This is a genomic window from Kitasatospora sp. NPDC029367 (assembly GCF_055569135.1).
Window position 1 is genome coordinate 1 of sequence record NZ_JBVHYH010000022.1, and the last position, 81,058, is coordinate 81,058.

Consider the following 81,058-nt stretch of genomic DNA (forward strand, 5'->3'; position numbering starts at 1 on the left):
CGAGCCCCCGCACCGCGCCGCCGCCCGCCACCTGCAGGCCCAGACCGGCATCATCCTCAGGCTCACCCACGCCGTGGCGTTGGACTACACCCCCTGCGACCGCTACCTGGAGCGCTTCAACGTCGTCTTCGACGGCGGCACCCTGCGCGACGAACACCCGATCACCGTCCCGCCGCAGAAGCGCAGCCGCCTGCTCGGCGCCCGCTTCGTCCCCGTCCACGAACTCCCCAACCACATGGCCCCCTCCCAGGCCGCCCGCACCGCCGAAGCCCTCACCGGCCGCGCCCTCCCGCTCCTCCTCCACGGCCAGCGCCCCGACTGAGACGAGCAGGAGAGGCGTTCCCTCGGCTCATCCCCGGCGGCCCGACCGCTCACCCGGTCGGGTGAGGGTCGCGCCGGACGGCGAGGATCTGTAGCAGGCTCCTGTCTGGCTGACGCTCCGTCAGTCAGACGCCGTCCCCACGGAGAACGCCATGGCTTACCCGAAAGACCTCAAGTACACCAACACGCACGAGTGGGTGCGTCGCACCGGCAACGGCAGGGCCCAGGTGGGCATCACCGACTACGCCCAGCGCCAGCTCGGCGACATCGTCTTCGTCGAACTCCCGAACGTGGGCGACACGTTCGAGGCCGGACGGCCGTTCGGCTCCCTGGAATCGGTGAAGTCGGTCGGCGAGCTCTACGCCCCGGTCTCCGGGAAGGTCGCGGCCGTCAACGGGACCGTGAGCGACGAGCCCGACGAGGTCAACGCCGACGCGCACGCCATGTGGTTCATCGAGCTCGACCTGAGCAAGCCCGCCGAACTGGACACCCTCCTCACGGCCGCCCAGTACGAGGCCCTCATCAAGGACTAGGAAGCCCTGTTCGGAGCGCTCTCGCGTGCGGGTGGCCGTCACGCGAGCAGCGCCTCCAGCTCGTCGAGCCGGGCGAACAGCTCGGGCAGGCCGCGCAGGCCGCCGCGTACGGACTCGTGCGACAGTGCGAGGTCGGGGCCGGTGGCCGGCTCGACGCCGGCGAGGCAGCGCAGGACGTTCCACCGGGTGTGCCCCAGCCAGCCGTCGATCGTGTACGCGAACCAGCTCGGACCGGGCGGCGGCAGTGCTGCGCCGCCCGCGACGTAGCCGTCGAGGACGGCGCGGAAGACGGCGGGCCTGATGTCGTCGAGGCCGGGGCCCTTGGTGATGCCCAGCGCGGTCGAGCCGAGCTCGCCGGACAGGTCGAGCAGCCCGGACAGCTCCCAGTCGAGCAGCACCGGGCGGCCCTGGCGGGCGAGCAGGTTCCACGGCTGGACGTCCCGGTGGGTCAGCACGAGGGGGCCGGGCCGTTCGCAGGTGTCGAGGAAGTCGGCGATCGCCAGGAACGTTCCGACGCGGGAGGCGAGTTCGTCGGCCCACGGCTGTCCGGTCGCCGCCGCCCGCGCGGCGAGGGCGGGCCAGTCCCGGGGCGTCGCCTCCCCGGCCGGCTCAGGGGTCCACGGGACGTCGAGCGCGTGCAGGCGCGCGAGGATCCCGCCGATCTCGAAGGCGAACGCCTCCGGCACCGGCTCCTCCGGCACCTTCTCGCCCTCGACCCAGCGGTGCACGAGCGTCCGTGCGTCGGCCGCGACCGGCTCCGGCATCGGGACGCCGGCGGCGAACGCCGCCCGCTCGAACCCGAACACCTCCTCGACCCGGTAGGGCCGGCGCCGGTCGGCGAGGTTCAACTCCTTGACCGCGAAGGACCCCTGGTCGGTGTCGAGCCGGTACGTCCGGTTGGCGAACCCGCCGTGGACGCGGATCATCGGCCCGAGCGGAACGCCGAACTGGGAGAGGTTCACCCCGCGCATGGTAGTGCGGCGACCGCAACCGTTCACCCGTGATCGCAAGGCGCCTCGCGGGATGAGCGCACACGCAGCAGTGGCTGGTATTACTGGGGCATGCAGGAAGAGACCGCACGCGCCGCGATCGACACGTTCATCTCCGCGTTCAACGCCTCGGACGACAACTATGTGACCGCCCTGCTCTCCCAGGCCCTGACCTCGGACGTGGTCTTCTGGGGGCCGTTGGGCCGCAGCGAGGGGATCGCGGCGGTCGAGCGGTTCGTGCTGGACATCCGGCGCCACCCGGCGGGGGCCGGCACGATGGTGCGCTGCTCGGAGGTGGACATGCCCGACGAGTGGGCCCGGTACCGGTGGGTCTTCACCACGCCGGACGGAGGCCCCCGCCTGGCGGGAACGGACGTCGTCCATCTGCGGCGCAGCCTCATCGACCAGGTCATCGTCTTCGCGGGGGAGATCGAGCCGTCCGCCTCCTGAGCCGCCCGGCTGCTGCATCGCCCGTGGACGCCGGTGCCTGCCGGCGTCCACGGGGTGCCGGTGTCAGCGGGTGCTGAAGTCGGCGTTCCAGGAGGCCGCGCCCGTACGCGCCAGGCCGACCTCGTTGTAGTCGCCGACCATGATCCCCAGGTGGTCGGGGGACTTGATCCAGCCGTCGACGGCCGCGTCGATGTTCGTCGGCCCGTAGAAGGCGATCTCGCCGAAGCCCCGCCCGGTGTAGCCCAGGCCCGCCGCGATGCGGCCCGAGTCGCAGAAGTGCCCGGAGACCCGGCGCTGGTCCATCTGGTCGGCGTTGCACTGGGCGGCCTGGGAGAGCGTCGCGTTGAACCGCACCGGCGCCTTGCCGTACTGGGCGCGCAGGGCGTTCAGCCGGTCCAGGAAGCGCTGCTGGTCGGAGGTGACCGGGCCGGGGCCCGGGCCGGGGCCGGTGCCGCCGGAGGGGAGCACGTCGAAGCGCTGGGACGCGCTGCCGGTGCAGCCCTCGACGGTGACCTCCCGGTCCAGGCCGTGGTACGTCAGGCAGCCGCCGCCCTGGGCGTTGCGCAGGTAGGTGCCGCCCTCGGCGGCGGACTCCAGGGTCCACTGCTGGTTGGCCCCGGCCCACCAGTGGACGAACTGGGTGGAGCGGTTGTCCCGGGTGTCCATCTCCAGCACCCGCTCGGTGCCGTTGACGTTGCGGGCGAAGTCGACCCGGTCGCCGGGCTTGTTGGATATCCAGAACGAGGTGGAGGCGTCCTGGTAGCCGCGGGCGACGATCCGCGAGCCCTCGCCGTCGGAGCTGGCCAGCGAGTGGTGGTTCTGGTGGTCCTGGATCGTGACCATCTGCTCGACCACGGCCGCGGTCGCGGCGTTCGCCGGCGCCGCCAGCAGCGTGGCACCGCTCGCGGACAGCGCGCAGACGGCGAACGCCAGGGCCGCCGCCCGGGTGCGGCGGCGGGCGCCCGCGCCCGGACGGCGGGTGCGGGTGGACGACGGGTGGGACACGGGGATCTCCTACGCTCGGTGGACCGCGTGCCGACGGGCAGGCGGGGCGTAGACAGGACAACAGCGCCGGGTAGACAACCGATCAACGACCGCCCACGGGGCCGCCCACGGGGCCGCCCGCGCGGCCGGGGCCCGCGGCGAACACCGGCTCGCAGCCCGTCAGTTCGCAGCTGGCCTCCCACAGCCAGGCCGCCGCCCCCGGGTCGGCCAGCTGCTCCCACAGGGGTTCGGGGCGGGGCTCGCCGCGCAGCCCGAACACCCGCGGGCTCCACAGCACCGGGCCGCCGTGCACCCCCGGGTCCAGCACGGCCCGCACCGCCGGCCAGGCGGCGGCGTCCTTGCCCTGGACGACCAGGCCCAGCGGCAGGTGGGCCAGGTGCTCGCCGGTGCTGCGGGCGTGCAGCGGCGGGCGCGCGGGGGTGAGCGCGTCCAGCGCCCCGCCGGGGTGGACCAGGACGCTCAGCGCCGTACTGCCCGCGGCGCGCAGCCGGCGGCCGAGCTCGACGGCGAACAGCATCTGGGCCAGCTTGGAGCGGGCGTAGGCGCGCTTGGGCCGGTAGTCGCGGGCGCTCTGCAGGTCGGCGAAGTCCAGGCGCTCGGACTTGGCGGCGAAGCTGCCGGTGGTGACGATCCGGCTGCCGGGGGCGGCCGACAGCAGCGGGGCCAGGTGGTGGACCAGTGCGAAGTGGCCCAGGTGGTTGGTGGCGAACATCAGCTCGTGGCCGCCCGGCGTGGTGCGGCGCGGCGGGTCGTCCAGGGCGATGCCCGCGTTCAGGACGACCGCGTCCAGACGCCCCGGGTGCTCCAGATCGAGCGCGTCGAGCGCGCCGGGGGCCGCCTCGACGGAGGCCGGGTCGGCCAGGTCCAGCGGCAGGTGCCGCACCCGGGCGCCGGGCACGCGCGCGCCGATGGCGGCCATCGCCGCCCGGGCCCTGCCCCGGTCACGGCTGCCCAGGACGACGGTGGCGCCGGTGCCGGCCAGCTGCTCGGCGACGAAGTACCCGATGCCGGCGTTGCCGCCGGTGACCAGGACGGTCCTCCCGTCGGCGCGGGGCAGCCGGCGGACGTCCCACGGCGGGCTCGGGGGTGCGGAGTTGGGCATCGGACGGCTCCCTGGGTGTGCGGCGGGGCGGGGGCGCGTTGATCACGCCCCGGCCCCGAGGTTCCCGTAGGCCGCTCACACCCCACCGGCAGCGCGCTGTCCCCGCTGTCGGCCGACCGTCACCACCCGGCCCGGCTGAGCCCCGGCCCGGCCGCGCCGGGGCTCAGCCGGAGCTCAGTCGGGGTTCAGTCGGGGTTCAGTCGACGCAGAACTCGTTGCCCTCGACGTCCAGCATCGGGATGCACGAGTCGTGGCCGTCGTACAGCACCTGCACCTGCCGGGCGCCCAGTGCCTCCAGCCGTGCGGCCTCGGCCTTGAGCACGGCCAGGCGCTCCTCGCCCACCAGTCCGGTGCCCACCCGCACGTCCAGGTGCACCCGGTTCTTGACGGCCTTGCCCTCCGGGACGCGCTGGAAGTACAGCCGCGGACCCACCCCCGAGGGATCGGTGCACGCGCACCAGGAGTCCCGCTCCTCGGGCGCCCGGGAGGCCTCGTACTCCTCCCACGAGGTGAACCCCGCCGGCGCCGACATGACGTAGCCCAGCACCTCGCACCAGAACCGGGCCACCCGCCCGGGCTCCGCGCAGTCGAAGGTCACCTGGAACTGCCTGATCACCGGCTGCCTGATCGCCGGCTGCTGGATCGCCGGCTGCTTGATCGCTGACATCCGGGCACGGTAGCAGGGCACGCTCACGCGCCGGCCGGGGCATCGGCCGTCACCGTCCAGTCCGCGGCCGGGCCGGCGCCACCGGGCCGGGCGCCCAGGCCGCCCTCCTGGGTCTGCGTCAGGTAGAGGTCGTTGTCGTTGAGGTCCGACTCCGAGCGGACCCGGCAACGGCCGCCGTCCGCCACGCTCCACGCCGACTCGGTCGCACGGCACTGCCCGTAGCGGATGCTCCAGTTGTCGCCGATGGCCACACACCCCCAGGTGCCCTGCTCCGGGTCGAACGCCGCCACGTTCACCGCCGCGCCGACCGCCCGCAGCTCCCACCGCTGCCCGGGCGCCGCCGCCTCGCACGGCTCCAGCCGCACCTGGGCGGTGCCGGGGACGTGGTGCAGACAGGTGCCGGTACGGGCGTTGCGCAGGCTGTACGTCACCGCCGGCTGCGCCGCGCGGGCGGCGGCGGCCGGGAACGGCGACAGCGACAGGAGCAGTGCGGCGGCGAGGGCGGCTGCGGCCGCCGCGCGCCGGGGGCGAACAGGCATGGGGTGGCTCTCCGTCGGGACGTGGTGCAGCGTTCAACGACCGGACGCACGGTCAGGAAACGAACCACCCCGCCCGACTTCCGGCATACGCAGGCGCGGGAAGTTGCCCTGCCCACCTTCCCGTCCCGCGCCTGCCGCTAGGCCACGGTGAGGGCGGCCGGCGGGCTCTGGTTCCCCCAGCGGTTGCTCACCACCACGTCCACCTGGCCGGAGACCCCGAACGGCACCTGGGCGTCGATCGAGGTGTCGGAGGTGACCGCGATGTTGGTCGCGCTGGTGCCGGCGAAGGCGACGTCGTTGGCGCCGTCGAACTCGCTGCCGGTCAAGGTCACGGTCTGACCCACCGACGCCGGATCGGGGCTCACCGAGTTCACCACCGGCGACGGCATGACGGGGTTGGAGGGGTCCAGGCAGACCGCGCTGTCCATGTCCACCGTCACCAGCTGTCTGGGCGCCCCCGAGTCCGTCCAGTTCAGGGTGATCGCCCCGTTCTTGCTCTGCCGGTACTGCCAGGCCAGCGCCGCCCCGAAGCCGGAACCGGCCGGGTCGGGCGCGGTCTCGGAGGAGAGGTCGATCTGGGTCGGCCCGCTGTCGATGACGCGGAAGGCCCAGATCGGGATGTTCCCCACCGCCGTCACCACCTGCTGCGCGGTCTGGAAGAACGAGCAGTAGACACCCGCCCGGAAGGCCGGCAGCTGCATCTGGGCGACCCAGGCGCTGACGTAGGCCAGATGGGCCGCCGTCAGGGTCCCGCCGACCTCGATGTCGAGGTAGACGACGGAACCGGGCTCCAGTCCGGCGCTCTGCGCGAGGGCCCTCGCGTCGAGGGCGTCGGCCGTTCCCTGGGCGGCGGTCAGGATGTGCGAGCCATCGCCGCCGGGCGCCTGCTGCCCGACGTACAGGGGTGCCAGGCCCCAGCCCATGCCGCGCAGCGTGGCCACCTTCGACATCCAGCTGGTGTTGGGCTGGCTGGGCGCCGGGGCGAGGTACATCCCGGTGAAGGCCATCGGTGTCGCATCGAACATGGACTGCATGAGCGCGTCGCCGGGATAGTCCAGGCGGTCGAATCCGAGGTGCATGAGGGTCCCCGTTCTCGAAATCCCGTGGGGGAAACGGCGGGTACGCGGGGGCGCGGGGACGGGGGCCCTTTCGGACGGCACTGCGGCGCCCGCCCCGTCGTCCCGCTCGCCCGCCCGGCCACCGACGGCGCGTGCCGTCGGGCCGGGGCTGGCCGTTGGGCCGTCCGGCGGTGGGATCGTCGGGTCGTCCCTTCCATTGAAGCACCGACCGCACGGGTGCGGCACTGCGCCGAAGGGGCCGCCGGCCACCGCCCGTTACCGAGCGCGACCGCCGCCCATGCGCGTGCGGCAGCGCCTCGGCACGGGGGCCTCGGCGCAGCGCCTCGACACAGGGGCCTCGGCCGGGTGTCCCGGGGTGCGTGTCCTCGGGGTTCACGGGCGGCGGGCCACGAACACCAGCTCCCGCCCCGGCCGGTCCGGCGCCCCGCGCACCTCCTCCAGGACGAAGCCCGCCGTGGCCAGGTCCTGTGCGACCTCGGCCCGCTCCCTAAAGCGCAGCGTCGAGTCCGAGGTCAGCACCCGCCCGTGCGCGCCGAACACGTACGTCCAGCGGAACGACACCAACGGACCGTCCAGCCCGAGCAGTTGGACCCAGCTCTCCACCGGCCCGGCGCCGGGCACCGGCGTCACCCGGTGGGAGCGCTCGCGGGTCCACTCCTGCCAGGCCCGGGCCGCCGGGTCACGGGTCTCGAACACCAGCCGCCCGCCCGGGCGCAGCGCCCCCAGGGCGCCCCGCAGGGTGGTCCGCCAGGCCGTCGGGTCGGTGATCTCCTGGGCGACGTTGGCCGTCATGGTCACCAAGTCGACCCGCAGCGGCGGGAGTTCACCCGCGTCCCCGCAGATCCAGCGCACCCGCTCGCCGCCCGGCTTGGCCCGGGCCACCTCGACGGAGGCCGCCGCCGGATCCACCCCGACCACCTCGACCCCGCGCCCGGCCAGCAGCAGCGCGAACACCCCGGTGCCGCACCCGAGGTCCAGCACCCGGCGCGCGCCGAACTCCGCCACCATCGCCAGGTAGGCGTCCAGGTCGCCGCGGTCGGGGTCCAGCGCGTCGTAGAGCGCGGCGAGCCGCGGATGCGTGAAGCACTCGTCAGCCATGCCGACCACCCTAGGGCGTGTCTGACAATTCCCGCCGGGCGCGCGACGCTCCCCCAGCCTTCGGCCGGGAGGTACCCCCAGGGCACAAGCGCACCTCGCCGCGTTGTCGTCAGTCGCCGATGCTCCGCATGGACTCTCCCCCAGCCTTCGGCCGGGAGGTGCCCCCATCCTCCGCCTTGCGATGCACGCACCCCAACGCCGCGCGCTGATCCGACGCGAATTGTCAGACACGCCCTAGGGGCGTGCCCGGCCCGCGCGTCGGCGGCGGAAACTCGGGTGACCCGGGCCGTGGCAGCGGCGACACTGGCGCCATGACCGCCTCCACGCCCCCGCCCCCACTGCTGCGGCCGCGCGCCCTGGCGCCCGGGGACCTCGTCGTCATCGCCGCGCTGTCCGGCCCGCTGCCGGCCGCGTACGAGCCCAACGTCGAGCGGACGGTGGAGGTGTTCGAGCGGATGGGGTTCCGCGTGCGGCGGGCTCCGCTGCTCGAAGCAGGACGGCGCCACTGGTGGAGCGCGGCCACGCCGGCCGAGATCGCCGGGGAGCTCAACGGTCTTCTGCGCGATCCCGAGGTACGCGCGATCGTCGCCAGTGACGGCGGCCAGACGGCGCTCGGCTACCTCGACCTGATCGACGTCGAGGCGGTCAGGGCCGACCCCAAGCCGATCCTCGGCTACAGCGACATCTCACTGCTGCACCTGGTGCTCCACGCGCGCACGGGCCTGGTCGGGTTCCACGCCGACATGGCCGTCCCCGGCTTCGGCGGGCACTGGCCGTACGCGCCCGTCGCGCGACAGACGCAACTCGAGGAGCTCTACACCAGGCTGCTGACCGGCACCGAGGCGATCGGCGCGCTGCCCGCGAGCCCGTCCTGGGAGTGCTGGCGTCCCGGTCGTGCCGAGGGCCCGCTGGTCGGCGGGGTGATCAACCGCATCGTGCTGGCGCAGGCGACGCCCTTCGCGCTGCCGCTCGAACGCTTCGACGGCGCGGTGCTGTTCTGGGAGGAGATGGGCGGCCTGGCATCGTACGTGTGGAGCTACCTGCAGGTGATGCGGCACAGCGGCATCCTCGACCGGATCTCCGGCATGGTCGTGGGCGTTCCACGCGAGATCGGCGGACTCGAGCCCGGCACCTCCCCCACCCTGCGCGAGATCGTCCTCGACGTCCTCGGGGATCGTGACATCCCGGTCCTGGGCAACGTCGACTTCGGGCACGCCGGCCCGAACCTGCCGCTGCCGGTGGGCATCCGCGCCGGCCTCGACGCGCAGCAGCGCATTTTGTCGCTGCTCGAACCGGCGGTGGGCCCCCGCGCGGCGCTGCACTAGCGCTGCTCCCCGGAGGTTCGTGGAGGGGGGTGATCACAGCCGTGGGTGCATGGCAGGCTGCTGTGCATGGTGATCAGTGATGCGTCGCAGGCCGGCGACGAGGTGTTGGTCGTGTGTCCTGACCTGACGGATGCCGAGCTCAACGAGTTGTTCGGCGCGTCGTGGCCGGCCCACCGGCCGACCTCCTTCGCACCGATGCTGTCCCGCAGTCTGACCTGGGTCGCGGCGCGTCGAGGTGACCGGCTGGTCGGATTCGTGAACGTCGTCGGCGACGGCGGCGCGCACGCCTTCATCCTGGACACGACCGTGCACCCGGATGAGCGCCGGCAGGGGCTCGGGGTGCGGCTGGTGAGGGCGGCCGCCGACGAGGCGAAGGCGAGCGGTGCCGAGTGGCTGCACGTCGACTACGAGCCGCACCTGGAGTCCTTCTACGGTCAGTGCGGATTCCGGCCGACCGCCGCCGGGCTCATGCGGCTCTGAGGGGCTGCCGCCGGCCGCGGACCTTGTGCGGCTCAGGTCCGGATCCCGTCCACGCCGCGGGCCGCGGGCGGCGAACCGCCCACGATCCGCGGCGCTGCACGAGCAGCCGCGCTAGTGCTGGAAGAGCACTTCCGGATTGTCCGGCGAGGGGCCGTCCAGCAGCGGACTGTGGATCCCCTTCAGCGCCTGGTCGAAGAACGCCGTCACGTACTGGCGCGTGAGCGCCACCCCGCGTTCCGGGGACAGGGGCGGCGTCGGGAACCCGGCCTCCTCCATGAGCAGGTCCAGGTCGCTGAAACTGAAGTGGTCGGCGCCGGTGAACGTCAGCCACTTCTTGTAGCCGCCGAGCGCGGCCCAGGGCTGCTCCCACTCGCCGCCGGCCGAGTCGTTGGAGGCGGCCGCACCCAGCATGAGGAACGGCCGGTCGATCTGGCCGGGCAGCGGGGCCGGGTGGAAGGAGCCGTCCATGTTCACTCCGGCCCGTACGCGCGGGTCGGCGATCATCGTGGCGGCGGCCGCCGCTCCGCCGATGGAGTGTCCGGCCATGCCGATCTCGTGCTTGTCGATGAGGTGTGCCAGGCGCCACGCGGTGTTGCCGTGCGTCAACCGGTCGATCACGAAGGACGCGTCCCGCGCGCGGTTGGCGGCGACGGCGTCGAAGTCGAGCGCCGGGTCGTCGCAGATCGCGCACGGCGGCGTCCGGCCGTCCGCCAGCGTCTCGCCGCTGTCCCCGTTGGTGTCTCCGACCAGCGCGACGACGTAGCCGTGACTGGCCAGGTCGGTCGCGAGCGAGGTGAGCGTCATGCGCGGGTCCTCGTAGGCGGGTGAGAGGACGACCAGCGGATGCTTGCCGCCCTGCGGCCGGGCGCCGTCGAAGGCGTGGGTGGTGACGCCGGAAAGGGTCTGCGGGGTGACGCCGGAGCTCGCCGGCAGCTTCCGGCGCTGGAGGACTCCGGCTGCCTCGGCGAGGGTCATGTACGGGGCCGGGGTCCCGGTCCCGGGGACGGCCGGGTAGACCATCGTGACGGTCAGTTGGCGCGGGCCCGACGACGGCACCCACGGGTCGGGGCGGCTCGTGTCGGTGAGGTGGATGACCTCCTCGCCGGCGGCGTAGGGGCCGGTCGGCGCGGGGAGCGTGCCGTGGAAGGCCGGCGCGGGCGCGGTGGCCGTGGCCGGTGCGGTGTCGAACGCGTGCGTGGCCGACGGGGTGGCCGACCGTGAGGCCGACGGTGAGGTCGTCGGTGTGGTCGTCGTGGCGGCGAACCCGGCGCCGGTTCCGGTGACGAGGGCGGCGAGCGTCAGCGCCGCGACGGCGCTGATACGGCGATTGCGTTTCATGGGCTCGAACCTAGGGTCCGCGGCCGCGCGTCGAATCAACCCGTGGAGGCAAACCTTCCGGCGTCGCTCGTAGCCCCCGTGGGGTATCGGAGTCATACCCCGGGGCTAGGTCGTGCGGCGCGACGTTCCCTGCGCCGGCATCGCCGAGCGCCACCTGTGTCCCGGCCTGCGACGAACACGCCGCCGAGCCCTGCCGCAGGACGTGCGACGGCTGCCCGCTCGAGGCCGCGTGAACCCCCGAAGGATCGACCTGCGGTGACCGGCCGGGCGGTGGCACACTCGGCCGCATGTCCGAACTGCTTTCCGAGAACGCCGACATCCGCACCGACGCCGACATCCGCACCGACGCTGACACCGGTGCTGAGGCCGACACCGACCCGCTGCGCGCGTACGCGGCGCTCTACCCGGAGGTGGTGGCGGCCGGCTCGGTGCGCGGCGCGCTCCAGGCGGCGGCCGACCGGGCGGGTCTGGAGCTGGCCGTCGAGTTGACGTCCTCTCCGGGCTGGCGGAAGGTGGCCGCGAAAGCCGAGAGCGAGACCGAGGCCGACGGGCGTTCGGCGACCGTTGTCACCCCGGGCGGCGGGGAGCGGGTCTTCCTGGTCGACTGCTGGCTCGGCTGGATCCACATGGCCAGGGGCCGGGCGCTGGACCTGGCCGACGTCGCCGCGGTGTTCCAGGCCTGGGTGCGGGGGAGCGGGGTGCGTGAACTCACCGCCCGGTGGCCCTTCCTGGAGACCTGGGACCTCGCCGAGGCCCACGAACGCGGCGAGACCGAGGCCGTGGCCGCGCGGTGGCGGATGATGCAGCGCGGCCCCCTGCCCCACCGGGACACCGAGCTCCTGGACCTGATCCGGGCCGCCCACGCGCAGCCCCGGCTGCGGGCCCTGTCCCCGGGAAAGTCGATGTGCTGGTTCACCCTCAGCCGCCGGGCCGCGCACCCCGACGTCGGCGACTTCCCGCGCACCAGGTCGCTGGGCGGGGGCCGCTACGAGCTGATGTTCCCCGACCGCAGCGTGCGGGTGGTGGAGGGCGCGGAGGCCGCCGTCGCGGTGATCCTGGCCAACCTGCCCCAGGACCTCACCCCCTGACCCGCCGACGGCCGGGGGGCATCCCCACCGACGACCGGGCGTGTGGGCGTGGCCGCTGCTCACCCGGCCTGGCGGGCCAGTTCGGCGTTCGCGCGCTCGGTGATCAGGGCCAGCGCCCGCCCGGCGGCGGCCAGGTCCGCGTCCGGGATGCCCGCGTACAGGCGGGCCGAGATCCCGGCCGTCTCGGCGCCGGCGCGCTCGTACAACTCGCGCCCGGCCGTGGTGAGTTCGAGGCTCCCGTCCGGACGCTCGGCCAGCAGGGCGGCCGCCGTCAGCTCGCCGACGACGGCGCGCACCGCCGCCTCCGGGGCCTTGAGCGCGCCGGTGACCTCGGCGACGAGTTCGCCGGGCCCGACCGACCCGCCCGCGGCGGTGACGGCGCGCAGCGTCACGCTCTGCTCGAAGGTGGCGCCGTGGCGGGCCAGGACGCCCTCCAGGAGGGCGCGGGCGGCGTAGTGGGCCAGGGCGATGGAGCGGGGGTTGAGCGCGGGGGCGGCCACGGTGGCGGTGGCGGTGGTGGTTGCGGTGGTTGCGGTGGTCATGGCTGGGGCTGCTCCTCGTTGTCGTCGGTGTGCGGGTCCAGCGGTACGTCGAGCAGGGCCGTCAGCTCGCGGGTGAACTCCCGGGTGCGCGGGCTGTGTTGGCCGCCGAGCGGTTCCAGCAGCTGCTCCAGCAGGCCCTGGACGACGGTGATCGCGCACCCGGTGACCTCGCGGCCCTGGTCGGTGAGCGAGAGCCGCATCGCGCGCGGGTCCTTCGGGTCCCGGGTGCGCTCGACCAGTGCGGCGGCCTCCAGGGCGCGGGCGAGCTTGGAGACGTAGAGGGCCTCCAGGCCGGTGTGGTCGGCGAGTTGGCGCTGGCTGGGGCGCTGCCCGGTGCGCGCCAGGCCGTACAGCGAGCCCAGCAGCGCGTACTGGGCGTGGGTCAGGCCCAGCGGCGCCAGCGCCCGGTCGATGGCGGCCCGCCACTTCATGGACAGGCGCCAGACCAGGAATCCGGCGGTGGCGTTCTCGGCTGCTTCGCTCATGGCAGATACTGTACATGGCTACTATGTCCATGGCTACTGTTTTCCTGGGGCGCCGTGACCGGGTGGGGCCGCCCTGCGTTGAGTGGTCGGAAGAAGCAGGGAGAAGGTCTTCGGGAGGCTGTTCATGTGGTTGCTCACCCCCTCGCAGTCGCGAAGCGCGGCGCTGGCGCGTGCGTCGTCGCCGGGCGCTCACGGCGGGGGCCGGGGAGGCAGCCGCGAAGGCCCGCACCGGTACGGGCCTTCGCGACTCCCGGTGACGGGGTTACCCCCGCCCGGCCCCACCCCTACGCCGGGGCGCGGTGGTTCACCCGAACGGGATTCGTAGGCCTGGGGCGTTGTCGGGCACGCCCTAGCGTTCCCGCACCCGCCGCAGGCCGAGGTCGGAGACCTCGCCGAGGTGGCCGAGCTTGTCGGGGTTGGACACGGAGTGCAGCGCCCGGATCGCGCCGTCGACGATGTGCAGTTCCAGGACGGAGGTCACGCGCCCCTGCGGGTCGTAGGAGACGGCGCCCGGGCGGCCGTTGACCAGCGCCGGGTGCAGGGTGATGCCGAGTTCGCGGCTGCGGCCGAAGCCGAAGGCGAGCAGCTGGGCGACGCGCTCCTGGCCGGCGACCGACCTGCCGACCGACTGCGCCTTGCCGCCGCCGTCGCCGTGGAAGACCACGTCGGGGGCGAGCAGGTCGAGCAGTTGGGTCAGGTCCCCGCCGGCGGCCACCTCGAAGAAGCGGCGCGCCAGTTCGTCGCCCTCCGCCCGCCGGGCCGTGGGCGCCGGGGCCTGCGCGTCGCCCGCGGCCAGGCGCTTGCGGGCCCGGGTCAGGATCTGACGGCAGTTCGCCTCCGACTTGCCGGTCAGCTCCGCGACCTCCGGGTAGCCGTAGCCGAAGGCCTCGCGCAGCAGGAACACCGCCCGCTCGACGGGGGAGAGGGCCTCCAGCATCAGCAGCAGGGCCATCGACAGCGAGTCGGCCAGTTCGGCGTGCTCGGCCGGGGCGTCGCCGGGGCGCTCGGCGAAGGCGACGACCGGCTCGGGCAGCCACTCGCCGACGTAGGACTCGCGCCGCACCCGCGCCGAGCCGAGGTGGTTGATGCCCAGGCGGGTGACCGACGTGGTCAGGTACGCCTTGAGGTTGGTGACGGTGGTGCCCGCCCGCTGGGCGCGGGTCAGGTTGAGGAAGGTGTCCTGGACGAGGTCCTCGGCGTCGCCCACCGAACCCGTCATGCCGTAGGCGATGGAGAACAGCAGCGGCCGGTACCCCGCCGCCTCCGTCGCGCCCGCCGCTGCTGCCATGGCCACTCCGTCCCGTCCCGGCGCCGCCCCGGCCCCGGGGTGGCGCGCGTCACCGCGGGCGGCTGTCACAGGCCGCCCGGCCGCCCTGTCCCAGAGGGCAGCAGCGGACAACGTACCGAGGAGAACGAACACCATGAACCCTGCCCTGTGGACCGTCACCGCCCTGCTGGCCGCCGCCTACCTGCTCGGCGGCGCCTTCAAGGTGCTGGTGCCCAAGGAGCGGATCGCCGCCGCCGGGCGCAGCGGCCGCTGGGTCGAGGATTTCAGCGCGGCGGGGGTGCGGGCGATCGGCGCCCTCGAAGTCCTGGCCGCCTTGGGCCTGGTGCTGCCCGCGCTGCTGCACGTCGCGCCGGTGCTGGTGCCGCTGGCCGCGCTCGGCCTGGTGCTGATGATGGCCGGCGCGGCGGCGGTGCGCCTGCGGCGCCGGGAGTACCCGCTGGTGGCGGTGGACGCGCTCTACCTGCTGCTGGCCGCCTTCGTCGCCTGGGGCCGGATGTGACGGTAGTCCTGCCTCAACTGGCCTGCGGCGGGCCCTTGTAGGGTGCGCGGATGGAAGACCTGGACCTGGGGGCGGCGGTCTGGCCGCCCGCGCCGATCCGCACCGAGCGCCTCGTGCTGCGCGGGAGCCGGGAGGGCGACCGCGCGGCGTTCGTCGACCTGCTCTCCTCGCCCGAGGTGCACACCTTCCTCGGCGGGGCCCGGCCGCGCGAGGAGGTCGAGCGCGAGCTGCCCGGGGCGCCCGAGGACCGGCCCGGGACCTTCGTCGCCGAACTCGACGGGGCGATGGTCGGCCTGGTCCTGCTCCGGAGGGCGAGCGGGCACCGCCGCCCGGCCGCCGCCGGCGCTCTCGACCTCGGCTACCTGTTCCTGCCCCGGGCCTGGGGGTCCGGCTACGCCGCCGAGGCGTGCACGGCGGCCCTGGCCTGGCTCGCCGGCGTGCTGCCCGGCGAGCCGGTGGTGCTGGCCACCCAGAGCGCCAACACCGCCTCGATGCGGCTCGCGGCCAGGCTGGGCTTCACCGAGGTGGAGCGTTACCGGGCCTGGGGCGCCGAGCAGTGGCTCGGCATCCGCCCCCCGACGCCCGGCACCTGACCCCGCCCGGCGCCTGCGGTCCCAACGCCCGTTCAACACAAGCCTGTTGCACCCCCGTCCGCCCCGGCCGGCCCGGTGGGGCGGTGCCGCTTCGGGACGCGGCTGTTGCCGTTCGCGGACACCCCCGGCCCGCCGGGGTGGGCAGGATGTGGACGAACATCGCGGGGGGCGGGCGACTGACGGGGGTGGCGTGATGGGGCGTACGGTGCGGCGCGCGGGCGCGGTGGTGGCGACGGCGGTGCTGGCGCTGGGGGCGGCGGCCTGTACGGGGCAGGACGGCGGCACGCCAGGACCCACGGCGAAACCCGCGGCGACGGCAACAGCAACGGCGACGGCGACGACAACGGCGACGGCCACGGCTACTGCGGCGGTGCACCGGGTAGTGCTGCCGGAGCCAGCCCCGGCGGCGGCGCAGTGGGTCCTGGACGAGCTGGCCAGGATGCACGAGGACACGCCGGACTGCCCCGTCCCGACGCTGGAGAACACGGTCGTGCTCGACCGCAGCGAGGGCTCCCAGGACTGGGCGGACGTGGTGTGGCTGGAGGACGACTCCCGCCTGTGCCTGGCCTCGACCACCCGTGTCGACGGCCTCCTGAACACCGATGTCACCGGTGGCCCGCCCGGGGCCTTCACGGCCCGCAAGCGGCCGCGGATGATCGGCGACCACCGGCGGCTGTCCCTCTTCGTGCTCTTCCCCGTGGACACCAAGCGGGTCGTGCTGCGGGGCGATGCCCGGCACCGGTTCGGGCCGCTGCACCAGCGGGTGATCGACCTCGGGGGCGGGAAGGCGGTCACCGTCGTCCAGTACGGCTTCGCCACGCAGGTCCCCGGCTCCCCGGCGCCCGGAGGGCAGACGATGGAGCCGCCGTACGCGGACGAGCCGCCCCTGCTGTGTCCGGCCGTCACCGAGCCGTGCCGCTCTGCGGACGTCGACGGCTGAGCGGGCCCGCGGTCCCCTGTGCGGTCCGGCAGGTGCGCGCCGCGCCGTCCGGACGGCCGCCGCAGAGGTAGCAGGAGAAGCGGGCGGCGTGCAGGTTGGACCCGTACGCCGCGTACCACAGGAGCCGGTCCCGGCCACCGGCGCCGCGGCCACCGGCGCCGCGGCCACCGGCGCCGCGGCCACCGCCGCCGCGGCCACCGCCGCCGCGGCCACCGGCGCCGCGGCCGCCGGTTGCGGCGCACACCGAATTCACAGGAGACATCCGCACGGAAAGGGACGGCGGCAGCCGCCCGCACCCATACGAGAATGACGTGCACGGGTCGAGAATCCGACCGAAACCCCCCGATTCGGTAGTCGACCCCTCACTACCTGTACCGTTCCGGTCGCCATGGTGTTCATCACTCTTCCCTCCGTCGTCACGCCCCTCCGGTGTCCGCCGACTAGCCTTCACCATCGAAAACGCTCGAAAAACCTCGAAATGACATTCGATTCGTATCGGTGCCTGAGGAAACGGCATCGATGATGAGAATTCCCTTTGACCGCGCCTGCGCTGCATCCAGCCGACTCCCAGCGGAGTCATGGTGAGTGGGCGCCTCCCACCGGGTGACCCGGACGTCACCGCACGTAGCAGGCGATGCGCGCCCTCCCAGGAATACGGAGCCGAGGAAAACCACCCCATGGACGCACGGCACGACACGGCCGGCCCAGCCACGCTGCACCGCCCCCACCCCGGGCAGGCGGCGGGCTGGCCGGTGGCCCAGCCCGCCCACCCCCGAAGCCTCCTGGACGTCATCGCCGCCACGGCCGACGCGCACCCGCACGCGCCCGCCCTGGACACCGGCGACGCCGTCCTCGACTACAGCACCCTGATGCAGGAGGTCGACGCCCTCGCCGGCGTCCTGGCCGGCCACGGCATCGGCACCGGCGACCGGGTGGGCGTGCGCATCCCCTCCGGCACCGCCGACCTGTACGTCGCCATCCTCGCCGTGCTGCGCTGCGGCGCCGCCTACGTCCCGGTGGACGCCGACGACCCCGACGAGCGCGCCGAGATGATCTGGCAGGACGCCCGGGTCTGCGCCGTCGTCGGCGCCGAACGCCGCCTGTTCGCCGGCCCCACCGCCCGGCCCTCGGGCCGCCCCGCCTGGCCCACCCCCGCCGACGACGCCTGGATCATCTTCACCTCCGGCACCACCGGCCGCCCCAAGGGCGTGGCCGTCACCCACCGCAGCGCCGCCGCATTCGTCGACGCCGAGGCCCGGATCTTCCTGCGCCACCAGCCGCTGGGCCCCGGCGACCGCGTCCTCGCCGGCCTGTCGGTGGCCTTCGACGCCTCCTGCGAGGAGATGTGGCTGGCCTGGCGCCACGGCGCCTGCCTCGTGCCCGCCCCCCGCTCCCTGGTCAAGGCCGGCACCGACCTCGGCCCCTGGCTCCTCCAGCGCCGCATCACCGCGATCTCCACCGTCCCCACCCTGCTCGCCCTGTGGCCCCAGGAGTGCCTGGACCAGGTCCGCCTGATCATCGTCGGCGGCGAGGCCTGCCCGGCCGAACTGGTGGAGCGCCTGGCCGTGCCCGGCCGCGAGTTCTGGAACACCTACGGCCCCACCGAGACCACCGTCGTCGCCACCGCCGCCCGCATGCTCCCCGGCCAGCCGGTACGCATCGGCGCACCCCTGGACGGCTGGGAGATCGCCGTCGTCGACCCCGACGGCCACCCCGTGCCCTGGTACGAGAGCGGCGAACTCCTGATCAGCGGCATCGGCACCGCCCGCTACCTCGACCCCGCCAAGGACGCCGAGAAGTACAGCCCCCACCCCGCGATCGCCTCCCCCCGCGTCTACCGCAGCGGCGACCTGGTCCGCAACGACCCCGAGGGCCTGGTCTTCCTCGGCCGTGCCGACGACCAGATCAAACTCGGCGGCCGCCGCATCGAACTCGGCGAGATCGACGCCGCCCTCCAGGCCCTGCCCGGCATCCGCGCGGCCGCCGCCGCCGTCCGCAAGACCCCCGCCGGCGCCGACCTGCTGGTCGGCTACCTGGTCGCCCGGCCCGGCACCACCCCCGACCTGGCCACCGCCCGCCAGCACCTGCTGGAACGCCTGCCCGCCCCCCTGGTGCCCGTCCTGGCCCTGGTCGACTCCCTGCCCACCAAGACCTCCGGCAAGGTCGACCGGAACGCCCTGCCCTGGCCCCTGCCCACCACCGGCACCACCGCCGGCGGCGGCGACGGCGGCGGCCCCGCCCAGCCCCTGGACGGCACCGCCGGCTGGCTTGCCGCCCAGTGGGAACGCCTGCTCGGCACGGCCCCCGCCGGCGGCGACGACTTCTTCGCCCTCGGCGGCTCCAGCCTCACCGCCGCCCGCCTGGTCTCCGAACTGCGCACCCGCCACAGCGGCGTCTCCGTCGCCGACCTCTACGCCCACCCGGTACTCGGCGACCTCGCCGGCTACCTCGACTCCCTCGCCCCGGCCCCGCGGGCCCAGGCGGCCGCGGCCGGGCCGGAAGCCGCCGCGACCACCCCGCCGCCCCGCACGCCGGTGCGCCCCACCCCGCGCAGCGCCGGCCTCTGGCAGACCCTGATGCTGCTCGCCATGTTCGGCCTCTCCGGCCTGCGCTGGGTCATCGTCCTGATCGCCGCCGACAACCTCATGGGCCCCGGCATCCCCTGGGCCCCGCACAGCTCCTGGTGGCCCGTGGCCGCCGGCGCGCTCCTGTTCTTCACCGCCCCCGGCCGCACCCTGCTCGCCGCCGTCGGCGCCCGCCTGATCACCGCCGGCATCCGCCCCGGCAGCCACCCCCGCGGCGGCCACGTCCACCTGCGACTGTGGGCCGCCGAGCGCTACACCGCCATGTTCGGCACCGGCAACCTCGCCGGCACCCCCTGGGCCGTGCGCTACGCCCGGATGCTCGGCTGCCGCGTCGGCCGCGACGTCCAGTTGCACACCGCGCCCCCGGTCACCGGCCTGGCCCGGATCGGCAACGGCGCCAGCCTCGAACCCGAGGTCGACATCGCCGGCTGGTGGCTCGACGGCGACACCCTCCAGCTCGGCCACCTCGACATCGGCGAGGGCGCCGCCGTCGGCCACCGCGCCACCGTGATGCCCGGCGCCCGCATCGGCGCCGGCGCCCAGATCGCCCCCGGCTCCTGCGTCACCGCCGCCGTCCCGCCCGGCGAGCACTGGCACGGCTCCCCGGCCCGCCCCTGCACCGAGGCCCCCACCCCCTGGCCGGCCCACCCCGCCAAGCGCTCGCGCGCCTGGAAGCCCGCCTACGGCGCCGCCTTCGCCGTCTTCGGCCTCCTGCCCGTCCTGGCCGCCCTGCCCGCGCTGTCCATCCTCTACCCGCTGGTCGACCACGACCGCACCCTGCCCGCCGCCCTGCTCCAGCTGCTGCCGCTGACCGTGCCACTGGCCGTCCTGACCCTCCTGTGCCACGCCGCGCTGATAGCCCTCCTGATCCGCCTGCTCTCCCTCCCGCTGCGCCCGGGCTTCCACCCGGCCACCGGCGGCGTCGCGTTCTGCGCCTGGGCGGTCTCCCACCTCGGCGACGGCGCCCGGCGCACCCTGTTCCCCTTCTACGCCGGCCTCTTCACCCCGGTGTGGCTGCGCCTGCTCGGCGCGAAGATCGGCCGCCGGGTGGAGGCCTCCACCGTGCTCGCCCTGCCCGCCCTGATGCGGGTCGACGACGGCGCCTTCCTCGCCGACGACACCCTCGTCGCCCCCTACGAGCTGCGCGGGGGCTGGCTGCACCTGGGCCGCGCCCACGTCGGACGCCGCTCCTTCGTCGGCAACTCCGGCATCGTCGGCCCCGGCCGCTCACTGCCCGACAACTCCCTGGTCGGCGTGCTCTCCGACACCCCCGCCCACGCCCCCGAGGGCTCCTCCTGGCTGGGCCGGCCCGCCTTCGCCCTGCCCCGGGTGGCCGCCGCCGGCGGCGAGGACCGCACCTACAACCCGCCCAGGCGCCTGATGTGGGCCCGGGCCGGCGTCGAGGTCTGCCGCCTGCTGCCGGTCGTCGTCGCCGCGCTCCTGGCCGACCTGGTCTTCGCCGCTCTCCAGGCGCTGCGCGACGACTACGGGCTGGGCACCGCCGCCGCCGCGGCCGGCCTGGTACTGGTGGCCGCCGCCGTGGCCGCGTGCGCGGTCACCACCCTCGCCAAGTGGCTGCTGGTCGGACGCTTCCGGGTGTCCGAGCACCCGCTGTGGTCCTCCTTCGTGTGGCGCAACGAGCTCTACGACACCTTCGTCGAGGAACTCGCCATGCCCTTCGGCGGCGGCGCCATGACCGGCACCCCCTACCTCAACCTGTGGCTGCGCAGCCTCGGCGCGAGGATCGGGCGCGGGGCGTGGTGCGAGACCCACTGGCTGCCCGAGAGCGACCTGGTCACCGTCGGGGCGGGCGCCAGCGTCAACCGCGGCACCGTGCTGCAGACCCACCTGTTCCACGACCGGGTGATGCGGCTGGGCCCCGTCCACCTGGGCGCCGGCTCCACCACCGGGCCGCACTCGATCGTGCTGCTCAACTCCTCGCTCGGCGACGACACCACGGTCGGCCCGGCCTCCCTGGTGATGCGCGGGGAGAACGTCCCCGCCGCCACCCGCTGGCTGGGCAACCCGGTCGCCGCCTGGAACGCCGACGCCACCCCGCCGGCCGGGCGCCGCGCCGCCCGCGGCCGCCGCCGGGCCGCCGCGCGGTAGCCCGTGACGAGGGCCGGGGCCGCCAACGGCACGATCGAAGGAAGGCGGCCCCGGCCCCGGTCCGTTTCCGTACGGGCGGGGCATCGACCGCGAAAGCCCGTACGGCTGCGGTCGGCACCCATTGGACGACTTCAACAGCACTTGAAGTCAAGCGCCCCGGCCGCGCCCCCGGCAGGAAACCGGACACCGCAGCGGGGTAGCCTCGCTCCCGGCGGGGGCCGACAGGCGCGACGGGACGAGGGGCGGACGGGATGACGCAGCAGCAGCGCGGCTACTGGCGGGAGGCGGACGGCACGGCCGTCGCCGTCAGCCAGGCGCACATCGTGTGGACCAGGGCGGCCTACCCGGCCCTGGTGGACGTGGCAGGCCGCTACCACGCGGTGATCACCTACGCCGAGCTGGCCGAGGCCGTCCAGCAGGCCTCCGGGGTGCGCACCAGCGTCAACCAGCGGCACTGGATCGGCAAGGTGCTGGCCCTGGTGGTGCGCGAGGCCCACCGGCGCGGCGACCCGCCGCTGACCTCCCTGGTCGTGCACGCCGCCGACGGCATGGTCGGGGCCGCCTACCAGGACGTCCTGGAGGTCGCCGGGCAGCCGCCCATCCTGGACGAGATGGACCGCGAACAGCACGCCGCCGCCGCCCGCCTCGCCTGCTACCGCCACTTCGGCGCCGACCTGCCCGCCGACGGCGGCATCCCCGCCCTGGCCCCGCGCCTGACCACCACGGTGACCCGCAAGAAGGCCGCCACCGCGAAGACCGCCACCGCGAGGACCGCCACCGCCGCCGCGGTTACCGCCACCGCCCCGCGCCCGCCGGCGATCTGCCCGAACTGCTTCCTGGAACTGCCCGCGACCCGGGTGTGCGACTCCTGCGGGGCGAGGACTCCTTGACCCGCTGGGCCCTGGACGCGCTGCTCGGCCTGGTGCTCGCACCGGTGGAATGGGGCGCGACCGTCCTGCTCTTCTTCGCCGTGCTGCTGAAGAACGGGAGCAGGCCCTCCACACCTGCCAGGAACGCGGCCTGGGCGCTGGTCCTGGCCGCGTTCCTGCTCCCGGTGGCGGGCGCCGTCCTGTTCGCGTGCGCGGGCCTGCCGGTGACCGCGGGCACACAGGCGCTGGTGCCCGTCGTGCTGCTGCTCATGCTCTACGTCCCCGGGTTCGCGGGCGCGATCGGCCGCTTCTTCACCCGCCGCAGCCGCCGCCGCTCGACCGCGGCCGTCGAGCCGCCCCCGCTCGACGACGGCCGCTGAACCGCGGCCGCTGAACCGCTGTCGTTGAGCCGCGGCCGTTGAGCCGCCGTCACACGGCGGCCGGCAGGCGGCCGGGCATCTGCCAGCCCTCCGCCAGCCGCGAGGGCGTCAGGCGCCGGCCCTCGCCGAAGAACTCGCAGAACTTCATGATCAGCGGGTCCCAGCCGACCGGGTCCACGTAGTGGTCGCTGCCCGGCACGATCAGCCGCTCGTCCACGTGCGCGCGCACCACCGAGACCTCGAAGGCGGTGCACCCCGGGTTGCCCGCCAGCGCCCTGGCCTCCTCCAGCCGGCACTCCAGCTGCACCGGGCACTCGGCGGCCCGCGGCGCCCGCACCAGCTCGCCGGGCAGCTCGGTCAGCCCCGCGGCGGCGAACTTCCCCCGCTCGTGCCGGTAGCCCTGCGCGAGCCGGTACTCGGAGATCCGCGGGTTGGCGGTCAGCAGCGCCAGCGCGTCGACGGCGTCGACCTGCGCCGCCGAGGGCAGGTTGAGCACGCACTCGCCCTCGCGCCGCAGGTTGATCGACGTCTGGGAGCTGTTGCCCAGGCCCAGCACGCAGGACTGGCCCAGCCACCAGGCCGAGGACATCGGCGCCAGGTTGGCGCCGCCGTCCTCGTTGCGCGAGCCGATCAGCACCACGGGGGTGCCGAAGTACAGGACCTTGAGATCGGTGACCTTGTGCACGGGAAGAGCCGTCCTCGCCTCGGGTGAGTCGGTGGCCCGGACCGGACGGTCCGCGACCGGCCACCGACTCTGCCCCCGCCCGCGCCCCGGCGCTGGCGGGGATCGGACACGGCGTTCCGTACCCGCCGCGCCTGCGCGCCGGCGGTCAGCCCAGGCCGCGGACGGCGACCCTACGGGCCTGGCCGTCGGTCAGCCGGTACGACAGGCCCACCACCGCGGCCCGCCCCTCGGCGACCTTGGCGGCCAGCAGCTGCGAACGCTCCAGCAGCAGGTCCACCGTCTGGCGGATGTGCTCGTCCACGATCGCGTCCGGGTCCTCGATGCCCGCCGCCCGCGCCGACAGCACGCTCGGCGTCACCCGCTCCACCACGTCCCGCACGAACCCGCCGGGCAGCCTGCCCTGTTCCAGGGAGTCCAGCGCCGCCGCCACCGCGCCGCAGGAGTCGTGCCCGAGCACCACCACCAGCGGGCACTCCAGCACCGCGACCCCGTACTCGATGCTGCCCAGCGCCTCCGCACCGGTCACATGACCGGCGGTGCGCACCACGAACAGGTCACCCAGGCCCCGGTCGAAGATGATCTCGGCGGCCAGCCGGGAGTCCGAACAGCCGAACAGCACGGCGAAGGGCTTCTGCGCCGGCGCCAGCGCGGCCCGCCGCCCGGCGTCCTGGTTGGGGTGCTCGGGGCTGCCCCCGACGAAACGGGCATTGCCCTCCAACAGCACCCGCAGCGCCTCGGCAGGGTCGGATATCGGGTCGGATATGGGGCCGGATATCGGAGAGGAGATCATGGCGCCACCCTAGATCGCCGCTGCCGGCAGCCGCAGCCGGGGGGCCAGGGGGCCGGGGGCCGGCGGGCAGGGGGGCTGGGGGGCCGGGGGGCCGGGGCCGGGCACCAGGAAAAGCGGATGCCCGCGCCCCGGCCGCCGTGGGAGGGTCCCGCGCATGAACACCGACACGCACACCGGCTGGTCCTTCGCCACCGCCCGGCAGCCCGCCCACTTCGGGGCCTGCATCGTCAAGGGCGAACCGGACGAGCCGGAGCACGCCGCGGTCGGCGACGACCGGACGCTGTGCCAGGAGCAGCCACGCACCATCGCCCGCTACCGCCACCTGTTCGGCATCCGCATCGGCGCCCGCTTCTGCCCGCGCTGCCAGCACCTCGCCGCCACCGCCCCGCCCCGCCCCGGCGTCCAGGAACGCCTGCACGAACAGGTCCTGGACGCCGCCGAGGGGCCGCTGCGCACGGACCTGCTGGCCGCGCTGCGCCGCGGCGCGCCCGTCCCCACGTGGCTCGACGGCCCCGCGGACTCCCTGGCGCCGCACGCGGGCCTCGACGAACTGACCGAGGGCGCCGCCCCCGCCGCCGCGGCCTTCGCCACCGCGCGGACCCTCGCGCTGGCCCTGGCCGAGGACGGCCCCTGGCGCTACCTCGTCGTCCTGCCGCACGACGGCACCGCCCCGCTGCTCGCCCGCGGCCCGCGCACGTCCTAACCGGGGCCGGTGGTGCGGCGCAGGGCCAGCACCGTGACGTCGTCACGGCGGTGCCCGCCGCTCCAGCGCCGGGCACCGCGCTCCAGGGCCCCGGGCAGCTCGGCCGCCGGCACACCGGCCAGCGCCGCCAGCTCCCGCTCGGCCGGGTAGAACGCCCCCGAGGCGTCCCGCGCCTCGGTGATGCCGTCGGTGAGCAGCACCAGCACCCCCTCCCCGGGCAGCGCGAAACGCCCCACCGCGCGCGGCTGCCCGGCCAGCGCCGCCAGGCCCAGCGGCACCCCGCCGGGCAGCTCCACCGCCTCCACCCGGCCGTCCGGCCACAGCACACACGGCGCCAGGTGCCCGCAGTCGACGGCCCGCACGTGCGCGCCACGGCGCACGCACAGCACCGTCGCGGTGACGAACCGCTCCTGCTCCCCGCTCTGCACGGCGTAGGCGTTGTGGCGCTCGACCGCCGCCTCCAGGGCGTCCGCGACCGCCGTCAGCTCCGCCTCCCGGAACGCCGCCTCCCGAAAGGCGCTCAGCACCGCGAAGCCCGCGCCGATCGCCCGCAGCCCCTTGCCCTGCACGTCACCCACCAGCACCCGGGTGCCGTACGGGGTCTGCGCCACGTCGTACAGGTCCCCGCCCACCAGGGTGTCCTGCGCCACCGGCAGGTACAGCCCGTACAGCTCCAGCTCCGCCGTACGCACCGGCAGCGGCCGCAGCAGCTGGCGCTGCAGCGCCACCGCGCTCTGACGCATCCGGAACAGCTCGCCCTCGTGCCGCACCCGCCGCGCGCACAGGCCGATCACCGCCGCCTCCGCGGCCACCACCCCCAGCAGGGTGCCCAGCCGGGCCGGCAGGTCCGAGGGCGGGTACAGCGCCGAGTGGACCGCCACCACCGCCGTCACCCACAGCGAGGCGGCCACCGTCTGCGCCACCGTGCCCAGACCCGCCAGCAGCGCCGGCAGGAACACCAGCAGCAGCACCAGACGCGACCCGGAGCCGCTGAACGCCTGGACGGCCAGCACCAGCGCGGTGGCGGCCAGCACGCCCAGCGCCACCGCCCGGTCGCCGGGCGCGCGCGGGGCGGGCGGTTCGTCGTCGGAGGCCACCCTCCAGGGTGGTCGGCCAGGCCCCGCGGGCGCGAGCGGGCCGCCGCCGGGCGGGGGAGAGTGTCCGAGCGGCCCGGTACGGTGGCTGCTGTGCCCACCCGCGTACCCCTCGAAGACCTCGTCCGGCTGCGCCGGGCCCGCGACCGGATGGACCGCGAGTACGACCAGCCGCTGGACGTGCCCGCCCTGGCCGGCACCGCGCTGATGTCGCCCGGCCACTTCTCCCGCAGCTTCCGCACCGCCTACGGCGAGACCCCGTACAGCTACCTCATGACCCGCCGCATCGAACGGGCCAAGGCGCTGCTGCGCCGCGGCGACCTCAGCGTCACCGACGTGTGCATGGCCGTGGGCTGCACCTCGCTGGGCTCGTTCAGCAGCCGCTTCACCGAACTGGTCGGCGAGAGCCCCAGCGCCTACCGCGCCCGCGACCACGCCGACGGCGAGCCGATCCCCGCCTGCATCGCCAAGATCCGCACCCGCCCGGTGCGCCGAACCTGAGGCGCCGTACCTGAGGCGCCGCATGTGAGGCGAAGGGCGGCCCCGCTCCCGTAACTTGATGCCCATGAGCATCGAACTCGCACAGTGCTTCATCGCCGTCGACGACCACGACAAGGCGCTCGCCTTCTACCGCGACGTCCTCGGCTTCGAGGTGCGCAACGACGTCGGCTTCGAGGGCATGCGCTGGGTCACCGTCGGCTCGCCCGAGCAGCCCGGGGTGGAGATCGTCCTGGAACCGCCGCTGGCCGACCCGCACGCCTCCGAGGACGACCGCCGGGCCGCCGCCGAACTCCTCGCCAAGGGGCTGCTGCGCGGCGTCATCTTCCGCACCGACGACTGCGACGCCACCTTCGAGCGCATCCGCGCCGCCGGCGCCGAGGTCCTCCAGGAACCGATGGACCAGCCCTACGGCGTGCGCGACTGCGCCTTCCGCGACCCGGCGGGCAACATGCTGCGCTTCAACCAGCCGCGCGCCGCGTAGCCGTCGGCCCGAGCGGCGCTCAGGACCCGCCCGTGGGGCGGCCCAGGCGGTGCAGGACCAGCCAGGCCTGCACCGCCTGGGCCAGCAGCACGGCCGGCGGCACCGACCAGGGCAGCAGACCGGCCACGGACAGCGGGAACAGCACCAGGACGGTCACCGCCAGGACGGGCAGGGTGCTGGACAGGGCGATGCGCAGCCGCGCCCGACGGGGGATCACGAGGCGGCTCCGCGGGCCCGGTCCAGGAAGGTGCGCAGGTCGGCCCAGGCGTCGGCCGGGGCGGCCGGGTCGCCGGACAGGGCGGCCGGGTCCTTGCGCCAGGCGGTGCGCACGGCGGCGGACAGCGTGGTGTCGCCGCCGCTGAACAGGCGGGAGAGCTCGTCGAGGCGGGCGGCGATGCGCCGCACCCGGGGGTCGGCCGCATCGGTGCCGGCGGCGCGCAGCGCCTCGGCCCGGCGGTAGAGCTGGGGCCACTCGACCTCCAGCAGGTAGTGGGCGGCCGGGCCGAGGGCGGCGGCGTGGTCGGCGAGGGCGTGCAGCTGGTCCTCGTCGAGGTGGCGGCGCAGGGCCTCGTCGGCGGCGGGCCGGGTGGCGCCGGTGGCCCGCACCAGGCGCAGCAGGTCCTCGGTGCCGGGCTCGCGTTCGGCGGCGAGCTCGCCGTCCAGGTGGTCCAGGCGCTCGCGCAGCTCCTGCAGCGCGGCCAGCGAGGCCTCGGTGGCGGCCAGGTGCTCGCGCACCAGGCGCCGCGCGTCCACGCCGGCGTCCAGGCAGGTGGCGATGGTCTCCAATCCCAGGCCCAGGCGGCGCAGGGCGAGGATCTGGTAGAGCCGCACGACGTCCCGCTCGGTGTAGGCGCGGTGGCCGGAGGCGGTGCGCCGGGAGGGGGAGAGCAGGCCGAGGTGGTCCCAGTGGTGGAGGGTGCGCACGGTCAGTCCGCTCGCCTCGGCGAGCGGGCCGACCTTCCAGGTCTGTTCGGAGGAGGGCATGGCACGAGCATCCCTCCTGACGTCGCGTGAGGTGCAAGCCCCCCGAGGGGCGCGCCTCAGGTGGTGCGGGCGGGCGCCGGGTGGGCGGCCGGCGGGTTGTCGGGCAGCGGGTAGGCGGGCAGTGGGTAGTCGGGCAGGGCGATGTCGCCGGCCTTGGCGAACTGGGCGGCCAGGACGGCGCGCAGCGGCCAGCGGCCCATCCAGCGCATCGAGGCGGCGCGCAGGCGGATCATCAGGGCGCTGTCGGGGGCGTAGCCGCCGACGCCGCCGGGCGGCAGCTCCTGGGCGCGGGTCACGTAGGGGCGCATCAGCTCCTCGTAGCGGGCGTAGGCGGCGGTGAAGTCACCGGCCGCGGCGGCGAGTTCACCGGCCAGCAGGTAGGCGCCGACCAGGGCGAGGCTGGTGCCCAGGCCGGTGAGCGGGCTGGGGCTGTAGCCGGCGTCGCCGAGCAGCGCGACCCGGCCGCGGCTGTAGCGCTCCAGGTGGATCTGGCCGAAGGAGTCGAAGGCGAAGTCGTCGGCGGCGGCCATCCCGGCGACCAGGCGCTCCACCTGCCAGCCGGCGCCGGCGAAGCGGTCGGCGACCAGGCGGCGCCGGGCGGCGTCGTCGCCGCGCTCGAGGGCGAGCGGGCCGCAGCGGAAGGCCAGGGAGGCCTTGACCTCCCCGGGCAGCCGGCCCGGCCGGGCGGTGGCGACCAGCCCGCCGGGGGCGTTGTACATCAGGAACCAGCGGTCCAACTCGCGGGCCAGCGCCGGGTCGTGGACGGTGAACCAGCAGTGGTGCCCGCCGAGCGGGCGGTAGTGCTCCGGCTCCGCGCCGAAGGCCAGGCGGCGCACCGCCGAGTGCAGCCCGTCGGCGCCGACGACCAGGTGGAAGCGGCGGGCGGGGGAGTTCTCGAACTCGACGGTGACGCCGTCGGCGTCCTCGGCCAGGGCGGTGACCGTGTCGCCGTACAGGTACTCGACGCCGTCGGTGGCCTGCCGGAGCAGCTCGGCGAGGTCGCCGCGCAGGATCTCCAGCTCGGAGACGATGCCCTCGCCCCCGAACAGCTCCACGGGCATCCGGGCGGTGTGCCGGCCGCGGGTGTCGACCAGGGCGATGCCGCGCTGCTCCACGCACAACGCGCGGGCGCGCTCCATCAGGCCCATCCGCTCGATGACGGTGCGTCCGGCGCCGCGCAGGTCGACGGCCTGCCCGCCGGGGCGCGGGGCGGGGGCCCGCTCGACGACGGTGGGGTGGAAGCCGTGGCGGCGCAGCCAGTGGGCGAGGGCGGGGCCGGCGATGCCGGCGCCGGAGACGAGGATGTCGGTGTTCTCCATGCCTGCAACCGTACGGCGTACGCATGGAGCTCAACAAGCCGTGTTCTGCGGTGATTTGGGGCTGCTGCACTAGTGCACTAGGGCGCTTCGGGGTCGGCTCGGGGGGTGGTTCCCCGGCTGCTGGGGCGGGCCCGGCCCAGGCCGGCGGCCTCCGGGGGCGCCGGCCGGTGCACTAGTGCGCGCGGGGGTTGGGCCGACGGGGTCGGGGTCGGCTCGGGGGCACGTCAGGGGTGGGTGGGGGCCGGGGCCCGGTTCAGGACTTCGGCTCCGTGCCCACCAGGGTGTGCACCAGGTCCTCGCCCAGGGCCAGGCCGGTCGGCGACTCGTCCGGCAGGCCGTAGTCGCGGTACCAGTCGGCCGGGGCCTCCGGGTGCGGGCCGGTGACCGCCACCCGGCCCGAGCCGTACGGGGCGACCACGGCCGCGGCCCGGTCGTTGGTGTAGCGGGCCAGCACCCGCGCGTCCGGGCCCTCCACGTCGAAGTACGGGCCGTCCTGGAAGTACATCCGCCGCGGCTGCCCGCGCCAGGAGACGTCGACCAGGTGGTCCTGCTCGTCGGTGACGGTGGCGCCCCGGGAGTCGATGTACTGCCCGGAGTCGCCCGGCAGGAGGCCGTAGCCGGGGTCGTGGCCGGCCAGGTAGCCGCCCATGCACAGCCCCAGGTAGTGCCCGCCGCCGCGCACGTAGGCGCGCACCAGCTCCGGGGAGAAGCCCGGGTCACGCTGCAACAGGCGCCAGGCGGTGGACACCTCCTGCCCGTTGGTGCCGCCCGGCTGCACGTACAGCGCCGCGCCGGACAGCGCGTCCGGGCCGAAGCGGACCTCCTCCGCGGGCCCGATGTAGCGCACCGCGTAGCCGTCGTGCTCCAGCAGGTCGTGTGCCGCCTCCGGGCAGCCCTCGCAGGCCGCCGGGCCCCGGTAGACCAGCGCCACCGGACGGCCGTCCGGATCCGGCGCCACCCCGCCGGTCGCGTCCGCGCGCGGCGCCCGTGCGGCCAGGTCGGCGCTGTCCGGGCCGGCCCCGGAGGGGGGAGCCCCGCACGCCGACGCCGCCAGCACCACCGCCGCCAGCGCCAACGCCACCGCGCCCCGTCCCGCCCGTCCGGCCGCTCCGCCCCGTCCAGCCGCTCCAGCCCGTCCAGCCCTCATGACCTGCACTCCTGCCGCCCTCCCCGGGCCGTCACCGTCCGCCGCCACGACGCTACGGCCCACGCCCCCCGGCCCGCACACCAGCCCCCCTGACCGGGTGAACGGGGGGCTGGGGGTTGACCGGCCCCGGGGGGATCCGCAGGAGGCACGCGGTTGACGGCCCCGGGAGCCAGGAAGGCGCGGGAATCACGAAGGCGCGGGCGTCACGAAGGCTTGGCCGTCAGGAGGCCGCGGGTGTCAGGAGGCCGCGGCCGCCGCCAGCGGGGCCGGTGCCGGACGGGCCGGCGGGAAGCGCCGCAGCCGCACCAGCGCCAGCACCAGCAGCAGGGCCAGCGCCCCGGCCGCACAGGCCAGCGCGAACGCCGCGAGGTGGCCGTACGTGCCGACCAGTGGCCCCGCCCCCGTCACCGCCAGGCCCTGCCCCGCGATCAGCCCGCTGCCCAGCAGCGTCATCGCCTCCGCCATCCGACCCGCCGGCGCGACCCGCTCCACCAGCCCGAACACCGCGATCAGCGCCGGCGCCACCGCGAACCCGACCGCCCCCACCGCCACCGCCGCACCCGCCACCCCGCCCACCGGCAGCAGCCCCAGCAGCAGCACCGCCTGCGCGGCCACCGCCGTGCGCAGCCGCGCGGTGAGGTCGAAACGCTCCGCGAACGAGGCCAGCACGACCCCGGCCGCCGCGCTGCTCACCCCCATCGCCGACCAGACCAGGCCGCCGACGCCCGCGTCGCCCCGGGCCAGGTACTGCACGCCGGTGTTGGCGGCGCCGAACACCACGCCCTGCAGCACCGTTACGGCGACCAGCACCAGCAGCGGCCCGGAGAGCACCCGCCCCGCCGCCACCGCGCGCGCCACCGCCGCCGGAGCCGTGGGGTCCAGCGCGAACACCGTGCCGAACAGCGCCATCAGCGCCGCCGCGCACACCAGGCCCGCCGCCGGATGCACCGCCCAGGCCAGCACCCCGACCAGGGCGGGGCCGGCCACGAAACTCGTCTCGTCCACCACCGCGTCGAAGGCCAGCGCCGGGCCGACCAGTTGGTGGCCGTCCCGGCGCCCGCCCGCCAGCGCGATCCAGCGGGTGCGCGACAGCGGCCCGATCTGCGGCACGGTGAAACCGGCCAGCGCCGCGCACCCGGCCTGCACCGCCGGCGCCAGGCCGGCGACCGAGGCCACCACCAGGGCGGCCGTCAGCAGCGCGTTGGCCAGCGACGCCGCCAGGATCACCGGACGGTGGCCGCGCCGGTCGGCCAGCCGGCCCAGCAGCGGCCCGCCCATCGCCTGCCCGCCCCACAGCAGGCCCGCCACCACCCCGCCGCGGCCCACCCCGTCCAGCGCGGTCACCATCAGCAGCGTCCCGGTCGGGCACAGCGCGGCGGGCAGCCGGGCGAGGAAGGACACCAGGGGCAGCCGCGGCCCGGCGAGTCGGACGACGCCGTGCACGGCGCTGCGAGCGGACAAGGGGCGCCCTTCCTCGGTGGTCGGCGCGGACGCCCCCACTACACCGGACGACACGCGCGCTCGGCCATCGGCGGCGGCCACCAAGTGGCCCGCGCCGGGGGCGGGCCGGGGCTGGACGTTCCTCCGAGCCGGGCCCGTTCCGCCCCGGGCCCGCCCGCCGCCTCGGGCCCGGCCGCCGCCTCGGGCCCGGCCCGGGGCGCTCCGCCCCCACGGGGCTCAGTCCTCCCGCAGCGCCCGCACCACGGCCGACAGGTCCCGGTCCGCGATCGACGGGTCCGCCAGCAGCGCCTGACGGGCCGCCGCCAGCAGCGGGCCGCCGCCCGCCAGGGCGAGGTCCTTGGCGGCCAGCCGCACCGGGAAGTCCGACTCCGTGCTGCGCGCCCGGGCCACCACCCCCGCGAGCGGCCCGGCCGCCAGCACCTCCAGCGCCTGCTCCCGCGGCACGCCCAACTCGCCCGCCACCGACAGCACTTCGTCCAGGACCGCGACCGAGGTGACGATCGCGCCCATCACCACCACCTTCAACGCCGCCCCCGCACCGGGGCCCCCGCAGCGCCGCACCCGGCCCAGGTGGGACAGCACGGGCTCGGCGCGCTCCAGGTCAACGTCCTCGCCGCCCGCGTAGACGGTCAGCTCGCCGCGGGCGGCCGGGCCGACGCTGCCCAGCACCGGGGCGTCCACCAGGGCCACGCCGTCCGGCAGTTGCCCGCGCAGCCCGGCGACGGCGCGCGGGCCGATCGAGGACATGTCGATCCACAGGGTGCCGGGGGCCAGCGCGGCGGTGAAGCGTCCGGCGACCTCGGCGGCGGCCTGCGGGTCGGAGAGCATCGTGACCACGATGCCGGCCCCGGCCACGGCCTCGGCCGGGCTCGAAGCCTCGGTCAGGCCGTCGGCCCGGCCGGGCGTGCGGTTCCACACGGTCAACGGGTAGCCGGCGGCGGCCAGGCGACGGGCCATCGGCAGCCCCATCCGGCCCAGGCCCAGAAAGGCGATCTTTTCCATGGCCCCCACGCTAGGCACTCCCGAGCCAGGCGACAAACGAATGTCTCGCATGGTATTCATGCCCAATGGACATGGCTTGGCTGGACGTCTTCCGCACCGTCGCGCACCTGGGCTCCTTCACCGCCGCCGGCGAGCGCCTGGGCTTCACCCAGTCCGCGGTCTCCCGCCAGATCGCCACCCTGGAAGCCGAGTTGGGCGCCCCGCTGTTCGACCGCCTGGCCCGCGGAGTCCGGCTGACCGAACACGGCCGCGCCCTGCTCCCGCACGCCGAGGCCCTGCTGGAACGCCTCGACACCACCCGCCGCGACCTCGTCGCCCTCACCGAACTCGACGCCGGACGCCTGCGGGTGGGCGCCTTCGACAGCGCCAACGCCGAACTCGTCCCCGCCGCCCTCGCCGCCTTCCGCACCGCCCACCCGCAGGTCGAGACCACCCTCACCGAAGGCCTCAGCACCCACCTGCTGGAGCGCCTCGCCGACGCCACCATCGACCTCGCCGTGGTCGCCTCCTACGCCGAGAACCCCCAGGACGCCTACGACACCGACCAGTTCGACCTGCGCCCGCTGCTGCGCGACCCCGTCCTGGTCGCCCTCCCGCGCGGCCACCGGCTCGCCGGCCGGCGCCGCCTGCGACTGGCCGAACTCGCCGACGAACCCTGGATCGCCGCCCGCCGCGACCCCGGATCCACCCTGCTCGCCGCCTGCCTGCGCAGCGGCTTCCAGCCCCGCATCGAGTACGCCGTCGGCGCCTGGGCCGCCAAACTCGGCCTGGTAGCCGCAGGGTTGGGCCCCACCCTGATCCCCGCCCTGGCCGCCCGCGCCGCCCGCCCCGACATCGCCCTGGTCCCCCTCCACCCCCAGGACACCCCCGTGCGCCACGTCCGCACCGCCACCCTCCGGGGCCGCCGGGTGCCACCCGCCGTGACGGGCTTCCTCGGCTTCCTGCGCGAAGCGGCGCGCGCCGGCCGGCGCGACTGACGGCCCGCCGCCCCCGAACCGGTCCGCCGTCCCCGAACCGGCCCGCCGCCCCCGAACCGGCCGGCAGTCCCGAATCCGGCCGCAGGGAAACCGGGTTGAACGCGACGGGAGTGTGGGCGAGCATGCGGGGATGAGCGAGCGACCCGAGCGATGGACCCAGGCCACCGTCTACCCCGACATGTGGGCCGACCCGGCCGACGACCCGCGCAACAGCGAAGGCCCTTCCCCGGACGGCGAAGCCGCCACCATCGAGGACTACCTGACCAACTACCGCCACACCCTGCGGATGAAGTGTGAGGGCCTGGACGCCGAGCAGCTCGCCCGGCGCTCGGTGCCGCCCTCGACCATGTCGCTGCTCGGCCTGGTGCGCCACCTGGCCGAGGTGGAACGCCACTGGCACAACTGGATCCGCGAGGACGAGCCGCAGCCCAAGCTCTACGGCCCCCGCGACGCCGACTTCGACGGAGCGCTCCCCGACCCGGCCCTGGTCGAGGCCGCCTGGCGCGACCTGGAACGCGAACAGGCCGCCCTGGACGCCGCGTTGGCCGCCCACCCGGACCTCGGCGAGCGCCTCGGCAAGCAGCGGCTCTCGGTCCGGGAGCTCCAGGTGCACCGCATCGAGGAGTACGCCCGCCACTGCGGCCACGCCGACCTGCTGCGCGAGTGCGTGGACGGCCGCGTGGGCCAGTGACGGACCCGGCGGACGGCGGGCGGCGGACGACGGGCTCGGGAGAGTCTCAGGAGAGCCCGGCGCGGTGGCGCTCGAACTCCTCCGGGGTGCGCACCCCCTCGTCCAGGACGGCCCGGTAGATCCCCCAACTGCGCACGCTGCGCCCGTACTCGGGGCGGTCGGCCCAGGCGTGCTTGATCCGCAGGATCGCGGTGCGGGTCTGCCGGGTGAGCCTCGGGGGCAGGTCGCGCAGGTGGGCGAGGTCGGGCTGGCGGTCGGGGTCGTCGACGAACCACAGGTCGAGGGTCCAGTCGTACCCGGCCGGGCAGCGGTGGTCCAGGCCCAGGTAGAGGCCGTCGGGGTAGGCGGCCGGGTCCTCGTTCCAGGCGCCGGTGTCGTTGCGCAGGCGCACCTGCCGTACCCGCTCGTGCAGTGCCAGACGCGCCCCGGCGGCGGCCACCCGCTCGTGGACGGAGGCGTCCAGGCGCGGGCACACCACGGTGACGTCCAGGTCCCGGCGCACCATCAGGCCCAGGGCCGAACTGCCCACCCGCACCGGGGTGCCGAGCGCGCCGAGCAGGGCGTCCAGGCCCAGATCGGCGTGGACGGCGTCGGCCTCGGCCTGCAGGGCGCGCTGGCGGTCCAGGAGTTCGTCGTCGGTCGGCGCGGCGTTCGGCGGGTCGTTCGGCGGGTCGTTCGGTGCGGCGGTCGTCATCGGGGCAGTCTGCCACGGGCCCCGCGAACGGAATTGACCCATGGAAACGGTGATCGATTGCCCCCTGATCGTGGGTCTTTCCGCTCCTAGCCTGGTCACATGACGACGACGAAGAAGAACACCGCCACCGCCCCCGCTGCCCCCGCCACCGCCCCGGTCCTGGCCCGCCACGGCGAGGCCGAGACCTGCGCGGACCCGAGCGCCACCATGACCCTGCTCGCCGAGACGGCCCCGGGGGAGGGCGGCTTCACCGTCTACCGCTCCGCCTTCGCCCGGGGCGCGGTCGGGGCCCCGGCCCACTTCCACACCCGGGCCACGGAGCTGTTCTTCGTGATCAGCGGCTCGCTGCGGGTCCTGGTCGGGGAGGAGGTCACCGTCCTGAACGCGGGCGACTTCCTGGCCGTGCCCCCGAACACCCCGCACGCCTTCGCCGCCGCCCCGGGCTCCGAGGCCGACGTGCTGTTCGTGTTCGCCCCCGGCATGGACCGCTTCGACTACCTGCGCCTGCTGGGGACGGTCATGCGCGGCGAGGCCGACCCGGGGGCGATCGCCGCCTCCGCCGAGCGCTTCGACAACCACTACGTGGACAGCCCCGCCTGGCGCGCCGCCCTGGCGGGCCGGGCCTGAGCGTTCGGCCCGGGGGAGAGGGGGGCGAGGGGGGCGGCGAGGGCGGCGGGGGCCCTTCGACGGGCCGGGGCGGCCCGGGTGTGGAACGGTGGAAGGCCGGGGGCCCCAAGGCCGGGGGACCAGGGGGCCGGTTGCGAGAGGAGTCGCCATGTCGTCGAAGCGCCGCCGCAAGAAGAAGGCCCGGGCCAGGCGCGGGGCCAACCACGGCCGCCGGCCGCAGTGCTGAACGGCTCAACGGCAGAGCCGTACGGCCCCGCGTCCGACAACCGGACGCGGGGCCGTACGGTCACCCCGGGGCGGTACGGTCACCCCACGGAGTCGAGCGCGGCCGCCTTGCGCAGCAGCACCGCCCGCTCGCGGGTGTTGCGGCACAGCCGGGCGGCGAGTTCCAGCTCCGCCCGGGCCTCGGTGGTGCGCCCGAGGCGGGTCAGCAGTTCGCCGCGCACGCCCGGCAGCAGGTGGGAGCCGGCCAGGCGCCCGGAGACGGCCAGGTCGTCGACCAGGGCGAGCGCCGGTCCCGGTCCCTCGGCCATCGCGACGGCCACCGCCCGGTTGAGTTCGACCACCGGGGACGGCGCCACCCGGCCGAGCGCCTCGTAGAGCAGCACGATCCGTTCCCAGTCGGTGTCGGCCACCGACGGCGCCGCCGCGTGGCAGGCGGCGATCGCCGCCTGGAGGCCGTACGGGCCCAGGCCCCGGCCCAGGGCGGCGGCCCGGCCCAGGGCGGCGGCCCGGCCCAGGGCCGCCAGGCCGCGGCGGATCGCCGAGTGGTCCCAGCGGCGCCGGTCCTGGTCCTCCAGGAGCACCGCCTCCCCGTCCGGGCCGGTGCGGGCCGGGAAGCGCGAGGCGGTGAGCTCGAACAGGGCGAGCTGCCCGTGCACCTCGGGCTCCTCGGGCAGCAGGGCGGCCAGCGTCCGGGCCAGCCGCAGCGCCTCGTAGGCGAGGTCGGTGCGCAGCAGGTCGGCGCCGGCGGTGGCCGTGGAGCCCTCGGTGAAGACGACGTACAGGACGCTCAGGACGGCGCCCAGCCGTGCCCGCCGCTCCCGGGTCGGCGGCAGCTCGAAGGGGACGTGCGCGGCGGCGATGGTCTTCTTGGCGCGGGTGATGCGGGCCTGCACGGTGGGCACCGGCACCAGGAACGCCCGGGCGATCTCCTCGCTGGACAGGCCGCCCACCACCCGCAGGGTGAGCGCCACCCGGGCCTCGGGGGAGAGCACCGGGTGGCAGGCGGTGAACATCAGGGCGAGGACGTCGTCGTCGACCCGGTCGGGGTCGAACGGCAGCTCCGGCGCCGGTTCGGGCCCGGTCGCCGAGCCGGTGCTGAACTGGCCCTCGGCCAGGCCGCCGGCCAGCGCGGCGTAGCGCTCGTCCAGCGCCGAGGCGCGGCGGAAGGCGTCGATGGCCCGGCGCCGGGCGCAGGCCAGCAGCCAGCCCACCGGGTTGGCCGGGGCGCCGTCGCGCGCCCAGGAGACCAGGGCCTCGGCCAGTGCCTCCTGGGCGACGTCCTCGGCCAGCGTGAAGTCCCCGGTGTAGCGGGCGAGTGCGCCCACGATCCGGGCGGACTCGATCCGCCACACCGCCTCGACGGCCCGCCGGGCGGCCTCGGCGTCCGGCGGGCTGCCGGGGCCGTCGGTGGCTGCGGGCATCAGAGCTGGCCGGTGCGCTCGCGCCAGGCCCGCTCCTTGACGATCCACTCGTTGTCCTGCGGGAACTCCTCGATGCTCGGCACCCGGCGCACCTCGCACTTGGAGCCGGGGAGGGCCGGCATCCGCTTGGCCCACTCCACGGCCTCCTCCTTGGAGGCCACGTCGATCAGGTAGAAGCCGCCGAACAGTTCCTTGGTCTCCCCGTACGGGCCGTCGGTGACCACCGGCGTCTCCCCGCTGTAGTCGACCACCACGCCCTGCGACGGGTCGTCCAGCCCCTCGGCGGCCACCAGCACGCCCGCCCGGATCAGCTCCTCGTTGAAGCGCCCCACGGTCTCCAGCATCTCCTCGAAGGGCATCTCCATCATCTTCGCCATGGACTCGTCCGTGCCCCGCATGATCAGCATGTACTTCGCCATCACAGACCTCCTTCGACGGGGGGCCGCCTTCCGGCCCCTTCCAACCCAAGGTCGAACGGCGCGCCCGTGGATCGACACGCTCGACGAAGACGGACGATATTCCCTCCCGCCGACAGCCCCCGGCCGCCCCGCCGCCCGGGGAGCGCACAGCAACGGCGGCCCGGCCAGGTTCGCCCGGGCCGGGCCGCCCAACGGCATCCGCCGGCTCCCTGCACAGGAAGTCGGCCCGGCCGACTTCCTACGCCGGGAAGTCCCCCGCGCGGACGGCGGCGATGAAGGCGCTCCAGGCGTCGGCGCTGAAGAGGAGCGAGGGCCCCTGCGGGTCCTTGGAGTCGCGGACGGGAAGCACGCCCGGGAGCCCGTCCGCGACTTCGACGCATTCGTTGTCGGGGCCGCTGAACGAGCTCTTGCGCCAAGTGACGGTGGAGAAGTCGGGTATGTGCCTCATGCGTCGAGATCCTTGATAGAGGTGATCAGTTGCAGGGATTCCGTAGGCGGCAGTGCCTTCGTGGAGGCATCGTCCCAAAGCTCCGAGTACGCCTGCACCTCCGTCGCACCCTCGAGCCACATGGATCCCGACGGGTTGTCCAGCAGAACGACATCCATCGCGGCCTCGGAAGGGAATCCCAGGATCACGTAGGGCCCGGCCATGCTGGCGTGCGCGCCGACGCTGAACGGAACCACCCGGATCGTCACGTTGGGCAATGATGCCGCATGCGCCAAGTGCGCGAGCTGATCCCGCAGGACGGCAGGCCCGCCGACTTGTTGGCGCAGAGCACCTTCGGCGAGCACGACCGAGAGGAACAGCGGCGGGTCGGCGGTCAAGCGTTCCTGCCGCCGCAAGCGAACGGTCACGAACTGCTCGACTTCCTCCGGCCGCTTCCAGCGGCGGCCCGCCGCGGTGAGCGCGCGTGCGTAGTCCGGGGTCTGCAACAGTGCCGGGATCATCTGGCTCTGAAACGTGCGCACCGAGGACGCCACGGCCTCCAGTGCGACGAAGTCGCGGTAGGTGTCCGCGAGCACGTCGCCGTACTCGTTCCACCAGCCACTGCCGCGCCGCCGTTTGTTGGCCGTGCGAGCAAGCTCGGCCAGGCGCTCGTGAACGGTCGGTTCGTCATGCCTCGATCCGTTGCCGGGCGTTCTCGCCCGATCCTGATCCCCAACCCCACCGGAGGTGGCTCCGCCATGCCTGAAACCGATGCGCCCGTCAGTCCGTCCGCCCACCGCGGCTGCTGGTTCCCGCGATCGCGCCGCTCGCCGTCGCTCGCGCGGCGGATGCTGCGCGAGCTGCTCGCCACGGTGGCGGACGGCGACCGCTACCGCGAGGTCGGCGAGCTGCTCACCTCGGAGCTGGTGGGCAACGCCGTCCTCCACTCGGGCCTGCCGGGGCGGCTGATCTGGGTGTCCTTCGATCTGAACGCCACCCGGCTGCGCATCGAGGTGCACGACGCGGGCGAGCGGCCACCCGTGCCCCGGCGGCCCGACCCCGCCGCCGGGGGAGGGCGCGGGCTGCTCCTGGTGGCGGCCCTGGCCGGCGAGTGGGGGTGCTTCCCGCGCCCGGGCGGGGTGGGGAAGGTGGTGTGGTGCGAATGCGCGCCCGCCGCCTCACACGGAAGGAAGCCGTGAGCCGGATACGCGGCCCCGCCCGGGCTATCCCTCGGCCGCCGCCTGCTCCAGGGCGGCGCCGAGGGCGGTGGCGGAGGCGGCGATGCGCTGCAACTCGGCGAGGTGGGCGGCCAGGGCGCGGCGGCCCTCGGGGGTCAGGCGCAGCCAGGTGCGGGGCCGCTTGCCGACGTAGCCGCGGCGCAGCCTGACGTAGGAGGCGGCCTCCAGGGTGGCGGCCACCTTGCTCAGCGCCGACTCCGAGATCCCGCAGCCCTCCCGTACGGCGCGGAACTCCGCCTCGGCGCAGCCGGACAGGAAGGCGACCACGGCGAGCCGGGTGGGCTGGTGGATCAGCTCGTCGAAGGCCGGTTCCGGCGGCGGCTCGGCGCTCACTCGGCGCCCGCCCCGGCCGCCCGCTTGCGGCGCAGCAGCAGGAAGTGGGTCAGGCCCCCGGCCAGGCCGAGGGTGAGCAGGAACCCGGGCAGGCCGAAGGGCAGGGCCAGCGCCCCGGCCGCGGCCGGCGGCAGCAGCTGGAGCGCGGCCGCGCGCAGCCCGGCGGCCCCGCGCGGCAGCGCCGCGACGATGCCCGGCCGGTGCTCGACCCGGTGGCTGACCACCACGTGGCCCACCAGCAGCAGCGCCGCCACCAGTTGCAGCAGCGCCGTCACGATCCACAGCCGCTCCGGCAGCAGGACCGACAGGCCGATCCCGGCGAAGCCCGCCCCGAACAGGCCCGCGGCCGTGGCCGGGTACCAGGCGGGCAGCGGGTTGGGCCGCCGGGCCGCCGCCCGGGCCCGCTGCGCGGTGCGCAAGGACGCGAGGGCGTCCTCGGGGGCGATGTCGTGAACGCTCACCTGATGCTCCAACTCCCCGGTACCGGAAGGCTTCTGACAGCACCGGAGATCCTGGCATTTACTTTCCCGCCGGGCAAGTACTAGCGTGGCGGGCATGTGCAAGGGGGAGGCAAGGACATGACCGCGACGACGACGCCGCAGGAGCGCGCGGCCGAGCGCTCCGGAGACGAACGGCCCGGGGGAGAACCGGCGATCCTGACGTCCGGACTGCGGATGCGCTACGGCAGCCGGGACGTCCTGGACGGCCTGGACCTCAGGGTGGAACGCTCCGAACTCTTCGCCCTGCTCGGCCCCAACGGCGCCGGCAAGAGCACCACCATCGAGATCCTGGAGGGCTACCGCCGCCGCTCCGCCGGCGAGGTCACCGTCCTCGGACAGGACCCGGCCCGCGACGACCCCGCCTGGCGCGCCCGGATCGGGATCGTCCTGCAGTCCAGCCGCGACCACGGCCGCTGGCGCGTCGGCGAACTGCTCGGCCACCTCGCCCGCTACTACCCCGACCCCTACGAGCCCGCCGAACTGCTGGCCCGGGTCGGCCTCACCGACCAGGCCGACCGCACCGCGGCCACCCTCTCCGGCGGACAGCGCCGCCGCCTCGACGTGGCCCTCGGCCTGGTCGGCCGCCCCGACCTGCTCTTCCTCGACGAACCCACCGCCGGCTTCGACCCCGAGGCCCGCCGCGACTTCCACGCCCTGCTGCGCGAACTGCGCGACGAACGCGCCACCACCATCCTGCTCACCACCCACGACCTCACCGAGGCCCAGCAACTGGCCGACCGGATCGGCATCCTGCAAGCCGGCCGCCTCACCGCCTGCGGCACCCTGGCCGAACTCGCCGAAGCCGCCCGGGCCGAGTCCGAGGTGCGCTGGAGCGAACCCGACGGCACCCCGCGCAGCCTGCGCACCGCCGACCCCTCGCAGACGGTCTGGGACCTGCACCAGCGGCTCGGCGGACCGATCCCCGACCTGGAGGTGCGCCGCCCCAGCCTGGAGGACACCTACCTCGGCATGGTCGCCGCCACCCCCTCGACCGACCCGGCGGAGGCCGCGTGAACCCCGTGAAGCCCGTGAACCCCTACGTCCTCGGCCTGCGCCGCGGCGCCGTCGAACTGCGCCAACTCCTGCGCAGCCGCAAGGACTTCTACTCCTACCTGACCACCCCGCTGGTCTTCCTCGCCGTCTCCTACTGGCGCTCCGGCTCCGACGGCGCTCACGGCGCCGACGGCTCCGGCGACGCCCTGACCCAGCTCAGCCTGGCCGGCGGCATCGCCTCCACCGTCTTCATGTTCGGACTGATGACCGTCCCCCAGTTCCTCTCCGGCGACCGGGAGGACGGCACCCTGCTGCGCCTGCGCGGCGTCCCCGGGGCGATGCCCGCCTACCTGGTCGCCAAGGCGCTCTTCGTCCTGGTGACCATGGGCGCCTCCATCCTCCTGCTGCTGGCCGGCGGCGCCCTGCTGCTGCACGCCGACCTGCCCGCCACCCCCGGACAGTGGCTCACCCTGGCCCTCACCCTGCTGCTGGGCACCGCCGCCGTCGTCCCGATGGGCGCCGCGATCGGCGCCCTGCTGCCCCCGGCCCGCGAGGCCCTCGCGCTGTACATGATGCCCATGCTCGGGCTGATGTTCATCTCCGGCGCCTTCGCCCCGCTGCGCAACCTGCCCACCGCCCTCCAGGCCGTCGGCTCGGTCTTCCCGCTGCGCTGGATCGCCCAGGGAGTGCGCTCCGCCCTGCTGCCCGACAGCGCCAAGGCCCTTGAGGTGTCCGGCAGTTGGCAGCACCCGCAGATCACCGGCGTGCTGCTGTGCTGGGCCCTCGCGGGCTTCCTGCTGGCCCCCGGCCTGCTGCGCCGGATGGCCCGCAAGGAGTCCGGCTCCGTGCTGTCCGAACGCGAGCGCAAGCGCCTGGCCAAGAGCGCCTACTGAGCCATGAGCGCCCACTGACCCCCTGGCCCCGAAGAAGAAAGAGGTACCACCATGCTCGTCCCCCTGCCCGGCTCCCCGCAGCCGGCCGGCCTCGAACCGCTCAGGGCCGCCCTGCACGCCGCCCTGGACACCGCCGACCAGGTCGAACAGCCGGGCCTGCGCCGGGCCCTGCGGATCGTCGAGGACTTCGTCCCGCCCGCCGCCCCGACCCCGGTGGACTGGGCCCGCAGCGTCCTGGCACACGCCGGGATCGACCCCCGCACGGCCGAGGTCAAGGCCGTACGGGAACTGCGCCGCGCCCACCCCGGCCTCAGCCTCAGGGACGCGGTCGCACTGGTACGGCTGGTCGTCGGGCAGTCCGGCTGACGGCCGGCGGCCGCTGTTACGGCTGCGGCGCGAGGTAGCCGCCCACGAAGGCGTCCAGGTCCGCCAGGGCCGCGGCCAGGTCGGCGCGGGTGAGCTGCCCGGCGGCGGCCCCGGTGGCCAGCAGGTGGCCCAGCGCGGCCCGGCAGGTCGCGACGGGCGAGGCGGACGCCGGGAGGGCGCAGCTGACCTCCTGGGCGGGCCCGCCGGGCGACTGGAAGGTGACCAGGGCGACCGTACGGTTCGGCCCGCCGGCGGCCGGAAGGTTGGGCTCGGGGGCGTTCGCCGGGACACCGACGGCCGCCAGCAGCAGGCCCGGGGCCCGGGTGGGGAGCGGGTGCACCAGGGTCGCGGGCGAGCGCTGCGGGGCGTTGCAGATGGCGGGGGCGGCCCCGGCCGCGGGGAGCAGCCCGCAGGCCAGGTCGATCTCGGTCTGCGCGCCGCCGCTGACGAACACGGCCTGCACCACCGCGTCGAAGCGGGTGCCGGCCGGGTCGGCGGCCGGGGCGCCGGGGTGGACGTAGGCCTGCTGGCCGCCGTCCCCGGCGAAGAACACCGCGTCGCAGGTCCAGCCCGCGGGCGCGACCAGGAAGTGCACCTCACCGGGGTAGCGGGCGCCGTACACCGCCGCCGTCCCCGGCACGTCCACCCCGTCCGGCACCGGCACCGAGGCCGGTACGGCCCCCGGCGGCGGCCCCGGCGCACCGGCCCGCACCGGACAGGCCCGCACCGGCGCACTCCCGGCGGCGGAGGCCACCCCCGCCCCGGGCACCACCGCCGCGCCCGCGGCCAGCAGCACCGCCGCCGCCAGCACCCTCACCCGACGCCCATCGGACGCGCCACCCATGCCCCACCTCCAGCCACCCAGCGCAGACCCCCGGGACACGACGGACCGGCCGCCGCACTCCTCTCATCAGCCTAGAACCGCCTCCCGAGCCCCCGCGCGCCCGGACCGCACGAGGATCCCGTGAGGGCCGGGGTCCTGCGCGGGCAGCTGCACGACCCCGGCGGCGTCGAGGCGGACGACGGGGTGGGGCGGGCCTGCTGGGGGCGTTGTCGGTGCGGACCCCTACCGTGGGGGCATGATCGACTCCCAGCTGCTCCGCGACCTGCGCCGACGCTTCCCCGACCGCAGCGCCGAAGGCCGTACGGCGCCACAGCTGCCGGGGCGTCAGGTGGTGCCGTCGCTGTGGGTGAGCGACGGGCCGGCGCCGCAGGGCGCGTGGGAGCGGCTGCGCCGGGAGCACGCGCGCTCGGGGCTGTGGCCGCTGCTGCTGGCGCCCGGCAACGACGTCCCGCACCTGGAGGCGCGGGACCTGGGACTCGAACCCGGCGAACCGCGGGAGCCCGGCGGGTCGGGGGAGCCCGGCGGGCCGGGGGAGTTCCGGGCGGACCGGTACGACGTGGCGGCCCTGCTGCGCGAGTGGTGGGAGAAGTCGCTGCTGTGGTGCCCGAGCGGCGACCCGCAGGACCGGGCCGACCTGCTGGAGGCGCTGGCCCCCTACGGCGACACCTGGCCCGGTCCCGCCCCCGCCCTGGTGCCGCAGCGCGACCCGCAGGAGTGCGCCGACCGCCTGGCCCGCCAACTGCTGCGCGCCCGGCCCTCGTTGCGGATCGGCCTGGTCCGCGCGGACGGCGGCGCCCAGGCGCTGGCCGCCTGCGGCTGGAACGGCACCAACGGCCACGGCGACACCGGCGAGATCGCCGCCGTACTGCACGGCTGGCAGCAGCGCTTCGGCGCCCGCCTCGTCGAAGTGGGCGCCGCCTCCGTGGAGTTGAGCGTCGCGGCGCCGCCGACGAGCCGGGCGGAGGCGCTGCTGGTGGCGGCCGAGCACGCCGCGTTCTGCCCGGACAACGTCCTCGGGGCCGAGGAGGGCCTGGCCGGCTACGCCGAGGACCTGGTCGACGCCGCCCACTGGGGCTTCTGGTGGGACTGACGCACGGGCTGGGCCGACGCGGTGTCGTACGGTCAGCCCGCCCGCCCGGCGCGTAGGCCGTCCAGCAACTGCCGTACGTGGTCGGCGGCCTGGGCGGGTTCCAGTGGCTGGTGGCCGACCATCAGCCGGTACCAGAAGAGGCCGAAGAGCCGGTCGGTGGCCGTCTCCAGGTCGGCGGCGGGCGGGAGTTCGCCGCGCTGGACGCCGCGCGCGAGCAGGGTGAGCACGACCTCGCGGCGACTCTGCACCCACTGGCGGAAGGCTTCGGCGAAGGCGGGGTCGAGCTGGGCCTCGGCCATCAGGCCGCGCAGGGTGCGCACCCGCAGGGGGTGGGAGGCGACGCCGTACAGGGCGGTGGTGAAGGCGGTCAGGTCGCCGGCCAGGGTGCCGGTGTCGGGTTCGGGCATCCGCTGTTCGACGGCGGTGCGGTAGGCGTCCAGCACCAGTGGCGCCTTGGACTTCCACCATCGGTAGATGGTGCTCTTGGCGACGTCGGCGCGGGCGGCGACCCGTTCGACGGTGACGGCCTGGTAGCCGAGTTCCTCGACGAGTTCGACGGCGGCGGCCAGGACCGCGTCGTGGGCGTCCTGGCTGCGGATGCGGCCGCCGGTGCGACGGCCGGGGGTTTCTGCGGTTGGCACCCCGTCACCGTAGCAGCGTGCTACCGTTCAATCGAAACGCGACGGAGCGTTTCGATTGAGGGTCAAAGGATCCGGAAGGGTCCGAAGGATTCAAGGGGAGTGGATCGCACATGAGCGAGATCGTGGTGTCGCACGGCCTGGGCGCGAGCGACGACAGTGTCTGGTTCCCGTACCTGGCCGAGCGGTTGGAGGCCGCCGGGCACCGGGTCACCGTGCCGCGCCTGCCCGAGGCCGCCGCCCCGCAGCGGGAGGCCTGGCGCGCGGTCTACGGCGAGGCGGTCCGGGCGGCGGGGCCGGCCGGGTCGACCGTGCTGGTCGGGCACAGCATCGGCGCGGTCAACGTGCTGCGCTTCCTGGAGGGCCACGACCCGGAGGCCGACGGGGTGTTCGCCGGGGTGGTGCTGGTGGCCGCCTCGGCGCACGAGGTGGGCTACGAGCTGCTCGCGGGGTTCTTCGAGGGCGGCTTCGACTGGGAGCGGATCCGGCGTACGGCGCGCGGCTTCCGGGTTCTGCAGGCCATGGACGACCCGGTGAACCAGCCCGACCCCGCCGAGCACGTGGGGCTGTTCGTCAGAGGCCTGGGTGCCACCGCCGTGGTGACCGCGACCGGCGGGCACTTCGGCGCCGCCCCGGACGACCACGTCGAGGTGCCGGAGGCCGTGCGGCTGGTCACCGAACTGCTCGACGCCTGACGGCGGCCCACGGCGGCCCCCGGTGGCCCGCGGCGGTTCACGGCGGGGCCGTCACCGCCGGCCCGTCACCGCGGGGCCGTCGCGGTCCGGAGGCGGCGGGGCTCCACCCGGGAGGTTTGCGTCAGATTGACGATAATCGGTTCGCCGGGCTAGCGTGCCGGGCATGCGAGTGATCCTGACGCGCGACAGCCTGCACCCGGGAGACGACCCACCACACCACTGGGACTTCACCGTCGACCCAACGACCACCCTGGGCGACCTCATCGACCGGGCAGTCAACTACCCCTACCGGATCGACGGTTCCAGCTGGTCGGCAGCCCTCGAGGGCACCCCTGCGGACGAGGCCCCGATCGCCACCGTGTCCATGCACTGGGCGAAGCCACGCTTCACGAACGAGGCGGACCGGCAGCTGCGCCTGGACTCGGTGGCCACCGCTCCGGGCGAGCTCAGGCTGCACTTCCGGTACCACCCGGGAACCGTCCCGGTGGAGGAACGGGAGGAAAGGGAGGAACCCGAACCCGTCCCGGCGAAGGGGACCGGGCCCGGCCTGCTCTCGATGGTCCCGCTCTTCCCCCTGGGCCTGCTGTTCGAAGCGGTCCGGTGGTACTGGGAGCGGTGACGGAACCTGCCCGCAGGGTCCGTCACCGCGTGGCCGTCGCGGCCCGGGTCCGCTCGGCGCGGGCGCGGGTGCGGACCTCGGCGACGGCCGGGCAGGTGGCGTAGACCCGGGCCAGGTGGGCGAGGTGGTCGGCCTCCCCGTCCAGGGTGTCCAGGGACTCCAGGGAACCCAGGGTGTCGGCGGCGGGCGAGGCGGGTGCGGCGGGCCCGGGCAGGGTGCCGGCCGCGGCCAGTTCCAGGGCGGCGGCCAGCGACGCCGCCTCGGCGGTGGCGGCGGTGTGGTCGGCGGGCGGCGGGAAGCGCCGGGTGGCGCGGTCGAGCCACTGCGCGGCGCGCGGGTCCAGGTGCTGGCGCAGGATCAGCCGGGCGTCGTGGATCTCGATGATCCGCCGGTAGAGCGCGAACCGGGGGTCGCGCGGGGGCAGCGGCAGCCGGCGGGCCGGGTCGAGGGCGATCTCCGGCAGCACGGTGTGCAGGTCGCGCCAGAGCGGGGTGAGCGCCCGGTAGCGGCGGTGGGCGCGCAGCCAGCCGCGCACCGCCCCGGTCGCCGCGGGCCACAGGGTGCTGGCCAGGCCGGCCGCGATCAGCGCCGCGCACAGCCCGCCCAGCGCCGCGCACAGGAGGTCCTCGGGACCGTCCTGGCTGCCGGTGACGGCCGCGCGCAGCACGTCGTCCACGCTCCAGGCGTTCCACAGCAGCCCGGCCACCAGCCCGCCGGCCACCAGCCGCAGCCCGGTGCCCAGCCGCCCGGGGCCGGCCGCGCGGGCGCGCCGGGCCAGCTCGCGCAGCAGCGCGGTCAGGCACACCGCGGTGTGCAGCATGCCCACGGCGGTGTACCCGGCCAGCGCCAGCCGGGCGGACAGCGCGGGGCCGACGCTCAGGTCCTGGCCCGCCAGGCCCGGCGCGGCGGCGGTGATCAGCGCCACCCGCAGCCCCAGCACCCCGGCCAGCAGGGCCAGTCCACCCCGCACCTCCCGCCGTACGGGCCCGGCGGCGTCAGCGGCAGTGTCGGTGCCGTCGCCGGTGCCGTTGCCCGCGGCGTCGGCCGCCCGTAGCGCCGGTACGAGCAGCCGCATCGCCGCGGCCGCGCCGTCGCGCAGCCCGTCGCCCAGCACGATCACCAGCACCGCCAGCACCGGAACCCCCGTGCCCTGCACCGCCCGTACGGTCGGCGGGGCGAGCACCAGCAGGGCGGTGCCGAGCAGGGCCGTGCCGTAGCAGGTGAAGCGGGCGGCGGCGCGGGAGTCGATCCGGCTGCGGGAGAAGTGGGCGGAGCTGAGCACGAAGAACAACCCGACGGGGTAGAGGGCGAGTTCGCTCACGGCCGGCGCCCCTGCGGCCCGGCGTCCGTCGGGCCCTCGTCCGTCGGCCCGGAGTCCTGCGGTGCGTCGTCGTTCGGGCCGTCGTCGTTCGGCCCGCCGTGCCGCCTGGCGGCCAGCAGGACGCCCAGCGCGTCCAGCGACCCGCCGGCCGGCGCCCGCCCGGCCCCCGACTGGTCGGCGGCGTCGGCCCGTTCCGCCCGGCTCAGGATCAGCGAGGCCAGCAGCTCCGCCTCCCGCTCCTGCGGCTCGTCGTAGCTGGTGCGCCCCAGCACCCGCTGCACCAGCGCGGGGGAGAGGTTGGGCAGCAGCGCGGCGGCCGGGGCCAGCGGCGCGGAGCCGGCGTGGTCGAGCATCAGGTGCGCGATCTCGTGCACCAGGATGTGCCGCTGGTGCAGCACACCGGTGTCCGCCGCGTACAGGATGTAGTCCGCCTCCAGGGTGGAGACCAGCAGCCCGCAGGGGGCGTGCGGCCGGGCCGGCACCGGCAGCAGCTCGATCGGCCGTCCGCGCCGCACCGCCAGTTGCTCCAGCAGCACCACCGGGTCGAACGGGCGCGGCAGCTCCAGCCGTTCGGCCATCCGGCGACAGCGCCGCAGCGAGGACCGGTAGCCCCGGCCGCCCCACAACTCACCCCACAACCCGAGCTCCCCTCACCGCTCCCACCCCTACGGTTCCTCCCCCGGCGCCTCCGCACGGGCGTCCCACGCTCCTGCGCCCGCCCCTCACCCCGGCGGCCCCGTACCCCGGCGGCCCGGAGGCCCCGCGGGGTGGCGCGGCCCGCGCTCAGGGCGAGGGGCGTTTGCGCGCCGCGTCCCGGCGGGCGATCACGTCGACCAACTCGCTGACGGTGTCCAGGCCCTCCGGCGACAGGCCCACCGCCCGCAGCGCCAGGCTGCGCACCCCCGCGTCGCGCAGCGCGCCGAGCAGGGCCAGCTCCTTGGCGATCTCGGCGCCCTGCTGCTCGTCGAAGAAGTACGCGGGCGGGACCTGGAAGAAGTGGGCCAGCGCCTCCAGGTGGCGCTTGGTCGGGTTGTCCCGGCGCCCGGTGCGCAGCTGCCACAGGTAGGTGGTGGAGAAGGACTCCCCGGTCGCCTCGCGGCAGGCCCGGGCCACCTCCTCGTTGGTGTACTGCTCGCGGTCGGGGCGGCGCACCGTGTGGAACAGGGCCTCGATCCGGGCCGCCAGCCCGCCGGCCTCCGTGCTCGCGGGGCCGTCCGCCTCCGTGCCGGTGCCAGCGTCGGTGTCGGCGCCCGCGTCCGTCTCCGTGTCCGCGTCGGCGCCCGTGCCCGTACCCGCTCCCGTGTCCGCTCCCGTGTCCGCGGTGCCGTCCCCGGCGGGCTCCGGTGGAGCGCCCTCCGGTCCCACCCGAACGCCGTCCCCCGTCGACTCCGTCATGCCCCACCTTCCTCACGCCCGGGCCCTCCGCGCCGCGACCTCGGCGGACGGACAGGGCCGGCCAGGTCACGATAGCCGAACGGCATCAGCTGGCATGGATCAGAAGATACCCGCAGTCAACGCCAGTTGACCCGCGCAGCGTCGGCTGACATCCTGGACGGGCAGACCCGCAGGCGCCGCCGACCTGAGCTGACGCACCATCACGCCAGCTTCTACCGGCGCCACTTGGCGTCTCCGCCGGACCGCCCGACCGGCCTCGGCGCCCCGGCCGGGAAGGGCCGAACCCCCGTGGGACCGCACGGCGTCGACCCCCGCTGTGTCGCACCCCCACCGTGCCGCACCGGCGCCCGGCTCGTCCTTCCGCTGCGCCTGGTCCCCGCCCGGACCGTCCGGGCCGCCCGCACGGCCCGGACGGTCCGGACGGCCCCCGCCCCGGCGGCCCCCGCCCCGTGACCGCCGCCGCCCGGTCACCCTCCGTCTGATCCCCGGCACACCCCGCAGCCGTTGACCCCCACGAGGGGCGCGCCGCCGGACGGCGCGCCACGACGGGCGGGAGGCGAACGTGCTCAGGTTCCACGGCGCTTGGCGCATCACCGTGGTCGGCCGCAACGCCGACTTCGACCAACGGGCGGTCGTCCGCGGCCCGTCCGGCACCCGGGTGCTGCCCGGCCGGCCCGGCGCCGTCCTGGAAGTGGACGGCGAGAGCTGGACCCTCACCCTGGAACACCGCCCGCGCGGCCGCGACTGGCAACCCAACCTGCGCACCACCCTGGGACCGCTCACCGAACGCGACGGCGTGCGCAGCCGGCTGCTCACCAGCAACGACCGGCACTGGCCGGGCAAACCGCCCGGCTACGTCAACTTCGTGCTGCGCCTGGACCAGTCGGCCGCCCCGGCCCCGTCCGCCCAGCCCGCCCCGTGCACCCCGGCCCCGTCCGCTCCGGCCCCGGCCCCGTCCGCCCAGGCCCGGGCTCCGCTGCCGACGGTCTAAAGTCCCAGGTGAGCACCGTCGCGCCACCCGAGGAGAGCCAGCATGCCGACCGATCCCACCGCCGCCGCCCCCGCCTCCGTCCCCGGCGCCCCGGCCCGGGCCCGGCTCGGCCTGGGCACCGCGGCGGTCGGCCGGCCCGGCTACATCACCCTCGGGCGCGCGGCCGACCTGCCCGCCGAACGCACCGTCGAGGCCCTGCGCGAGCGCACCCACACCCTTCTCGACGCCGCCTACGCCGCCGGGGTGCGCTACTTCGACACCGCCCGCTCCTACGGCCGCGCCGAGGAGTTCCTCGCCCAGTGGCTCACCGAACACCCGGAGGCCGCCGCCGAGGTGACGGTCGGCAGCAAGTGGGGCTACACCTACACGGCCGACTGGCGCACCACCGGCGTCACCGCGCACGAGGTCAAGGAGCACTCGACGGCGGTGTACGACCGGCAGATCCGCGAGACCCGCGCCCTGCTCGGCCCCCACCTGGACGTCTACCTGGTCCACTCGGTCACCACCGACAGCCCCGCCCTCACCGACCCCGCCCTGCAGCGGCGCCTGGCCGCCCTCGCCGCCGAGGGCGTGCGGGTGGGCCTGTCCACCAGCGGCCCCGCCCAGGCCGAGGCCATCCGCCGGGCCCTGGCCGTCACCGTCGACGGCCGTCCGCTGTTCAGCGCCGTCCAGGCCACCTGGAACCTGCTGGAGACCTCCGCCGCCCCCGCCCTCGCCGAGGCCCACCGGGCCGGCTGGCTGGTCGTGGTCAAGGAGGGCATGGCCAACGGCCGCCTGGCCGGGCGCAACGCCACCGGGGACGACACCGCCGCCCTGCGCGCCCTCGCCACCCGCACCGCCGCCACCCCCGACGCCCTCGCCCTGGCGGCCGCCGCCGCCCAGCCCTGGGCCGACGTCGTCCTGTCCGGCGCCGCCACCCCCGCCCAGCTCGCCTCCAACCTCGCCGCCGCCCACCTCACCCCCACCCCGGACGACCTCGCCACCCTCGCCGACATGCCCGAACCCGCCGAGGCCTACTGGCTCACCCGCTCCTCCCTGCCCTGGACCTGACGGCCGGTCGGTGGCGGGGCGGCCCCGGCCCGGTCGGCCCCGGCCCCGGCCCGGTCGGTCCGGGGGTAGTGCGGATGATCTTCACCCAGTAGGGTGAATCCCCCGGCAGCGGGCAGCTGTTCGCACACCACCCCAGTGGCTGCGCCGCCCCGCCGCCGCCGACACCGCCGCCGCCCGGAAAGGCAGTCCCAGCCCAGATGCAGCCCACGTTCGTCCTGGTCCACGGAGCGTTCGCCAACTCCTTCTCCTTCGCCCCGCTCCAGGCCGAACTCGGCCTCCTCGGGCACCGCTCGGTCGCCGTCGACCTCCCGGGACACGGCTTCGCCGCGACCTACCCGCGCGCCTACCAGGCGCCGCAGGACCTCGCCGAACTCGCCGCGACGCCCGGGGTGATCAAGGGCGTCACGCTCGCCGACAACGCCGCGCACCTGATCGGGATCCTGGAGCGGGCCAAGCGCAACGGGCCCGTCGTCCTCGTCTCGCACAGCCGCGGCGGCCTGACGGCCACCGTCGCCGCCAACCAGCGGCCCGACCTGATCGACCACCTCGTCTACGTCTCCTCCTGGTGCCCCGTCGACCTCGACGTCAGCGCCTACTACGCCGAACCCGAGATGGCCGCGGTCGACCCCGCCGCGCTCGCCTCGGCGCTGGTCGGCAACCCCGTCGAACTCGGGCTGCTGCGCTCCAACTTCCGCACCGCCGACCCGGACGCCCTCGCGGCCTTCAAGGCGGCGCTGTTCGCCGACGGGACGGACGAGGAGTTCCTGGTCCTCCTCAACACCTTCCAGCCCGACGAGAACCTCGACGCCGGCACCCCCGACGACCGGGCCCGCCCCGACACCTGGGGGCGGATCCCCCGGACGTACGTCCGGCTGACCGAGGACACCAGCATCCCGCTCGCCATGCAGGACCGGATGATCCGCGAGGCCGACGCCCTGACCCCCGGGAACCGCTACGCCGTCCGCACGCTCACCGGCAGCCACCTCAAGTGGCTGGCCGCCCCGGAACCGGCCGCCCGGGTCCTGGCCGAGGTCGCCGCGCAGCTGCCCGCCGCATCCTGACCGGAGCCGGCCGACCTGCCGACGGCCCCGGCCGGGCGGGGCGGCGCAGCGGCGGAGTGGGAAGTCGGCGGGTCCGACTTCCTGTGCGTCCACCGGGGCGGTGCGGATGTCACCGCCCCGGGAGCAGAACTCCTCGCCGTCCACGGACATCGGACCGTTCAGCGGGTACCACGGCGTCGTCGGCTCACCCGCGCAGCCGGGCGGCGTCCACGGCGGGGTGTGCGTCACCGCGGCCGGTGCCCAGGCGCGCGAGCAGGTGCAGTCCGTCCTCGGCGGGGCTGCCGGGGGCAGCGGACAGCACCAGCAGCTCGATGCCTGATTCGTCCGGTAGCGCGAAGTTCTCGTGGTGCAGTTCCAGCGGTCCGACCAGCGGGTGCCGGTAGGCCTTGCGTCCGTGGGTGCGGGCGCGCACGTCCGCGCGGGCCCACAGGCGGCGGAAGCGCTCGCTGCCCATCGCCAGCTCGCCGACGAGCGCGGCCAGGCGGGAGTCCTCGGGGTACTTGCCGGCGGCCAGGCGCAGGTGCCCGACCACGTCGAGGGTGCAGTTCTCCCAGTCCGCGTAGAGGCCGTGCTCGGCCTCCTCGAGGAAGAGGTGCCGGGCGGTGTTCAGGCCCGGAATCGGTCGGCCGTAGAGGAGTCCGGCCAGGCGGTTCCCGGCGAGCACGTCCAGGCGGTGGTTCACGATCAGCGCGGGTGCGTCGGTGACCAGGTCGAGGACGCGCAGCAGTTCCGGCCGGACCCGCCCGCCCGGCGCCTTCGCCCGCCGGCGGCGCTGCCGGGCGAGCCGGTGCAGGTGTCCGCGTTCGGTCTCGTCGAGGCCGAGGACGCGGGCGAGCGCGTCGAGGATCTGCTCGGAGGGCTGGGTCGAACGGCCCTGCTCCAGGCGCACGTAGTAGTCGACGCTGACTCCGGACAGGTGCGCGACCTCTTCGCGGCGCAGCCCTTGGACCCGGCGGCGGCTGTCGGTGGGGATGCCGACGGCGGCCGGGTCGACCCGGGAACGCCGGGTCCGCAGGAAGCCCGCAAGATCGTCCATGCCCCTCAGTATGGCCTCGGCGGAGCCCGTGGCGGGGGCCGTGAGGGTGGCCCTGCCGTTACCAGGAAGTCCCGTCCGACGGAAGCGGCGCCCCTGAACGCCGGGCGCCGCGGCGCCCAGGATCGAAGGCAACCGATCCGAAGGAGTTCCCCGTGAAGACGCTGATCGTCCATGCCCACCCGGAGCCGACGTCGCTCAACAGCTCGCTGAAGGACCTCGCGGTGACCACCCTGGAGGCCGCCGGGCACCAGGTACGGGTGAGCGACCTGTACGCGATGAACTGGAAGGCGGTCGTGGACGCCGCGGACTACGGCCCCCAGGCCTCGAGTCCGCTGAAGGTCGCCCTGGACTCCGGCCGGGCCTTCGACGCCGGGACGCTCACCGCGGACGTCCGCGCCGAGCAGGAGAAGCTGCTGTGGGCCGACACGATCATCTTCCAGTTCCCGCTGTGGTGGTACACGATGCCCGCGATCCTCAAGGGCTGGGTGGACCGGGTGTTCACGTACCACTTCGCGTACGGCGTCGGCGAACACAGCGACACCAAGTACGGCGAGCGCTTCGGCGAGGGCACCCTCGCGGGCCGAAGGGCGCTGCTGTCGGTGACCACCGGCGGCCCGCAGTCGCACTACGCCGCCCGCGGGATCAACGGCCCGATCGACGACCTGCTGTTCCCGATCCAGCACGGCATCCTCTACTACCCGGGCATCGAGGTGCTGCCGCCGTTCGTGCTGCACGGCACCGACCGGATGACCGGCGCGGACTACCAGGACGTCGCCAAGGCCTGGAAGCAGCGCCTGCTCACCCTGGAGTCGACCGAGCCGATCGCGTTCCGGCGCCAGAACTTCGGCGACTACGAGATCCCCTCGCTGCACCTGAAGGAGGGACTCGAGCCCGCCGGCCGCACCGGCTTCGGGCTGCACGTGCACGGCTGACCACCGGCAACCGGCGCTCGTGGCGGGAGCGTTGGGGGGCTATGGGAGGACGACCCGCAGGGCTGGGATCGCGCACGGGCTCCTTCACCAAACTGGCGGCGCCGCGAGCGCCATCCGCCATCCCCTGGGACAACCTGCGCATGCACCTGGTGGCGCCGCTGCGGGAGTTCTTCGAGGCCAACACCGACTGGCTCACGGTGTTCCGGTTGCCGACGTATGCGCCGGACGGACCTGAACCCTCAAGAGGGCATCTGGTCGCTGGTCAAGCGCGACGTAGGCAACCTCGCTGCCGCCGATCTCAGCCGGATCACCCGAGCAGTGAAGCGAAGACTCAAGATGATCCAGTACCGCCCGGATGTCATCGACGGCTGTCTCGCCGGCACGGGCTTCGTGTAGGACTCCTGACGCACTGCCGTCTCGTTGCAGTCGCTCGCTCGCCGGCTGTGAGGTCCCGCCGTCAGCACCGGGCCAGGCTGTCGATGAGTTCGCCAAGTTCTCCGGGTGCGTGGATGTGGGCGAGATGGCCTTGTCCCGGAAGAACCCAGGTGCAGGGCTGGTCCAGGCGCCGCCGAATGCTTTCGAATGTCGTCCCGTAGGGGCTCGAGCCGATGTTGGCCTCGCCGATGACGAGATCGGTGCGCTCCGCTCGCAGCGCGAGCTTCTCCGGAGCCGGCGACGCGTTGAGTGCGGCCAGCTCCGCATGGAGCGGCTCGCTCAAGCGCCGCAGCACCGACCAGCCCTGCCGATCCGCGCGCAGGGCTTCGACATGCTCGTTGCGAAACCCTGAGATGTCCGTGTTGACGATCTCGACGCTGCGATCCCAGTCCTGGTCATCAGCGGCAACCGCCAGCGCGGGCAGCGCGTCGCGTGCGAAAGGGCGAATCACAGGTTCGTACGCGATGACCTGCCGGACCGGATGTTCCCCTGCTGCCATCAGGGCGATCAGGCCGCCGTAGCTCCAGCCGAAGAGTGCTTCCGCGCCCTGGACCTCGTTCAGCACCGCAACCAAGTCGGCGATCTCCGTCTGGAGCGTGTAGGCGCGGGTCAGCGGACCCGACGGTACTCGTCCGCGCCGGTTGACGACAGTGACCGACGGCCAGGCGTGGATCTCACGGGCGACGTGGCGCCAGGTGTGTGCGTCGCTCATGACTCCGGGCACCATCACGAGGCCCGGCGCATCCGCATCGCCGTAGACGTCGATCGTGACCCAGCTCTCCGGAGACACGGCCACTGTTTTCTGAATCGTTTGCTCCATAATTCTATTATGGAGCGGGTGCTCTACAATGCAAGGCATGTCCACGCTGCACCCTGGCCGACCCCGCGCCTTCGACCGCGAGCAAGCCGTCCTCTCCGCAGCACGCCTCTTCTGGGAGAGCGGCTACTCGGGCACCTCGACGCGGGCCCTCACCCACGCGCTCGGGATCTCCACATCCAGCCTCTACGCCGCCTTCGGCAGCAAGGCAGGCTTGTTCGAGGAGGCGGTGAAGACCTACGCGGAGCGCTACCGCGAGATCTACCGACAGGCCGCCGGCGAACGCGACATCCGCCTGGTCGTGGACCACATCCTGACTCACTCGGTCTACGAGTTCACCCAGCCTGCCGATCATCATCCCGGATGCCTCGTCACCAGCGCCGTGTTGGCTGACAGCGCGGAGACCATCGACGTCCGCACGTACATTGCCGCTCTCCACCAGGACAACGAGCGCACACTCCTGGCCCGCGTTCAGCAGGCGGCAGAAGAGGGGCAGCTACCCCCCGACGCCTCGGTGAGCGCGCTCACCGGACTCGTCCAGGCCGTCTGGCACGGCCTGTCCGTCCAGTCCAACCTCGGCGTCCCTCGTGACGAACTCCTTGCCGCGGCGGACCTCGCGATCCGCCAGTTCGCCAGGCGCTCATAGGCGACTACCTCGCCCGAGGCAACCTGATCACCGACGAGCGCCGGCCCGACACCACGCGTTCGAAGTCAGTAGTGACAACCGTCGCGTTACACCTGACGGTTCCGCCGAGGTCGGCCCGATGTCTCAGTGACAGCTACCGCGTTCCGGCACACCCTCCTGGGGGAGTGGGAAGTCGGAGGGGCCGACTTCCTGTGCGTCCACCGGGGCGGTGCGGATGTCGCGGCCCCGGGACCAGAGTTCCTCGATGTGCTCGGCGAAGCGGTCGAAGAGGCCGTTCTCCCCGCTGCGCCGTTGGTGCATCAGGGGCGAGTCGTGGCCGACCGTGCGGGCGAACGGCGAGGACTTCCCGGTCGTGGCCGGTCTTGAGGTTCGGCTGGAGGAGGTTCGGCCGGATCACTCGTGGATCACCCCTGGAGTCGCGGTGGCCGGGGGAGTTGAACCTGGCGGAGGAGTGGAGATGGCCCCGCCGCCCCGGTGGCCGGGGCGGCGGGGCTAAAAGCGCTGGGGTCAGCGGGCGTCGAACTCGCCGGTGCGGACAGCGGTCACGAAGGACTGCCAGGCGGCGGCGGGGAAGACGAGAGCCGGGCCGTGAGGGTCCTTGGAGTCGCGGACGGGCATCACGTTCGAAAAACCGGGAGCGACCTCGACGCACTGGCCGCCGTCGGAGCTGTACGAGCTCTTGCGCCAGGTGATGGGGGAGTTGGGGTTCATGACGGTTCCCTCCTGGGGGAGTGGGAAGTCGACGGCGTCGACTTCTCGGTCGTGGCCGGTCTTGAGGTTCGACCGGAGGAGGTTCGGCAGGGTCACGGTTCATCACCCCGGCGTCTCAGGGCGGTCGGCGTGGGGCTGGTACTCGTGGCGGGAGGGGCAGGGGCGGGGGGGGGGGGGGGGGGGGGGGGGGGGGGGGGGGGGGGGGGGGGGGGGGGGGGGGGGGGGGGGGGGGGGTGGGGGGGGGGGGGGGGGGGGTGGGGGTGGGGGGGGGGGGGGGGGGGCCCCCCCCCCCCCGGGGCCCGGGGCAGCGGCGCGTGAGCAGGCAGGTCAGTTGTGGAGCGCCGGGCCTTCTGCGGGTGGTGCGCTGTACTTGGCCAGGATTTCGTCGGTCGTGGACTTGTCGAGCAGCCTGAGAGCCCACGGGCCGGTGTTCACGTCGAATTCCTTGCCGAACCCGACCCACTTGCCGGCCATGCGCCGACCGGTCGGATCGACCAGCAGCTGAACGGCACCGTGGTAGCGGGCTCCGTGGTAGTAGCCGTCCTGTGCGGTCTGTTCGACCCAGGTGCCGGTGACGATGTTCCGGTCGACGGTCAGGTCGAAGGACAGCGGGGAATCGGGGTTGGAGGAGGCGCCGGGGAGCGAGCGTCCGGTGATGCGGTCGCCCTCCTGCGTCAGGACGACGTGGTGCAGCCCGGTGAAGGTGCCGTTGCGGCTGCTGCTGAGGAACTCGTAACGGCTCAGCCAGATCCCGGAGTGGTTCATGTTGCCCGGCTCCCGTCGGTCATGTCGGGTCCTCCCGGTTTCAGGGAGTGGGGAGTTCGCCGGTGCGGACGGCGGTGACGAAGGACTGCCAGGCGGCGGCGGAGAACACGAGGGTGGGGCCGTGGGGGTCCTTGGAGTCGCGGACGGGCATCACGTTCGGGAAACCGGGAGCGACCTCGACACACTGGCCGCCGTCGGTGCTGTACGAGCTCTTGCGCCAGGTGATGGGGGAGTTGGGGTTCATGGCGGTTCCCTCCTGGGGGAGTGGGAAGTCGGCGGGTCCGACTTCCTATGCGTCCAGCGGGGCGGTGCGGATGTCGCGGCCCCGGGACCAGAGTCCCTCGATCTGCTCACGCTCGCGGGTCGTGTCGGAATCCGGATCGCCGAGCAGGAAGCGGATCCGGCACCCGCTCTCGGCCTTGCGGCGGAGGGTCTGCAGCAACTCGGGCTGCTCCAGCCAGACGAAGTAGTTGGTGTACCCGGCGAGGAAGACCTCGGACCGCGCCTCGGCGATCAGCTGCGCCCAGACCGATCGCGGGCAGGCCGACCGGTACGGGTACGCGGCGAGGACTTCCCGGTCGTGGCCGGTCTTGAGGTTCGACTGGAGGAGGTTCGGCCGGATCACTCGTGGATCACCCCTGGAGTCGCGGTGGCCGGGGGAGTTGAACCTGGCGGAGGAGTGGAGATGGCCCCGCCGCCCCGGGGGCCGGGGCGGCGGGGCTAGAAGCGCTGGGGTCAGCGGGCGTCGAACTCGCCGGTGCGGACTGCGGTGATGAAGGACTGCCAGGCGGTGGCGGGGAAGACGAGGGCCGGGCCGTGGGGGTCCTTGGAGTCGCGGACCGGGACGACGCTCTGGTGGCCGTCCGCGACCTCGACACACTGGCCGCCCTGCCCACTGTGCGAGCTCTTACGCCAGCGAGCGCCGGAAAGGTCAAAGTGCACTTTCAAATTCCCTTCGTACTGCGCGGATCAGCTCCAGCGACGCGGCCAGCGGCAGCGCCTCAGCTTGCAGCCGATCGTACTCCCTGGCCCAGCCAGCGAGGGTGTCCGCATCACGCTCTAGAAAGCCGCGCTGGTGGCTCTCCGAATAGCCGAGCAGCGAGCGGTTCGGCAATGTAAGGAGTGTCACCGGATGCGCGAACGGCCGGTGCTCGCCGAGGCTGATCGGAGCCACCTGGATGGTCATGTGCGGCCGACTGGCCAGCTCCTCCAGATGGGCCAACTGCCGGGCCATTACAGCTGGACCACCGATCGGCCGACGTACAGACCACTCGTCGAGGACAGCGTGGACGAAGGGTGGGGAAGGCTGGCTGAGACGTTCCTGACGAGTAAGCAGAAACCGCATGCGCTCGTCGGCTTGTTGCCGAGTGACGGTACCCCGACTGACAGGCGCCTGCTCGTAAGCCGCCGCATAGTCCGGGGTTTGGAGAAGCCCTGCGATGACGCCGATCTCGAAGAGCCGGATCGTCGTTGCCTCGGCCTCCCGCTCGGCGTACTCGGGGAATCCCTCTATCAAGATGCTGTGTTCGAGCTGGTCGAGCATCAGGGCGAGCGTGCCACCGGTGTTGAAGACCTTGTCCACGAGCTCCACGAAGCGTCGGCTGGGCCGACGGATGCCGCGTTCGATGCTGGAGATGTAGGCATCGGAGTAGGAGATGGCCGCTCCGAGCTCGGCCTGAGACATCCCGACCGCATCGCGGTAGCGACGGAGCCTGATGCCGAGAGGGGCAAAGGGAGATGACGTGGGGTCAAGTTCCTTGCGGTTCATGATCGTTCCCAACTGAACCAAGCTGAACTGGCGACTTCAGATCCTTCCCTAGGAGGGGGCCGTTCCGCAACCCTTTCCCCTACGGAACGTGAAACATCGACTGCGGAAGGTCATTCCCATGGCCCAAGACCAATCCCCCCGCCTTCACGGCTACGGTGTCCGCTGGGACACCGACGCCCGGTGCTACCGGGTGCGCAACGAGTGCACCGGGGCGTGGCTGTGCAAGCCCAACGGTGAGCGCAGCGGCTTCTCCTCCTTCACCGAGGCCTTCTCGGCCTGGCGCCTGTTCGAGGTGCACAAGCGGCCGGGGGAGCAGTGACCCTCTCCCGTATCACGGCCGAGCAGCGCCGGCAGGCCGCCGCCGTCCTGGACGACCTCACCACCGTCCTCGCCCTGGGCCGGGTCAACCTGCCGACCCTGGAGGTGGACTGGGACACCGGCCGCTCCACGTGCGAGTACCTGCTGCACCTCACCGCCCGCCCCCTCGACCTCCTGCGGATTGTCGACCTGCTCCGCAAGGGGCTGCGCTACGAGCGCCTCACGTATGACGACTGAACTCCTCGCCCGCCTGCTGTGGTGGGCCTGCTTCGCCCTCCTGTTGTTCTGCGCTCTCAGGAAGTGAACTCCCCGTGCACGACCCCCGCCTGCTCGCCAAGCCCCCCATCTGCCGGCTCGGCTGCCTCGTTCTCGTCCGCAACCAGCGCGGCGACGTCCTGCTCGTCGACCCGGACTACCTGGACGGCATGATCCTGCCCGGCGGCGCCGGCAAGGTGAACGAGCCCCCGCACCGCGCCGCCGCCCGCCACCTGCAGGCCCAGACCGGCATCATCCTCAGGCTCACCCACGCCGTGGCGTTGGACTACACCCCCTCCGACCGCTACCTGGAGCGCTTCAACGTCGTCTTCGACGGCGGCACCCTGCGCGACGAGCACCCGATCACCGTCCCCCCGCAGAAGCACAGCCGCCTGCTCGGCGCCCGCTTCGTCCCCGTCCACGAACTCCAGAACCACATGGCCCCCTCCCAGGCCGCCCGCACCGCCGAGGCCCTCACCGGCCACGCCCTCCCGCTCCTCCTCCACGGCCAGCGCCCCGACTGACCGTCACCGGCCGGCCTCTGTCAGCGTCCGCCCCTACGGTTCACCGCATGACCTGGCCTTTCGATGTCGCCCCGCCCGCCTCGGTGCCGACCGGCCGTCCCGTCGTCGGGGACGAGGGGGCGGGTACACAGCCGCTGCTGTGGATCACTGACGGGCCCGCGGATGCGAAGGCGGAGGGTGCGCTCCCGTGGGAGTGCACCCTCCGCCTTCGCGCGACGATCATCCAGACGTCGGGGCCTGATGAACTGCCTCAGGGGTTCCGACAGCCAGAACCAGATCTGCCCCGTTCTTCCACAAACGGAGCGAGTCACCGGCCTTCTTCCGTGCCTCAGCGGATTTTCCGGCCCCTTCCAGCCTGACCGCCATGGCCTTCTCACCACAGCCGAGGGCCGTGAATTTGAAGGGGCTCAGCTGAGCGGACGCCTGGGTGTATGTTCCGGCAAGAACATTCCCGGGGAAATCCACGTGTGTGTCCGCGAAGGAACTGGCAGTGGGACGCGGCGCTCCGACGGAATCGGGAGCGGTGGCGGTCGGATCGGTCAGCCCGTCCGGCAGGACTGCCACCTGGCAGGTGCCGTTCCTGACGGCGAGGACGACGCTGGTGCCCGAGACATCGGCGATGCCGAGGATCTTGGCGGTGCCCTTGGCGGGCGGAGCGTCGATACTGCGCTGGACGACGGCATCCGCCGGTGCGGCGGCCGTCGCCTCCAGGAACCAGGGACCGCTTTCCTGCTGAGGCGCCGGCGCTGTCCCGTCGTCGGTACACGCAGCCGCGAGGACGGCTGTAGCGACGAGACTCGCCGCCCCCAGGAACCGACTGGATCGCCGCATGTACTCAACTCTCCTAGTTCGTCCAGCTGTTGTAGCAGAACCCTACTGGCTTCTTCACTTCCCCGTCGCCGATGTAGGCGCCGACCTGGGTGTCGTAGATGCTGTACGTGTAGTAGTCGAAGAGCTGGTACGCCTGCAGGTTGCCGAACTTCCCGGCCGGAACCGTGTAGGAGCCGGACTCGGTGTTCGTGATGGTGTCGGTCACGTTGAAGCCGACGCCGGCAGAGATCTTCCACACGTCGATCGACGCGCTCGCCGTCCACTGGGTCGCCGTCGAACGGGTCTGGGTCAGCGTCAAGGTCATGGGGCCGGGACCGCTGTTCGCGTCGATCACGTCGGTGCCACAGAGCTGCCCGTGGTAGGCCACATCGCGGACCTCCCCGAAGACGTCGGCCGGCCGCTCCGGCGACTGCCGGGTCGGTGCGGCGTGCGCGGGCACCTTGACCTGGGGGAGGGTCGCCGCCGGAGCCTTGCGGTCGATGACCCAGTGGCTCGGGTCGGCGACACTCGGGAGCTGGGTGGCCACCGTCGTCACCGCCCTACCACCACGTCCTGCGCTCCTCGCCGCCGTCCTGACAAGTGAGGCCCCCGACGCCGACGAGTTCATGGACCGGTCGATGGGCCCCGACCTGTGACGCTCGCTCTCGCCGTGATCCCCCGTCGGCCCTGACGCCCGGCCCCGGGGCGGTCAGCCGTGCGGGGTGGTGGGGCCCAGGGTGATGACCGGGCCGAGCGGGCGGCAGCCGGCGTAGGTGATGGCCTGTCCGGGCGGACAGGGGGTGTCGGTGCGCACTGGGGCCGGGGCCTGGGGCACCGGCCGGGGCGGGACGGTGTGCTCGGGGGCGGGCGGCTGCTCGGCCACGGGCTGCTTCTTCGCCGGAGCCGGGGCGGCCGGGGCCGGGGCGGCCGGGGCCTGGGTGGTGCGGGGGCGGGCCGGGGCCGGCTTGGTGGCGGCGGGCTCGGGCGTGGCCTCGGCCCCGTCCTCGGCCTGGTCGGCTGCGGGGACGACCGTGGGCGTTCCGGTCTCCACCGGTGCCGGGGGCGTCGTCGGCGCCTCGGCCGGGGCCGAGGGGGAGGCCGACGGCGTGGCGGACGGCGAGGCCGCGGGGGAGGGGCTCGACGTGGCCGCCGCGTCCTGCGCCGCCGGGGCGGTGGTGCCGTGCGAGCCGGTGAGCAGCAGGGCCCCGCCGAGGCCGGCCGCGCCGAGGACGCACGCCCCCGCCGCGACGGCGAGGGCCTGCCGGCGCCGCTTCGTCGTCCTGCCGTCGCCGTCTTCCTGCGGCATCCGTCCCACCCCGTTCGCATGATCATGTGTTCGAGCTGGGCGGATGCTATCCGAACCGTCAGGGTGTACGCACCGCAACCCCGTCACGCCGGGGGCAGGCCGAGGGTGGGGAGGTGGCTGGCCATCAGGAGGGTGACGAGTTCGCGGCGGGTGCGGGTGCCGGTCTTGTCGAGGATGGCGCCCACGTGCTGTTGGACGGTGGGGACGGTCAGGTGTAGCAGGGCGGCGATGTCCTTGGTGCTGGTGCCGCGCACCGCGTGGAGGGCGACCTGCTGTTCGCGCGGGGACAGGCCGTGGGCGAGGACGGCCAGCGGCAGGTGCTGGACGGGGGAGACGGGGGTGGCGATGACGGCGACGCCGTCGGAGGGGCCGTCGAGGGCGGTGGCGTGCAGGGCGAGCCACTGGCCGTCCGGGGTGCACACCCGGACCTCGGCCGGGCGGCCGGTGCGGGCGGCCTGGCGGGCCACGGTGAGGAAGCCGCTGGGCACGCCCGGGACGAGGCCGCCGGGTTCGGCCAGCCGGGAGATGAGGTCGCGGGCCGCCGCGTCGGCGGAGCGCAGCCGCCCGTGGGCGTCCAGGACGGCGACGGCCGGGGTGGGGGCGGGCGGTGCGGTGCGGGCGGGGCGCAGCGAGGCGCGGTGGGCGGCGCGCAGGGCGGCGCCGACCGGGGTGGCGATGCGGGCGGCCAGACGCAGCTCGGGCAGGTCGTAGGGGTCGCGGCCGTTCTCGCGCATGAACGCCGCGCTGCCCCAGCGGCCGCCGCCGAGGTCGAAGTTGATCCGCAGTTCGTCGCCGTAGCCGCAGGGCTGGAGCAACTCCCGGTAGCGGACGCTGCGTTCGGGGTGGCCGTCGGTGGCGCGGCCGACGCTCTGCACCCGCTGCCCGGCGGCGCGGATGGCCTCGAAGGTGGTGGCGTCCTCGCCCTGGAGCTCCAGGCGGACGGCCTGTTCGAAGCCGGCGGGGTCGAGGCCGGAGGCGACGGTGGAGGTGGGGAACCCGGTGACCGGGTCGGTGCCGTGCCAGCACCCGCCGTCGAAACCGAGCGGGCCCCGGAGCAGGGCGTGCAGCTCCCGGAACAGCTCGGCCGTGGGCAGCCGGGAGGCCGCCAGTTCGCCGATGGTGCCCAGCACTTCCCGCTCGATGTCGCGTCGTTTGGCCACGGACCGAAGGCTAGGGAAACGGGCCCCCGTTGCCGGTGGACGTACGAACGAATGGCCGGGAGCAGGCCGAGGGTGACCGAAAAATTCGGGGGCGGGTGCCAGTGCTCGGCACCCGCCCCCGCCCCCGATCACCCGTGACGCGCCGCCGAGGCGGTCAGCTCCACGGGTTGGCCGGTTGGTCGTCGATCGCGGTCCAGAACCTGGTCTGGGTCGGCAGGGTGCCGTTGGCCCACAGCCCCCAGCCCGACGCGTCGTGGAACTCCGCCATCCGGAAGCCCGCCCCGAACGAGGCCGCGCACAGCTGGTCGGCGGTGGCCCGGCTGCTCAGCTGGGTGCCGGGCACCGGCGCGGTGGCCTTCACCTCGCCGCCGGCCCAGCTGTGGAAGCCGCTGGTGGGCACGCCCGCCGGGGCGGGGCGGCCGTCCTTGCGCAGGCACAGCACCGGCAGCCGGCTGCCGGCCGGGGTGTCGCCCTGGTACGGGTCGCTGGCCGTGTCGTAGCCGACGTGCACCACGTTGTCGGCGCGCTGCTCCAGGGTCGCCCAGGTCATGCCCTTGTGGGCGCCGACCGGGCCGAACAGGGCCTCGTAGCTGCTGCGGTAGATGTTCCACTGCTGGTAGGCGCCGTCGTTGCAGCCGAACATGTAGAGCTTCCAGCCGCCGAAGTTCTTCTCGGTGTTGTCCAGGCACAGCGAGCTGGACACGTTCTGGATCCGCACCCCCACCATGTCGTACTTCGCGCTCTGGCCGGGCGCCGTGTAGGGGGTGATCCGCCACATCTGGCTGGTCTGGTTCGCGTAGCACTGGTAGCCGCCGGGGCGGCTGTCGGAGGCGGTCAGGCAGGAGCGCCTGTCGGCCTCGTTGTTGATCGTGTAGATGCCGCTCCAGCCCGGGACCGGGGTGAACACCCACGTGCCCGGGTTGTTCGAGGGCGCGCAGGGGTGCATGTCCTGGGTGTCCCACACCGCGCCGTCGGGACAGCGTTCGGAGGCCTGGTTGAACAGGACCGTCGCGGGGGTGTCGGCCGAGGCGGCACCGGGGGCCAGCGCCAGGCCGCCCAGGGCGAGCGCGGCCGAGAGGACGATGCGTCGGATGAGCGAGCGCAAGGGATCTCCAGATCGAGGGGGTACGGGGGCAGAGGCGGTACGGGGCAGAGGCGGTACGGCCGGCCGACCGGCACCCAGGCTGTCAGGAACCCGTCACCCACCGGTATCCGAGCTTTCTCGGACCCCCCGTGCACCCCCGCGCGCACCCCCCGCCCCGACCTCGCCCGGCTACGTCATCCCTACTGATGCGTGACGGATTCGGCGGGCCCCTGCCGAGCCCTACCGTCGGAGACGTCAGCACGACGAACCCCCCTCCGACACCGCCACGGGAGCAGCACATGACCGCCTACGCCCTCGCCCAGGTCCACTCCGTCCAGAGCTGCCCCGACATCGAGGAGTACCTGGAGCGGATCGACGCCACCCTCGACGAGTTCGGCGGGCACTTCGTCGTCCACGGCGGCAAGTTCGAGACACTGGAGGGCAGTTGGGGCCAGCTCGGGCTGATCCTGATCGAGTTCCCCGACTACGGGAGCGCCCGCGCCTGGTACGACTCGCCCGCCTACCGGGAGATCCTGCCGCTGCGCACCCGCCACATGGTCGCCGACGCGATCATCGCCGAGGGCGTGCCGGCCGGCTACCGGGGCGCGGACAAGCTCAACGGGCACTGACTCAACGGCCACTGACTCAACGGGCACTGACTCAACGGGCACTGACTCAAGGGGTCATTGAGCCCCCGGGCCCGCCTACGAGCGCTCGCGCCACCAGGCGACGGTCGCGGCGACCTGCTCGTCCAGCGGGGTCGCGCGGACGGTGAAGGCGGCCTCGTACGCGGAGGAGTCGATGACGAAGGGGCGGTCGAACTGGTAGCGGGTCTCGCGCAGTTCGCGCAGCAGCGGGGAGAACAGGCCGGCCGCGCCGAGCAGGACGGGGGAGAGGCGGCGCACCGGGACGGGGCCGGTGCCGGCCTCGGCGGCCAGGCGCTCGACCATGGCGCGCACCGGCAGGGCGGGGGCGGTGGGGACGTGCCAGGGGCGGCCCCAGGCGCTCTCCTCGGCGGCGACCTCGACCATGGCGCGGGCCACGTCCGGCAGGTAGGTCCAGCTGTGCGGGGCGTCCGGGTCGCCGAGGACGGCGACCGGGCGGCCCTTGAGCAGGGCGGGCACGGCGCGGGAGGCGAGGTGGCCGCCGTCGGTGACGCCGGGGCCGAAGAAGTCGCAGGCCCGCACCTCGACCGCGCGGATCCGCCCGGCCTCGTGCAGGGCCCGGGCCTGCTCCCAGGCCGCGGCGCGCACCCGGCCCTTGGGGCCGGTGGCGGCGAGCGGGAGGTCCTCGGTCATCGGACGGTCCACCGGGCCGTAGCCGTACAGGTTGCCGAGCATCACCAGCACGGCCCCGCTGTCCTCGGCGGCCGCGCACAGCGCGGAGGCGAGCGCGGGCCACCGCCCGGCCCACTGCGGCAGCGGCGGCGCGGCGCAGCCGTGGATCGCGACGGCCCCGCGCGCGGCCTCGGCCAGCCGGGCCGGGTCGCTCGCGTCCAGGGCGAGGTGCTCGACGCCGTCGGCGGGAGCGGCGGGGCGCCCGGTACGGGTGACGACCCGGACCTCGTGGCCCTGTTCGGCCAGCAGGCGGGTGGTGGCGGCCCCGGCGGGCCCGTGTCCGACGACGAGATGAAAGCTCACCCGCCCACCCTAGAGCGTGCCGCTGACAGGCCGTGACCGTCCGGGCTCTCCGGCCCTGGCACCGCCTCCGGCTCCACGCCGGACGTCACCTCCGGCGACGACGGCGTCAACGGCGGCCCGGGCAGTGCCCCCGGCTCAGTACCCGTGTTCGGCGAACTTCTTCGCGAGCTGCTCGTGCCAGCGCGCCGCGTTGCTGCCGTCCAGCTGCCCCTCGAAGGTCCGGCGGGCTGCCGCCACCAGCTCCTCGACCGTTCCCGGGCCGGTGCGGTGGCCGGTCGCGGCGTCGTACACCGCCCACAGCGCATCCTCGGTCGGGTCGTCCAGACCCAGGCAGGTCGCCACCCCGCGCCCGGCCAGGGCCTCGGCCAGCCCGACCTCGAAGGTCCGTCGCAGTTGCTGTCCGTCCGTCACGCCTCAGCTCCCGTCCCCGCCGCTCTCGCCGCTGCTGTTCCGGCCCAGGAGCCACCGCTCCCGCTGCCTGCGCCGCCGACGGCGCTGCTCCGCGCCGCGCAGCAGGTCGCCCGCGCCGAGCGTCACCGCCGCCACCGCGCGCACCCAGCCCGGCCCGCCGCGCGCGGCCCACACTATGCACCCGCACCCGGCGAGCACCAGCACCAGCACCCCGACCAGCACCGTTCCGACCACCACGGCGCCACCTCCACTTCCCCTACCGGTTCGGCCACGAATCCTCCCATGTGCCAGGATGCCCACCCGAACACCGAACAGGACCGACGAAGAATGGAGACACCCGTGGCCAACGCCCGGTTCGCCACCCTGCACACCACGGCGGGCCCGATCCGGCTGGAACTGTTCCCGTTCCACGCGCCGAAGACGGTCCGCAACTTCGTCGAACTCGCCGAGGGCGCCAAGGAGTACACCGACCCGCGCACCGGGGAGCCGGGCAGCGGCCCGTACTACGACGGCACGACCTTCCACCGGGTGATCAAGGGCTTCATGATCCAGGGTGGCGACCCGACCGGCACCGGCACCGGCGGGCCCGGCTACGCCTTCCCGGACGAGTTCCACCCGGAGCTGTTCTTCACCCGCCCGTACCTGCTGGCGATGGCCAACTCCGGCCCGGGGACGAACGGTTCGCAGTTCTTCATCACGGTGGGCACCCCCACCCACCTCAACCGCAAGCACACCATCTTCGGCCAGGTCGCCGACGCCGCCTCCCAGGCCGTGGTGGACGCGATCGCCGCCGCCCCCACCGACGGCGATCGCCCGGTCCAGGCCGTGGTGATCGACTCGGTCGAGATCACCCACGCCTGACCCCGGCGGGGCCGCAGGCCCACCTCGCCAAGCCGCCCGCCGCCCCGCACGCCGAGAACCCCTGCCGCCGCCCGGCGAAGTACGGGCGGCGGCAGGGGTGTTGACAGCGGGCGAAGCTCAGCAGCCGCCCGCCGGGCGCTCCCGGGTCACCAGGTCGGCGCGCCCCGCGGTGGCGTCCAGCCACACCACCCGGGTGCCCCGGTCGGCGGCCACCGCGTACTGGCCGCCGCGGTCGCAGGAGACCCGCTGCGCCGGGCCGCCCGCCAGCGGCACCTGCCACAGCTTGGGCAGCGCCGCGTTGGTCCAGCCGCCGGCCGGCTTCGCCGACGTCAGCTGGTAGCTGACGGCCTGGTCGGAGGCGGTCAGCGCGGCGAACCGGGGTGCCTGCGGGGAGCTCGCCGGCAGCACGTCCACGATCCCCGAGCCGTCCACCGCCCCCGAGCGGATGGTGCTGCGCGCGGCCGGGTCGGCGGGGGTGTCCAGCCACACCAGGCGCCCGCCCGCCAGCAGGGTGGAGGAGGTGCGGCTGGGCCCGGAGCCGGCCGGGGCGTGTGCGGTGTACTGGGCGGTGACCTTGCCCGCCGCGATCGAGTAGACGGTCGGGGCGTTCACCGTCCGGTCGCCGTCCTGCCAGGTCTCGGTCCAGCCGACCAGGCCGTCGCGCAGGGTCAGGCCGGACAGGCCGTGCCCCTCGGGCAGCGGGAGTTCGACCGCCGGGGCCCCGTCGTGGACGAGGTGGGCGCGGGTGCGGTGGGTGGTGTGGTCGGTGAGCACGTAGGCGGTGTCCGGGCCGGAGACCTGGAGGCCGTCGAGGCTGTCGGTGGTGCGCAGCAGGCTGCGCACCGGGCCGGTGCCGGTGAGCGGGGCGGTGAGGATCTCCTTGCCCGGGCCGCCGGAGCCGCCCTGGGCCTGCCAGACGGCGGTGGTGCCGTCGGTGGCGGCCCAGCTGTGGAAGCGGCCGTCCTGGGGGCTGAGGCGTACGGGCTTGCCGCGGCCGTCGGTGGTGCCGGTGTACAGCCCGTTGCCGTCGGGGCCGTCGGTCAGGAGAACCCAGTGGCCGTTGGCGGCGACCGGGGTGGCCTGGCCGTTGGGGGCGCTGGGCAGCAGGGTGCGGGCGTCCATGCCGAGCCTCTGCTGCCAGCCGGTCCGGATCCCGTGGGCGTCGAAGGCGGCGGCGACGGCGCGCAGTTGGCGGGGGGTGAGGCCCTGGTCGCGGCCGGCGGCCAGGACGGCGTCGCGTCCGGCGAGGAAGTCGTCGGTGGGGGTGAGGTAGTCGGCGAGGGCATGGTAGACGACCCGGTCGGCGGTGAGCGGGTCGAGGGCGCGCCGTACGTCCCACAGGGCGCCGCCGAAGATGGTGGAGTTCAGGTGCACCCCGCCGGCGTCGACGTCCAGGGTGCCCAGGTAGTCGTCGACGGTGGTGCGGTGGTCGTCCAGGTGGCGCTGGGCGCAGGCCTGCGGGGTGCCGGTGCGGCACAGGCTCTCGCCGAGCAGCGCGGCGGCGGGGTCGTCCATGGCCAGGCCGCGGGCGGTGACCTCGATGGCGTTGCCGAAGTAGTCGGCGATCGCCTCGTCCATGGCGCCGGACTGGCCGAAGTAGGCGAGGTCGGCGGTGTTGGTGATGACGGCGTGGGTCATCTCGTGGCCGGAGACGTCCAGGGCGGCGGAGAAGGGGTAGTAGCCGGGGCCGCTGCCGTAGATCATCTTGCGGCCGTCCCAGAAGGCGTTCGGGAACGGGCTGCCGTGGTCGCTGACGTTGACCACGGAGACGATCGGGCCGTCCTTGCCGTCCAGGCCGTTGCGGCCCAGGCGGTCGCGGTAGAAGTCGTACACGATCCCGGCGTTGACGTGGGCGTCGGTGGCGCCGTCGTCCCCGGTGGCGGCGGGGAAGCCGGGGGTGGGGGAGGAGGCGGGGGAGGCGTCGGCGGGGACGGCGGCGTCGAAGTCGCCCGCGTCGCGGCCGCCGGCGTCGTAGGTGGTGATGGCGGCGGGGCGGGTGAGGTCGGTGAGCTGGTAGCCGCCGTCGGGGCGTTGGGCGATGTTGACGGCGGTGGCGCGCCCGTGGGCGTCGGGGGCGGTGCCGGTGGCGGGACGCAGGCCGTCGGCGGCACCGCCGGCGGTGCCGGCCGGGGTGGCCGGGGCGGCCGCGGGGCGGGGCGCTCGGGCGTCGTGGGCGAGGGCGACGGTGCCGGTGGTGGCGTCGACGTACACCTCGCGGGCGGTGGCGCCGGTGCCGGGGTGCACGGTGTAGTGCTCGGTCAGGCGGCCCGGGCCGCCGGGCAGGACGACGGCGCCCAGGTCCTCGGCGGTGGCGCCGGTGCGCTGCTGCGGGTCGGTCAGCGCCTCGAGCGCTGCGCGGTGCAGGGCCTCGGCCGGGACGGCGGGGGTGGTGGGGGCGGTCAGGCCGGTGAAGTAGCGCCCGCCCGCCGACTCGACCTTCTGGGCGTCGCCCTGTCCGGTCAGGTGCACCAGGTACTGGCCGCCGAGGACGGGGATCCCGCCGTGGCGCTGCTCGAACCTGACGGTGCGCCGGCCGTCGGGGCCGGGGGTGGAGGCGAGTTCGGTCAGCTCGCCGGTGTCGATGCGGTAGCGCTCGGGGTGCGCGGCCAGGTGGGCGCGGGCGGCCCGGCCCGGGTCGCCGGTGGCGGGCTCGGCCAGGCCGGTCACCAGCTGCGGGGCGGCGGTGTCCCGGCCCTCGACCAGGGCGGGCACCGGGTCGGCGCCGGCGGCGGCCGGTTCCGGTGCGGGTGGCGGTGCGGCCAGGGCGGCCGGCGCGGTCAGGGCCAGCGCCACGGTGGCGGCGGCGACGGCCAGGGTACGGGCGGTGCGCGGGTGTCGGGGCACGGCGGTCCTCTCGCATGCGGATGCGGCGGCGCGACGGCACGGCGGTGCGGTCGCGCCCACCCACCATAAGCAGTCTGGCGACATATGTCGATTGACTGCCTATCAAGTGCGCTCCCACGGGCCCCTCCCGGTCCAACGGCCCTCCGTAGGCGACCAGTTCAGCCCCACTCGCGCCCGCCCGGCTCCCGCGCCGGCCCCGCCCCCCGACGTCGCGCCCCCGTCACCCGACCCGATCATCGGACCGCCCGGGGACTCAGCCCGCGCGCCGTACCGGGGTCTCGTCCTCGGCCCCGGCCACCCACTCCGGCAGCGGCTCGCGCCGGGCGAGCCAGCCGGCGGCCTCCCCGCCCAGGCCGGTGCGGGCGGCGACCACGCCGCCGGTGATGGCGCAGGTGGTGTCCACATCGCCCAGACCCTCGGCGGTGGTCCACAGGGCGTCGGTGAGGCTGTCGAGGTGGTGGGCGGCCGACCACAAGGCGAAGGGCACGGTGTCGCCGGCCCGTACCCGCTGCCCGTTGCCCAGCAGGTCCGCCGCGCGCCAGGGCTCGGTGTCCGGGGCGAGTTCGGCGGCCCGGGCCAGTCCCTCGCGCACCGGGCCGGCCGGGGTGCGCCCGGCCACCTCGGCGAGGAAGGCGGCCCCGGCCGGTGCCGGAGCCCCGGCGCCCCCGCGTCCGCGCGCGGCCAGCGCGGCCAGCGCGGCCGCCAGCGCCACGGCCACCGCGCCGGCGATCCCCTCGGGGTGGGCGTGCGTCACCTCGGCCGACAGCGCGGCCTGTTCCGCGGCCTCGTCCAGGTCCGCGTGGAACCAGGCGCCCAGCGGCGCCACCCGCATCGCCGCACCGTTGCCCAGGCTGCCCTGCCCGTCGAACAGCCTGCGCGACTCCGCGCGCCACGCCGACGGCCGCCCGGCCAGCCGGGGCAGCAGCAGGCTCATGCCGTTGCCGTAACCGCGGTAGGCGTCGGCCAGGTACGTCGCCCCGAAGGCCTGGGCCAGGCGCTCCTGGTGCACCGCCTCGTACGCGGTGAGGATCCCGTACACCGACAGCGCCATCGCCGTGTCGTCGGTCCAGTGCCACGGGGTCTCCGGCGGCACCCGCCGGGCCCGGATCTGTGCGAACGCCACCTTCGGTGTGCGGAAGAGCGGGAACCACCGCTCGCCGAAGCCGTCCCCGAGCGCCAGGCCCTCCAACGTGTCACGTGCTGCCGAATACGTCATGGCCGCATGATCGCACCGGCCGCGCCCCGGCGGTGCGGTGGTCCGGCGTCAGTTCGCCGTGACCCGCTTGTCCGGTGCAAGCCCCGTCCTTTAGGGCGGGGTTGGCCGGGACGGTCCGCAGCGCGGAGCCCCTACAGCGGGCGCTGCTGTTGTTCGATGTACTGCCCGATGATGCTGGTCGGAGCGCCGCCGCAGGACGCGGCGAAGTAGGAGGGTGACCAGAGGTGGCCGTGCATGACGGCTCGGTTCACCCGGTCGGTGAAGTCCCGGCGCAGGATACGGGCGGATACCTCCTTTGAGGCTGTTCACAAGGCCGGACACGGCTACCTTCGGCGGATGGTTCACCAGCAGGCGGACGTGATCGGTCTCGCCGTTGAACTCGACAAGGGTCGCCTCGAAGTCCTCGCACACCTTGCGCATGGCGGCCTCGCAGACGGTCAGCATCTCGTCGTCCAGGACGCCTCGCCGGTCGTCACGAAGACCAAATGAACGGGCATCGCCGAAACCACATGTCGGCCGCGTCGGCAATCGCCATTTGTAGCCATGGACCAAATGAGACAATCGTGGTTGTGCAGCTCCGGTACAACTACCGCGTGTACCCCACGCCGGGTCAGTGTCAGTCGCTGGCCCGCGCGTTCGGGTGCGCCCGCGTGGTCTTCAATGACGGCCTTCGAGCACGTCAGGAAGCCCACGCGGCGGGGCTGCCGTACATCACCGACACCGACTTGCAGAAGCAGGTCATCACCGCCGCGAAGCGCACGGCCGAGCGCGAGTGGCTGGGTGAGGTGTCATCAGTGGTGCTGGTGCAGTCCCTACGGGACCTGCACACCGCCTACCGGAACTTCTTCTCCTGCGTCACCGGAAAGCGCAAGGGCCCCAAGGTCGCACCGCCGCGCTTCAAGTCCAAGCGGGACAGCAAGCAGTCGATCCGGCTCACCGCGAACGGCTTCTCCCTTCGGGACAACGGCACGCTGTACGTGGCGAAGATCGGCGACCTTAAGGTCCGCTGGTCCCGGCCGCTACCGACCGCGCCGACCAGCGCCACGGTCACCAAGGACGCCGCCGACCGGTACTGGGTCAGCTTCGTCGTGGACACCGAGCCGCAGATCCTCGAAGACCTGGATCTGTCCGGTCCGCTGGAGTCCGAGGCCGGGATCGACCTCGGGCTCACCCACTTCGCGGTGCTCTCCGACGGCCGTAAGGTCGACGCACCGAAGTTCCTGCGCCGGGCGGAGCGCAAGCTCAAGCGGATGCAGAAGGCCCTGAGCCGCTGCGCGAAGGGCAGTAACAACCGGGCGAAGGCCCGCAGGAAAGTCGCACGTCAGCACGCCAGGGTGGCCGACCGCCGCCGGGACTGGCACCACCGGGAATCCACGCGCATCATCCGCGAGACTCAAGCGGTGTACGTGGAGGACCTCGCGGTGTCCGGCCTCGGCCGGACCCCGCTCGCCAAGAGCGTGCACGACGCCGGATGGTCCGCGTTCGTCACCATGCTGGAGTACAAGGCCGCCAAGCACGGCCGGTACCTCGGCCGGACAGGCCGCTTCGAACCAACCTCGCAGGTCTGCTCGGCCTGCGGCGTCAAGGACGGCCCCAAGCCCCTCGGCGTCCGAGCATGGACGTGCGGGGACTGCGGGAGCGTCCACGACCGCGACGTGAACGCGGCACGCAACATCCTGGCCGCCGGAAGGGCGGACAGGCTAAACGCCTCGTGGAGCGCAGGTAAGACCGGACCCGTTCCGGCGCAGCGCGTTGAAGCAGGAACCCGCCGAGACCGGCACACGCCGGTGGTAGGAATCCCCGCCCTTTAGGACGGGGAGGACTTCAACGGGAGGAGGCCGCGCTCGCCGAAGACCTTCTTGGCGACGAAGGTCGCGTTCAGCGCCTTGGGGAACCCGCAGTACACGGCCGAGTGCAGCAGCGCCTCGGTGATCTCCACGGGGGTGAGGCCGACGTTGAGCGAGGCGTTGATGTGGACCTCCAGCTGCGGCTCGCAGCCGCCGAGCGCGGTGAGCATCCCCAGGGTCACCAACTGCCGGTCGCGCGGGGCGAGTTCGGGGCGGCTGTAGACGTCGCCGAAGCCCCAGGCGACGACCTGGTGGGCCAGCTCCGGGCTGATGCCGGCCAGCGCGTCCACCACCCGCTGCCCGCCCTCCCCGTCGACCCGGGTGAGCACCTCCATGCCCCGCTCGAACCGCTCCTGCCGCTGCCCGGCCCCCTGCTCCGCAACACCCATGGCGCCTGTCCTCTCCTCGTACCCGTTCCCGTGCCGCGGCCCCGGCCGACCGGCCCTGACCACGGAAGGAACCGTAGGACTTGGAGCGCACTCCAACTCAAGGCCGGGCCGGAGCCACCGCCCGCGGCACCCGGACGCACGACACCCCGGCAGGGCGCCTGTTGCGGTTGGGTCACGGAGTGTCCGATTCATCGGGCATTGCACGGGAGTGCGGCGATTGATTTTGTTGGCGAGAAGGTCATCGGACTCTCATAATCCCTGCTGAGACGCGTGATGGCCGGTCCGGGAAAGCCGTGGGGGAGCGGAATCCGACGGTGGCCCACGTGCGACATTCCGATCATTCCCATGGGGGGAGTCCTTTGCCCGCGCCCGAGAACGAGAGCGCCGCGTTCACCGACCCGCCGCCGGTCGTCGTAGCGCAGCCGGCCGTCGTAGCGCCCGAGCCCGCAGCCGCGCCGGAAGCGGCTGCCGTGCCCGAGCCCGCGCCTGCGGCCGTGCCCGAGCCCGCCGACCCGGCCACGGCGGCCCAGGCGGCCCCGGCTCCGCGCCGGTTGCCGCGCGCCGTCGGGGTCGCGCTGGCCACCGCCGGACTGCTCGCCGTCACGGCGGCCAGTGCCGCGGTGACCGTCGCCGTCGGCAAGCCGGACGGCCACCCGGCCGCCGCACCCGCACCGCGTGCCACCGCCACCGCCCCGGCGAGCGGCGGCCCGAGCGCCGCCGCGAGTGCCACGCCCTCCGCCGTACCCGTCCCGGTGCCGACGGCCGTCCCGACCGAGCCCGCCCCGGCCAGCACCGTCAAGGGCACCGTCAGCGGCGGCAAGCACGACGGCGACCTGCGCTACTTCCTGCTCCCGATCCCGGCCGGCGGCGAGTCCTACGGGCCCGCCGACGGGATGGCGATGACCCGTGACGACGTCTCCGAGATGTTCGGCAAGCCGGACGACATCGACACCATCCTCAGCCGCCTCGGCTACCGGGACGGCGCCACCCGCACCTACCGCACCGCCGACGGCACCGCCGAAGTCACCGTCACCCTGCTGCACTTCGGCTCCGCCGACCTGGCGAGCCGGTTCGTCCAGGGCTACACCGTCAAGTCGCAGGAACCGATCGACATCGACGGCGACCCCAACGCCCACGGCTTCCGCCGCAAGCCCAAGAATGAGGCCTACACCGGCTCGATGACCGGCATCTCCAGCCAGGGCGACGTCCAGTACACCGTCGACGTCGAGGTCAAGGGCACGCCGGACAAGGCGCTGCTGAACGACCTGATGAAGCGCCAGCGCGAGTGGCTCGCCTCCGGCGGCTGAGCCCGCGCCCGCGCGATCGCCCCACGACGTCCTCCCGCCCCTCCTCCTCTGGAGCCGCTTCCGTGACCACCGAACCCGAGCAGCCGCCGGCCGCGGCCGGCGACCCGTCCGGCCCGTCCGCGTCGGGCGCGTCGGCCGAACCGCCGACGCCGCCCGTACCGCCCGTACCGCCCGTGCCACCGGTCCCGCCGGTGCCCCCGGTGCCGGCCGAACCCTCCGTAGCGCCAGTCCCGCCGGTGCCCCCCGTCCCGGCCCCGTCCCCCTGGTCGGCCCAGGCATCGGCGCACCAGGCGCCGGTCGTCGAGGAGTTCGCCCCTACGGCGGACGCCTACGCCGACTACCTGTCGGCCGGCCCCGAGGCCGCCCCGCGCCCCCCGCGCCGCCCCCGCCCGGTGCTGCTGTCCGTCTGCGCCCTGGTCGTGGGCGTGCTGGCCGGCGGCGGCGTCGGCTACGCGATCCAGGCCCAGCGCCCGCCCACGCCGCTGCCCCCGCTCCAGGTCGCCCTGCCCGCCTACCCGGCCGAGACGGTCGACCCCGCCGCCCTCGCCGCCGCCCAGCCCCCGCCGCCCGCCATCGAGGGCGACCTGACCAAGCTGCTGATCAGCGCCCCCGACGGCAGCACCGCCTGGGGCGACTACCCGGACAAGCCCGGCTGGATGTCGATCGGCGAACTCGCCGAACGCAAGGGCGACGCGGCCGTCGTCTTCAAGGACCTCGCCACGTCCGGCTTCCGGCGCGCCGCCGAGGTGGACTGGATGAAGGACGACATCCGCTACCGGGTCACGCTCACCCAGTACACGCCCGAGCACATCGACGAGGCCGCGGCCTTCCACGGGCAGACCTTCGCCGACGACACCGACGGCGGCTACCGGGTGGACCCCGAACCCAGGCACTGGTCCGACACCAAGGACCAGTACTACTACGGCCACGCCGCCGCCCAGCGCGGCACGGTGCTGATGACCGTCGAGGTGTTCAGCCCCAAGCCGGTGGAATCCGGGGACCTCAAGGCCCTCGCCAAGCAGCAGTGGGAGCGGCTGGCATGACCGACGACTCCGTGACCGACGACTCCGTGACCGCCGTGCCGGCCGCCCCGGCCGAGCCGCACACCCCGGCCGAGCCACTCACCCCGGCCGCCCCGGCCACCCCGGCCGCCCCGGCCACCCCGGCCGAGCAGACCCCCGCGGCCACCGAACCGGCCGCGCCCGCAGGCCAGTCGGCCCCCGCGCCGAACCCCGCCCCGCGCCGCCTGCTGCGCGCGGGCGCCGCCACCGTCGCCGCCGCCCTGGTCGGCGTGGTCATCGGCGTCGGCATCATCAAGACCCAGTACGACGACCCCGCCCCGGTCGCCGCCGCCGGCCCCACCGGCACCCCCGCCCCGACCGCCACCCCCACGCCCTTCGGCGCCAAGTCCAACGGCAGCCACTTCGGCTCGCTGCGCGACCTGCTGCTGCCCGTCCCGGCCGGCTACGCGCCGGGCCCCGACGAGGGCGGCTACGGCAACGACACCGAACTCGGCGCCGGACAGCTGACCGACGAGATGGACGCCGAGCTCCAGCAGGTCCCCAAGGACAAGCGCGACAAGCTCCGCTCCTACTGGCAGGGCCTGCACGTCAAGGGCACCGGCGTACGGACCTACCGCAACGACGACGGCAACCTGGTGATCGGCCTGCGGCTGCGCCAGTTCAACCAGCAGGAGGTGCAACGGATCAACGAGTACACCGCGGTGTTCACCGGCGACACCGGCATCTTCCGCTCCGGCCCGCAGATCCCCGGCCACCCCGAGGCGCACTGCTACCTGATGCCCGCGCCGCCGTCCGCGCCGATCGACTACCTGGAGTGCTCGGCCGCCGAGGGCGACCTCCTGGTGATCATGAGCGCCGAGGGCGTGGCACCGCTGCCCAAGGACAGGATCGTGGCCCTCTTCACCATGCAGCTCGACCGCCTCGCCAGCCCCGGAGCCTCCGTATGACCGACGACCACGCCGCCACCCCGCAGCCCGGGCCGCAGTTTGCCCCGGAGTTCGCCCCGGAGTCCGCCCCGGAGTTCGCCCCGCCGCTCGACGCCGACCCGGCCCCCGCCCCCGCCCCGGCGCCGACCGCCGAGGAGCAGGCCCTCGCGGCACGGGCCGCCGAGGAGCAGGCCGCCCACCGCACCCGCCGCCGCAAGGCCGCGGTGCGCTGGGGCTGCGCCGTCCTGGTGTTCGCCCTGGCCGGCACCGGCACCGCGCTGGCCGTCACCGCGCCCGAGCGCACCGACATCCCCGGCCTGGCCACCGCCGGTGACGGCCGCTACACCTTCCCGCCGCTGGCCCTGCCGCCGCTGCCCTCGGGCAAGGCCGCGCCCAACCTCAAGGACAAGACCAAGGACAAGAGCGCCGCCGTGCACCTGGCGGACCTGCGGTACCTGCTGCTGCCCGCGCCCAAGGAGGCCGGCGGCTCGGTGAACCCGCCGGTCTTCCCGGCCCCGACGGTCCCGACGGGTTCGGCCTCCGCGAGCCCGAGCGCCTCCGACACCCCGTCCGACGCCCCGTCCGGCACCCCGTCCGGCACCCCTTCGGCCTCCGCGAGCCCGAGCGCCTTCGGCACGGCGTCGGCGGCCCCCGAGGGGGCGGCCCCGGCCAACTGGGTGTCCTGCGACGCGCTGCTCGGCGACCTGCAGAACCCGGCCCGGATGCGCACCCTGCTGCGGCAGAACGTGTGCCGCGCGGCCACCGTCCGGGAGTGGACCGCCTCCGACGGCACCAGCACCCGGATCCGGCTGATGCGCTTCGGCACCTCCGCCGAGGCCTGGGACACCTTCTCCCGGACGCGTTCGGAGATCCAGCTCAAGGCCGCGCCCGACGCGCGGACCGCGACCTCCTCGGCCGACGGCGAGCTGCCGGACGGTGTCGAGGTGACCCGCAAGGAGTCCCGGGAGACCGCGGGCAAGGACGTGCCGACGACCCGGCTGGCGTTCGTGTCGGCCTCCGACGTGGTGGCCGTGATCACCATGACCAACCCGCGCGGCGTGCCCGCCGCGGCCTTCCGCCAGGTGGTCGACCTCCAGTCCGACCTGCTCGCCTGAGCGCGGCGCCCACCCGAGGGCCCCGCACCCCCCCCGCGCACCGGGCGGGTGCGGGGCCCTCGGCCCGTCACGGTACGGGCGGCCCGGCCGGCCCCGGGCCGCTCCGCCGGCCCCGTGCCGCTCCGCCGGCCCCGCCCCGGCCGGTGTGCCGTACCCGAACGGCCCGCCGGGCGCCGGGCGGTGACAGAACGGTGACGAATCCCTGATGAATCCCTTGCGAAAACCGGCGCTCCGCGGACTTACGATCATCGGCGCCCGGTGACCACACCGCCGGGTCACCACACATGGGGGAACGACGGATGAGCACACCGGCACCGGGCGGGTTCGGAGTCAACCACGCCGCGCTGGACAAGGCGCACGCCACGCTGACCAACCTGGCCCACGACTGCCCGGGCGCGGGCGCGGTCGCCGACGACGCCACCGGGACGGCGGTCGGCGCCCTCAAGAACTGGGACAGCGCCGGGGCGTTGAAGGACTCGCTCGACGAGTGGCACCAGCAGGTCAACGCGCTGACCGGGCGGCTGAACGCCAACGCCGCCGCGATGCAGAGCACCAGCGCCAACTACCGCAGTACCAACCTGTCCATCGCCCAGTCCCTCCAGGTGCAGTGACCATGCTCGGATACGAAGACGTCATCAACGCCAACCCGGACGCGCTGACCGCGGCCGCCACCCAGTGGCGCGCGATGGCCACCCGCTTCCACACCATGCAGACCACCATGGAGCAGGACGTCCTGGGCGGAAGCGGCAACGGCGGCGGCATCGGCGGCAACGGTCTGTTCACCCCGGGCGGCTCCGGCCTGCCGGGCAGCGGCGGCCCCTGGTGGACGGGTGGCACCGCGAACCTGGCCAACGCGGCGCTGCTGGCCACCAAGGGCCAGATCGTCGACGCCCAGACCGAGGCGAACGCGATGGCCTCGCTGCTCGACGAGGCGCACGCCGACTTCGCCGCCGCGCAGAAGCAGACCCGCGACGCCGCCGACGGCGCCGTCAAGGACGGCTTCAAGGTGACCGGCACCGGCACCGCCGTGTTCGACGAGAGCACCCTCGACCCGGCCACCCGCCAGGCCCTGCACCACGACCCGGAGGCCCGGCAGTCCTACCAGGACGCGGCCGACAAGTGGACCAAGGCGATCGCGGCCGGCGTCCAGGCCGCCACCCGCGCCGACCAGCGCATCGCCGCCGCCCTGCGCGGCGCCTCCAAGGCCGGCAACCCGCTGGACACCACCTTCAACGGCCAGGCCGTGGGCGGCGGCGACGCCGGTGACGCCCAGCGCGCCGCCGACCTGGCCACCCACCTGAACGACCTGACCCCGGAGCAACTGGTCCAGCTGCAGGACCTGATGAAGGACAAGGCCGACCACCCCGCCTTCTCCCAGGGCCTGTTGGACCGGCTCGGCCCGGACGGCATGCTCAAGCTCGCCGGGAAGCTGAGCAGCCCCGGCGGCGACCGCAAGGCCGCCTACACCGACCTCCAGGGCGGCCTCAGCCACGCGCTGGCCTCCGCCACCCAGGACACCAACACCGACTTCTACCGGCGCTGGCGCGCGGGCATGGCCAAGGTCGGCTGCGACGGGGACCACAACTACGGCTCCAACACCGACCCGGTGTACGGGTACCAGGTCCTCACCACGCTGATGGCCAAGGGCGACGCCAAGTACTCGGCCGGGATGCTCGGCGACCTGGCCGACGACATCACCGCCGCGGAGAAGAAGACCCCCGACGCGTGGTCCTACAAGGCCAACCACAACGGCACCGCGCTGGGCGCCGACCCGCTGGACAACGTGCTCGCCGTGATGGGCCGCGAGCCGGACGCCGCCACCGCCTACCTGGACCCGAACTCCGGCGGCGGCAACCAGCACCTGCACTACCTGCTCAAGGACCGCAAGTGGCCCGAGGGCTGGGTCAGTTCGATGGCCGGCCCGTTCAAGACGCCCGACCCGCTGTCGCAGAGCGGCCTGGGCGCGGCGCTGGAGGCCGCCACCACCGGCCAGCCGGCCGGCGCCCCGCACACCGGGCACCACACCGAGGCGCAGGCCCGGATCATGCACGACACCGTCACCACCCTGGACGAGGGCCAGGGCGGCAACAAGGTCAACGCCAACCTGCGCCAGCCGCTGGCCAACGCGCTGGCCGACTACACCAACGACAGCCACGAGATCTTCAACGGCCGCAACTCCCAGTACCTGGACCACGGCAGCACGGTGTGGACCGACGCGAACGGCACCGTGCACATGGGCGTCGGCGAGGACAGCCTGGTGCGGGTGATGCGCGGACTGTCCGACAACCCCGACGCCTACGCCACCCTGCACCAGGCCGAGAGCGCGAAGATCGCCCAGGAGCTGTCCTCGATCGGGCCCCACCCCTCGCAGAACGACGTCCAGGACGTGATGAACAAGGGCGCCGCCAGCCTGGGCGTCTACGACGCGATCCGCGCCGACGTCGCCATGGGCCAGCGCGACGACGCCAACCTCCAGGCCGACTGGAAGGCCAAGGTCGCCTACCACGTGGTCGGCGCCCCGCTCACCCCCATCCCGTGGGTCGGCGACAGCGCCCAGCGCCTGGTCGACACCTGGGCCTGGGAGTGGGACAACCAGATGAAGGACCACAACAACAGCGTCGCCAACGCCAAGATCTCCGACACCTACCTGGACGCCAACAACGAGATGACCCACCTGGTCAGCGGCTGGGCCAAGGACCGCGGCATGGACCCGGACAGCAGCATGATCCACGTCGTCGAGGACGCCTCCCACGACCGCCGCTCCACCAGCGCCACCACCGCCGGCCACTTCCTGGGCCGCGGCAACTCCTGACGTAGCGTCAACTGTGGTGGGGGGGGCGGCGCGAAGGGAGAGGGGGGGGGGGGGGGGAGAGGGGGGGGGGGGGGGGGGGGGGGGGGGGGGGGGGGGGCGTCCCTTCTCCCCCTCCCTTGGCA

93 protein-coding genes and 4 pseudogenes are annotated in these 81,058 nt (G+C 74.5%); 44 read left to right on the top strand and 53 right to left on the bottom strand.

Translation table 11 applies throughout. From position 1 onward, the window contains the following. Together ACZ4W5_RS14640 and gcvH are read left to right on the top strand one after the other, a co-directional pair. A partial coding sequence (locus tag ACZ4W5_RS14640; RefSeq protein ID WP_465654668.1) for an NUDIX hydrolase occupies nt 1–322 on the top strand: 322 nt, incomplete at its 5' end. Nucleotides 323–473: 151 nt separating this feature from the next. Next, complete coding sequence (gene gcvH, locus ACZ4W5_RS14645; protein WP_465654670.1) at nt 474–854, top strand: glycine cleavage system protein GcvH; 381 nt, start codon at nt 474–476, stop codon at nt 852–854. Nucleotides 855–892: 38 nt separating this feature from the next. Here gcvH and ACZ4W5_RS14650 read toward each other — a convergent pair whose 3' ends face one another. Next, nucleotides 893–1,816 (bottom strand): phosphotransferase family protein, encoded by a 924-nt coding sequence (locus tag ACZ4W5_RS14650; protein ID WP_465654671.1) that lies wholly within the window; start codon nt 1,814–1,816, stop codon nt 893–895. 99 nt (nt 1,817–1,915) lie between these two features. Here ACZ4W5_RS14650 and ACZ4W5_RS14655 point away from each other — a divergent pair, with 99 nt between their 5' ends. After that, nucleotides 1,916–2,293, top strand: a complete 378-nt coding sequence (locus ACZ4W5_RS14655; protein WP_360232290.1) for a nuclear transport factor 2 family protein — start codon at nt 1,916–1,918, stop codon at nt 2,291–2,293. A gap of 63 nt (nt 2,294–2,356) precedes the next feature. Here the strand turns inward: ACZ4W5_RS14655 and ACZ4W5_RS14660 are convergent, their stop codons facing one another. The 6 genes from ACZ4W5_RS14660 to ACZ4W5_RS14685 form a co-directional block, all read right to left on the bottom strand. After that, the gene (locus ACZ4W5_RS14660; RefSeq protein ID WP_465654672.1) at nt 2,357–3,298 is read right to left on the bottom strand and encodes a CAP domain-containing protein; all 942 of its coding nucleotides are present in this window, start codon (nt 3,296–3,298) and stop codon (nt 2,357–2,359) included. A gap of 82 nt (nt 3,299–3,380) precedes the next feature. After that, on the bottom strand, nt 3,381–4,400 hold the full coding sequence (locus ACZ4W5_RS14665; protein ID WP_465654674.1) for an SDR family NAD(P)-dependent oxidoreductase: 1,020 nt from the start codon (nt 4,398–4,400) through the stop codon (nt 3,381–3,383). Nucleotides 4,401–4,596: 196 nt separating this feature from the next. Then, entirely contained in the window at nt 4,597–5,067 is a 471-nt protein-coding gene (locus ACZ4W5_RS14670; RefSeq protein ID WP_360232281.1) for a VOC family protein, read from the bottom strand. A 23-nt stretch (nt 5,068–5,090) separates the two neighbouring features. Further along, nucleotides 5,091–5,606 (bottom strand): hypothetical protein, encoded by a 516-nt coding sequence (locus ACZ4W5_RS14675; RefSeq protein WP_465654676.1) that lies wholly within the window; start codon nt 5,604–5,606, stop codon nt 5,091–5,093. 137 nt (nt 5,607–5,743) lie between these two features. Beyond that, on the bottom strand, nt 5,744–6,685 hold the full coding sequence (locus ACZ4W5_RS14680; protein ID WP_465654677.1) for a glycoside hydrolase domain-containing protein: 942 nt from the start codon (nt 6,683–6,685) through the stop codon (nt 5,744–5,746). 372 nt (nt 6,686–7,057) lie between these two features. Next, nucleotides 7,058–7,783, bottom strand: a complete 726-nt coding sequence (locus tag ACZ4W5_RS14685; protein ID WP_465654679.1) for a class I SAM-dependent methyltransferase — start codon at nt 7,781–7,783, stop codon at nt 7,058–7,060. Between the two features lie 311 nt (nt 7,784–8,094). Between ACZ4W5_RS14685 and ACZ4W5_RS14690 the strand changes: the two genes are divergently transcribed. Together ACZ4W5_RS14690 and ACZ4W5_RS14695 are read left to right on the top strand one after the other, a co-directional pair. Continuing rightward, nucleotides 8,095–9,108, top strand: a complete 1,014-nt coding sequence (locus tag ACZ4W5_RS14690; protein ID WP_465654681.1) for a S66 peptidase family protein — start codon at nt 8,095–8,097, stop codon at nt 9,106–9,108. A 66-nt stretch (nt 9,109–9,174) separates the two neighbouring features. Further along, nucleotides 9,175–9,588: a GNAT family N-acetyltransferase gene (locus ACZ4W5_RS14695; protein ID WP_465654683.1), complete on the top strand. Its 414-nt coding sequence runs from the start codon at nt 9,175–9,177 to the stop codon at nt 9,586–9,588. A gap of 111 nt (nt 9,589–9,699) precedes the next feature. Here the strand turns inward: ACZ4W5_RS14695 and ACZ4W5_RS14700 are convergent, their stop codons facing one another. Next, nucleotides 9,700–10,926 (bottom strand): alpha/beta hydrolase family protein, encoded by a 1,227-nt coding sequence (locus ACZ4W5_RS14700; protein ID WP_465654684.1) that lies wholly within the window; start codon nt 10,924–10,926, stop codon nt 9,700–9,702. Between the two features lie 287 nt (nt 10,927–11,213). On the opposite strand from ACZ4W5_RS14700, the gene ACZ4W5_RS14705 reads away from it, so the two are divergent. Next, a complete protein-coding gene (locus ACZ4W5_RS14705; RefSeq protein ID WP_465654686.1) occupies nt 11,214–12,014 on the top strand; it encodes a DUF6193 family natural product biosynthesis protein in 801 nt (266 codons plus the stop codon). 59 nt (nt 12,015–12,073) lie between these two features. Here the strand turns inward: ACZ4W5_RS14705 and ACZ4W5_RS14710 are convergent, their stop codons facing one another. From ACZ4W5_RS14710 to sigJ, 3 genes are all read right to left on the bottom strand, one after another. Beyond that, nucleotides 12,074–12,556, bottom strand: coding sequence for a MarR family transcriptional regulator (locus tag ACZ4W5_RS14710; RefSeq protein WP_465654688.1), 483 nt, complete (start codon nt 12,554–12,556; stop codon nt 12,074–12,076). Beyond that, complete coding sequence (locus ACZ4W5_RS14715) at nt 12,553–13,041, bottom strand: MarR family winged helix-turn-helix transcriptional regulator (RefSeq protein ID WP_465654690.1); 489 nt, start codon at nt 13,039–13,041, stop codon at nt 12,553–12,555. Before ACZ4W5_RS14715 ends, ACZ4W5_RS14710 begins: the two co-directional genes overlap by 4 nt. Nucleotides 13,042–13,390: 349 nt before the next feature. Further along, nucleotides 13,391–14,329, bottom strand: coding sequence for an RNA polymerase sigma factor SigJ (sigJ, locus tag ACZ4W5_RS14720; RefSeq protein WP_465654692.1), 939 nt, complete (start codon nt 14,327–14,329; stop codon nt 13,391–13,393). A gap of 133 nt (nt 14,330–14,462) precedes the next feature. Between sigJ and ACZ4W5_RS14725 the strand changes: the two genes are divergently transcribed. The 6 genes from ACZ4W5_RS14725 (at nt 14,463) to ACZ4W5_RS14750 (ending at nt 22,304) form a co-directional block, all read left to right on the top strand. After that, nucleotides 14,463–14,828 (top strand): DoxX family protein, encoded by a 366-nt coding sequence (locus ACZ4W5_RS14725; RefSeq protein ID WP_465654694.1) that lies wholly within the window; start codon nt 14,463–14,465, stop codon nt 14,826–14,828. Between the two features lie 50 nt (nt 14,829–14,878). Next, a complete protein-coding gene (locus ACZ4W5_RS14730) occupies nt 14,879–15,421 on the top strand; it encodes a GNAT family N-acetyltransferase (RefSeq protein ID WP_465654696.1) in 543 nt (180 codons plus the stop codon). Between the two features lie 382 nt (nt 15,422–15,803). Continuing rightward, nucleotides 15,804–16,361, top strand: a complete 558-nt coding sequence (locus ACZ4W5_RS14735; protein WP_465654698.1) for a hypothetical protein — start codon at nt 15,804–15,806, stop codon at nt 16,359–16,361. 677 nt (nt 16,362–17,038) lie between these two features. Next, nucleotides 17,039–21,055, top strand: a complete 4,017-nt coding sequence (locus tag ACZ4W5_RS14740) for a Pls/PosA family non-ribosomal peptide synthetase (RefSeq protein WP_465654699.1) — start codon at nt 17,039–17,041, stop codon at nt 21,053–21,055. A gap of 251 nt (nt 21,056–21,306) precedes the next feature. Further along, nucleotides 21,307–21,945 carry a hypothetical protein gene (locus tag ACZ4W5_RS14745; RefSeq protein ID WP_465654701.1) on the top strand — a complete coding sequence of 213 codons (639 nt, stop codon included), beginning with the start codon at nt 21,307–21,309 and terminating at the stop codon, nt 21,943–21,945. Next, a complete protein-coding gene (locus ACZ4W5_RS14750) occupies nt 21,942–22,304 on the top strand; it encodes a hypothetical protein (RefSeq protein WP_465654703.1) in 363 nt (120 codons plus the stop codon). The genes ACZ4W5_RS14745 and ACZ4W5_RS14750 overlap by 4 nt, the downstream gene beginning before the upstream one ends. A 49-nt stretch (nt 22,305–22,353) precedes the next feature. On the opposite strand, the gene ACZ4W5_RS14755 is transcribed toward ACZ4W5_RS14750, so the two are convergent. Together ACZ4W5_RS14755 and ACZ4W5_RS14760 are read right to left on the bottom strand one after the other, a co-directional pair. Further along, nucleotides 22,354–22,989 carry a flavin reductase family protein gene (locus ACZ4W5_RS14755; RefSeq protein ID WP_465654705.1) on the bottom strand — a complete coding sequence of 212 codons (636 nt, stop codon included), beginning with the start codon at nt 22,987–22,989 and terminating at the stop codon, nt 22,354–22,356. A 145-nt stretch (nt 22,990–23,134) separates the two neighbouring features. Then, on the bottom strand, nt 23,135–23,779 hold the full coding sequence (locus ACZ4W5_RS14760) for a carbonic anhydrase (protein ID WP_465654707.1): 645 nt from the start codon (nt 23,777–23,779) through the stop codon (nt 23,135–23,137). Between the two features lie 154 nt (nt 23,780–23,933). Here ACZ4W5_RS14760 and ACZ4W5_RS14765 point away from each other — a divergent pair, with 154 nt between their 5' ends. After that, nucleotides 23,934–24,482, top strand: coding sequence for a hypothetical protein (locus tag ACZ4W5_RS14765; RefSeq protein ID WP_465654709.1), 549 nt, complete (start codon nt 23,934–23,936; stop codon nt 24,480–24,482). Here ACZ4W5_RS14765 and ACZ4W5_RS14770 read toward each other — a convergent pair. Continuing rightward, nucleotides 24,479–25,579, bottom strand: a complete 1,101-nt coding sequence (locus ACZ4W5_RS14770; RefSeq protein ID WP_465654710.1) for a PP2C family protein-serine/threonine phosphatase — start codon at nt 25,577–25,579, stop codon at nt 24,479–24,481. The two genes, ACZ4W5_RS14765 and ACZ4W5_RS14770, sit on opposite strands and share 4 nt — an antisense overlap. Before the next feature lie 147 nt (nt 25,580–25,726). Here ACZ4W5_RS14770 and ACZ4W5_RS14775 point away from each other — a divergent pair, with 147 nt between their 5' ends. Then, nucleotides 25,727–26,077 (top strand): helix-turn-helix transcriptional regulator, encoded by a 351-nt coding sequence (locus ACZ4W5_RS14775; protein ID WP_360232389.1) that lies wholly within the window; start codon nt 25,727–25,729, stop codon nt 26,075–26,077. Nucleotides 26,078–26,141: 64 nt separating this feature from the next. Then, nucleotides 26,142–26,558, top strand: a complete 417-nt coding sequence (locus ACZ4W5_RS14780; protein WP_350509502.1) for a VOC family protein — start codon at nt 26,142–26,144, stop codon at nt 26,556–26,558. 19 nt (nt 26,559–26,577) lie between these two features. Here the strand turns inward: ACZ4W5_RS14780 and ACZ4W5_RS14785 are convergent, their stop codons facing one another. The 6 genes from ACZ4W5_RS14785 to ACZ4W5_RS14810 form a co-directional block, all read right to left on the bottom strand. Further along, on the bottom strand, nt 26,578–26,775 hold the full coding sequence (locus tag ACZ4W5_RS14785) for a hypothetical protein (protein ID WP_465654712.1): 198 nt from the start codon (nt 26,773–26,775) through the stop codon (nt 26,578–26,580). After that, entirely contained in the window at nt 26,772–27,542 is a 771-nt protein-coding gene (locus tag ACZ4W5_RS14790; protein ID WP_465654714.1) for a MerR family transcriptional regulator, read from the bottom strand. Before ACZ4W5_RS14790 ends, ACZ4W5_RS14785 begins: the two co-directional genes overlap by 4 nt. Nucleotides 27,543–27,598: 56 nt before the next feature. Next, nucleotides 27,599–28,861: an FAD-dependent monooxygenase gene (locus ACZ4W5_RS14795; RefSeq protein WP_465654715.1), complete on the bottom strand. Its 1,263-nt coding sequence runs from the start codon at nt 28,859–28,861 to the stop codon at nt 27,599–27,601. A 253-nt stretch (nt 28,862–29,114) separates the two neighbouring features. After that, nucleotides 29,115–29,942, bottom strand: coding sequence for a BPL-N domain-containing protein (locus ACZ4W5_RS14800; protein ID WP_465654717.1), 828 nt, complete (start codon nt 29,940–29,942; stop codon nt 29,115–29,117). A 303-nt stretch (nt 29,943–30,245) separates the two neighbouring features. After that, on the bottom strand, nt 30,246–31,469 hold the full coding sequence (locus ACZ4W5_RS14805) for an MFS transporter (protein WP_465654719.1): 1,224 nt from the start codon (nt 31,467–31,469) through the stop codon (nt 30,246–30,248). Nucleotides 31,470–31,685: 216 nt separating this feature from the next. Continuing rightward, nucleotides 31,686–32,471, bottom strand: a complete 786-nt coding sequence (locus tag ACZ4W5_RS14810) for an NAD(P)-dependent oxidoreductase (RefSeq protein WP_465654721.1) — start codon at nt 32,469–32,471, stop codon at nt 31,686–31,688. 65 nt (nt 32,472–32,536) lie between these two features. On the opposite strand from ACZ4W5_RS14810, the gene ACZ4W5_RS14815 reads away from it, so the two are divergent. Then, nucleotides 32,537–33,448 (top strand): LysR family transcriptional regulator, encoded by a 912-nt coding sequence (locus tag ACZ4W5_RS14815; RefSeq protein ID WP_465654723.1) that lies wholly within the window; start codon nt 32,537–32,539, stop codon nt 33,446–33,448. Nucleotides 33,449–33,578: 130 nt separating this feature from the next. Beyond that, entirely contained in the window at nt 33,579–34,139 is a 561-nt protein-coding gene (locus tag ACZ4W5_RS14820; RefSeq protein WP_360232191.1) for a DinB family protein, read from the top strand. A gap of 46 nt (nt 34,140–34,185) precedes the next feature. Here ACZ4W5_RS14820 and ACZ4W5_RS14825 read toward each other — a convergent pair whose 3' ends face one another. Next, nucleotides 34,186–34,833: a hypothetical protein gene (locus ACZ4W5_RS14825; protein WP_465654725.1), complete on the bottom strand. Its 648-nt coding sequence runs from the start codon at nt 34,831–34,833 to the stop codon at nt 34,186–34,188. 99 nt (nt 34,834–34,932) lie between these two features. On the opposite strand from ACZ4W5_RS14825, the gene ACZ4W5_RS14830 reads away from it, so the two are divergent. Next, nucleotides 34,933–35,460 carry a cupin domain-containing protein gene (locus ACZ4W5_RS14830; RefSeq protein ID WP_465654726.1) on the top strand — a complete coding sequence of 176 codons (528 nt, stop codon included), beginning with the start codon at nt 34,933–34,935 and terminating at the stop codon, nt 35,458–35,460. A 148-nt stretch (nt 35,461–35,608) separates the two neighbouring features. Then, nucleotides 35,609–35,686 (top strand): hypothetical protein, encoded by a 78-nt coding sequence (locus ACZ4W5_RS14835; protein WP_464336931.1) that lies wholly within the window; start codon nt 35,609–35,611, stop codon nt 35,684–35,686. A gap of 79 nt (nt 35,687–35,765) precedes the next feature. Here ACZ4W5_RS14835 and ACZ4W5_RS14840 read toward each other — a convergent pair whose 3' ends face one another. From ACZ4W5_RS14840 to ACZ4W5_RS14855, 4 genes are all read right to left on the bottom strand, one after another. Next, a complete protein-coding gene (locus ACZ4W5_RS14840) occupies nt 35,766–37,106 on the bottom strand; it encodes an RNA polymerase sigma factor (protein ID WP_465654728.1) in 1,341 nt (446 codons plus the stop codon). Next, entirely contained in the window at nt 37,106–37,525 is a 420-nt protein-coding gene (locus ACZ4W5_RS14845; protein WP_465654730.1) for a YciI family protein, read from the bottom strand. The genes ACZ4W5_RS14840 and ACZ4W5_RS14845 overlap by 1 nt, the downstream gene beginning before the upstream one ends. A gap of 238 nt (nt 37,526–37,763) precedes the next feature. Next, nucleotides 37,764–37,973, bottom strand: coding sequence for a DUF397 domain-containing protein (locus ACZ4W5_RS14850; protein ID WP_465654732.1), 210 nt, complete (start codon nt 37,971–37,973; stop codon nt 37,764–37,766). Then, entirely contained in the window at nt 37,970–38,548 is a 579-nt protein-coding gene (locus ACZ4W5_RS14855) for a DUF5753 domain-containing protein (RefSeq protein WP_465654733.1), read from the bottom strand. The genes ACZ4W5_RS14850 and ACZ4W5_RS14855 overlap by 4 nt, the downstream gene beginning before the upstream one ends. Before the next feature lie 162 nt (nt 38,549–38,710). Here ACZ4W5_RS14855 and ACZ4W5_RS14860 point away from each other — a divergent pair, with 162 nt between their 5' ends. Further along, on the top strand, nt 38,711–39,151 hold the full coding sequence (locus tag ACZ4W5_RS14860; protein ID WP_465654735.1) for an ATP-binding protein: 441 nt from the start codon (nt 38,711–38,713) through the stop codon (nt 39,149–39,151). Nucleotides 39,152–39,175: 24 nt separating this feature from the next. On the opposite strand, the gene ACZ4W5_RS14865 is transcribed toward ACZ4W5_RS14860, so the two are convergent. Both ACZ4W5_RS14865 and ACZ4W5_RS14870 read right to left on the bottom strand, forming a co-directional pair. After that, nucleotides 39,176–39,523, bottom strand: coding sequence for a transcriptional regulator (locus tag ACZ4W5_RS14865; RefSeq protein WP_360232177.1), 348 nt, complete (start codon nt 39,521–39,523; stop codon nt 39,176–39,178). Then, nucleotides 39,520–39,984, bottom strand: a complete 465-nt coding sequence (locus tag ACZ4W5_RS14870) for a hypothetical protein (RefSeq protein WP_465654737.1) — start codon at nt 39,982–39,984, stop codon at nt 39,520–39,522. The genes ACZ4W5_RS14865 and ACZ4W5_RS14870 overlap by 4 nt, the downstream gene beginning before the upstream one ends. A gap of 117 nt (nt 39,985–40,101) precedes the next feature. Here ACZ4W5_RS14870 and ACZ4W5_RS14875 point away from each other — a divergent pair, with 117 nt between their 5' ends. Genes ACZ4W5_RS14875 through ACZ4W5_RS14885 form a run of 3 tightly spaced genes read left to right on the top strand, consistent with a single transcriptional unit; the run spans nt 40,102 to nt 42,275 of the window. Further along, complete coding sequence (locus ACZ4W5_RS14875) at nt 40,102–41,037, top strand: ABC transporter ATP-binding protein (RefSeq protein WP_465654739.1); 936 nt, start codon at nt 40,102–40,104, stop codon at nt 41,035–41,037. Further along, the gene (locus tag ACZ4W5_RS14880; protein ID WP_465654740.1) at nt 41,034–41,909 is read left to right on the top strand and encodes an ABC transporter permease; all 876 of its coding nucleotides are present in this window, start codon (nt 41,034–41,036) and stop codon (nt 41,907–41,909) included. Before ACZ4W5_RS14875 ends, ACZ4W5_RS14880 begins: the two co-directional genes overlap by 4 nt. A 51-nt stretch (nt 41,910–41,960) precedes the next feature. Next, nucleotides 41,961–42,275 (top strand): hypothetical protein, encoded by a 315-nt coding sequence (locus ACZ4W5_RS14885; protein ID WP_360232168.1) that lies wholly within the window; start codon nt 41,961–41,963, stop codon nt 42,273–42,275. Between the two features lie 16 nt (nt 42,276–42,291). Here ACZ4W5_RS14885 and ACZ4W5_RS14890 read toward each other — a convergent pair whose 3' ends face one another. Beyond that, entirely contained in the window at nt 42,292–43,119 is an 828-nt protein-coding gene (locus ACZ4W5_RS14890) for a hypothetical protein (protein ID WP_465654742.1), read from the bottom strand. 235 nt (nt 43,120–43,354) lie between these two features. Between ACZ4W5_RS14890 and ACZ4W5_RS14895 the strand changes: the two genes are divergently transcribed. Continuing rightward, nucleotides 43,355–44,209, top strand: coding sequence for a DUF4253 domain-containing protein (locus ACZ4W5_RS14895; RefSeq protein ID WP_465654743.1), 855 nt, complete (start codon nt 43,355–43,357; stop codon nt 44,207–44,209). Nucleotides 44,210–44,241: 32 nt separating this feature from the next. Here the strand turns inward: ACZ4W5_RS14895 and ACZ4W5_RS14900 are convergent, their stop codons facing one another. After that, complete coding sequence (locus tag ACZ4W5_RS14900) at nt 44,242–44,850, bottom strand: TetR/AcrR family transcriptional regulator (protein ID WP_465654745.1); 609 nt, start codon at nt 44,848–44,850, stop codon at nt 44,242–44,244. Between the two features lie 110 nt (nt 44,851–44,960). Between ACZ4W5_RS14900 and ACZ4W5_RS14905 the strand changes: the two genes are divergently transcribed. After that, nucleotides 44,961–45,542 carry an RBBP9/YdeN family alpha/beta hydrolase gene (locus ACZ4W5_RS14905; protein WP_465654747.1) on the top strand — a complete coding sequence of 194 codons (582 nt, stop codon included), beginning with the start codon at nt 44,961–44,963 and terminating at the stop codon, nt 45,540–45,542. Between the two features lie 163 nt (nt 45,543–45,705). Next, a complete protein-coding gene (locus ACZ4W5_RS14910) occupies nt 45,706–46,161 on the top strand; it encodes a hypothetical protein (protein WP_465654748.1) in 456 nt (151 codons plus the stop codon). A 22-nt stretch (nt 46,162–46,183) separates the two neighbouring features. On the opposite strand, the gene ACZ4W5_RS14915 is transcribed toward ACZ4W5_RS14910, so the two are convergent. The 3 genes from ACZ4W5_RS14915 to ACZ4W5_RS14925 form a co-directional block, all read right to left on the bottom strand. Further along, complete coding sequence (locus ACZ4W5_RS14915) at nt 46,184–47,482, bottom strand: MAB_1171c family putative transporter (protein ID WP_465654750.1); 1,299 nt, start codon at nt 47,480–47,482, stop codon at nt 46,184–46,186. Then, nucleotides 47,479–48,120: a ParH-like protein gene (locus ACZ4W5_RS14920; RefSeq protein WP_360232150.1), complete on the bottom strand. Its 642-nt coding sequence runs from the start codon at nt 48,118–48,120 to the stop codon at nt 47,479–47,481. Before ACZ4W5_RS14920 ends, ACZ4W5_RS14915 begins: the two co-directional genes overlap by 4 nt. A gap of 145 nt (nt 48,121–48,265) precedes the next feature. Next, on the bottom strand, nt 48,266–48,877 hold the full coding sequence (locus tag ACZ4W5_RS14925; protein WP_465654752.1) for an XRE family transcriptional regulator: 612 nt from the start codon (nt 48,875–48,877) through the stop codon (nt 48,266–48,268). A 562-nt stretch (nt 48,878–49,439) separates the two neighbouring features. Between ACZ4W5_RS14925 and ACZ4W5_RS14930 the strand changes: the two genes are divergently transcribed. The 3 genes from ACZ4W5_RS14930 to ACZ4W5_RS14940 all read left to right on the top strand — a co-directional run bounded on the left by ACZ4W5_RS14930 (nt 49,440) and on the right by ACZ4W5_RS14940 (nt 51,979). Further along, on the top strand, nt 49,440–49,868 hold the full coding sequence (locus tag ACZ4W5_RS14930) for a hypothetical protein (protein ID WP_465654754.1): 429 nt from the start codon (nt 49,440–49,442) through the stop codon (nt 49,866–49,868). Between the two features lie 42 nt (nt 49,869–49,910). Continuing rightward, nucleotides 49,911–50,918 (top strand): aldo/keto reductase, encoded by a 1,008-nt coding sequence (locus ACZ4W5_RS14935; protein WP_465654756.1) that lies wholly within the window; start codon nt 49,911–49,913, stop codon nt 50,916–50,918. A gap of 197 nt (nt 50,919–51,115) precedes the next feature. Beyond that, on the top strand, nt 51,116–51,979 hold the full coding sequence (locus ACZ4W5_RS14940) for an alpha/beta fold hydrolase (protein ID WP_465654757.1): 864 nt from the start codon (nt 51,116–51,118) through the stop codon (nt 51,977–51,979). A 184-nt stretch (nt 51,980–52,163) separates the two neighbouring features. On the opposite strand, the gene ACZ4W5_RS14945 is transcribed toward ACZ4W5_RS14940, so the two are convergent. Beyond that, nucleotides 52,164–53,015 carry a helix-turn-helix transcriptional regulator gene (locus ACZ4W5_RS14945; RefSeq protein ID WP_465654759.1) on the bottom strand — a complete coding sequence of 284 codons (852 nt, stop codon included), beginning with the start codon at nt 53,013–53,015 and terminating at the stop codon, nt 52,164–52,166. 152 nt (nt 53,016–53,167) lie between these two features. Between ACZ4W5_RS14945 and ACZ4W5_RS14950 the strand changes: the two genes are divergently transcribed. Both ACZ4W5_RS14950 and ACZ4W5_RS14955 read left to right on the top strand, forming a co-directional pair. Next, nucleotides 53,168–53,947, top strand: coding sequence for an NAD(P)H-dependent oxidoreductase (locus ACZ4W5_RS14950; RefSeq protein WP_465654761.1), 780 nt, complete (start codon nt 53,168–53,170; stop codon nt 53,945–53,947). 119 nt (nt 53,948–54,066) lie between these two features. Beyond that, nucleotides 54,067–54,343: pseudogene (locus ACZ4W5_RS14955) on the top strand (transposase); the annotation flags it as partial. A gap of 61 nt (nt 54,344–54,404) precedes the next feature. Here ACZ4W5_RS14955 and ACZ4W5_RS14960 read toward each other — a convergent pair. Continuing rightward, nucleotides 54,405–55,202 carry an alpha/beta fold hydrolase gene (locus ACZ4W5_RS14960; protein ID WP_465654763.1) on the bottom strand — a complete coding sequence of 266 codons (798 nt, stop codon included), beginning with the start codon at nt 55,200–55,202 and terminating at the stop codon, nt 54,405–54,407. 37 nt (nt 55,203–55,239) lie between these two features. On the opposite strand from ACZ4W5_RS14960, the gene ACZ4W5_RS14965 reads away from it, so the two are divergent. Then, nucleotides 55,240–55,845, top strand: a complete 606-nt coding sequence (locus tag ACZ4W5_RS14965) for a TetR/AcrR family transcriptional regulator (protein WP_465654765.1) — start codon at nt 55,240–55,242, stop codon at nt 55,843–55,845. A 222-nt stretch (nt 55,846–56,067) separates the two neighbouring features. On the opposite strand, the pseudogene ACZ4W5_RS14970 reads toward ACZ4W5_RS14965, so the two are convergent. From ACZ4W5_RS14970 to ACZ4W5_RS15000, 7 genes and pseudogenes are all read right to left on the bottom strand, one after another. After that, a pseudogene (locus ACZ4W5_RS14970) lies at nt 56,068–56,175 on the bottom strand (XRE family transcriptional regulator); the annotation flags it as partial. Nucleotides 56,176–56,352: 177 nt separating this feature from the next. Then, nucleotides 56,353–56,652, bottom strand: coding sequence for a DUF397 domain-containing protein (locus tag ACZ4W5_RS14975; protein WP_465654767.1), 300 nt, complete (start codon nt 56,650–56,652; stop codon nt 56,353–56,355). Between the two features lie 231 nt (nt 56,653–56,883). Continuing rightward, nucleotides 56,884–57,312, bottom strand: a pseudogene (locus tag ACZ4W5_RS14980) (DNA-binding protein); the annotation flags it as partial. A 49-nt stretch (nt 57,313–57,361) separates the two neighbouring features. After that, nucleotides 57,362–57,565, bottom strand: a complete 204-nt coding sequence (locus ACZ4W5_RS14985) for a DUF397 domain-containing protein (RefSeq protein ID WP_465654768.1) — start codon at nt 57,563–57,565, stop codon at nt 57,362–57,364. 45 nt (nt 57,566–57,610) lie between these two features. After that, nucleotides 57,611–57,946, bottom strand: coding sequence for a phospholipase D-like domain-containing protein (locus ACZ4W5_RS14990; RefSeq protein WP_465654769.1), 336 nt, complete (start codon nt 57,944–57,946; stop codon nt 57,611–57,613). Nucleotides 57,947–58,056: 110 nt separating this feature from the next. Continuing rightward, nucleotides 58,057–58,269 (bottom strand): DUF397 domain-containing protein, encoded by a 213-nt coding sequence (locus tag ACZ4W5_RS14995; protein ID WP_465654771.1) that lies wholly within the window; start codon nt 58,267–58,269, stop codon nt 58,057–58,059. Beyond that, nucleotides 58,253–59,089 (bottom strand): helix-turn-helix domain-containing protein, encoded by an 837-nt coding sequence (locus ACZ4W5_RS15000; protein WP_465654772.1) that lies wholly within the window; start codon nt 59,087–59,089, stop codon nt 58,253–58,255. Before ACZ4W5_RS15000 ends, ACZ4W5_RS14995 begins: the two co-directional genes overlap by 17 nt. Nucleotides 59,090–59,207: 118 nt before the next feature. Here ACZ4W5_RS15000 and ACZ4W5_RS15005 point away from each other — a divergent pair, with 118 nt between their 5' ends. The 3 genes from ACZ4W5_RS15005 to ACZ4W5_RS15015 all read left to right on the top strand — a co-directional run bounded on the left by ACZ4W5_RS15005 (nt 59,208) and on the right by ACZ4W5_RS15015 (nt 60,186). Continuing rightward, complete coding sequence (locus ACZ4W5_RS15005) at nt 59,208–59,408, top strand: hypothetical protein (RefSeq protein WP_465654774.1); 201 nt, start codon at nt 59,208–59,210, stop codon at nt 59,406–59,408. Beyond that, a complete protein-coding gene (locus ACZ4W5_RS15010; protein WP_360232106.1) occupies nt 59,405–59,644 on the top strand; it encodes a hypothetical protein in 240 nt (79 codons plus the stop codon). Before ACZ4W5_RS15005 ends, ACZ4W5_RS15010 begins: the two co-directional genes overlap by 4 nt. Nucleotides 59,645–59,718: 74 nt before the next feature. Beyond that, nucleotides 59,719–60,186, top strand: coding sequence for an NUDIX domain-containing protein (locus ACZ4W5_RS15015; RefSeq protein WP_465654776.1), 468 nt, complete (start codon nt 59,719–59,721; stop codon nt 60,184–60,186). A gap of 219 nt (nt 60,187–60,405) precedes the next feature. Here ACZ4W5_RS15015 and ACZ4W5_RS15020 read toward each other — a convergent pair whose 3' ends face one another. The 5 genes from ACZ4W5_RS15020 to ACZ4W5_RS15040 form a co-directional block, all read right to left on the bottom strand. Then, nucleotides 60,406–61,017 (bottom strand): hypothetical protein, encoded by a 612-nt coding sequence (locus tag ACZ4W5_RS15020; RefSeq protein WP_360232101.1) that lies wholly within the window; start codon nt 61,015–61,017, stop codon nt 60,406–60,408. A gap of 13 nt (nt 61,018–61,030) precedes the next feature. Continuing rightward, a complete protein-coding gene (locus ACZ4W5_RS15025; RefSeq protein ID WP_360232098.1) occupies nt 61,031–61,543 on the bottom strand; it encodes a hypothetical protein in 513 nt (170 codons plus the stop codon). A gap of 162 nt (nt 61,544–61,705) precedes the next feature. After that, nucleotides 61,706–62,302, bottom strand: coding sequence for a hypothetical protein (locus ACZ4W5_RS15030; protein ID WP_465654778.1), 597 nt, complete (start codon nt 62,300–62,302; stop codon nt 61,706–61,708). 83 nt (nt 62,303–62,385) lie between these two features. Continuing rightward, the gene (locus tag ACZ4W5_RS15035) at nt 62,386–63,462 is read right to left on the bottom strand and encodes a helix-turn-helix transcriptional regulator (protein ID WP_465654779.1); all 1,077 of its coding nucleotides are present in this window, start codon (nt 63,460–63,462) and stop codon (nt 62,386–62,388) included. A gap of 154 nt (nt 63,463–63,616) precedes the next feature. Next, nucleotides 63,617–64,567 (bottom strand): hypothetical protein, encoded by a 951-nt coding sequence (locus ACZ4W5_RS15040; protein WP_465654781.1) that lies wholly within the window; start codon nt 64,565–64,567, stop codon nt 63,617–63,619. Nucleotides 64,568–64,845: 278 nt separating this feature from the next. Here ACZ4W5_RS15040 and ACZ4W5_RS15045 point away from each other — a divergent pair, with 278 nt between their 5' ends. Beyond that, nucleotides 64,846–65,175 (top strand): DUF1330 domain-containing protein, encoded by a 330-nt coding sequence (locus tag ACZ4W5_RS15045; RefSeq protein WP_465654783.1) that lies wholly within the window; start codon nt 64,846–64,848, stop codon nt 65,173–65,175. 75 nt (nt 65,176–65,250) lie between these two features. Here the strand turns inward: ACZ4W5_RS15045 and ACZ4W5_RS15050 are convergent, their stop codons facing one another. The 3 genes from ACZ4W5_RS15050 to ACZ4W5_RS15060 all read right to left on the bottom strand — a co-directional run bounded on the left by ACZ4W5_RS15050 (nt 65,251) and on the right by ACZ4W5_RS15060 (nt 66,834). Next, nucleotides 65,251–66,186 (bottom strand): NAD-dependent epimerase/dehydratase family protein, encoded by a 936-nt coding sequence (locus ACZ4W5_RS15050; protein WP_465654785.1) that lies wholly within the window; start codon nt 66,184–66,186, stop codon nt 65,251–65,253. Nucleotides 66,187–66,321: 135 nt separating this feature from the next. Beyond that, a complete protein-coding gene (locus ACZ4W5_RS15055; protein ID WP_465654787.1) occupies nt 66,322–66,597 on the bottom strand; it encodes a hypothetical protein in 276 nt (91 codons plus the stop codon). Nucleotides 66,598–66,600: 3 nt separating this feature from the next. Next, nucleotides 66,601–66,834 carry a hypothetical protein gene (locus ACZ4W5_RS15060; protein WP_465654789.1) on the bottom strand — a complete coding sequence of 78 codons (234 nt, stop codon included), beginning with the start codon at nt 66,832–66,834 and terminating at the stop codon, nt 66,601–66,603. 102 nt (nt 66,835–66,936) lie between these two features. On the opposite strand from ACZ4W5_RS15060, the gene ACZ4W5_RS15065 reads away from it, so the two are divergent. After that, nucleotides 66,937–67,458, top strand: coding sequence for a peptidylprolyl isomerase (locus ACZ4W5_RS15065; RefSeq protein WP_465654848.1), 522 nt, complete (start codon nt 66,937–66,939; stop codon nt 67,456–67,458). A gap of 117 nt (nt 67,459–67,575) precedes the next feature. On the opposite strand, the gene ACZ4W5_RS15070 is transcribed toward ACZ4W5_RS15065, so the two are convergent. The 3 genes and pseudogenes from ACZ4W5_RS15070 to tnpA all read right to left on the bottom strand — a co-directional run bounded on the left by ACZ4W5_RS15070 (nt 67,576) and on the right by tnpA (nt 72,063). Beyond that, nucleotides 67,576–70,302: a M4 family metallopeptidase gene (locus ACZ4W5_RS15070; protein WP_465654791.1), complete on the bottom strand. Its 2,727-nt coding sequence runs from the start codon at nt 70,300–70,302 to the stop codon at nt 67,576–67,578. Nucleotides 70,303–70,555: 253 nt separating this feature from the next. After that, nucleotides 70,556–71,518, bottom strand: a complete 963-nt coding sequence (locus ACZ4W5_RS15075) for an ADP-ribosylglycohydrolase family protein (protein WP_465654793.1) — start codon at nt 71,516–71,518, stop codon at nt 70,556–70,558. Nucleotides 71,519–71,649: 131 nt separating this feature from the next. Beyond that, nucleotides 71,650–72,063 (bottom strand): annotated as a pseudogene (tnpA, locus tag ACZ4W5_RS15080) (IS200/IS605 family transposase). Between the two features lie 24 nt (nt 72,064–72,087). On the opposite strand from tnpA, the gene ACZ4W5_RS15085 reads away from it, so the two are divergent. After that, entirely contained in the window at nt 72,088–73,329 is a 1,242-nt protein-coding gene (locus tag ACZ4W5_RS15085; RefSeq protein ID WP_465654850.1) for an RNA-guided endonuclease InsQ/TnpB family protein, read from the top strand. Here the strand turns inward: ACZ4W5_RS15085 and ACZ4W5_RS15090 are convergent. After that, a complete protein-coding gene (locus tag ACZ4W5_RS15090) occupies nt 73,326–73,754 on the bottom strand; it encodes a carboxymuconolactone decarboxylase family protein (protein WP_465654795.1) in 429 nt (142 codons plus the stop codon). The genes ACZ4W5_RS15085 and ACZ4W5_RS15090 overlap by 4 nt on opposite strands. A gap of 359 nt (nt 73,755–74,113) precedes the next feature. Between ACZ4W5_RS15090 and ACZ4W5_RS15095 the strand changes: the two genes are divergently transcribed. The 6 genes from ACZ4W5_RS15095 (at nt 74,114) to ACZ4W5_RS15120 (ending at nt 80,936) form a co-directional block, all read left to right on the top strand. Further along, the gene (locus ACZ4W5_RS15095) at nt 74,114–75,061 is read left to right on the top strand and encodes a hypothetical protein (protein ID WP_465654797.1); all 948 of its coding nucleotides are present in this window, start codon (nt 74,114–74,116) and stop codon (nt 75,059–75,061) included. Nucleotides 75,062–75,123: 62 nt separating this feature from the next. Then, a complete protein-coding gene (locus tag ACZ4W5_RS15100) occupies nt 75,124–76,104 on the top strand; it encodes a hypothetical protein (RefSeq protein ID WP_465654799.1) in 981 nt (326 codons plus the stop codon). Beyond that, a complete protein-coding gene (locus ACZ4W5_RS15105) occupies nt 76,101–77,030 on the top strand; it encodes a hypothetical protein (protein ID WP_465654801.1) in 930 nt (309 codons plus the stop codon). The genes ACZ4W5_RS15100 and ACZ4W5_RS15105 overlap by 4 nt, the downstream gene beginning before the upstream one ends. After that, complete coding sequence (locus ACZ4W5_RS15110; RefSeq protein ID WP_465654803.1) at nt 77,027–78,124, top strand: hypothetical protein; 1,098 nt, start codon at nt 77,027–77,029, stop codon at nt 78,122–78,124. The genes ACZ4W5_RS15105 and ACZ4W5_RS15110 overlap by 4 nt, the downstream gene beginning before the upstream one ends. A 299-nt stretch (nt 78,125–78,423) precedes the next feature. Beyond that, complete coding sequence (locus ACZ4W5_RS15115) at nt 78,424–78,735, top strand: hypothetical protein (protein ID WP_465654804.1); 312 nt, start codon at nt 78,424–78,426, stop codon at nt 78,733–78,735. A gap of 2 nt (nt 78,736–78,737) precedes the next feature. Next, nucleotides 78,738–80,936 (top strand): DUF6571 family protein, encoded by a 2,199-nt coding sequence (locus tag ACZ4W5_RS15120; protein WP_465654805.1) that lies wholly within the window; start codon nt 78,738–78,740, stop codon nt 80,934–80,936. Nucleotides 80,937–81,058: the final 122 nt, after the last annotated feature.

What these genes read in the sequence shown, in the direction of transcription:
- gcvH (WP_465654670.1), top strand. Translation starts at nt 474, where the DNA reads ATGGCTTACCCGAAAGACCTCAAGTACACCAACACGCACGAGTGGGTG.
- ACZ4W5_RS14655 (WP_360232290.1), top strand. Translation starts at nt 1,916, where the DNA reads ATGCAGGAAGAGACCGCACGCGCCGCGATCGACACGTTCATCTCCGCG.
- ACZ4W5_RS14665 (WP_465654674.1), bottom strand. Translation starts at nt 4,400, where the DNA reads ATGCCCAACTCCGCACCCCCGAGCCCGCCGTGGGACGTCCGCCGGCTG.
- ACZ4W5_RS14670 (WP_360232281.1), bottom strand. Translation starts at nt 5,067, where the DNA reads ATGTCAGCGATCAAGCAGCCGGCGATCCAGCAGCCGGCGATCAGGCAG.
- ACZ4W5_RS14675 (WP_465654676.1), bottom strand. Translation starts at nt 5,606, where the DNA reads ATGCCTGTTCGCCCCCGGCGCGCGGCGGCCGCAGCCGCCCTCGCCGCC.
- ACZ4W5_RS14680 (WP_465654677.1), bottom strand. Translation starts at nt 6,685, where the DNA reads ATGCACCTCGGATTCGACCGCCTGGACTATCCCGGCGACGCGCTCATG.
- ACZ4W5_RS14685 (WP_465654679.1), bottom strand. Translation starts at nt 7,783, where the DNA reads ATGGCTGACGAGTGCTTCACGCATCCGCGGCTCGCCGCGCTCTACGAC.
- ACZ4W5_RS14690 (WP_465654681.1), top strand. Translation starts at nt 8,095, where the DNA reads ATGACCGCCTCCACGCCCCCGCCCCCACTGCTGCGGCCGCGCGCCCTG.
- ACZ4W5_RS14695 (WP_465654683.1), top strand. Translation starts at nt 9,175, where the DNA reads ATGGTGATCAGTGATGCGTCGCAGGCCGGCGACGAGGTGTTGGTCGTG.
- ACZ4W5_RS14700 (WP_465654684.1), bottom strand. Translation starts at nt 10,926, where the DNA reads ATGAAACGCAATCGCCGTATCAGCGCCGTCGCGGCGCTGACGCTCGCC.
- ACZ4W5_RS14705 (WP_465654686.1), top strand. Translation starts at nt 11,214, where the DNA reads ATGTCCGAACTGCTTTCCGAGAACGCCGACATCCGCACCGACGCCGAC.
- ACZ4W5_RS14710 (WP_465654688.1), bottom strand. Translation starts at nt 12,556, where the DNA reads ATGACCACCGCAACCACCGCAACCACCACCGCCACCGCCACCGTGGCC.
- ACZ4W5_RS14715 (WP_465654690.1), bottom strand. Translation starts at nt 13,041, where the DNA reads ATGAGCGAAGCAGCCGAGAACGCCACCGCCGGATTCCTGGTCTGGCGC.
- sigJ (WP_465654692.1), bottom strand. Translation starts at nt 14,329, where the DNA reads ATGGCAGCAGCGGCGGGCGCGACGGAGGCGGCGGGGTACCGGCCGCTG.
- ACZ4W5_RS14725 (WP_465654694.1), top strand. Translation starts at nt 14,463, where the DNA reads ATGAACCCTGCCCTGTGGACCGTCACCGCCCTGCTGGCCGCCGCCTAC.
- ACZ4W5_RS14730 (WP_465654696.1), top strand. Translation starts at nt 14,879, where the DNA reads ATGGAAGACCTGGACCTGGGGGCGGCGGTCTGGCCGCCCGCGCCGATC.
- ACZ4W5_RS14740 (WP_465654699.1), top strand. Translation starts at nt 17,039, where the DNA reads ATGGACGCACGGCACGACACGGCCGGCCCAGCCACGCTGCACCGCCCC.
- ACZ4W5_RS14745 (WP_465654701.1), top strand. Translation starts at nt 21,307, where the DNA reads ATGACGCAGCAGCAGCGCGGCTACTGGCGGGAGGCGGACGGCACGGCC.
- ACZ4W5_RS14760 (WP_465654707.1), bottom strand. Translation starts at nt 23,779, where the DNA reads ATGATCTCCTCTCCGATATCCGGCCCCATATCCGACCCGATATCCGAC.
- ACZ4W5_RS14765 (WP_465654709.1), top strand. Translation starts at nt 23,934, where the DNA reads ATGAACACCGACACGCACACCGGCTGGTCCTTCGCCACCGCCCGGCAG.
- ACZ4W5_RS14775 (WP_360232389.1), top strand. Translation starts at nt 25,727, where the DNA reads ATGGACCGCGAGTACGACCAGCCGCTGGACGTGCCCGCCCTGGCCGGC.
- ACZ4W5_RS14780 (WP_350509502.1), top strand. Translation starts at nt 26,142, where the DNA reads ATGAGCATCGAACTCGCACAGTGCTTCATCGCCGTCGACGACCACGAC.
- ACZ4W5_RS14790 (WP_465654714.1), bottom strand. Translation starts at nt 27,542, where the DNA reads ATGCCCTCCTCCGAACAGACCTGGAAGGTCGGCCCGCTCGCCGAGGCG.
- ACZ4W5_RS14795 (WP_465654715.1), bottom strand. Translation starts at nt 28,861, where the DNA reads ATGGAGAACACCGACATCCTCGTCTCCGGCGCCGGCATCGCCGGCCCC.
- ACZ4W5_RS14810 (WP_465654721.1), bottom strand. Translation starts at nt 32,471, where the DNA reads ATGGAAAAGATCGCCTTTCTGGGCCTGGGCCGGATGGGGCTGCCGATG.
- ACZ4W5_RS14815 (WP_465654723.1), top strand. Translation starts at nt 32,537, where the DNA reads ATGGACATGGCTTGGCTGGACGTCTTCCGCACCGTCGCGCACCTGGGC.
- ACZ4W5_RS14820 (WP_360232191.1), top strand. Translation starts at nt 33,579, where the DNA reads ATGAGCGAGCGACCCGAGCGATGGACCCAGGCCACCGTCTACCCCGAC.
- ACZ4W5_RS14825 (WP_465654725.1), bottom strand. Translation starts at nt 34,833, where the DNA reads ATGACGACCGCCGCACCGAACGACCCGCCGAACGACCCGCCGAACGCC.
- ACZ4W5_RS14830 (WP_465654726.1), top strand. Translation starts at nt 34,933, where the DNA reads ATGACGACGACGAAGAAGAACACCGCCACCGCCCCCGCTGCCCCCGCC.
- ACZ4W5_RS14835 (WP_464336931.1), top strand. Translation starts at nt 35,609, where the DNA reads ATGTCGTCGAAGCGCCGCCGCAAGAAGAAGGCCCGGGCCAGGCGCGGG.
- ACZ4W5_RS14840 (WP_465654728.1), bottom strand. Translation starts at nt 37,106, where the DNA reads ATGCCCGCAGCCACCGACGGCCCCGGCAGCCCGCCGGACGCCGAGGCC.
- ACZ4W5_RS14845 (WP_465654730.1), bottom strand. Translation starts at nt 37,525, where the DNA reads ATGGCGAAGTACATGCTGATCATGCGGGGCACGGACGAGTCCATGGCG.
- ACZ4W5_RS14850 (WP_465654732.1), bottom strand. Translation starts at nt 37,973, where the DNA reads ATGAGGCACATACCCGACTTCTCCACCGTCACTTGGCGCAAGAGCTCG.
- ACZ4W5_RS14860 (WP_465654735.1), top strand. Translation starts at nt 38,711, where the DNA reads ATGCCTGAAACCGATGCGCCCGTCAGTCCGTCCGCCCACCGCGGCTGC.
- ACZ4W5_RS14875 (WP_465654739.1), top strand. Translation starts at nt 40,102, where the DNA reads ATGACCGCGACGACGACGCCGCAGGAGCGCGCGGCCGAGCGCTCCGGA.
- ACZ4W5_RS14885 (WP_360232168.1), top strand. Translation starts at nt 41,961, where the DNA reads ATGCTCGTCCCCCTGCCCGGCTCCCCGCAGCCGGCCGGCCTCGAACCG.
- ACZ4W5_RS14890 (WP_465654742.1), bottom strand. Translation starts at nt 43,119, where the DNA reads ATGGGTGGCGCGTCCGATGGGCGTCGGGTGAGGGTGCTGGCGGCGGCG.
- ACZ4W5_RS14895 (WP_465654743.1), top strand. Translation starts at nt 43,355, where the DNA reads ATGATCGACTCCCAGCTGCTCCGCGACCTGCGCCGACGCTTCCCCGAC.
- ACZ4W5_RS14905 (WP_465654747.1), top strand. Translation starts at nt 44,961, where the DNA reads ATGAGCGAGATCGTGGTGTCGCACGGCCTGGGCGCGAGCGACGACAGT.
- ACZ4W5_RS14910 (WP_465654748.1), top strand. Translation starts at nt 45,706, where the DNA reads ATGCGAGTGATCCTGACGCGCGACAGCCTGCACCCGGGAGACGACCCA.
- ACZ4W5_RS14925 (WP_465654752.1), bottom strand. Translation starts at nt 48,877, where the DNA reads ATGACGGAGTCGACGGGGGACGGCGTTCGGGTGGGACCGGAGGGCGCT.
- ACZ4W5_RS14935 (WP_465654756.1), top strand. Translation starts at nt 49,911, where the DNA reads ATGCCGACCGATCCCACCGCCGCCGCCCCCGCCTCCGTCCCCGGCGCC.
- ACZ4W5_RS14940 (WP_465654757.1), top strand. Translation starts at nt 51,116, where the DNA reads ATGCAGCCCACGTTCGTCCTGGTCCACGGAGCGTTCGCCAACTCCTTC.
- ACZ4W5_RS14945 (WP_465654759.1), bottom strand. Translation starts at nt 53,015, where the DNA reads ATGGACGATCTTGCGGGCTTCCTGCGGACCCGGCGTTCCCGGGTCGAC.
- ACZ4W5_RS14960 (WP_465654763.1), bottom strand. Translation starts at nt 55,202, where the DNA reads ATGGAGCAAACGATTCAGAAAACAGTGGCCGTGTCTCCGGAGAGCTGG.
- ACZ4W5_RS14965 (WP_465654765.1), top strand. Translation starts at nt 55,240, where the DNA reads ATGTCCACGCTGCACCCTGGCCGACCCCGCGCCTTCGACCGCGAGCAA.
- ACZ4W5_RS14985 (WP_465654768.1), bottom strand. Translation starts at nt 57,565, where the DNA reads ATGAACCCCAACTCCCCCATCACCTGGCGCAAGAGCTCGTACAGCACC.
- ACZ4W5_RS15000 (WP_465654772.1), bottom strand. Translation starts at nt 59,089, where the DNA reads ATGAACCGCAAGGAACTTGACCCCACGTCATCTCCCTTTGCCCCTCTC.
- ACZ4W5_RS15005 (WP_465654774.1), top strand. Translation starts at nt 59,208, where the DNA reads ATGGCCCAAGACCAATCCCCCCGCCTTCACGGCTACGGTGTCCGCTGG.
- ACZ4W5_RS15020 (WP_360232101.1), bottom strand. Translation starts at nt 61,017, where the DNA reads ATGCGGCGATCCAGTCGGTTCCTGGGGGCGGCGAGTCTCGTCGCTACA.
- ACZ4W5_RS15030 (WP_465654778.1), bottom strand. Translation starts at nt 62,302, where the DNA reads ATGCCGCAGGAAGACGGCGACGGCAGGACGACGAAGCGGCGCCGGCAG.
- ACZ4W5_RS15045 (WP_465654783.1), top strand. Translation starts at nt 64,846, where the DNA reads ATGACCGCCTACGCCCTCGCCCAGGTCCACTCCGTCCAGAGCTGCCCC.
- ACZ4W5_RS15075 (WP_465654793.1), bottom strand. Translation starts at nt 71,518, where the DNA reads ATGACGTATTCGGCAGCACGTGACACGTTGGAGGGCCTGGCGCTCGGG.
- ACZ4W5_RS15090 (WP_465654795.1), bottom strand. Translation starts at nt 73,754, where the DNA reads ATGGGTGTTGCGGAGCAGGGGGCCGGGCAGCGGCAGGAGCGGTTCGAG.
- ACZ4W5_RS15105 (WP_465654801.1), top strand. Translation starts at nt 76,101, where the DNA reads ATGACCGACGACTCCGTGACCGACGACTCCGTGACCGCCGTGCCGGCC.
- ACZ4W5_RS15110 (WP_465654803.1), top strand. Translation starts at nt 77,027, where the DNA reads ATGACCGACGACCACGCCGCCACCCCGCAGCCCGGGCCGCAGTTTGCC.
- ACZ4W5_RS15115 (WP_465654804.1), top strand. Translation starts at nt 78,424, where the DNA reads ATGAGCACACCGGCACCGGGCGGGTTCGGAGTCAACCACGCCGCGCTG.
- ACZ4W5_RS15120 (WP_465654805.1), top strand. Translation starts at nt 78,738, where the DNA reads ATGCTCGGATACGAAGACGTCATCAACGCCAACCCGGACGCGCTGACC.